Source organism: Cytobacillus purgationiresistens, assembly GCF_030813235.1.
Lineage (GTDB): Bacteria > Bacillota > Bacilli > Bacillales > Cytobacillaceae > Cytobacillus > Cytobacillus purgationiresistens.
This window is the reverse complement of the sequence record NZ_JAUSUB010000012.1, coordinates 1-115,343: the sequence shown is the minus strand read 5'-3', so window position 1 is coordinate 115,343 and position 115,343 is coordinate 1. Positions and strand designations below refer to the sequence as shown.

Below are 115,343 nucleotides of genomic sequence, written 5' to 3'. Positions count from 1 at the left end.
AGCGGTTTTTTTCATCACGCTGCCGATTGTTACTCTTTGTGTTTATTACTTTTTCCTAGACTCCCCGATGGCCGGCGGGTCAGAGAAGGATTCATCTTCTGATTATGAAACGGTTGGTTTTTCCAGTAATAAAGGGTCTTCATCGGAAGCCAGTGCCACAGTAAATGAAGATGAATCTGAAGAAGAAGCAAAGAAGGAAGAGGCTAAGGCAGAAGCAGAGAAAAAGAAGCTAGAGGCTGAGAAGAAAGAGCAAGAAGAGAAAGAAAAACAAGAGAAAAAAGAGCAAGAAAAGCAGGAACAAGAAAGAAAAGAGATAGAAAAGAAAGAGAAACAAGAAGCCGAGAAGAAAGAGCATGAGAAGAAATTGGCTGAAGAAAAGAAAAAAGAAGAAGCTAAGAAAAAAGAAGAAGAAGCTAAGAAAAAGGTTGTTTATCATACGGTGCAAACACAGGAAACAATGTATAGAATTGCAATGAATTACTATCAATCTCCAGATGGGATTGAGAAAATAAAGGCTGCAAACAATCTTCAGTCAAACGAAATTCATGTAGGACAAGTATTGACGATTCCTCAAGACTAACTAATGGACATACTATCCTCATACCAATCATATAATGTGGTCAAGCATATGAAAGTTTGAGGTGGTACTGATGGAGACGGCCATTATGATGCTCGATGAACGAACGGACCAAGCGACCAGGCAAATGTTGCAAAAGGTAGTTGAGAGAAAAAATAAGTTTGATAAATTGAAGGAATGGCATCTATTAGTTATGTGGGCGGTTGTTCTGCTATCTTTCATATATTTCGCCTACCTCTTTTATCAGGTTCTACAGCCATACTCGTATTCCTTCGCGGCGATGTTTTCTGTCTTTGTGAATCAAACATTTAATTTATATTGCCTTATTACGATCATCGGCCTGTTTGGATGGATGAATGTTTTGCGGCAAAAGAGGGAGAAGGCAGAAAAGGAATATCAAGCATTGCGCTGTGAAATCATTGATAAGAGTAAAGATTTGTGGAAGAAGGAAGAAGAATGGAAAAATCGTCATATCGTTTATAATATGATGAAGAAAAACTACGATATCAATCTATTTCATGAGAATAAATGATAAAAAATAGCTATTGAAGAAATTCAATAGCTATTCGAGCCTGTAGACAAACCCGTTTAATCTCGAAAAAAGAGGAGTTGGGATTTTCCGAAGCTTTCTGTTCGCTTTCCGCGGGGCGATGTTAAGCCGCTTCGTCGTTTACGCTACGGCAAGTGTCTCAACTTTCTCGCTTCTCCCGTAGGAGTTGAGCGGACGCTTCTCCAAATCCACGGAAGTATACTTATTTTTACTTTTGTCGACACTCTGAAAATGGCTATTGAAGAAATTCAATAGCTATTCTTTCCTATAAGGTTCTAAGTGGTATTTAATGATGTGTTTCAACTAAACGACCGTCAACATTGAGAGAGGGAGAGTTTATATTCTGATATTGTTTTTAAACAATATATAAATGTTAATGCTTGAGAAATGAAAACTACTCTGCTTCTTTTAAAAGAATTTTTTCTTCTCTTTTTCACCTTTTAATATCTCAACAGCTTCTCTGAATCGTTGAGAGTGAATGATTTCTCTTTCTCTTAAGAATCGCAGGCTATCGTTTAAGTCTGTGTCATCACTCATGTTAATAATCCATTGATAGGTGGCTCTTGCTTTTTCTTCAGCTGCAATATCCTCATATAAATCAGCAATGGGGTCTCCCTTTGCTTGAATATATGTCGCTGTCCAAGGGACACCTCCTGCGTTTTCATAATAAAGAGCATTATCGTGATTCACATAATGAGCATCAAGTCCAGCTGCCTTCATTTGTTCAGGGGTTGCATCCTTTGTTAATTTAAACACCATTGTTGCGATCATCTCTAAATGTGCAAATTCCTCTGTGCCAATATCAGTTAACAACCCAATTACTTTATCAGGGATTGTATATCGTTGATTTAAATAACGTAATGCAGCAGAGAGTTCTCCGTCTGCTCCGCCATATTGCTCAACCAAATATTTAGCTAGCATCGGATTACATGTACTGACTCGTACTGGATATTGAAGTTTTTTTTCATAAACCCACATCGCTTCATTTCCCCTCCTATTTAAAAAACTTATTCAAACTTGCCATGGCCAGGGAGCATCGTCCCAATTCCAAGGGTTTCCTGAGTAACTGTTCCCATATTGCATAAGGGGTCCATATTTACTTTCGATGTCTTTTCTAATTTTTTTTCTTTCCTTTACGTAATAATTGAATTGATTTATGGCATCAGTATCATCGTTATGGGTATCTAAGTATAGAGTGAGTTCAACTAATACAAAATCTACTGCTTGTAGATTTTCTAACAACTCATAGTAGTCCTGAGGTAATTGTTTCAAGCTAACGTCCCTCCTTCGCTTTCTCGTAAGGGCTGTAATAAGGGTCATAGAGAGGTTTCCATAAGGTTCCGGCCCTTAATGCTTCCTTCGGTGAGAATTGGGGCAGATTAGGCGGTTGAAAACCCAGGTAGAGATTAGGTGGTGTGGAGTAAGTCTTAACCTTAATCGGCTTACATGGATCATAGGGACTATAATAAGGATAGTATGATTTTTCGGGTGTAGACATTGTTTCCCTCCTTCATATATAAGTATCATTTCAATTTATGACTGTATGAAATGAATCATGATATTTTTTTGTGGTTAAGAAGGAGATAGCGTGGAATAGAGGAAATAGTAATGAGTAGATTAGAAGCTGCGAAGAGGAGCAAACTAAATGATGATGATGATTGGACTGGTATTAGGGTTAGTTATTTGCGTTGGATTGATTGTATATATGTACAAGGAGGCGTTTGCTGATCGTGTAAAGTATATGGAACTAACTTATAAAGACTTTCCTAAAGGTATCGGTGAGGTGAATATTTTCTTTATTTCAGATATTCATCGCAGAGAGGTAAAGGATCCTATCATTAAGGAAGTCATTGGACATGATATCGATCTAGTCATTATCGGCGGTGATTTGTTGGAAAAAGGAGTGTCCTTCAAAAAAGTAAAGGAAAATATTAAACGATTAAAACAATTGGGCCCAGTATATTTTGTATGGGGAAATAATGACTATGAAGCCGATTATCATGAGCTGGATGCACTGCTGATTGACATGGGCGTGAAGATTTTGGATAACTCAGCTGTCTCCTTTGCTGGAGAAGGGGATGAACGTTTTGTTCTACTCGGAACAGATGATTTGAGCAGGGAAAGGGACCGTCTTGACCTTGCGATCGAGGATGCTGGAGAAGGTGGTTTTAGGATACTGGTCAGTCACGATCCCGGTATTTTAGACAAAGTAAAGAATGAACATAATATTTCACTTGTCTTATGCGGTCACACACATGGTGGGCAAATCAGGATATTTGGTATAGGTCCTTATGAATTAGGCGGTTTTAGTAAAAATATTTGTACCGATGTATTTATAAGCAATGGGTATGGGACAACAGCTTTACCATTAAGGTTAGGTGCTGAGTCAGAAACACATATAATAAACATAAAATCTGCTTAAATACTATATAAAAATTATGATATGGAAAAATTGAGGACGACTCACCATCTCCTAAAACGTTCATACACTAATCGCAAGAGTTGGTTCACGGGCAGGAGGCAGAGGAAATGCATTTGGAGCGTTTGAATTATAATAAAATTAAAATCTTTCTTACTTTGGATGATCTTGTTGATAGAGGTTTGACAAAAGAAGATATATGGAAGGACTCTCTAAAATGGCATCAACTTTTTCATGAAATGCTCGAGGAAGCAAGTGATGAATTTGGAGTGGATATCTACGGAACTGTTGCTGTGGAGGTTTTTTCAATGCAAGCCCAAGGAATGGTTATGATCGTAACGATGGAAGAGCAAATTGAAGGTGACGAAGAGGAAGAGTTGCAGGACGGCTTTGTTGATTTGCAAATCGATATCGGCGAATGTGAAAATATCTTATATGAAATAGATGATTTTGAAAATGTCATTAATCTTGCCAAACGACTTAAAACTGTCCATTTACCTGAAAGCTGCTTGATTTCTAAGGATGGAAGGTTTTATTTATTTGTTCCTTGTTTAGATCGTGAGGATGAACCAAAAGTATTTGCGATACTAGCGGAATACGGGACACTATCATTAAAAAGTATTCATGTTTTATTGGAATATGGAAACCCTATCTTTCGTGAAAATGCAATTTTTGAGCTAAATCAATATTTTAATTAATTGGAGAGGGATATACCCGCTCCTTTTATTTGTATAGCTCCACCGGCCGGCTCCTATAGATCTTAAGCTACTATGGGAAAGGTGTATATACCTTTCCCATGCTTCTTATGCTTGCAGAGCCTGCGTTTGTGTAGGCCGATAGTACATTTCGTTATTAGGAAGGATAAGAATGATATTATACTTAAATAATAAAGTAAGGGTGAAAGTAGTTGTTTGAAAATAAGGAAAATTAATATTAATAAAAGAAATGATAGCGTTTACATAAAAATAAGGGGAAAGAAGCTTTTTCTTCTTGCATAAATCAAGCAAAGGTGTATACTATGTCATGAAAGCGGACAACTAAAGAATGTGATTTTTTCTAGGAGGTTTCAAATAGTGGCCGATAATGGTACTGATCATATTAATCAAGAAGATAAACTTGACGTTTTGAAGTCAACACAAATCGTAATTCACAAAGCGTTAGAAAAACTTGGATATCCTGATGAGGTGTATGAGTTATTAAAAGAGCCTTTGCGTTTACTAACTGTTAAAATACCTGTCAGGATGGATGATGGGACGGTGAAAATCTTTACTGGATACCGGGCCCAGCATAATGATTCAGTCGGTCCTACTAAAGGGGGAATTCGCTTCCACCCGAATGTTACAGAAAAGGAAGTAAAAGCACTTTCTATTTGGATGAGTTTAAAATGTGGTATTGTTGATCTTCCTTATGGTGGAGGAAAAGGCGGAATTGTTTGTGATCCTCGTGACATGTCTTTCCGTGAGCTAGAAAGATTAAGTCGTGGATATGTAAGGGCGATCAGCCAAATCGTTGGTCCTACAAAGGATATCCCGGCACCAGATGTATTTACAAACTCACAAATCATGGCTTGGATGATGGATGAATACAGCAGAATGGATGAATTCAACTCCCCAGGCTTTATCACTGGTAAACCATTAGTACTTGGTGGATCTCATGGTAGAGAATCTGCAACAGCAAAAGGTGTAACCATTTGTATTCATGAAGCAGCTAAGAAAAAAGGGATTGAATTAAAAGGTGCACGTGTTGTGGTCCAAGGCTTCGGTAATGCTGGTAGCTTCCTTGCTAAATTTATGCATGATGCCGGTGCGAAAGTAGTCGGTATTTCAGATGCATACGGTGGATTATATGATCCAAACGGACTCGATATTGATTACTTATTAGACCGTCGCGATAGCTTCGGAACAGTAACAAAATTATTCAATGATACAATTTCAAACAAAGAGTTACTGGAATTAGATTGTGATATTTTAGTTCCAGCAGCAATTGAAAATCAAATTACAGAAGAAAATGCACATAATATTAAAGCTAGCATTGTGGTCGAAGCTGCAAATGGCCCGACTACATTAGAAGCGACTGAAATATTAACTGAACGCGGTATTTTACTCGTTCCAGATGTACTAGCGTCTTCTGGTGGTGTAACTGTATCTTATTTCGAGTGGGTTCAAAACAATCAAGGCTATTATTGGACTGAAGAAGAAGTTGAAGAGAAGCTCGAAAAAATATTGATTAAATCCTTTAATAACATTTATGACACAGCGCAAACTCGCCGTGTCGACATGCGTCTGGCTGCATATATGGTCGGAGTGCGAAAAATGGCTGAAGCATCAAGATTCAGAGGCTGGATTTAATATAAATGACAAGATGCAATTGCTATTATAAGTTTTTGCGTTTGAATATCAGTGAAAAATCTCCTATCATTAGATGATAGGAGATTTTTCAGTTTGGACTAATCAAAGCCATGGGAATCTGGAGCAAAATAGAGTATTCAGCGATATATCAAATAGATACTCAATCATATTCGGATAAGCTATCCTAACCATATTATGAATCCCAGTTGCGGGTAACCTGATGGAAAAGGATTATCGTTGATATAAGTATGATTTTTGGCGATCAATTCGAAAAGTCGTCGATCTATTGAATTTTCCGATGATGTATTTAAAATTTCGGCGATGAAAAATAGCTCATTATTGAATTTTAGTATGCAACAAGTAAGAGCGGAGACTTGGTTTTCTGCTATTTTTTCAATCGAACCTTTTCTTAATCTTTATTTCAAGGAGTGAAAATCAACATGATAGAAAAAGACGTTATTATTATCGGCGGAGGGCCATGTGGCTTAGCTGCTGCCATTGCTATGCAAGAAATTGGCAAGGATTCAATTGTCATCGAAAAAGGGAATGTGGTTAATGCAATTTATCGTTACCCAACTCACCAAACATTTTTTAGTTCAAGTGAAAAGCTTGAAATAGGTGATGTTGCATTTGTTACAGTCGAGCAGAAGCCGAGAAGAAACCAAGCCTTGACCTATTATCGGGAAGTAGTGAAAAGAAAGAATATTGCAGTGAATGCATATGAAAAGGTTCTTTCTGTAAAGAAAGCAAAAGATGAAAAATTCATTATTTCTACAGACAAGGCCACATACCAATCTACATATGTCATCGTGGCGACGGGTTATTATGATCAGCCGAATTATATGAATATTCCTGGTGAAGACTTGCCGAACGTTTTCCATTATTTTAAAGAGGCTCACCCTTTCTTTGACAAAGATGTTGTCGTTATCGGAGGTAAAAATTCAAGTGTCGATGCGGCAATTGAATTGGAAAAAGCAGGTGCCCGTGTAACGGTAATCTATCGGGGTGCTGCGTATTCACCAAGTGTAAAACCTTGGATCTTGCCCCAATTTGAATCATTAGTACGTCATCAAGCGATCAAAATGGAATTTGAAGCTCAAGTAAAGGAAATTACTGAACGCTCAGTCATTTATGAGAAGGGCGGAGAGCGGTTTGAAGTAAAGAATGATTTTGTGTTTGCTATGACAGGTTATCATCCAGATCATGCGTTCTTACAGTCAATGGGTATTCAGAAAGATGAAGGTACTGGAAAACCTAAGCATAATCTTGAAACAATGGAATCCAATGTCGAAGGGATGTATATCGCGGGTGTCATTGCTGCAGGGAATAATGCTAATGAAATTTTTATAGAAAATGGCCGTTTCCACGGTGGACAGATTGCTGCTGCCATTATTCAAAAGGAAAAGGAAGAAACCATTTAATCTTTCAAAAATTACGCCCTTCACTTTGATCAAAGAAGGGCGTAATTTTTTTATCTTTTTCAAACTTGCTTTTAAACCTGAAACATCGCTTCTATTTCATCCCAGTTTTTATTACTCGCCAAGCCGATTAATAATTTGATCCGTGCTTTTTGTCCATTCAGGCCATTGGAGAAAAATAACCCCATTTCTTTTAATTGCTTCCCACCGCCGTCATATCCGTATATATCTTGCGCGATCCCGTTAAAGCATCTTGAGACAAGTACGATTGGAATTCCCTTCTTAAGTAAATCCTTAATTCCTGCGATCATTGCAGGCGGAAGATTTCCTTGACCAAGAGCTTCAATCACGACTCCATCGCAATTTAAAGCGGCAATCGCTTGCAATAGAGATGAATCCATACCTGCATGTGCCTTCAACAGCATGACTTGTTTATCAGGCTCCCTGATGGAATGATGTTGTCGGATGACTGGCAAGTGGTGAAATTGCACACCTCTTTTTGTAACGATTCCGATTGGTCCGTATTGAGGGCTCTGAAAAGTTGATACATTACTTGTATGCGTTTTTGTTACATTTTCTGCAGTGTGTATTTCGTCGTTAAGAACTACTAAGACACCCAAGCTATGTGCTTCATCACATGAGGCAACCCGGATAGAGGAAATCAGATTATACAAACCATCGGATCCGATTTCGTTGCTGGACCTCATTGCGCCTGTTACGACAATGGGCAAAGTATGTTTAATCGTTAGATCGAGGAAATAGGCTGTTTCTTCAAGCGTATCTGTACCATGTGTAATAACCACGCCAGAAATGTTTCCTTTCATCACATAATTGTCGATCAGCTCCTTTAAAATGTACATTTCCTTAGGTGTGATATGTGGAGATGGCAAATGGAATGGCTCTTCGACTATGATATTGGCTAACGTATATAATTCCTTCGTTTGCTTATTTAATGGGTTGTTTTCACTCGGCCTTACTGCTCCTGTCTCAGTATCCTCGCTCATGGATATCGTTCCGCCTGTATGTATAAGCAGTATCTTTTTCTTGTTCATGTTATTTTCCTCCTATTGTTATGTATCCCATTAGTTAAGAATTGACGCACTTCTGTTTTACCACAACTTACTTTTCTAAAATCCATTTTCTTTCTTAGTGTATCATGATACGATTATGGAAAAGGATTGAAAAGAGGACAGCTCATGCTGGGAATTTTGTCTGCGGGAATTGCGCCTGGATTAGCGCTATTAAGTTATTTTTATTTGAAGGATCAATATGAGTCTGAGCCCTTTTCGATGGTATTTAAAACATTCATATTCGGGGCTCTTCTTGTGTTTCCCATTATGTTTGTCCAATATGTTTTTGATGCTGAAAATATCCTTCAGTCAAACTTAATCTCCGCATATTTGTCATCTAGCTTACTAGAAGAATTTTTCAAATGGTTTATCCTTCTTAGTGTGATTTATCCCCATGTGACCTTTGATGAACCTTATGATGGTATCGTATATGGTGCTTCGGTTTCATTGGGTTTTGCTACTGTTGAGAATATCTTTTATTTATTTACCCTGGGCATTGAGCATGCGATCGGAAGAGCGCTGTTGCCTGTTTCTAGTCATGCTTTGTTTGGTGTCATCATGGGTTATTATATTGGAAAAGGTAAATTTTCTGCAACATCAAATAAAAAGTGGATTATTATTTCTCTGTTTGCACCTTTTTTCCTTCATGGAACATATGATTATATTTTAATCACGATGGAAAACTGGCTTTACTTTATGGTTCCTTTTATGATCTTTTTATGGTGGCTTGGTTTGAAAAAAGCGAAGCAGGCCAGAGTGTTAAGTGCCCACTATAACGGAAAAATCACATCAATAAATGAGACATTTCATCAATAAAAACTAGTCGCTCTTTGTATGGGGTGCTAGTTTTTTTGCATTATAAGCAACCTATATTTAATTATGCGCTGCTCCCGATCGTGGAGGTTTTTATTTTGGTAAATATAACCGTTTAATGAAATGAAGCATTTTTGAATAAAAAACCATTCGCTACAAAAAATAGATGTAATGTTAAATAGATATACTTTTGGAGGTTACTATCCATGAAAAAGGCATTTATGGTTATGAAGGTATTAATCATACTTTTCATCATCGCACTCCTCGCGCCAGTCAGCGGAATAAACAATCAAGCAAGCGCTTTTTCACAGCAGGTGATTCAGCATGGAGCTGTCGGGGATGATGTCATTGAGCTTCAGTCTCGATTGCAGTATCTCGGTTTTTACAACGGGAAAATTGATGGCGTTTTTGGCTGGGGAACCTATTGGGCTTTGCGGAATTTCCAGTATGAATTTGGTCTGGAAATTGACGGTTTAGCCGGTCAGACGACGAAGAATATCCTAATGAAATCGTCTGATTACAATGAGAGCTTTGTAAAAGAGCAAATCAATAAAGGCAATAAATTTACCCATTACGGTGGAACAGATTTAGAGAAGCAAAAGGGCCCTTCAGGAGGTCAAGGCGGTGCAACTGGAGGCCAAAGCAAGCCTAACCCTCAAGGGGGGAATCAAGGTGCTGCACCTAAAGGAGAGGGGCAGCAAAATAATCCATCTGCAGCAAATATGCCTAGTGGATTCTCTGAAAATGATATTCAAATTATGGCTAATGCGGTATATGGAGAAGCTCGAGGCGAACCTTATATCGGTCAAGTAGCCGTTGCAGCGGTGATCTTAAATCGTGTAGGTAGCGCATCTTTTCCAGACACTGTTTCGGGTGTCATTTTTGAACCGAGAGCATTTACTGCTGTTGCTGATGGTCAAATCTGGCTTACACCAAATGAAACCGCTAGGCAAGCTGTATTAGATGCAATTAATGGCACTGATCCAAGCGGAAGTGCACTGTATTACTTTAATCCAAATACAGCAACTAGTCCGTGGATTTGGACACGCCCACAAATTAAAAAAATCGGACAGCATATATTCTGTAAATAAGGGGTGAAGATCAATGCTAAAAGGGATTTTAATTGGTGTTCTTTCATTAGGTGTTGCGGGTACAGCCTTTTGGGGATACCAAGAGCATCGGGAAAAAAATGCGATACTTATTAATGCGGAAAATAATTACCAGCGCGCCTTTCACGAGCTAACTTATCAAGTAGATGTTTTGCATGACAAGATTGGTTCTACTTTAGCAATGAATTCAAGAAGTTCATTATCCCCAGCCTTAGCTGATGTGTGGAGAGTGACATCAGAAGCTCATTCTGATGTTGGCCAGCTGCCGTTAGGCCTTCTTCCATTTAATAAAACAGAAGAATTTCTTGCGCAAATCGGGGAGTTTAGCTACCGTGCGGCAGTAAGGGATTTGGATAAAGATCCATTATCTGACGAAGAATATCAAACGCTGCAGAATTTGTATGGGCAAGCTGCAGATATTCAAGATGATTTACGAAAAGTTCAGCATATGGTGTTGAAAAATGATTTGCGCTGGATGGACGTAGAAACCGCGTTGGCATCTGGAAATGAAACGGGTGATAATACCATCATTGATGGTTTTAAAACAGTAGAAAAAACTGTTGAAGGCTACGATGAAACTGATTTGGGCCCTGCTTTTGTCAATATGCAGAAAAAGGATGAAAACTTTAAATACTTAGAAGGCAAAGAGATTACAAAGAAAGAAGCCGTAAAAGAAGCGAAGAAATATTCAGGACTTAAAAAAGATGCAAAAGTGCGAGTAGAGGAAAATGGAGATGGTTCCAACTACGGTTTTTATAGTGTTTCTTTAGAGGATCCCGATACGAAACTTGAAGCGAATATGGATATCACTAAAAAAGGTGGTTACCCAATTTGGTATATTATGGCACGGGAAGTAAAAGAGCAAAATATTAGCTTGAATGATGCAAGCAACAAAGCGGTTGAATTTTTGAAAGAAAATGGCTTTAAAGACTTGGATTTATTCGAGAGTGCGCAATACGATAATGTAGGTGTATTTACATTCGTTTCGAAGCAGGATGATATGAGAATATACCCGGATTCTATTAAAATGAAAATAGCTTTGGATGATGGAAAAGTGTTAGGTTTTACGGCTGAGGATTATTTGAAGTCACATCATCAGAGAGAAATTCCAGAACCATCCATCACTAAGGAAGAGGCAAGTGCAAAAATCAATCCGCAAGTAAAAGTGATGGAAGATCGCCTAGCTGTCATTTTGAATGATTTGGACCAAGAAGTGTTGTGCTATGAATTCATGGGAACACTTGGTGATGATACGTATCGCATCTTTATAAATAGTGAAAACGGCTATGAGGAAAAAGTAGAGAAATTACAAAATGCAGAACCTATTTTTGATGATGTAGTTTAAGGTGGGTTTAAAGTAAAAAGGAAACCGGAGTATATCTCTGGCTTCCTTTTTATTTTAGTGAGCTTGTCTGCTTTTAACGTGAAACCGAAATGGAGTTAAGAAAACAATCGAGATATAATAAGTAAAATGATCTATAAAATAAAATATACAGTGAACAAAGACTTGTTTATTGAATAAAAAGTATTGAGAATATTTAGTTATATATGTCATAATGAAATTAGTCAATAATCCTTTGTGGCAATTGGAGTGATTTGTCTGATTAATTGTGGCGATATGATAGTAATGGAGCCTTATTCGACTGATAAAAAAGAAAAATATCAATGTGAAGTAGTTGGAAAGGGCAATGGTTTACTTTATATTACTTATCCGATAAATATTGAGACCCAAAAAACGACTTTTCTTTTAGAGGGTATGCAGTCGAAATGTTCAATCGTAACGGAGAGAGGCGAAGTGTTTCTTTTTGACTGTGAAGTGAACGGAAGACTAAAAAAGAAAATACCTCTCATAATTCTTTCTTATCCTGGAGAAGATGCAATTATAAAGATTCAAAAAAGGGAATATGTTCGTGTGGATGTGGCTGTAGATGTAGCTGTTCACCCGGAATCTGGAGGGTTTAATCCTTTTATTACAGTGACAGAAGATATAAGTGCTGGAGGTGCAGCGATTTTAGTCAAAAATCCAGTGCCATTCTTTAATGGTATGAAGATTAATACCTGGTTCGTATTGTCAATGAAAAATGGCGAAACCCACTATGTTCAATGTATGAGTGAAGTAATGAGATGTAATGAATTGAACGAGTTAAATTCATTAATTTCATTAAAGTTTTGCAAACTTCATGACGATGTGCGCCGATTGCTGATTCGCTTTTGTTTTGATAGGCAGCTGGCCTTGATGAAAAAACGTCAGGATCATTTAGTATAGAGAATAAAATAACGCGGACCGCCCCATAATGTAATATGAAGAATGAATGGGTGGTAAAGAATGAAAACCGTGGAGAGAATATTATTGAAAATCGTTATTATACAGCTTGCCTTTCTGTTTATTTCACAAATGTTTTTTCATCAGATGGATGCTTTTCCAGAGCTGAAGCAGCTTAAGCAGTATGAAGGAGTTACGGATCAAAATTTCTTTGAGTTTCTAGAAACGTTTAATCGGAAATGAAGAAATAGACTTAGGTCTATTTTAGGCTGTAGGTAAACTCATTTTAATTTTATAAAAAAGTTGGTGTGGGATTTTTTGATGTTTACCGTCTGCTTTCCGTGGTGCGAGCGCCAGGCTCGCCGCTACGCACCTGCAGGGTCTCAACTTTTTCGCTTCTCCCGCAGGAGTTGAACGGACACTTCTAGAAATCCATTGAAGTTTGCCGATTTTAAATTTTGTCGACAATCTGGAAATAGACTTAGGTCTATTTTTTTTGTATTAAAAAAAGAATAGATAGTGTATTGCAACTAGAAATGACTTTGACTATCAGTCCCCTTAAACTGCATTTCCGCAGACTTCCATGATTAGAAATGTTTTTTTGTGCAAGATAAGGAGGTAGAATAGATTACTTTCACTTGATCGTTTGATTGTATGGTAAAATAATTACGGTAAAAATAATAATTATTTGTAGTGCATTACAGGAGGGTTTATGAAGAATATTTCGATTGCAATAGATGGTCCTGCAGCTGCAGGGAAAAGTACAGTAGCGAAGATCATAGCTGAGAAGCTTTCTTATATCTATATTGACACAGGAGCAATGTACCGAGCGCTTACATACAAAGCAAAGCTTCAACAAATAGATCCAGAAAATGAACTGGATTTAATCGGTTTGTTGAAAAACACGACAATTGAGCTATTACCAGGTGACGAAGGTCAATTAATTTACTTGGATGGGCAAAATGTAACAACAGAAATTCGTACATCAGAAGTAACCAATTCCGTATCGACCGTTTCTAAGCATAAATTAGTAAGAGAAGAAATGGTGGAACGACAACAGCGCTTTGGCAAAAAGGGCGGCGTCGTTATGGATGGACGAGATATTGGTACACATGTGCTCCCTGAAGCAGAAGTAAAAGTATTCTTATTGGCTTCTGTTGAAGAAAGAGCAGCGCGCAGACATGCTGAAAATATTAAAAAAGGCTTCCCATCCGAACTTGAACAATTAATGGCGGAAATTGCGAATCGTGATAAATTGGACTCGGAAAGAGAAGTAGCACCATTAAAAAAGGCAGCTGACGCAATGGAAATTGATACAACTTCCTTATCAATTGATCAAGTGGTTGAAAAAATCATGGAAATAGCCATTGAAAGGATCGGATAAAGTTGACGGTATATAATTTTACAAAAACACTCGTTTACGGTCTTTTAAAACCGGTTTATCGTATGGAAGTGGTTGGAGTGGAGAATTTCCCTAAAGAGGGTGGCGTATTACTGTGCACCAATCATATTGAAAATATGGATCCTCCTATAGTTGGAATTACGGCACCAAGACCTGTTCATTTTATGGCGAAGGAAGAATTATTTAACGTCCCGGCTCTTGGTAAGCTTTTACCATCTTTAAATGCATTTCCTGTAAAGAGAGGAATGAGTGATAGAGAAGCACTGCGAAAAGGACTTAAGGTAATCAAGGACGGAAATGTATTAGGGCTTTTTCCTGAAGGGACAAGAAGTAAAACAGGAGAGATAGGAAAAGGATTGGCAGGAGCTGGCTTCTTCGCATTAAGATCAGAGGCATATGTTGTACCTTGTGCAATCATTGGTCCTTATAAAGCTTTTAAGAAGCTGAAAATCGTATATGGAGCACCGATTGATATAGCTTCATTGAGAGAAAGAAGAGCTTCAGCAGAAGAGACAACTGATTTAATTATGGGGGAAATAAGCAAATTAATTCAAGCAAATCGCTAATGCTTCTTACTTGACAAAAGAAGGCATTTGTAAGAAGTTTATAAAAAGGCATTTTATATTTCAAGATTAAAAATGGTCAGTAAAATCTTCAAGGTTTATATAAACTTGAAGTATACTCTATGTTCCATTATTCGATGAAAGACAGCTTATCAAACTTTCTAAAGCAGTAACTTTTGAATGGGAAATTCATGATGTGATAGGTTTGCATGTTACGCGTATTTTTATTAGAAAATAGGGAGCAGCCATTGGAATAAGGAGGAATACATATGTCAGAAGAAATGAATGAAATCGAAGTTAGAAACTATGAAGTTGGCAATAAAGTCAATGCTCAAGTAACAAAGGTTGAAGAAAAGCAAGTTATTGTAAATATTAGCGATAGTAAACTAGATGGAATTATTCCGATTAGCGAGTTATCAAGCCTTCATATTGAAAAAGCTAGCGACGCTGTTGCTGAAGGTGATGAATTGGAACTTGAAGTATTAAAAGTGGAAGAGGAAGCCCTGATCCTTTCTAAACGCAAGGTAGACGCTTCTAAATCTTGGGAAGATTTAGAAGCGAAATTTAATAGTGGTGAAATATTTGATGCAGAGATTAAAGATGTAGTTAAGGGTGGCCTAGTAGTAGACTTAGGCGTTCGCGGCTTTGTACCAGCATCGTTAGTTGAAGCGCACTTTGTAGAGGACTTCTCTGACTATAAAGGCAAAACAATTTCGTTTAAAATTGTTGAACTGGATAAAGAGAAAAACCGTCTGATCCTTTCTCACCGTGCAGTTGTCGAAGCGGAACAAGGGAAACAAAAAAAACAGGTTCTCACATCGTTGGAAGCGGGTCAAGTTCTTGATGGAACAGTTCAGAGGATTACCGATTTTGGCGCATTTGTTGATATTGGCGGTATTGACGGCCTTGTTCATATTTCACAGTTATCCTATCAACATGTAGAAAAGCCGTCTGATGTCGTATCTGAAGGTCAAGAAGTGAAGGTAAAAGTATTAAGTGTTGACCTTGATAATGAGAGAATCTCTTTATCTATCAAAGATACCCTGCCTGGACCATGGGATCAAATTAGTGAAAAAGCGCCAAAAGGAAGCGTCCTTGACGGTACAGTTAAGAGACTAGTTTCATATGGAGCATTTATCGAAGTATTCCCTGGAGTAGAAGGATTAGTCCATATATCTCAAATTGCTCACAAGCACATTGGAACACCTCATGAGGTCTTAAAAGAAGGTCAAAAGATTCAAGTGAAGGTTCTGGATGTAAACGAAACAGATCAGCGCTTATCTTTAAGCATTAAAGAACTTCTTGATAAAGAAGAAGAAGTGACTGATTATGTACTGCCTGAAGAATCAAAAGGGTTTCAGCTTGGTGAAATGATTGGCGAACAACTAAAGAAATTAAATAAATAATGGTGGTAATCTAGTGTCAAGATCTAAACGGAAATGGGATCATATACAATATGCTTTAGCAACAGGTCAGCGGATGCAGAATGGATTCGATTGTATTTCTTTTGTCCACCAAAGTTTACCTAATACAGCTGTAGCAGAGATAGATTTACACACAAAAATTGGCGAGCTTACATGTAGTTCGCCAATTTTTATCAATGCAATGACTGGTGGCGGTGGACAGAAAACCATTGATATTAATCGGAATCTTGCCCGAGCCGCTAAAGAAACTGGCATCCCGGTAGCGGTAGGTTCGCAAATGGCTGCACTTAAAGATTCAGCTGAGAGGGCGACATACCAAGTTGTCCGCAAAGAGAATCCAAAAGGACTGATATTTGCAAATTTAGGTAGTGAAGCGACTCTTGAACAAGCCAGAGCTGCAGTTGATATGGTTGAAGCAAATGCATTGCAGATTCACTTAAATGTTGTGCAAGAACTGACTATGCCTGAAGGGGATAGGGACTTTCGTGCGGCTCTACAGCGAATTGAAAAGATTACACAGTCTTTGGAAGTACCTATAATTGTGAAGGAAGTTGGCTTTGGCATGAGTAATGAAGCTGTGTCAGCTCTTCGTTCAGCAGGCGTATCCATTATTGATGTAGGCGGATTTGGGGGAACGAATTTTTCTCGGATTGAAAATGAAAGACGGGAGCGATTGCTTTCATTTTTTGATGAGTGGGGTATTCCCACTGCAACTTCTATTATAGAGGCGAGGACTAACAATGAGAGTCTTTCTATATTGGCGTCTGGAGGAATCCGATCCAGCTTGGAAATAGCCAAAGCTATTGCGCTAGGGGCTGACTCTGTTGGCATGGCGGGATACTTTTTAAAGGTTTTAATTGAAGAAGGCTATGAAGCTCTTTTAGAAGAAATTCACTACATCCATGATGAATTAATCTTTATAATGACTGCCTTAGGTGCACAAAATATCAGCCAGTTGAAGAAAGCACCACTGATTATTTCTGGTGAAGTACATCACTGGCTTAATGAGAGAAATATCAATACCTCTGAATTTAGTAGGAGAAAAATAAAGTAAGTGGGCTGTCTAAACGTCTAATTTTGACCACTCGATGCCCAAAGATGAGAACCAAGAATGTTGATAAATAACATTCTTGGTTTTTTTATTGTTTTTTCCACCGAATTTCGCTTCGCCCACGCCCTTTGGAACTGAACTGGTGACTGCGGAACTATGCATGGGCTGGACAACCAATTGCCTGAAAAGGCCGAGATTGAGATGAAGGATAAATAGTAAGGATGACAAGATGATGAACTAGTGCCCGGCCAGTCCTCAAAATAGCCAAAATGGTAACTAGATGATCAAACTAGTGCCCGCCTGGTTCTCGAAATCGCTAAAAGGGTAACTAGATGGTCAAACTAGTGCCCGCCTGGTTCTCGAAATCGCTAAAAGGGTAACTAGATGATCAAACTAGTGCCCGGCCAGTCCTCAAAATCGCCAAAAGGGTAACTAGATGATCAAACTAGTGCCCGCCTGGTTCTCGAAATCGCCAAAAGGGTAACTAGATTATCAAACTAGTGCCCGCCTGGTTCTCGAAATCGCCAAAAGGGTAACTAGATGGTCAAACTAGTGCCCGGCCAGTCCTCAAAAAAGCCAAAAGGGTAACTAGATGATCAAACTAGTGCCCGGCAGGTTCTCGAAAAAAGCCAAAAGGGTAACTAGATGGTCAAACTAGTGCCCGGCCAGTCCTCAAAATCGCCAGAAGGGTAACTAGATGATCAAACTAGTGCCCGGCCAGTTCTCGAAAAAGCCAAAAGGGTAACTAGATGATCAAACTAGTGCCCGGTCGGTTCTCGAAAAAGCCAAAAGGGTAACTAGATGGTCAAACTAACACCTGACCAGATTCAATGCAGGATACTATCAGGGGGAAAATAAAACAGTTTGAGATAATGTGATCATCTCAAACTGTTTTAAGACAGACTCTGTTCAGCTGAAGCGCCAAGATCGAGGTCTGAAGCACATATTGCATCTTCTCTCCCCCTCTTAAGCACGTCGTCGGGGCAGAGCAAGTCGTTTCCGCATTTCTTTTTACTTATTATCGTTTAATGCTCTTGCTTCTTCGGGGCTTTGGAGGCTGGTCGCTCCTTTGTTGTGAAGCGCTTGGTCGCGATCTGATTCTACTCTATGACTCTTTTTTAGCTTTTTTTCTTGGCGATCCTTTCCCATAATTAACACCTCCCTCTTATTAACATGATGAGAGGGACTATTTTTATGCAAAAAAGATTAAAGTACATATTTGCGAGCCATAATGGGGAAAGTAGGAGGTGTAGAGTTGGAAGGTTTAACATTTTATTGGGTTTCTTGGGTTCTTTGGGTTATTATTACATTTTTACTAAATAAAAATCAGGTACTAAGGCTGCCGCTTTCTATTGGACTCTTGCTGGTAATCATTTCTTCATCCTTTTCAATAGAATTAGGCGGAATTAAGGTGACCTTTGCGTCTGTTTTATTATTATTGACGTTGTATATTTTGGTTGGTCGTTTATCTAAACCAAAGATGGCTTATGCTCTTATTTGTCATCTCATCATTTTACTCGCATATGTTAGTTTTTTGCTGTTCGAGTTATTTGATCCGGTATGGGTAATTTTTGATAGAAAATGGATGCTTTCTATATTATTGGTTTATTTAGCTATTATGCTCCATGAAAATCGGTTGATGAGAGTGGTTATTATTTTGATGGGTGCAGTGAATGGGGAAGTGTTATATGCATTAATTATTAGTAAGTTCTCTTTTCCGCATACGGTTGGTTCGCTTATGTCTTTAGATGCAATTGCGTTGTCTGTCGCCTTTGTGGCGATATGGAATGCCTTGGAGTACAGTGCTTCCTATTTTGAAGTTCACCTGAATCAGCTAGAAAAGGAGAAGCAGAATTATCATGAATGAATATACTTATCCGATTATATTAGGATTGCTTGTGGGAACAGCGACAAGAATTTATATGCTTCGGACAGACTATCGGCAATACCCAACATACTTACATGGAAAGATTATTCACATTGCATTAGGTTTCATTGCAGCAGGCTTGGGAAGTGTAGCGATTCCGTCCATTATGGAGGAAGATTTTACGGCCATTACATTTTTAACAGTGGCAGCTTCTCAATTTAGAGAAGTAAGGAATATGGAGAGGAATACGTTAACTGAATTGGACAGCTTTGAAATGGTTCCTCGGGGAAGGACTTATATAGAAGGCATCGCAATTGCATTTGAAAGCAGGAATTATCTTGTGATGTTTACCGCACTTATCAGCACACTTGCGTATTTAGTTTTTAATGTATGGGTTTCAATCAGTGTAGCTGTGATTGCTATAATCGTATCGAAAGTGCTTATGAGTGGTGGTAAGCTTGAGGACATTGTTGATATTGAATACGTAGAGCCGCATTTTGAAGGAGCTGGCTTATTCATAGATAATATTTACATAATGAATATAGGCCTCCCGGAAAGGCAGGAGGAAGTGCTTAAATATGGCATGGGATTTATTTTAAAGCCTAAAAATTTTAATGTGCGTTCAACGATTGCCAATCTCGGACAAAGGCAAGCCATTCTTCACGACGTGTCAACAACACTAGGTGTATTTCGTGATTCAGGTACACCAGCACTCGTTCCGTTAGCAAAAAGGGATCTTGATGACGGTCGGGTAGGGGTATTTATTTTGCCGCAAGTAAGGGATGTTAAAAGAGCGATCAATGTAATTGGCGCCGTGCCAACCCTGGAGAATGCGATAAAAATGCCTACTGAAAGACATACGGAGACAGAGGGGTGATGGAAGAAATGGATCTGGAAAAATTTGTGCTGGCCATCATTACAACCAATCCGGCTAAGGTACCGAGCGGGACTTCGGTCTTTCACTGTGAGAGCAAGGAAGAAATGGAAATTATCGCAACGAATCTAGAAGCCATTTTAGACGGGATTGCCCACCTGTTAACAGAAGAAATTTATGTGATTGTTAAACATTAAAATACATCTTTAACAAGCTTGTTCTTGTAAGGAAGGTATCACTTTGGTAATATAGTGTAGTTAGACCCTTCTAATTTGACAGAAGGGTTTATTTCCTGAGAAAAAATAAAGCTATAATCGATTGGGATTCATATGAAGCTCTAAAGGCATATTCCATTAGAATATAAAGATGTTTATGAATGGCTATTTTTTAAGCGAGCTAGCCTTCATTTCCCGAGATGATTTAGGCGCTAGCGCTTCTCCATAAAAAGAATTGAAGGGGTGATGTTCATGACAAAACCTGTTTTGGCTATTGTCGGACGTCCGAACGTTGGAAAATCAACTATATTTAACAGAATTGTAGGAGAACGGATATCGATTGTCGAAGATATTCCGGGTGTTACTCGAGATAGAATTTATAGCTCAGCTGATTGGTTAACACATGAGTTTAATATTATTGACACAGGCGGAATTGATATTGGTGACGAGCCATTCTTAGAACAAATACGTCAGCAAGCAGAAATTGCGATAGATGAAGCAGATGTGATTGTCTTCTTAGTAAATGGTCGTGAAGGAGTAACTTCTGCGGATGAAGAAGTGGCAAAAATTCTTTATAAAGCTAAGAAGCCTGTTGTTCTTGCTGTAAATAAAATCGACAACCCAGAAATGAGACAGCAAATATACGACTTTTACTCTCTTGGTTTTGGCGAACCATTCCCAATCTCAGGTTCCCACGGACTTGGATTAGGTGATTTACTTGACGAAGCTGCAAAGAGTTTCCCTAAGCATGATGAGCTGAAGTACGACGATGATGTGATAAAGTTCTCACTAATTGGCCGACCAAATGTCGGAAAGTCATCTCTTGTGAATGCCATCCTTGGCGAAGACCGAGTGATTGTATCTGATCTTGCTGGAACAACTCGAGATGCGATTGACTCTCAGTTAGCTTATAATGGCAATAAATATGTCATCATTGATACTGCGGGAATGCGTAAAAAAGGAAAAGTTTATGAAACAACAGAAAAATACAGTGTGTTGCGTGCCTTAAGAGCGATTGAACGTTCTGATGTCGTCCTTGTTGTCATTGATGGGGAAGAAGGTATCATTGAGCAAGACATGAAAATTGCAGGTTATGCCCATGATGCCGGCAGAGCTATAGTGGTTGTTGTAAACAAATGGGATGCAGTTGAAAAAGATGAAAAAACAATGAAACTCTTTGAAAAAAATATAAGAGATCATTTTAAATTTCTTGACTATGCACCTATTGTGTTCTTATCTGCTCTTACGAAGAAGCGTATTCACACACTTATCCCTATGATCAATACGGCGAGTGAAAACCATGCGCGTCGCGTGGAAACAAGTGTCCTGAATGACGTCATTATGGATGCCGTTGCAATGAATCCAACACCAACTGATAAAGGTAGAAGACTCAGAATTTACTATGCAACACAAGTGGCTGTTAAACCGCCAACTTTCGTTATATTCGTAAATGAACCTGAACTCATGCATTTCTCATACGAAAGATTTTTAGAAAACCGAATCAGAGACGCATTCGGTTTTGAAGGCACTCCAATAAAAATCTTCGCAAGAGAACGGAAATAAGAAAAGCGGAACCGCCTTGCTCAGCCCCGACAAGCTTAAGGCGCATTGGAAATGAAGGTGTTCTTCCCTTCAATTCCAATGTGACTTAAGACCTCGAGGGGCTAGGTGGTGGAGCTGGACAAAGAAAAGCGGAACCGCCTTGCTCAGCTACACATGCTTAATGTGGATATATCATGTTAAATTATGAATTAATCATCAGCAACAGCTACGAGGCCCACATTCTGTGGGCCTTAAACTTAAGATATGGGAAATGAGGGCGGAAGACTGCCATTCGTTTCTTTTTGCCTTAAGAGACGTTGAACTGTAAGCGTGATATGAAGAAAAACTGGTTATTGCCTGATATAATATAAAATATCAATTGGTGACATCAGCCATGTTCAAGATGATGGAGCATTGTTAGTGAGAAATCTAAATAAAAAATAAAAAAGGCAGTGATTGGATGAAGAGAAACATTGAAAATGTAGCTGTAATTGGTGCTGGCAGTTGGGGGACGGCATTAGCGATGGTATTAGCTGATAATGGACACCATGTGAGGCTGTGGGGACATAAGGCTGAACAGATTAATGAGATTAATGACCTTCATACAAATGAAAAGTACTTGCCAGACATAAAATTGCCTCATAATATTACTGGCTATTCATCATTAGAGGAAGCATTAACAGGAATCGATACCATTGTTTTGGCTATTCCTACGAAGGCGATTCGTGATGTCCTAAACCAAATTGCTGATTTGCGTACAGAACCGTTAACGATTGTTCATGTGAGCAAAGGGATTGAACCGGATAGTCTACTTAGAATTTCTGAGATGATTGAACAGGAAATGCCAGCAGAGTTGTTACATAGTGTTGTTGTTCTATCAGGACCAAGCCACGCTGAGGAAGTGAGCTTAAGGCATCCGACTACGGTTGCGGTTTCATCAAAGGATATGATGACGGCAGAAAGAATTCAAGACCTATTTATAAACCAGAACTTTAGAGTTTATACGAATGCTGATATTGTTGGAGTGGAGATTGGCGGCGCTCTTAAAAATATTATTGCATTAGCTGCAGGAATTTCCGATGGACTAGGTTATGGTGATAATGCGAAAGCTGCTTTAATAACAAGAGGACTAGCTGAAATATCCCGCCTTGGTGTGAAGATGGGGGCAAGTCCACTAACGTTTTCTGGGCTTGCGGGAATAGGTGACCTGATTGTGACATGCACAAGTGTACATTCGCGCAACTGGAGAGCTGGGAATATGCTTGGAAAAGGCCAAAACTTACAAGAGGTTCTTGATAATATGGGAATGGTTGTAGAGGGTGTTCGCACAACAAAAGCTGCGCACCAACTGGCTGAAAAATACAATGTTCAAATGCCGATTACTTCTGTGCTATATGATGTTTTGTTCAATAATGTAAATGCAAAGGACGGAGTAGACTTATTAATGGCTCGGTCAAAAACAAATGAAATGGAAGATATCGCAAATTTTTTTGAAGACTGAAAAAGTAAAAAATCATTAAAAAATGAATGTTATATAAAAATATAGGCATTTGAGGATACGGGTTGGTGTTCTTTTGCATACAATGCCACGAAGCAAACTGGTAAAATGAACAGGGTGAATGGGTATTTTAGTCATCGTGCCGAGGTAAGGAACTGCCCCTTCTTTACCTCGGTTATTTTTAAGTCATTATATTAAAAAATGACGGAATCTTATGATCATTGACAAACTTACTCGTAAAAGCTGTGAATCCGTTATCACTGTATGTTATAATACTTCTCGGAAAAAGGAGTGATTAGGATGTCACCAGGTTTAATGAAAATGTGGATTTCCCTTGCTTCAATGGGATTTATGTTTATTGCTATTATCTTGATCTATTTAAGCCGTTTTAAAATGAAGAATGGTGCAATCAAATTAGTGACTGCGTTGTTTGCTTATGGCTTTATGGTTGTAAGTGGAATTATAATATTTTTGGTTGTATTCAGTGGTCCAGTGCCAGAGTGAGTGCTTAAGGGAGCTTGCTACTAGGTTGGACAAGCCTTCTTTGCTCCCTAAAAGCGACTATATGAGAAAAAATACATAATCCGATAAAGGTTGATTTAAATGATGAAAAAGTTAACAATGATGTCTGTCCTCACCTTAGTTATGGTTGTACTTGCTGGCTGTATGTATCCTGAAGATCAAAAGGCTAAAAATCAGATTCCATATGAAGATCAAATCAACCAAGTGCAAAATGCTATCGATGGATATAAAGAAAAAAATCAAGGGCTATTGCCGATTAAAACAACAGAAAAAGATACACCAATATATCAAAAATATCCAATTGATTTCAAGAAAATTATTCCGCAGTATATGGCTGAGTATCCTGGTAACTCTTTCGAAGCCGGTGGAGTATTTCAGTATGTCTTAATAAATGCTGAGACTGAACCTGAAGTAAAGCTTTCTGACTTAAGAATAGCCGAAATGATTAGAGATATAAAAATTCGGATTAGATCACAAGGATATCCGCCCTATAAAGATCATATTGCTGGGAATGTGTATTCACTTGATTATTCTAAATTAGGCTATAAAGAAGATCCTGTTGTATATAGTCCTTTTAGCGGACAGGACCTACCATTTGTCGTGACTGGAGATGGTGAGGTTTATGTGGACTACCGTATCGATTTAATGCAAATCATTCAAAAGGGAGACATAGATTATCAGCCTGGAGATGATATTAGAGGTTTGCTCGTTCGGGATTCAGCTTTTGTACCTGCCTATTCTTTGCCTTATACAATCGATTCAGAAACAAATGATCCAATCTTTTTAGTGAATTAGTCATAACCCTTCCTTCTACAAAATATATTGTAGAGGAAGGGTTTTTTATTTGTGCACGTCCCTTTTATAGAAATATTTTTAAAGCTAACCAACTTGGAGTGCAATGCAAAAGAAATAAAAGGATAACGAATAAAATATGAAAGGGGCAATTTCAAAAAAGTTGACATATAAATATGGGACAACGTCATACACATATATTGTACAAATATAAATGACTGGATAATATTATCCCACTAACTCAAGATTCAGGAGGGGATCACTTGGAAAAGGTAGATATTTTTAAGGATATTGCCGAAAGAACAGGCGGTGATATTTATTTCGGAGTAGTTGGTGCAGTACGTACCGGGAAATCGACTTTTATAAAAAAATTCATGGAGCTAGCCGTTTTGCCGAATATGGAAAATGAAGCAGAGCGTGCACGCACCCAGGATGAGCTCCCTCAAAGTGCTGCAGGTAAGACGATTATGACAACAGAACCAAAGTTTGTTCCGAATCAAGCTGCAACCGTTCACGTAGAAGAAGGTTTAGATGTTAATATCCGATTAGTTGATTGTGTGGGGTACACAGTACCGGGTGCAAAAGGCTATGAGGACGAAAATGGACCAAGGATGATAAATACACCTTGGTATGAAGAACCAATTCCATTCCATGAAGCAGCTGAGATAGGCACAAGAAAGGTCATCCAAGAGCATTCAACCATTGGTGTCGTCATTACAACAGACGGAACAATTGGGGAGATACCACGGGCGAACTATCTTGAAGCAGAAGAAAGAGTGATTGACGAATTAAAAGAAGTAGGAAAGCCATTTATTATGGTGATCAACAGCGTCCAGCCACACCACCCGACTACAGAAGATTTAAGAGTGAAGCTGTCAGAGAAATATGATATACCGGTCCTTGCAATGAGTGTGGAAGGGATGAGAGAAACTGATGTATTCAATGTAATGAGGGAAGCATTATACGAATTCCCTGTGCTTGAAGTAAATGTGAATCTTCCGAGCTGGGTCATGGTTCTTCATGAAGACCACTGGCTCAGAGAAAGCTACCAAGAGGCAGTAAAGGAAACCGTAAAGGATATTAAAAGATTAAGAGATGTCGATCGTGTCGTTCATCAATTTAGCGACTTCGAGTTTATTGATCGCGCCGGCTTAGCCGGTATCGAAATGGGTCAAGGAATTGCAGAAATCGACTTATATGCACCGGATGACTTGTATGATGAAGTGCTGAAGGAAATCGTAGGTGTAGAAATTCGCGGTAAGGACCATTTGCTTGAACTGATGCAGGAATTTGCTCATGCAAAGTCTGAATATGATCAAGTATCAGATGCAATAAGAATGGTTAAACAAACAGGCTATGGAATTGCAGCCCCATCATTAGCTGATATGAGCTTAGATGAGCCTGAAATTACTAGGCATGGATCGCGTTTTGGTGTAAGGCTGAAAGCAGTAGCTCCTTCAATCCATATGATTAAGGTTGATGTTGAATCTGAATTCTCACCAATCATAGGGACTGAGAAGCAAAGCGAAGAGCTTGTAAGATACTTAATGCAAGACTTTGAGGATGATCCGCTTTCAATTTGGAACTCTGATATCTTTGGTCGCAGCTTAAGCTCGATTGTCAGAGAAGGGATTCAAGCAAAGCTGTCCTTAATGCCGGAAAATGCCCGTTACAAACTAAAAGAAACACTAGAGAGAATTATCAATGAAGGATCCGGTGGATTAATTGCTATTATTTTATAGGGAACCTTTCCTAAAAATAAACTTCTTGATAAATAGGTAATCAGGCGACTCACATTCATATTTTATGAATGGTGGGCCGTTTTTTTTTACCTGAGAGAGTATTACTCCGTCGAAAGGGCTTTGATTTCTCTTCTAAGGCCTTATTAATCGGGTTGATTTGGATTAAGGAAATTGAATATTATAACTGTTTTAAGTTAAAATATCAGCATAATCTGTAAGGATATTACAAAAATATTGCAATTAAGAAAAGATTACCATCAAATCATGAAATATTCTTGATATGCGTAATTTATTATGATAATCTTTTAACAGAATTACCGTTGTGATACCTTAAACCCTTATTATTAAAGGATTCTACAGCAAAAAAGTTGAAAAAATATAATTCTTGATATATGATAAGGCTTGCTAAACAAATATATACGTCACAACGTATAGAATTCAGTAATTATGTTTACAAATGAATGTAAGGAATCTTATTTTACTGGGTTTTCAAATATATTTTTGGGAGGAGGTGAAAGTAATGAACAAGACAGAACTAATCAATGCTGTTGCTGAAGCTAGTGAGCTTTCTAAAAAAGACGCTACTAAAGCAGTTGATGCTGTATTCGATACAGTATTAGACGCTATGAAAAATGGTGATAAAGTACAATTGATCGGTTTTGGTAACTTTGAAGTTCGCGAACGTGCAGCTCGTAAAGGCCGCAACCCGCAAACTGGAGAAGAAATCGAAATCGCTGCAAGCAAAGTTCCTGCTTTCAAACCAGGTAAAGCGCTTAAAGATGCAGTTAAGTAATTACATACAAGTGCTTAAATCATTTGTTTGAACTAGAACCGCGAATTCTTTCGCGGTTTTTTCTTTTGCCTAAAAAAAGCTGACGTACACTAGCTTTTCGGTTTTGCTTTGAAGATGCTATACTATTTGGTAGGGCTATGAAAGTAGGGATTGTTATACAGTCTTCTATTTTGCCTGTATGGAAATAATTATGCTAATATGAAAATATTATGTGACCGTTTTATATGAGGAGGAAACTGTATGCCAGAAATCAAGCGTGCTCAAATAGAAGATGCCGTACGATTAATACTAGAAGCAATTGGTGAAGACCCAAATAGAGAAGGACTTATAGATACCCCTAAACGAGTAGCGAAAATGTATGAAGAGGTTTTCATGGGGCTTAACCAAGACCCGAAAGAGTATTTTGATACCGTTTTTGGAGAAGATCATGAAGAATTAGTTTTGGTGAAGGACATCCCCTTCTATTCCATGTGTGAGCATCATCTGGTTCCTTTTTTCGGAAAAGCACATGTTGCCTATATACCTAAAAACGGTAAAGTAACGGGATTAAGTAAGCTGGCACGAGCAGTAGAGGCTGTTGCCAAACGTCCTCAGCTCCAAGAAAGAATTACAGCTACAGTTGCTGACTCCATCCTGGAAAAATTAGAACCACATGGAGTGATGGTCGTCGTTGAAGCTGAACATATGTGCATGACCATGCGCGGAGTAAAGAAGCCGGGGTCAAAAACTATTACATCGGCAGTAAGAGGAATATTTGCCAAGGATGTAAGTGCAAGGTCAGAGGTATTATCACTTATAAAATCATAAATGGTCATGGGCTAAAAAGAACTCCTTTTAGCCTTTCATCTTTTATTGCGAGCATGATTGCTCTATGACTATACATAAGCAAAAGAATGAAAGGAGTATTATCGATGGAAAAAAATACATCTTCAAATGAATATATTGTCATCAAGGCACAGGAAGATGGGGTGAGTGTAATCGGCTTAACAAGGGGTTCGGATACAAGATTCCATCACTCTGAAAAGCTGGATGAGGGTGAAGTAATGATTGCCCAATTTACAGAGCATACATCCGCGATTAAAATTCGAGGTCATGCGAAGATATCTACTGCTTACGGTGAAGTGGAGAGTGAGAAGAAGAGTTAACATACCCAATGTGTTAATAGAGGGTTTTGCGACTGATTTTCCTAGATATTACCCTAACACGAAGCTGTAATTTATGTTATAATTGTCACTGCCTTATCATTGAGGTCAATCGATTCACCATTCACTAAATATACTGGTCCTTGTTACCAGGAATGGAAGATTCATTTTTACCGTAGTGAAGGGCTTTTTTTATGCTTGCATGAAGATATGGTTGGCAGATGCAACTTTAGATCTTTAGGGCAAGCTAATAAAAAGAATTTTATTTGCTAAAATCTCTTATAAGGGAAAAAATATAGAATATAGCTATTCAGTGACTGTTAGGATAATGGCGATAGCCCGTATCGGGGGAATAATAGATGAAATTAAAGGCAAACAAGGATGATACTATGCAGGTCATGAACGATAAACTGGCGAGGTTGAGAGGACAAGTGCAATTAAAGGTAAGACATCCCTATTTATTTAAATTCATGAAAACACCTATAATTGATGAGGATAAAATGTTGCTGCTTCTTTCAATTTTTGATCGTTTAAATCTTCCTAAAGAAAAGGCAGAGAAATATGCAGTAACGACGATGCTCGTTCAAATCGCCCTTGATACTCATGAAAGTGTTGAAAACCAACCTTTAGCGCCTGAGTTGCTCAAAGGCAGACAGCTGACGATTCTGGCTGGTACTTACTACAGTGGCCTTTATTATAAAATTCTTGCGGATATTGATGACATAAACATGATTAGAACATTGGCGGAAGGAATTATGGATGTCAATGAACATAAAATATCTGTTTACAGTAAGTCACGTGAAACAGTAGAGTCATTAATGGAATCTCTGAAGAAGACTGAATCCTCTTTGTTTGACCGATTGACTGCTTATTTCAGCAGAAAGGATTTAGGAGAGATGGCGGGAAATATTGTCTTTCTTAAAAGATTAATTGCTGAAAAAAACCAATTTATTGCAAGTGATCATTCCGTTCTTTTTGATGCTTTATATCAACTGCTTTACAACGGTGGCCTCCGTAAAGAAAACCAACGTTTACCTGATGATCAGAAGGAATATTTGCTATCGATATGTGACAAGTATATTGATCTCTCTATTAAAGAGATTGACAAATTGATGGAGCAGCTTTCCGAAACTGCTGAGTTGCTAGCCGACAGGCTCAATAATCTTAAATCTCAGCATCATCAAGCAGTTAAAACATTTGTAGAGGAAGGTTAAGAAGTATGCAGCAATCTAAAGAAGAACGTGTCCATAAAGTATTTGAAAAAATATATGGTAATTATGACAAAATGAACTCAGTCATTAGTTTTCAACAACATACCCGCTGGCGTATGGATACGATGAAGAGAATGAATGTTCAACCAGGTTCAAAGGCGCTGGATGTATGCTGTGGAACAGGGGATTGGACCATCGCACTCTCAGAGGCAGTTGGTGAAAACGGTGAAGTAGTGGGTCTGGATTTTAGCAAAAATATGCTGAAGATAGGCGAGGAGAAAGTGAAGAATCATCACTTGAGTAATATTCAGCTTGTTCATGGGAATGCTATGGAGCTCGCCTTTCCCGATAATACATTTGATTACGTAACGATTGGCTTTGGTCTGCGTAATGTACCTGATTATTTGCAGGTGCTAAAAGAAATGCATCGTGTAGTGAAGCCAGGAGGAATTGCGGTATGTCTTGAAACCTCACAGCCAACCTTAATCGGCTTCAAACAAGGGTACTACTTGTATTTTCGTTATGTTATGCCGTTATTTGGAAAGCTGTTTGCTAAAAGCTTTAATGAATATGCCTGGCTTCATGAATCTGCTAAGGATTTCCCTGGTATGAAAGAACTGGCTGTCATGTTTGAAAAAGCCGGATTTGCAGATGTAAAGTATAAACCCTATACCGGAGGAGTTGCAGCCGTCCATATAGGAATGAAAGAAAAATAATATTTTGTTCTGAATGTTTATTCATCATTTGCATGTATGAATGTGCATAAGGGATTTATAAGCTGGGTGAGAATCGACATGAAATTGAAAATGATGTATTCATTTTTAAATTCGGATTTGAATGTGATAGAGAAGGCGCTGGAGGAGACGATCCAAGCTGAGTCCCCGTTGCTTCAGAAGGCGTCCCTGCATTTATTACAGGCAGGAGGGAAAAGACTCCGGCCGGTATTTGTATTGCTTGCAGGAAAGTTCGGTCACTATGATATCAAAAATATAAAAAATGTAGCTGTTTCCCTTGAGCTTATTCATATGGCTTCTCTCGTTCATGACGATGTCATCGATGATGCTAGGTTGCGACGAGGTGAATTAACCATTAAGGCTAAATGGGATAACAGAATAGCTATGTATACAGGGGACTTTATATTTGCACGTGCTTTAGAGGTCTTATCAAAAATTGAAAAACCCACTGCACATCAAATACTAGCAAATACATTAGTGGAATTATGCCTTGGAGAAATTGAACAAATTAAAGACAAATTTAATTATGATCAATCATCAAGAACTTATTTCCGCAGAATCAAGCGTAAAACAGCTATACTAATTGCTGCTAGCTGCCAATTAGGTGCAATCGCTGCTGATGTGGATGAGGAAATACATAATAAGCTTTATAAGATCGGTTATAACATTGGAATGTCCTATCAAATAATTGATGACGTTCTAGACTTCATGGGAACCGAGAAGGAGCTGGGGAAACCAGCGGGCGGTGATCTTCAGCAAGGAAACATCACTCTTCCTGTTCTTTTTGCTATGGAGAATAAAGCATTTCGAGAGCGTATAATCCAAGTAAATGAGCAAACTAGCAAACAGGATCTTGAAGAAGTTCTCTCCGTTATAAAAAGTTCAGGCGGAATTGAAAGATCTTTGCAAGTAAGTGATAGGTATTTACAAAAAGCGCTTTCACTGATTGAAGAGCTTCCGCAGAATAGAGCAAAAAACACCTTTAGAGATATTGCAAAATCCATTGGCAACCGTAAATTTTAACAGGTTCTTATCATAGGCAATAATGTTTTTAATACCCTTTTCCTCTTCAAAAAGAAAGCTTTTTTTTGAAAGTTGCTAAATTGTCAAAACAATGTTAATATTTTTCGTGGGTTGAATTAATTACAATTCATAACTATACATACGTTTTAGGAGTGGGACTAATGGAAAAAACATTTTTAATGGTAAAGCCTGACGGCGTTCAACGTAATTTAATTGGGGAAATTGTTTCTCGTTTTGAAAAGAAGGGTTTTCAATTAGTTGGTGGAAAATTAATGGTTATCCCTGCTGAACTTGCTCAAGAACATTATGGAGAGCATAAAGAGCGTCCTTTCTTTGGTGAATTAGTAGACTTTATTACTTCAGGTCCTGTATTTGCTATGGTATGGGAAGGCGAGAACGTGATTGCGACAGCTCGTCAAATGATGGGCGCAACAAATCCGAAAGACGCTGCACCAGGAACAATCCGAGGCGATTTCGCTGCTACAGTTGGAAAGAATATCATTCACGGATCAGATTCACCAGAAAGCGCTGAACGTGAAATCGGACTTTTCTTCAAAGAAGAAGAAGTTGTAGCATACAGCAAATTAATCAGTGAATGGATTAACTAATGATGTAAGACGCTTGTCAAGAACAAGCGTTTTTTCTTTTGAACAGAAAGAAAATATAACTTTCCTCAATATCATAGTCATTTGGCTATGGTATTTTTAATTCTATAAAGGCAAATCTTCCTTGAATGGTTAGGAGGAGAAACGGATTAGACAGATTTCAGAAAAGGAAGTCATCCGTAACTAGTGATCGATCAGTTAAGAAAGCCGTTGAAAGGGAAATTAGATCTGCGAACTAGCACCCAGGCATTGCACAACTATCAAAAAAAAAATTTAGCTGATGTTAGTAAGGTGTTAATAATACCCTGCATCAAATTTGCTTTACAAAATATGAACCATCTAGCTAAATAACCTCTCATTTATCCTTAATCAATCCTTAGAAGAACCCCGATACAATCTACAAGATTGTGAACAATTAACATATTCAGGCCATCATTTTGCGTTTTTTTCACTCATTTCTGCTAATTTTCCTTTATACTAGACAAAACCACATATAAGCAAGAAAAGGAGAATGTATCGATGTCACGGGATTATCAAGAATTCATAATCAATGTGAAAAGGAAAACAGGGATTGACCTTTCTCTATACAAGGAAGCGCAAATGAAAAGACGCCTTGAATCATTTTATGAAAAAAAGGGCTATGATACATTTCAAGCGTTTTTTTTAGCTATGAATAAAGATCCTGTTTTATTGGAGGAGTTTTTAGAGCGGATGACGATTAACGTATCTGAATTCTATCGAAATGCAAAGAGATGGGAAGTTTTAGAAAAAGAGATACTTCCAGAGCTCTTAATGAAAAAACAGCCATTGCGCATATGGAGTGCTGCCTGTTCAACGGGTGAAGAACCTTATACCATCGCAATGATTTTATCTAAGTTTCTTCCATTGTCGAAAATAAAGGTCATCGCAACAGACATTGATGAGAATGCTATCGCGAGAGCTAAATTAGGCGTTTATCCTGAACGATCATTAAATGAAGTCCCTATAGAGATAAAAAATAAGTATTTTAAGACGGAAGGAAATCTTCATTACCTTTCAAAGGAAATTAAGCAAACAGTTGAATTCCGAAAGCAGAATTTACTTTCAGATCCCTTTGATGGCAATTATGATTTGATTGTTTGCCGCAACGTTCTAATCTATTTTACAGAAGAAGCAAAAAATCATCTATACAGGAAGTTTAGTCAATCCCTTAAACAAGGGGGCTACCTCTTTGTTGGGAGCACGGAGCAAATTTTTAACCCAGCTATCTTCGAGCTGCAAAATGGTCAATCTTTTTTCTATAAAAAAGTATTTTCGAATAGTGATGAATATGTCAATTAATTGTTGGGTAATATGCTTTCAATAAAGGGATCTATCATTGGGAATCATTCCAGTTTATTGAGAAAATAATTATATGTTTTTAAAATTTTCACTTTGTTTATATGTTTTCATATGTTATATTGGTACATAATCCTTTAATGAGTTGAAGGGGGAAAGAGAATTGAGATATTTAACTTCAGGAGAATCACATGGACCGCAGCTTACTACAATTATAGAGGGGCTGCCAGCGGGGATGCCGCTGCTTGATTCAGATATTAATCATGCACTTGCCAGACGACAAAAAGGACACGGCAGGGGCAGAAGAATGCAAATTGAAAAGGATACTGTTCAGATTACAGGTGGAGTGAGACATGGTTACACTTTAGGATCACCTGTTGGACTCGTTGTTCAAAATGATGATTGGAAGCACTGGACTAAAATTATGGGCCAGGGTCCACTTGAGCAAGAGGAACTGGATGAGGTTAAAAGGAAAATTTCTCGTCCGCGACCTGGTCATGCAGATTTAAATGGTGCTTTAAAATATGGACATAGAGATATGAGAAATGTACTTGAACGTTCATCAGCAAGGGAAACGACAGTTCGCGTTGCTGCGGGAGCAGTAGCGAAAAAATTGCTATCATTATTAGGGATTGAAGTTGTAGGGCATGTTGTTGAAATCGGTGGAATCGTCTCAAATAAGCGGGAGTATAATTCGCTTGAAGAATTAAGGGATATTACAGAAGAGTCACCAGTCCGTTGTTTGGATGCAGAAGCTGCACAAAAAATGATGGATGCCATTGATGATGCGAAAAAGAATGGGGATTCAATCGGCGGAATAGTGGAAGTCGTAGTGGAAGGAATGCCTCCAGGTGTTGGAAGCTATGTCCACTATGACCGAAAGCTTGATGCTAAGCTAGCAAGCGCAATCATAAGCATAAATGCTTTTAAAGGCGTGGAATTTGGTATCGGTTTTGAAGCCGCGAAAAAGCCGGGAAGTCAAGTTCATGATGAAATTGCATGGAATGACAAGGAAGGCTATTACAGAAAAACCAATCGCCTTGGTGGGTTTGAGGGTGGAATGACTTCAGGTATGCCAATTGTGGTGAGAGGCGTTATGAAACCTATACCGACTCTTTATAAGCCGCTTGAAAGTGTGGATATTGAAACAAAGGAACCATTTACAGCAAGCATTGAGCGTTCTGATAGTTGTGCGGTGCCAGCAGCAGCAGTAGTAGCAGAACATGCCATTGCATGGGAACTTGCGACAGCCATTCTTGATCAATTCTATGCTGACAGATTTGAAGCATTGAAGGCTTCAGTTGAAGAACAAAGATCTTTTGCGAGGGATTTTTAATGCAAACGGTTAAAATTTCAACATCCTCAAAGGATTATCCGGTCTTTATAGGGAGCGGAGCCATTCATCAGTTGAATAAATTTTTATTGACAGACATGCCAGGGATTACAAACATTAGCATCATTGTCGATACAGCAGTTGCCGATCTTTATCTTGAGCATTTTCAATCTGCGCTCTCAGGCTTTGAATTATCAGTGTGCAAAGTTCCGAGTGGTGAACAAGCTAAAACCTTCGACGTATATTATGAAGTAATGAGCTTCTTATTAGCGGAAAAGCTTGATAGAAAATCATTGATTCTTGCACTTGGTGGGGGAGCTATTGGTGATTTAGCCGGTTTTGTTGCTGCCACCTATATGAGAGGCATTCGCTTCATTCAAGTGCCAACAACGATCCTGGCGCATGATAGTGCGGTCGGTGGAAAGGTTGCCATCAATCACCCAAAAGGGAAAAATATGATTGGCGCCTTCCATCAGCCCGAAGCCGTTTTTTATGATTTGGAATTTTTGGCATCCTTGCCTTTAAAAGAGAAAAGATCTGGTTTTGCTGAGGTCATCAAGCATGGCCTCATTCATGATATTTTATTCTATGCCCATTTGAGAGATCGTCTTCATTCTCTGACAGACTTATCTACTGCAGACTTGGAGGCATTTTTACAAAGAGGCATTGAAATAAAAGGAGAGTTTGTCTCTGTTGATGAAACAGAACAAGGTATTCGAGCATATTTAAATTTTGGTCACACGCTCGGGCATGCTATTGAAGCAGAAATGGGCTATGGCGGCTGGACACATGGAGAGTCCGTTGCTGTAGGCATGATATTTGCCCTTTATCTTAGTCAGAGAAAGCTGGACCTATCCTTTAATATTGATGATTTCAAGAAGTGGTTGACTCTTCTTGGTTATGAAACAACCATTCCTAAAAATGTGGATCACAAAAACCTGTTAGAGCGGATGAAGCAGGATAAGAAATCTATTGGCCAAAAGGTGAATTTTATTTTACTAAAGGAAATAGGAAACCCGGAAATACATGAAGTTTCTGATGAAGAAATCTTAGAAGAACTTGCAAGATTTTGATGTAACAAGGGGGGATAAACGTGATTCGAGGGATGAGAGGGGCTATTACTGTTAGTCAAAATGAAGAACAAGAGATTGTTGAAGCAACTGAGCTATTAGTTAGAGAGATGATTAAAGAAAATCGAATCATTCCGGATTCCGTCGCATCGGTTTTTATTTCAGTTACAGAAGATTTATCCTCTGCATTTCCTGCTAAAGCCATGCGATCCATATCTGGGTGGACATTTGTTCCTGTTATGTGCATGAGGGAAATTCCAGTTCCCTCTTCGCTCCCTAAATGTGTGAGGGTGATGATGCACGTAAATACTAGCATTCCTCAAGAGGAAGTCTGTCATATTTATTTGCGTGAAGCAGTGTCTTTGCGACCCGATTTACAACAAGAACAAGAAATGAAAACAAGATCTTAATTCTTAAGTGACGATAAGGAAAAAGAATATGGAAGTGGGGATTAGAAATGAAGTGGAAAGAGCAGCTTTTGAACTTAACACCATACCAGCCGGGAAAATCGATTGAAGAAGTGAAGAAGCAATATGGTTTAAATGAGATCATAAAATTGGCTTCTAACGAGAATCCGTTTGGCTGCTCACCGAACGCGACCGCTGCAATCAATCAGCCATCATCCTTCTTCTCTTTATATCCTGATGGTTACGCTACAAATTTACGTAATGCAGTAGCTGAAGATTTAAAAGTTGCTCCAGAACAAATCATCTTTGGCAACGGTTCGGATGAAACAATTATGATGCTATCGAGAGCACTTTTAGGGCCTGGTACAAACACAGTAATGCCTGCACCAACTTTTCCTCAATATAAGCATAATGCAATCATTGAGGGGGCTGAAGTGCGGGAAATCCCGTTAGTCGATGCACAGCATGATTTACAAGCAATGCTAGCAGCGATTGATGAAAAGACGGCGATTGTCTGGCTTTGCAGTCCCAATAATCCTACTGGTACTTATATCCCCGATCAGGATCTACGGCTTTTTATCAATCAGGTTCCTGAGGATGTATTGGTCGTGCTGGATGAGGCTTATTGTGAATATGTAACAGTGAATGACTTTCATAATTCAGTTGAGCTTGTAAAAGACTTTCCTAACGTAATTGCATTGAGGACTTTTTCAAAGATTTATGGACTTGCGAGCCTAAGGATCGGTTATGGGATTGGCCAACCTGAGCTTATCAGAGCTATGGAACCGGTGAGGGAACCTTTTAATGCCAATCGCTTTGCGCAAGTTGTGGCCATTCAGGCTTTGAATGATAAAGAATTCATAGAAACATGCCGCCAAGCCAATCAAGAGGGCTTAACCCAGTATTATCAATTTTGTGATGAAGAAGGGCTTAAGTATTTCCCTTCACAAGGCAATTTCATTCTAATTGATTTTAACGTGGACGGTAACGAAGTGTTTCAATACTTATTGGAACGTGGCTATATTGTCCGTTCTGGTAAAGTGCTTGGATTTCCAACAGGTGTGCGTGTGACGGTAGGATCTCGTGAGCAAAATGAAGGTTTAATTAAGATGATGAAACAATTCATTCGTGAGCGGGCATCTTTATCTTAGTAATTTTGCAATAAACGGAAATATGAATGATTCATAACATTTCAGAGGTTAAAAAAACCTCTGAAATTATTTTTTTATACGATAAGTAAGAAAAAATTATAAGTTAGGAAAGTGTCTAGCTCCATTGCCTGCCCCCACGGGCGGTCTAGGAAACCCTCCCAGAAACATTTCCGGGAGGCTCATCTTATGCTTGTGGGAGTGAGCAAGGCGCTAGGTGCTTTTCTTATAAGAGGGTGAAGTGTTGTGAGAGGCCGCGTATTTATTATCGGCTTAGGTCTAATCGGAGGTTCCCTGGCACTATCCATAAAAAAATTGCATCAAGACAGTGTATTGGTTGGCTATGACATTAATGACGAACAGGCAAGATTAGGTAAAATGCTCGGTGTCGTTGATGAAACCGTATCATCGATTAAGGAAGGTGCTGAAACAGCAGACCTCATATTAATTGCTGCGCCAGTAAATGAAACAGGCAGGATATTAGCTTCCTTACCAAAAATGAATCTAAAAAATAATGTCATCATTTCGGATGCAGGGAGTACTAAGAAGGAAATAGTAAAAATGGCTGCTGGATTGAAGGAAAGCGGCAATGTATTTATCGGGGGTCATCCGATGGCGGGTTCTCATAAAAGCGGCGTGCAAGCAGCAAAAGCTATCCTATTTGAGAATGCCTTCTATCTTTTAACACCAGAGGCACATATTCCTGAAGAAGCAATAGCGACATTACAGCGATGGTTAGCGGGTACGAATGCGCGTTTTATAACGGTCACACCAGATGAACATGATCATTTAACTGGTGTCATTAGTCATTTTCCTCATATCATTGCAGCCTCCCTCGTTCACCAAGCTGAAAAAAGCAGTGAGTCGCAAAAATTGATTCCAAGGCTTGCAGCGGGCGGGTTCAGAGATATTACACGGATTGCCTCAAGCAGCCCGGAAATGTGGCGTGATATTCTAATTCATAATAACGATGTGCTGCTTTCCTTGTTAGAGGATTGGCAAGTAGAAATGGAGCGAGTGAAATCGCTATTGCAAATGGCAGACAAAGACGATATTTTTTCCTATTTTTTAGGTGCGAAGCAGTTTAGAGATGAATTACCACAAAAACAAAAAGGGGCAATCCCTGCATTTTATGATTTATTTGTTGATGTTCCAGATTATCCAGGTGTGATTTCCGAAATAACAGGCTATTTAGCTAAAGAGAAAATAAGTATAACGAATATTAGCATTCGTGAGACAAGAGAAGAAATTAATGGAGTGCTTGTTATTAGCTTTCAAACGGAGGAAGATCGGGATCGGGCGATGGACTGCATTCAAAACCATACAAACTTTGACCAAACGATTGGAATGTAAGATGATAATGATAGAAACTAATTGAAGAGAAGGTGTTTATATGGAGCTTAAAAACTTACAGACTGGCTTATCCAATCTTCGGGGTGAAATATCTATACCTGGGGACAAGTCTATTTCCCATCGATCCATTATGTTCGGTGCAATTGCAGAAGGAAAAACAGTTGTTGCAAATTTTTTATTAGGCGAGGATTGTCTAAGCACGATTGAATGTTTTCGAAAGCTTGGCGTTCAAATAGAACAAAAGGATGGTGAAGTGATAGTCCATGGCAAGGGATTCGATGGCTTGATGGAGCCTTCAGACATTTTGGATGTAGGTAATTCCGGTACGACAATACGTTTAATTATGGGGATTCTTTCTGGGCGCCCCTTTCATTCAGTATTGCTTGGCGACGAATCGATAGCTAAACGGCCAATGACAAGAGTGACTAAGCCGCTAGCGCAATTTGGAGCTGTTATAAACGGCAGGAATAATGGAGAGTTTACACCGCTATCAGTAGCTGGGAGACAGCTAAAGGGAGCAGTCTATGAGCTTCCTGTTGCAAGTGCTCAAGTGAAATCGGCCCTATTGTTTGCTGGCCTTCAGGCAGAAGGGAAAACAACTATTATTGAACCGGAAAAAACGAGAGACCATACAGAAAGAATGATCCGTGCTTTCGGTGGAACGGTGAATGTAAATGAGGGATCCATCTCAATCGATGGCGGACAATCCCTAACGGCAACAGACATTTATGTTCCAGGTGATATTTCATCTGCGGCATTTTTCCTGGTTGCTGGCGCAATCATCCCAAATAGTGAAATTCACTTGAAAAATGTTGGCCTTAATTCTACAAGATCGGGCATTATCGATGTAATGTCTGCAATGGGAGCAGACTTCGACATCATCCCGACAACAACTGATGTGGATAAAGAGCCAGTAGGGGATATCATCGTAAGATCATCCTCTTTAAAGGCAACTGTTGTGTCAGGGACGATCATCCCAAGATTAATAGATGAAATCCCTATCATCGCCCTGTTAGCGACCCAAGCAGAAGGAACAACGGTGATTAAGGATGCAGAGGAACTAAAGGTAAAAGAGACAAACCGTATCGATACAGTTGTAAATGAACTGAAGAAACTAGGTGCGCAGATTGAAGCTACACCAGACGGAATGATCATAAAAGGCAAAACCAAGCTAAAAGGCGGCAGCACAGTCTCGAGTCATGGGGATCATCGTATTGGCATGATGCTCGCTATTGCTGCAGCCATATGCAGCGACAAAGTGTTGCTTGAGAAAGAAGAAGCCATATCCGTCTCATACCCGAATTTTTTCGCCCACTTAGAAAGCTTAATGTAAATCAAAATCGGTCTCCTATATTGGAGGCCGATTTTGATTTGGATGTTGGTGAGCAGGTGAAGCAATAAGGGAACGGCGAGAAAAGCGAGTGCAGCCACTAGAAACTAGCAGCCTATAGGAAATAAATAAAAACCCCAGCACTCCCAATCCAAAATCCAACCTACAACACTAAAAAAAGTTCATAAAATCTTTTTGCCCTCATAGCTTGTCATAAGACTAAAAAAAGGGTGGTTTTATGACTTATATTATAGAAAATGCAAATGTATTAAAAAATGGCATTCAGACTGTTTCCTCTTTTTTAATTGAAAACGGTCGAATTTCTTCAGTGAGAGATGCATTTCCGATGTATCGGTATATGAGAATGGATGCTTCATCCTATATCATGACTCCCTCACATGTACGGTATATTAAAGACTTTCCGATTCACCAGACGGTCAAGGAAGGAAAAGCGTTTTATATTGAAGAAATGATATTGAAAGGTTGCATGACGTTCTTAACCACAGTAGCAATTAATTATGAGCATCAGTTGCATGACGAGCTTATGAAGATGAGAACAAATTTGCTAAACTGCCCAGTTGATTATATTATTGGAGTACAAATTCCGGTTCGGTTATTAAAGCAAAGCTTTATATTGCAAAGCAAACATGAAAAGATTCCTGCCATTTTTGTTGAGATCAAAGATGTAGAAGAGCTCGAGGCGGTTCCTTGGGGATGGGTGCGTGAAGCACTTTTTCCTTACAACAGCCCTCTTATTCCTATTTTCACTGCTGAAGATCCAAAGGAGCGAATGCTGCAAAGCAAGAAATGGGTACAGTTAATGGAGGCTCATCGTCTGCCTTCTGTTAAAGAAGAGCTTGAGGATGGCTTGCCGCTCACATATAGCACCCAAGCGAAAATTGGCATTTTTCCATTCAAGTCTCATTTGCACCATGGTTTTGAACTTTCATATAATTTTTATTTAAAGAGCAGGGAAATCACAAAAATTGAAGAATTAGAGTTATATCGTTATCATAGTGAGAGGCTCATTATCTCTGTTCATAAAGGTAGAGTGATTAGAGCCGGAGATGATTTATCATTCAAACCGGGGTCTGGGGAGTATGTAATGATCAAGACACCATCATACTATCAATTAGCAGACTAGCCCTTGAAAGGATTTTATAATGGATAAAGTAAAAAAAATCATTACCTTATTAGAAAATGGTCTTCATGAAGAGGCCTTGCAGAAATATAATGAAGTACTGCTAAGCGGGACACATGAAGAGAGGTTCTTGCTGGGAGAAGAGCTCATGCAGTTTGGTTTTCTTGAAGAAGCGAAGGTCCTGTTCGAAAGACTGCTTGAATCTTATCCAGAAGAAGGAGAGCTCCTCGTTTTACTTGCTGAAACATTAATTGACTTGGGACAGGAAGAGGAAGCAATGCTTTCACTTGAGAAAATAAAAGACCAGGATGGAAGCTTTCCACAAGCACTTTTACTGCTTGCTGATTTATATCAAATGGAAGGTTTATATGAAGTCAGTGAAAAAAAACTGCTTCAAGCAAAGAAAATCCTTCCGAAAGAGCCTATCATAGATTTCGCTTTAGGCGAGCTCTTTGCCGAGCAAGGAAAGTTCTTAGAGGCGATTAGGGCATATGAATTGGTATTGAAGCAGGAGGAAGTCATTGGCGGTGTAAATATCAATCAACGGCTGGCTGAGAGCTTAAGTGCTGGAGGCGCATTTGAAGAAGCGCTCTCTTATTATGAAAAAGCGCTCGACGATAAGCTGGAGATTCATACATTATTTAGTTATGCATTTACTGCGCTGCAAGCAGGCTATAACCGTGTGGCTATTGAAAAGTTCAATGAGCTAAAGGATATTGACCCTGAATTTCATTCCCTATATATCAATTTAGCTAAAGCCTACGAACGGGAAGAAGATGTAGAAAATGCTATAAATACAGTAAAGCTGGGAATTAAGCAAGACGAGTTTAATAAAGAGCTCTACTTTTATGGCGGGAAGCTGTCACTTAAAAAAGCGGATGAGGGAATGGCTGTGGAATTACTACGAGAGGCACTTGCTATTGATCCGGAATATATGGAAGCGGCCATGTTGCTAAATAAAATATTTTTAAATCAGGAAAAATACGATGACATTATTGAAATTGTTGATATGATGAACAATTTGGATGCAGCTGAACCCCAGCTTTTATGGGATGCAGCGGTCAGCTATCAACACCTTGAAGAATATTCCCAGGCATTAAACAAATATCAGCAAGCATATACTTACTTTAAACAGCAGCCGGATTTCTTAGCCGACTATGGATATTTTCTAATGGAAGAAGGAAAAAGGAAGGAGGCTGCCGAAGTTTTTACTGAGCTCATATCAATGGAACCAAACAACGATGAATATCAGGATGTACTGCAGCGGCTTTTAGACGAAAACTAAACTAGAATTAAAACATAATCTATCATTTTCTAAAAGTCCCCTGAAAAGCTGATTAATCTATTTTAAGGCTGCATCAGAGGAGGGAATCTAATATGACGGCCCCTGTATCTGTCAATGAGAAAAAAGATTTTATTCGTTGGTTTCTTAATCATTATCAATTAAAGAGAAGAGAATGTGTCTGGATCTTAAATTATTTAATGAGTCACGACCAGCTGATGGAAAAGGTTCATTTTGTAGAACAGGCACAATATTGTCCGCGAGGCTTGATCATGTCAACCCACTGTGTTGATGAAGCGCCTTTTCGCTTTTACAAAGAAAATGTAATGACTACAGATGCGGAGAAATCCTTCCATGATATTCGCTTAAATCGTGACGAGGAGATTTTTATCCAGCTAAACTTTCATGCATCGAACAAAGCGCATCAGTATGCCGCTGTATTGGAAGAAAACCCGTTTATGCCTAAAACTCTGCGGATCAGTGAAAAGGATCGTCTCATTGCCGAAAAATTCCTTTCCGAAAGCTTAGAAAAGTTTCAAAGAGAGAAGCTCTTAAAGGAAATCGATGAGGCGCTGGATCAACTAGACAAAGAAGCCTTTACTATGTTGAGCGAAAGATTAAATCAATTACAGCAAAATTAGGAGCTTGCTTTTATAGCAGGCTTTTTGTTTGGTTATTTTTAGTGAGCCTATTCAATCTATTTGTTCAAAAAGAAAATAAATTGCCAGACTCTTTTTGAAGGACAGCGGGTATCATGGTATGATAAAAAGGAATATTTTACGTTATTGGAGTGAATAGGATGAAGTGGAATACACAGGATATTCAGTTGTTTATAAAAGAGAAAGAATATATTGATACAGTCGTTATCCCTCTCTTACCGGTTTCATTTGGAGAGGATATTAAACAAACGGTAGCAATGACTGAGTTTATTAGCTTGCTAAGCGGACAATTAGAGAAGCAATTCAAAGGTAGGTTATTAATGCTGCCGGGAATCTCTTATTTAAAGTCTGTTACTGAGGACAAGCTTATCGCTGATGTGCAGCAATGGGAAGATGAATTAAATTCTCAAGGATTTAAACATATTTTTTACATAACTTCTGATAGTGATTGGAAGACTGTAGAAGAGAAACTAAATGGCAGTCTCATTTGGATGCCTTCCATTCCGCTAGAAACAATGGATGACCAATATAAAAATTCAATTCTAGAAGATCAAGTGAAACAACTGTTGAATTTATTTGTTAAAAAGTGGCAAAACAATGATTGAAGAGTCATATTAGTCACACAGTTTCCATGATTCATTACAGGATTATATTGACCTTCAATAAAGATTGATATATCATTGGTATGTCCTAGTTTTATATTGTGTTGAACTATGTCCGTTGGACTCAACTTCATAATAGAGGGGGGAAAAGTATGAGCAAAAATCGTGTTTCAAGACGTCAATTCCTAAACTACACACTTACTGGTGTAGGCGGTTTCATGGCAGCTGGTATGTTAATGCCGATGGTGCGTTTTGCAGTCGATCCTGTCCTGCAGGCAAAAGGTGAAAGCGATTTTATCCCGACGAAACAAAAAATTGATGAAATCACAACAGAGCCTACGAGGGTTGATTACACGTTTGAGCAAGTTGATGCATGGTATACTTCAGAAGAATCTGGAACCGCATGGGTTTACAAAGATGACAAAGGCGAAATCGTTGCCTTATCACCAGTTTGTAAGCATTTAGGCTGCGTAGTTAACTGGGATTCAGATAAATCGAATCCTGATCATTTTTATTGTCCATGTCATGGAGGTCTTTATAAAAAAGACGGTATGAACGTACCAGGTACTCCACCAATTGCACCATTAGACGTATTTTCATTTAAAGAAGTAGACGGGTTCTTATATTTAGGTAAAGCAGAACCGCGCTAAGGAGGCGTAATAATTGTTCAATAAAATTTATGATTGGGTAGATGAACGTTTAGATATTACACCAATTTGGCGCGATATAGCAGACCATGAAGTACCAGAGCACGTAAATCCAGCGCATCACTTTTCTGCGTTTGTATACTGCTTCGGAGGTCTAACGTTCTTTGTTACCGTAATTCAAATTTTATCTGGTATGTTCTTAACTATGTACTATGTACCGGATATCAAAAATGCATGGGAATCAGTTTATTACTTGCAAAACCATGTAGCGTTTGGACAAATAGTCCGTGGAATGCACCACTGGGGCGCAAGCTTAGTAATTGTTATGATGTTTTTACATACTTTACGTGTATTCTTCCAGGGCGCATACAAGAAACCGCGTGAGTTAAACTGGATTGTCGGTGTTCTTATTTTCTTCGTCATGCTTGCTCTTGGGTTAACTGGATACTTGTTACCATGGGATATGAAGGCGTTATTCGCAACAAAAGTTACAATGCAGATTATTGAATCAACACCGCTTATAGGAGATTACTTAAAAATTCTTATTGCTGGTGATTCTAGCATTGTTGGTGCACAGACGATTACACGTTTCTTTGCGATTCATGTATTCTTCTTGCCAGCTGCACTATTTGCCTTAATGGCTGCCCATTTCATTATGATTCGTAAACAAGGTATTTCTGGACCATTGTAAGATGATCTCTTAGAAGAAGGAGGGGAATTGCTATATGCATCGTGGAAAAGGTATGAAATTCGTAGGAGATTCACGTGTTTCTGCTGAACAAAAAACCTTCATTCCGAAAGACTATTCGGAATATCCAGGCAAAACAGAAGCTTTCTGGCCGAACTTCCTATTAAAGGAATGGATGGTTGGTGCTGTTTTCCTTATCGGGTTTTTATGTTTAACAATTGCTCATGAGCCTCCATTAGAAAAAATTGCGGACCCAAGTGACACTGCTTATATTCCGCTGCCAGACTGGTATTTCTTATTCTTATATCAATTGCTTAAATATACTTACGCATCTGGACCATACAATGCAATTGGTGCTTTCATTATTCCAGGTTTAGTATTTGGTGCGTTGTTACTTGCTCCATTCCTAGATCGCGGACCTGAGCGAAAACCATCAAAACGTCCTTTTGCGACAGGCTTTATGCTATTGGCAATCGCAGGCGTAACATTCCTAACTTGGGAATCAGTTGCTCACCATGACTGGGAAGCGGCTGCTCAACAAGGTAAGATTGTTGCAGATGCCGAGATTGATACAGAAGCAGAAGGCTATAAGCTTATGGAAGCTAACACATGTTTGACTTGTCATGGTAATGAACTGCAGGGTGGTGCTGGTGCACCGGCACTTGTCGAAGTTGATTTAAGTCCTGAAGAAATTCATGACGTTATCGTAAACGGTAGAGGAGCTATGCCTGCGGGTATCTTTACAGGTACTGATGAAGAGCTTAACAAAGTTGTAGAATTTATTTCAAGTATTGAAAGTGAATAAAACCAAAGAAGCTGACCGCAAGTCAGCTTCTTTTTTATACGAATGCTAAACCCAGAACTTCGAAGATTATAAAATGGAATGGTGCGACCCTATCTGATATTGTTTAAATCTCGTATATTCAAGATAGATTAAGGCATTCCCCAAGCAAGAAGAATCAAAAATAATTAATATTATGGTGAGGATAAATAATGAAATGGATCTATCCCATTCTGGGAAATCGAACAGTGCTTCTCTTATTACTAATTATTAACACGGTTGGTACTGTATATGGCTACTATTGGTATAAGTGGCAGTTGATTGACACTCCGCCAATCTTTTTACCTTTTGTACCTGATAGTCCAACAGCCAGTCTTTTTTTTGTGTTTGTTTTACTTGCGTTTTTACTGGGGAAAAATTGGCCGTTATTGGAAGCGCTGGCCATCGTCACGCTGGTAAAGTATGGTGTTTGGGCAGTAGTGATGAACTTGCTTGTAATTAATGTGACAGGTGACGCTGATCCAGCTGCGTTGATGCTCATAATTTCTCATGGAGCAATGGCGGTGCAAGGGGTGCTTTATGCCCCGTTTTATCGATTGAAACTATGGCATCTTGTGGTGGCTGCTATTTGGACGCTGCATAATGATGTCATTGATTATGTATTCTTTATGATGCCTCGTTATTCAATGCTGGATGCGTATATGCCGCAGATTGGTTATTTTACGTTCTGGTTAAGCATCTTTTCAATTGCCATTACTTATTATCTTTGCTTACGGAAGAATCGATTTTCTTTAAACCTTCCTAACTAATCGCATTCGAAAGCTGTTTTATTTTCCCTGTACAAACATATATTGTACAAAGGGAGGGCGCTAGAGTGAAGAGAAGGAGAATAAGAAGGCCGTTAAAAGGCCCGCTACCGTTTAAATATGTGATGCTCATTACTTTTATTGTTTTTACCCTTCTTACCTTATCAGGTGTGCTTATAATCAATAAGAATATAGAACCGGTATTAATAGATATCGCAGAAACAAGAGCAAGGCAATTTTCTGCACAAGCAATCAATGATGCAATAGCAAAGGAAATCTCTGAAAATATAGATGTAAGAGAATTGATTATTAAGCATGGCGAAGGGGAGGAAACAAGTTATAGCACAAATCCCCAAATATATAATCGTGTGATTTCAGAAACGACACTTAGAGTTCAAGAATATTTGAACCTAGTGGAGAAGGGTGATCTCGAGGAGCTGGAAGCTTTTAAGAACGACGAATTTATTGATTTTGATGCTTCGCGGTCAGAAGGCGGAATTATTTATGCTATTCCACTTGGAATGGCAACAAAAATTACGCTCTTTTCAAACTTCGGTCCTAAAGTGCCCATACGTTTTGAATTTCTTGGCGATGTTGTTTCTAATGTTGAAACAAAGGTAATTGAGACGGGAATTAACAATACATTTATCGAGATTTACGTGAAAATAAATGTGCAAATGAAAGTAATTATTCCACTGATGGAACGTAATATTGAAGTGTCCAACTCAGTAAAAATAGGTGATTTGTTATTGCCGGGTAAAGTACCTCAGTATTATAACGGGGGCGGAAAAGGTCAAAGTGAAGTCAATCCAATCATTATTCCGGAAGGACGATGAAAAATGCCAACCTTTGTTGGCTTTTTTTATACATAATGCTCAATTTTTGCTAAATCAATAGATAGTGAAGCATCTTAATAAGATAAAAGGGGTTGATCTTACAGAAGTAAAGATAAGAATCATTGCAAATGAATGTTCTCGTTTTGTATCTGTCTTGAAAAATGGTATGGAACTGTTCTATATTTACACAATGGGAAATAAAACACCTAAAATAATATTCATGGTCTAACCTTGTCCACCCTCACATACATTTTTAATAGTAATTTGAGGGGGGACAAGTAGGTATGAAAGTTAGATTATTGGTCATTTTACTCGTATTAGCCTGTGTTTTTCCGTATATGGCGAATGCAGATAAAAATAACTCATCACTTGAAAAATTAGATCAGATTTCTGATGAAGCACTTCAAATGGTCAAGCTCCATCGATATGAGGATGCAAAAAAGCTGTTACAGTATTTCTCTGATCAATTTGTGGTTGTAACGGGGACGAATAACCTTCTCACAATGGATGAGCTTAGAGTGCTGACTGCGTCGCATAATGAAGCTGTACAAGCTGCAGCGAGCGTATCGATGAATCATGATGAACGCTTAAACAGTGTGATCAAATTCCGCTTAGTTATGGATACACTTTCTTCGTCATATCAGCCGATGTGGACTGAAATGAAAGCTCCGGTAATGTCTGTGCTTGGAAATGTCAAGGAGTCAGTACAGGCGGGGGATCGAGAGAATTTTCATGCGAATTTAAATTCCTTTTTAGCATTGTATGACATTATCTATCCAAGTTTGAAAATAGATGTTGAACCTGACCGGATGCAGCAATTAGATGCAAGGGTCACCTTTATCGATAAATATCGATCACAAGTGTTGGAGAAAGTGGAGAGTCAGGAAGAGCTTGAGTCCCTGGATTCAGACTTGCAAATGATTTTTGATGAGGTTTCGGAAGATGAAGCTGATCCTTCACTTTGGTGGGTTATTATTTCTACTGGCAGTATCATCATTCTTACATTATCTTATGTTGGCTGGAGAAAATATAAAGGAGATAAGAAAAAAGAAAAAAAGAGTGAAAGCTAAATGTTTGAACTCCCCTATGTAAACAAGGTAAAATAGGAACAAAGCTATATAAATATTTCTTTCTCATCACTTCATTCTTTAAGGGAAATGATTTGATGCAAAAGAATATTTATTTTAGAGATAGGGGGGTTTCAGATTTAATATGCAATATAGAGGGAAATACTCCCGGCTCAGTTGATTGATATCTTGCTTTTAGGCTGAGCCTATCCTAATCACTTGCAAAGTGATTAGGGCAAAATGTTATCTCTTTTGTGTCCTCGTGTATATTGAAAGCATATAGCCGATTAAGTCAATTGATAAACTTATTTTATGACAATGTATCGTGTTATATCTCAGGCCGCGTTTATAAAGCAGCAGGATTGAGCATAACAATAAAAAATCCGCTGGTGTTTTTTAATTCCCCAAATTATAAAATCCGATCAAAACAATGAATTTTGTCAGGTTGTGGTAAACACCTGTCCTAATATTCATGTGGGAGTGTGCCTGCTAGTTCTAACAGCATTATTATCTTTATGGAAGTTTAAGGAATTACTTGAATTTTCTGATATCGGGGATAATAAAGAGGGAAACTTATTTTTTTATCTTTTAGGAGGTCAATTTTTTATGACGTTTTTGATTTATTTTATCATCATCATGGCGTTGCCGATTATCATACAAATGTATTTAAAGAATACGTATAATAAGCATTTAAAGATTCCTGCTTCTTCAGGCATGACTGGTGCTCAGGCGGCCAGAAAAGTCTTGGATGAGAATGGCTTATATAATGTATCCATTGAACCGGTAAAAGGACAGTTATCCGACCATTATGATCCAAGTTCAAAGGTCGTTCGCTTATCTGAGAACAACTATTATGGTTCTTCTATCGCTGCTGTATCTGTAGCTACTCATGAAGTAGGACACGCGGTTCAGGATGCAGAGGATTATGCTTTCTTGCGCGTTCGCCATAAACTCGTTCCTGTAGCCAATGCCGGATCAAAGTTTTCTTTCTTTTTTATCCTTGCGGGCATGCTGTTTGCATCTACAAACATGCTTCTGTTAGGTATTATCTTCTTCGCAGCTGCTGTTTTATTCCAGGTTGTTACGCTGCCAGTCGAATTTAATGCCAGCTCACGTGCATTGACCTCTATGGTCGGTTCTGGATTAATTAGAAATGACGAAGAAGGCAGTGCAAAAAAAGTGCTGAATGCAGCTGCTTTAACTTATGTTGCTGCAACAGTTATTGCTATTGTTGAATTACTTCGTTTCGTTCTTATGTTTGTAGGGATGAGAAACAACGATTGATCATAATGGAAAAAGAAGACCTCTACTACAAAGGTCTTCTTTTTTATGCGTTATTTTTCAAGCGGCTTTTTATTTTCATCGAATGTAAAGCCTTCGCCTAAAACATCATGAACTTGAGTCATTGTAACGAAAGCGTGAGGATCCACTGAATTAATCAGACCCTTAAGCCTTGTTAATTCATTTTTGGCTACTACACAATATAAAACATCACGTTCTAATTTAGTAAACGAGCCTTGGCCTTTTAAGACGGTTACGCCTCTTTCCATCTCGTTCATAATCTTCGCGGAGATTTCCTCATTTTTCTCGGATATAATCATGGCTCCTCTTGCTGCGTATGCGCCTTCCTGCATAAAGTCAATGACTCTAGCACCAACAAAGACGGCAACGAGTGTATACATGGCTTCTGGGTAGCTTAGATAGAAGATAAGAGATACGATAATTACACAAGCATCAAAGACAAACATCGTTTTACCCATGCTGACACCAGCGTATTTATTGACCAGTCGTGCGATAATATCTACTCCACCTGTTGTTCCGCCAAACCTAAAGATTGTGCCTAATCCAATACCGATAAAGACCCCGGCAAATAATGCGGCTAATGTAAGGTCATCTTGGAGCGGCATATTGATTTGAAAGCGCTGAAAGATCCATAAAAAGACAGAAACGCTGACCGTTCCAATAATGGTATATATAAATGCCTTTCTTCCAAGCAACTTCCAGCCGATAAAGAAAAGTGGGATATTTAGTATTAAGTTTGTATAAGATGGGTCCCAGTCAAACAGGAAGAAGAGAAGCAGTGTAATACCAGTAAACCCGCCTTCAGATAAATTGTTCTGCATGTTGAAGTGAACAATGCCGAAGGAAAAAATAGCCGAACCTAGTAAAATAAAGATGATATTTTTAATTTTTAAACCAGATAACATAATGATCCTCCAATGCCTATTAATCACACACAGACAAGCGTATCTAATTATATAAGATAGTTCTTATAAGAGCAATAAGACGCTAAAAAAACAAGTAAGAATAGCTTTTTGAGGGGATATTATTGTAAAAACTGAATGATTTAGCTAACATGGAAGAGGATATGTACATCATTTATTTTATTTGATAGTTAAAACAAGATACTTTTTCAATAGAGGTGATACACCATGGCTGAGGAAAAATCCATGAAGGAATTGCAAAGAGAAGTAGATCAATACATAGGTCAATTTAAAGAAGGCTACTTTAGCCCGCTGGCAATGCTGGCGAGAATGACAGAAGAATTAGGTGAGCTCGCGCGTGAAGTGAATCATCATTTTGGTGAGAAGCCGAAAAAAAATAGTGAAGATGAAAAAGCGATTGAAGAGGAAATGGGAGATATGCTTTTTGTTCTTATTTGCCTTGCTAATTCATTAAATATTGATTTAACAGAGGCGCATGATGGTGTCATGCACAAATTTAATACAAGAGATAAAGATCGTTGGACTAAAATAGCAGAGGGAGAAGATCAATCATGAATACAGTCAAAATTGTCATCGCCGGACCACGCGGAAGAATGGGTAGTGAAGCAGTAAAACTTATAGAAGAAACAGAAGGATATGAGCTTGTCGCTGTATTGGATCATAAAAATGGTGGGGGAAAACTAAGTGATTTTGATGGTTTTAATGGCGTAAGTGCTCCCGTGTTTACAGAGATTTCTGGATGTTTGCAAGAGGTTAAGCCTGACGTTCTTATTGACCTGACTACACCGGAAGTAGGAATGCATCATACAAAAACTGCCCTTGAATATGGGGTACGGCCAGTAGTTGGCACAACAGGATTTTCACAAGAGAATTTACGGGAGTTAGAATCAATTTGCCATGATAAAGGGATCGGAGCAATCATCGCACCTAACTTTGCATTGGGAGCGGTACTCATGATGAAGTTTTCCCAAATGGCTGGAAAGTTCTTTGATGATGTTGAGATTATTGAATTGCATCATGATCAAAAGCTGGATGCGCCTTCAGGTACGGCCGTAAAGACAGCAGAAATGATTGCCGAAGTGAGAGAAGGTAAGAAGCAAGGACATCCGGATGAGAAAGAAACAATCGCTGGTGCAAGAGGAGCAGAATTTGATGGAATGCATATCCATTCTGTGCGTTTGCCTGGCTTAATAGCTCATCAGCAAGTAATGTTTGGTGCAAGTGGACAAACATTAACGATTCGTCATGATTCTTACAATCGTGCTTCCTTTATGTCAGGAGTTAAACTAGCAGTTGATACAGTCTTAAAAATCGATACATTAGTATACGGTTTGGAAAACATCATTGATTAATTGGGGGCTTACTGATGAATATCGCTTTAATCGCACATGATAAAAAGAAGAATGATATCGTCCGCTTTGCAACAGCCTATATTAAAACCTTGGAAGAGCATACGCTTTTTGCCACAGGGACAACCGGCTTGAGAATTGAACAGGAAACAGGTCTTCAAGTGCATCGATTTCAATCAGGTCCCTTCGGCGGTGACCAGGAAATTGGTGCAATGATTGCGAATAATAAAATGGATGTCGTTCTTTTCTTTCGAGATCCATTAACGGCTCAGCCGCATGAACCCGATATTGCTGCATTAATTCGGTTATGTGATGTTTATTCGGTCCCTCTAGCGACGAATATGGGCACAGCAGAAGTAATTATTAAAGGATTAGAACGTGGTGATCTTTCTTGGAGAAAAATCGTTCGCGGAGAAAAGGGAGAACATCATGAACTCGATTAAACTGGATATATTGGCAATTGGCGCACATGCTGATGATGTAGAGATTGGCATGGGGGGCACAATTGCAAAATATGGCTCGCAAGGAATGAAAGTCGGAATCTGTGATTTAACAGAAGCTGAATATTCTTCAAACGGAACAGTGGAGTTGCGTAAAGAGGAAGCTAAGAAGGCATCAGAAATCCTTTATGCAGAAGTGAGGGAGACATTAAACATTCCCGATAGAGGACTGTACTTAAATGAAGAGCATATACAAAAAGTTGTAGCGGTTATCAGAAAATATCAGCCTTCAGTTGTGTTTGCTCCTTACCAGGTTGACCGTCATCCTGACCATGGGAATGCTGCACGCATTGTTGAAGAAGCGGTCTTTTCGGCAGGTGTAAAAAAATACGAAGCAGTAGGCGGGTACCCGGCTCACCGTGTCTCAAATACATATTTTTACATGATTAATGGCTTTCATGAACCTGATTTCGTGATCGATGTTACCGACCATATTCAATGTAAAATAGACAGTCTGCAAGCATATAAGAGTCAATTTATTAAAACAAAAGATTCAATTGATACCCCATTGGTGAATGGATATATTGACATGATTAAAGCAAGAGAAGGATTGTTCGGGAAACAAGCTGGCGTCGAGTATGCTGAAGGATTTAAAATGAAAAAACCTATCATAATTGATAAGGATTTGTTTGGAGTATAATATGAAAGATAAATTAAAAATTGGCATCACCTGTTATCCAACCGTAGGCGGCTCTGGTGTAATCGCAACCGAATTAGGAAAAATGTTAGCGGAGAATGGACATGAAATTCATTTTATTTCTTCGAGCTTACCTTTTCGTTTAAATAAAATGTATCATAATATTTTTTATCATCAAGTAGAGGTTAATCAATATTCGGTATTCCAATATGCACCCTATGATATTGCTCTTGCAAGTAAAATGGCAGAAGTAATTAAAAGAGAAAAACTTGATTTGCTTCATGTGCATTATGCCGTACCTCACGCGATTTGTGCCATTCTGGCTAAACAAATGAGCGGGAGGGAAGTGAAAATCGTAACCACACTACATGGTACAGACATCACTGTACTAGGTTATGACTCCTCCCTTACAGATGCAATTAAGTTTGGGATTGAGCAATCGGATGCAGTGACGGCCGTTTCCAATGCATTAATAACGCAGACATATGATTTAATAAAGCCGGATAAAACAATTCTGCCCGTCTATAATTTCATTGATGAGCGTGTTTATAATAAGAAGGATTCTTCTTATCTGAAAAAAGAGTTTGGAATAGGTGAGGATGAGAAGGTAGTCATTCATGTATCTAACTTCCGAGGCGTCAAAAGGGTGCCGGATGTTGTAAGAGCTTTTGGGCATATTTCATCAAAAACCGATGCAAGGCTTTTATTAGTGGGTGATGGCCCTCTGATGAATGAGGTCAGCAAACTTGTAGACGATTTATCTCTAAGTGGACGGGTGCTGTTTCTTGGGAAGCAGGATAATGTGGAGGAATTATATTCAATCAGTGACCTCATGCTCCTGCTATCAGAGAAAGAAAGCTTTGGCCTAGTGGCACTGGAAGCAATGGCTTGTGGTGTACCTTGTATTGGCACAAATATAGGAGGAATTCCGGAGGTCATTTCAGACGGGAGAAACGGATTCATCTGTCAACTCGGTGATATTGAAGGGATAGCTGAAAAAGCGCTTGAGCTTTTAACTGATGAAGCGCTTCATCGTTCATTCTCGCGAGCATCTCTAGCAACAGTCTCAAACTCTTTTAGTGCTGAAAAAATTGTCTCTCAATATGAAGAGATTTATAATCAATTATTAAGTGGTGAAGATCAATGAATATGACTTTTCAAAAAGCGACGCCTATCTTGCAGAACCTTGAACAAGCAGGCTATGAAGCCTATTTTGTTGGGGGATCGGTTCGGGACTCCATTCTTGGCAAAGACATAGCAGATATTGATATTGCAACCTCAGCCACACCAGAAGAAATAAAAACGATCTTTGATAGGACAATTGATGTAGGCATCGAGCACGGGACCATTATTGTGTTATATGAAGGGGTGCCCTATGAGGTAACGACCTTCAGGACAGAGTCCGAATATGTTGATTATAGACGGCCGTCAGAGGTTCAGTTCATTAGAAGTCTTGACGAAGATTTACAGCGAAGAGACTTCACAATGAATGCAATTGCGCTAAATAAAGACGGTCGTTTTATTGACCCGTATGGCGGGGTTCAAGCGATTAAAGATAAAATCATTCAAACAGTAGGTAAAGCGGAGGAACGCTTTACAGAAGATGCGTTGCGCATGATGAGGGCATTGAGATTCCATAGTCAACTGCAATTTGAAATTGAGATTCATACATATGAGGCTTTAAAAACAAAAGGCAGCTTATTAACTCATATTGCTGTTGAGCGAAAACTTGCGGAGTTCAATAAGCTGCTAATTGGTAGAAATCGAAAAAGGGCATTGAAATGCTTAACAGAAACAGGTTTATATTTATACTTGCCAGACCTTTCTTCGAGACTGGATCAATTGTTAAAGCTTGAAAAATATGATTATACAGAGCTGTCATTGGAAGAGATGTGGGTTTTGCTCTTACAGGTTTTTGAAATGACGGAAGATGGAAGGAAAGCATTTTTGAGAAGCTGGAGACTTCCTGGCAAGAAGGCGAAATATATCAATCAATTATCAGAATGGTTAGAATACAGATTAACAGCTAAGTTTAATCATATATCCTTATATCAAGCTGGTGAACAAGCAGCAATAAGTGCAAATAGGCTTTATGAAGTGATTACCGGTCAAAAGAGTGATCAGCAAGCATATGAGCTGACTGCAGCCTATGGGCAGCTGCCAATTACAGATAGAAGTCATTTAAATGTATCAGGAAATGACTTAATACACTGGTTTAACCTGCCTGCAGGCCCTTGGATAAAAGAGGAGCTTGATAGAGTGGAAAAAGCAGTTGTTACCAGGGAAATAGAGAATACAAAACATGCGATAAGGGAGTGGCTTTTATAATGCAATCAGAATTGAGAAAAAAGCTGCTGGATGCTTTTACTAATAATAAAGACGAATATTTATCAGGACAAGCCATTGCCGATTTACTTGGATGCTCAAGAACTGCAGTATGGAAGCATATGGAGAACTTGAGAAAAGAGGGATTTGAACTCGAGGCAGTCAGACGAAAAGGCTACAGAATCATAAGCACTGCTGAGAAAGTTACTGCCGATGAAATCAGATTCGGTCTAAAAACAAAAACGCTGGGCAAGCATATTTATTATGAAGAAACGGTCGATTCGACACAAAAGATAGCCCATCGCCTTTCGAATGAAGAGGCGGTAGAAGGAACCATTGTTGTTGCTGAAGAGCAGTCCTCAGGAAGAGGAAGGATGGATCGCAAATGGTATGCTCCAAAATATACAGGAGTGTGGCTGAGTATCATATTACGCCCAAACCTTCCTCCACACAAGGCACCCCAGCTGACATTAATCGCAGCTGTTGCAGTGGTTCAGGCAATAGAGGAAGTAACGGGCTTGCAGCCGGAAATTAAATGGCCTAATGATGTACTCTTAAATGGCAAGAAGATTACGGGCATTCTGACTGAAATGCAGTCTGATGCTGATCGGATTGTTTCCATCATTATGGGAATCGGTATCAATGTGAATCAGAAACCTGAAGATTACCCGAACGAGCTGAAGGAAGTTGCAACCTCACTTTCGATTGAAAAAGGGGAAAAGGTATCAAGAGCTGAATTGATTCAGGTGCTTCTGCTTAAACTGGAAAACCTTTATACTATATATCTGGAAAAAGGGTTTTATCCTATAAAATTATTATGGGAAGGCTATGCGATCAGCATTGGTAAAAACATAATTGCCAGAACTTTGACTGGATCAATTGAAGGGAAAGCACTGGGGATCAAGGACGATGGTGTATTAATCATTGAAGACCAATCTGGGAAGACCCACCATGTTTATTCCGCAGATATAGAAATTAACAGTTAATAATAAACGGTAAGAGAGAATTTCCTCTAGTCAAAGGATTCATATATTTGCTATACTTTTCTTGGGCAGTATCATGAAAGAACTGCACCTGTAAAGAAATGAATAATAAAACAGATATCTGCCTAGATCCAATATGGACCAGGACAGAGGGATGAGACACAATAATGGGCTAATTTTGTAAATCCTTCTGCTTTTTGAGAAGGATTTTTATGTTTTGAGCCTCATTGTCACTGTATCTATCACCTCTTCCTAAAAAAGGAGGAAGTAAGATGAAGCAAACGACAGATTTCTTGAAGATGAAGAAAAATGAAGAGAAGATTGCCATGTTGACCGCATATGATTTCCCTGCAGCAAAGCAAGCAGAGAAAGCAGAGGTTGATATGATATTGGTCGGCGACTCTCTTGGTATGGTTGTATTAGGTTATGATTCTACCATTCCTGTGACAATGAGTGACATGATTCATCATGCCAAAGCTGTAAAGCGTGGGGCACCAAATACGTTTATAGTCGTTGATATGCCATTTATGAGCTATCATCTATCCATCAAGGATACACTTCTGAATGCATGCAGTCTTATACAAGAGACAGGTGCACATGCTGTAAAGGTTGAAGGCGGAGATGAAGTAATTGAAAAAATAGAAGCGCTTACAAGATCTGGTATTCCTGTTGTCGCACACCTGGGGCTGACACCTCAATCAGTAGCTGTTCTCGGAGGTTATAAGGTGCAAGGGAAAGATGCAACCGCAGCAAGAAAGCTTATTGATGACGCCAAAAAATGTGAAGAGGCTGGCGCCTTTGCTGTTGTACTTGAGTGCGTTCCACAACAACTCGCAAAGGAGGTATCGGCATCATTAAGTATTCCTACTATTGGAATCGGTGCTGGTCCGCATGCAGATGGTCAGGTTCTTGTCTATCATGATGTTCTCACATACGGTGTTGACCGTGTACCGAAATTTGTGAAGCGCTATTTAAATAGTGGTGAAATGATGGAAGAAGGCTTGAAGGCCTATGTAAATGAAGTGAAGGGTGGATTATTTCCTGCATCGGAACACTCATTTAATATGAAAGAAGAAGAACTTTTAAGCTTGTACGGAGGTAAATAATGAAAGTCATCAAGAGTATAAAAGAGATGCAAGCGTTTGTACTGCATCATAAAAAGCAGGGCAAATCAATTGGCCTTGTTCCAACAATGGGCTATCTGCATGAAGGTCATCTTGCATTAGCTGAACAAGCGAGAAAAGATAACGATCTTGTCATCATGAGTATATTTGTGAATCCGCTGCAATTCGGACCAAAGGAAGACTTAAGCACATATCCCCGCGATTTTAATCGTGATCATTCACTTGCTGAAGGGAAAAATGTTGATGTCATCTTTTATCCGGCTGCTGGAGAAATGTATCCGCAGCATCCATCTATCCTGATGAACGTCAATGATCGAACGGATGTTCTGTGCGGCGAATCAAGACCAGGGCACTTTGATGGGGTCGCATTAGTTGTTTCAAAGCTATTTAACATTGCCCAGCCAGATAGAGCCTATTTTGGACGCAAGGATGCTCAGCAAATAGCAGTCATTGATCTTATGGTAGCTGATTATAACTTCCCTGTTGAAATCATTTCTGTAGATACAATAAGGGAAGAGAACGGCTTGGCGATGAGCTCGAGAAATGTACATTTAACGGCATCAGAAAGAGAGCAGGCGCCTGTTCTGTATCAAAGTCTGGCAAATGCGAGAACATTGATAAGCGAAGGGGAAAAAGACTCTGAGCGCATCATTGCATTCATTCGAGGAGAAATTGCTGAGAAAACCGATGGTGAAATAGACTATATTGAAATCTATTCATACCCAGAGCTGAAGACGTTAGTAGAGCTGGAGGGAAGGTTTATTATTGCGCTGGCAGTTAAATTTTCTAAAGCCCGATTAATTGACAATATAATCATCACGAACGAATAGATAGGAGGAATTGTCTTGTTTAGGACAATGATGAACGGTAAAATCCATCGTGCAAAAGTCACAGAAGCGAATCTTAATTATGTGGGAAGCATTACAATCGATTCAGATATATTAGATGCAGCAGGTATGCTGCCAAATGAAAAGGTGCAAGTCGTAAACAATAATAACGGACAAAGGTTTGAGACATACATTATCCCTGGAGAAAGAGGGAGCGGTGTCATTTGTGTGAACGGGGCTGCTGCCAGACTTGTTCAGGAAGGTGACATTGTTATCATCATTTCTTATGCGATTATAGCTGAAGAGAATGTTGCTTCGCATCAGCCAAAAGTGGCGATCATGGGTGAAAGAAATGTGATTCAAGAGCTTCTTCATGCTGAACCCGCAAGGACCATTCTTTAAAACGTTAATAAAAAGCTGAAAAAGGAAGCAATCCTTTTTCAGCTTTTTATCTTTTGATTTTAATTAGGGGAAATAGTGTCCCTATAGGGGAGTTTTTACAATAGCTTGGGAAATCATGTGTTAAATAAAGTGCTTTGATATTATCTATTGCGTTTTTTTAATATAATAATCCTAATGAGCTATTCCAACTAAAATGTAAAACTTCAAAATAGCTAACTTAAATTCGAATCATACGATTCAAATTTAATAATATTGTCATTTTACCTGCCCGATAACTTTCTCTTTTCCCTTTTTTATGATACCTTTTGATTGACAGAATGTTAGAGGTGTAAAGCCATGAGTAATAAATATGTTGTGATTGATTTAGAAACAACAGGTAACGCCCCAAGGAAGGGCGATAAAATGATACAATTTGCAGCAGTGGTAATTGAAGATGGGAAAATTACTGATCAATATTCTTCCTTAGTCCAGCCCAATCAATCTATACCGCCTTTTATAGAAGAATTGACGGGTTTAACAGATGATATGGTTAAGAATGCACCCTCATTTGCGGAGATTGCTCCCAAGATATTAACGATGCTAGAGGGGGCTTATTTTGTTGCACACAATGTGTTGTTTGATTTGTCCTTCTTACAGGAGGAGCTTATCGAGGTAGGCTACAATGGCTTTTTTGGTCCGATATTAGATACTGTTGAGCTTGCGCGAATATTACTGCCTAGTGAAGATAGCTATAAACTTTCCGATTTAGCCATACAGCAAGGACTCAATCATGATCGGCCGCACCAAGCAGACAGTGACGCATATGTGACAGCAGAGCTGCTTTTGATCTTAGAAAGAAAACTCAAGCAACTGCCGATGCAAACATTAAAGCAATTACATAAGCTTTCAGGCGGGTTAAAAAGCGACTTGGATATTTATTTAGAGGAGCTTGTTCAATGGAAGGAAAGTAAAATTGATTTTATACCAGCTGAGTTAGAAGTTTATCAAGGCATTGCTCTTAGAAAAGGGCAGGATGAGGACAAGAAACCAGCCTTTGATGGTCAAATGGAGTTTCCAGATGACTCAGGAAAGAAGGAAGCTTTATTTAGAAAGGCCTTTCCGCATTTTGAGGTACGTGAAGGCCAATTTCTAATGATGGATTCTGTCTACGAGGCATTCAACGAACCAAAACATGCGCTTATTGAAGCCGGTACAGGTGTTGGGAAATCTCTCGCCTATTTAATTCCATCAATGATGTATGCAGTGAAAAATAACGAAACAATCGTCATCAGTACGTATACAACACAACTGCAAGATCAACTTCTTCACAAAGATCTTCCACTTCTAAAAAAAATGCTGCCTTTTTCAGTGGAAGCTGTTGTATTAAAAGGACGAAGCCATTATATTAGTTTACAGAAATTTGCTCAGTCATTAAATGACATGGACGAAAATTATGATACGAACTTAACGAAAATGCAAATATTGATCTGGTTAACTGAAACAGAAACCGGCGATATGGATGAATTAAACTTATCCAGCGGTGGTTTAATTTATTGGAATCATATTAAAAATGATGAAACAGTCTTCCTGCAAAATAAATCTTGGATTTCAAGAGATTTTTATTATAAAGCAAGAACTTTGGCACAAAAAGCTCATCTAATTATCACAAACCATAGCATGCTTTTAACTGACCTTGTTCATGATCATTCCATTTTGCCTAGTTATAGCCATGTAATTGTTGACGAAGGACATCACTTTGTCAAAGCGGCTGGTCCTCATTTTGGACGGAGCCTTGATTATTTGAATGTAAGATTGCTTCTTAGCCAAATTGGCGGAGTAGAACACCGTCAGTTATTATATAAACTGGAAAAAGTTTTAGAGGAAAAAGGGGATATTAATCAGCACTCTCTCATTCACTCTTTTGAGATGAACGAGCTAATGACAGAGATGCTATTTGAGATGGATGAATTTTTCCGCTTGATTGGTCAAGTGGCTAAGAAGCAGAAAAAAGGGAAAAGTGGCGGAAACCGTCTAAAGGTAGGATTTTATTCAAATGAAAGCAATGAAGAAAACAAGGTGCTTCAAGGGAAGGCAGAGAGATTTTATTTTTTAACTGCTGATGCAATGAAAGCTTTAGAAGCCCGGTTAAATTATATCCATGACAATATCAATTCTCTAGAAAATCATGAAAAAGCTTTTTTAGAAGAATTAGCTACAGTAGTAGGAGATTTAAAGAAAGTCGCCGCAACGGTTAAGGAACTATTTATCACGACCTCAGATGAGCATGTGACTTGGATCGAAATAGATTTAAGAGCGATGCAGAATGTAACTACTGTTTATTGCGAACCTATAAATGTATCGAATGTATTAAACGCTCGTTTCTTTCAGCAAAAGAGCAGTGTAGTGCTCGCATCCGCAACGATGACGGTAAAGGATTCCTTTTCATATATACTAAAAGAAATAGGTTTGGAAGAAGCAGATTGCAAGCTTATCAAGATTGAATCTCCATTTGATTATGAGAAGCAAGTGAAATTAATCATTCCTGAAGATCTGCCCGATATTAAAGCAGTCTCAATGGAGGAATATGTAGCCTCTATATCAGAACAAATCATTTCGATTGCTGAATCTACAAAGGGAAGAATGTTAATTTTATTTACCTCGTATGAAATGCTGAGACAAACCCATCAGTTAATAAAAGAATCAGGATTCCTTGATGACTTTGCAATCTTTGCGCAAGGGATTTCCGGAGGGAGCCGCTCGAGGTTGACTAGGAACTTCCAGCGGTTTGAGAAGGCAATCCTACTAGGCACAAGCAGTTTCTGGGAAGGTGTAGACATCCCTGGAGAGGATTTGTCCTGTCTGATTATTGTTAGACTGCCATTCTCTCCTCCTGATGAACCAATGACTGAAGCAAAGGCTAAGAAAATTAAAGAGGCAGGGGGCAATCCTTTCTCTGAATTCTCATTGCCAGAGGCAGTCATTCGTTTTAAGCAAGGCTTTGGCCGACTCATACGAACGAAAAGTGATAAAGGCTTAATTATTGTTTTTGACCGCAGAATCGTTACGACCTCGTATGGGAAAGCCTTTTTACAATCGGTACCATCTGTAAAAGCAGAGAGAAAAACAATTAATGAAACATTGGATCTCATCGATGAATGGTTATAGTAATTTTTTTAACGAAAACTAAGGCCGATATTTCAGGTCTTCTCTAATACTGTTATACTGGTAGGGGAGAATGAATACAGCGCAATGTAATGTTTCAAGGAGGAAAGCCGATATGGAAAGCAAGATAGAAGTATTGTCGACAGTTACCGTTCAGAATAGCCCTGATTTATATAAAGTTGTGGATTCACTAAATAGAACATTAAAACAAAAGGATTTAATGTTCGGACTGGCCCTTGATCAAGAAGATCAAAATAAAGCCGTTTTTACAATCTATCGTACATAAGCAGAGTGATGATATGAAAAAAACAATCATTATAAGTGTAGTTGCCCTATTAATCATTATTGGTGTTGCTGTGAAAATTTACTTTAATGCGGTTGACCCCGTCAGAGAAGCTGAAGAAAAAGCGCTGAAAAGGGCGCAAGAAGAACTGAATATAACGGACGTTAATCGTTTTACTATATATAATGGTAATGAATCGATTTATATACTAGATGGACAACGAAAAGACGGAGAAGATGTATATGCCTGGGTTCCTGAAAAAGATGGCAAAATAATTGTTAAAAAGAAATCTGAAGGAATCACGAAAGAAGAAGCATTACAAACACTTCTAAACGAGAAGAATCCAAAGGAAATCATTTCTATTCGTATAGGCATGGAAAGTAACATTCCTTTATGGGAAATTGCTTATCGAACCGAAGGGGATTTATTAAATTATTATATGATTGATTTTGAGACAGGCAAAACGAAGCTTAAAATCATAGAAAACCTGTAATAATGAAATAGAAGAGTATTCTACTATTTCGTATGACCAATTTAGCTGGCGATGTTATAAAGTCTCTTACTGAACCAAGAGAAATATCGCTGATTTTCTTATATTTTAGATGAATCATTTGGAGGCTTGGAACATGAAAATTGAATTAGCTCAACGCGTGCAATCCTTAACACCATCAACTACATTAGCAATAACAGCTAAAGCTAAAGAACTTAAAGCCCAAGGGCATGATATAATTGGACTCGGAGCAGGAGAACCGGATTTCAATACACCGCAGCATATTATAGATGCAGCTGTACAATCAATGAATGAAGGTCATACAAAATATACAGCAGCAGCTGGTCTTCCTGCATTAAAAGAAGAGATTTCTAAGAAATTCAAAAAGGATCAAGGGCTGAATATAGATCCTGCAGACATAGTTGTCACAAGTGGAGCGAAGCATGCTTTATACACATTATTTCAAGTAATTGTTAATGAAGGCGATGAAGTCATCATTCCGAGCCCTTATTGGGTAAGCTACCCAGAACAAGTGAAACTTGCTGGCGGTGTTCCAGTTTATGTTGAAGGAAAAGAAGAAAATGATTATAAAATTACACCAGATCAGTTAGCGGAATCTATTACTGAAAAAACGAAAGCTGTCATCATTAACTCTCCAAGCAATCCAACAGGTATGCTTTACAGTGAAGATGAGTTAAAGGCGTTAGGTGAATTATGTTTAAAGCATAATGTATTAATCATATCTGATGAAATCTATGAAAAACTTACTTATGGCGACAATAAACATGTATCGATCGCTCAGCTTTCACCAGAACTGGAGAATCAGACAATCATTATCAACGGTGTATCTAAGTCACATTCAATGACAGGCTGGAGAATCGGTTATGCTGCTGGAAACAAAGAGATTATTAAAGCAATGACTAATCTTGCAAGTCACAGTACATCCAATCCGACTACAACTTCACAATACGGAACCATTGCGGCGTACGCCGGTTCAGATGATATGCTTCAAGAAATGCGCGAAGCTTTTGAGAACCGTCTAAATGTCATTTATGATAAATTAATCAAAATCCCAGGCTTCACATGCATTAAACCTCAAGGGGCATTCTACCTCTTCCCTAATGTGAAGGAAGCGGCAGAAATGACTGGTTTTGCGGATGTAGATGCATTTACAAAAGGACTATTAGAAGAAGCGATGGTTGCGGTTATTCCTGGATCAGGATTTGGATCACCGAACAATATTCGTCTCTCTTACGCAACTTCCCTAGAATTATTAGAAGCAGCAGTCGATCGCATTCATCGTTTTGTTGAAAGTAAAATGAAATAAGATGATCTTTTAGGTTGATAGGGAGAGGGGTTTGAACGCCGCTTTCTCTTTTAACATGGATCTATAGCAAAGGGGTCATATAAGTATCAGTTAGATAAACACCTCCCTGGGTAGGAAAGAAGAAGGTTTGTTAGGAGAAGTGCTTAGTTATCTTGCGTTCCTATACTGGACAAGGTGGTTGCGCTTTTCGTAATATGGAGGGTATAATATATAGCGATTGAATTCGATTTGGAATCGTTTTGGAAGGAGTATTAAATTGATTAAAACAACTATTGCTGAAGTTTATAAATATGTTGATCAAGAAGTAAAGATTGGGGCATGGATTGCAAATAAGCGTTCAAGCGGAAAAATTGCGTTCCTGCAGCTTCGTGACGGTTCTGGTTTCATTCAGGGGGTTGTCGTGAAGGCAGATGTATCTGAAGAAATGTTTAAAGCAGCTAAATCAGTCACACAGGAATCAAGTGTCTATATAACAGGAAAAGTGCAGAAGGATGAGCGTTCACCGCTTGGTTATGAATTGCTTGTAACAAATGTGGAAGTGATTCACGAATCAGTGGACTATCCGATTACACCGAAGGAACATGGAACTGAGTTCTTAATGGACAACCGCCACCTATGGCTCCGTTCTCGCCGCCAGCACGCTGTCATGAAGGTCCGTAATGAAATCATTCGTGCTACATATGCCTTTTTTAATGAAAATGGCTTTTCTAAAGTCGACCCACCAATCCTAACTGGAAGTGCACCTGAGGGAACTTCCGAGTTATTTGCTACTAAATATTTTGACGAGGATGCATATCTTTCTCAAAGTGGACAACTTTATATGGAAGCAGCGGCAATGGCTCTTGGAAAAGTATTTTCATTTGGTCCAACATTCCGTGCCGAGAAATCTAAAACACGCCGTCACTTAATTGAATTCTGGATGATTGAACCAGAGATGGCATTTTATGAGTTTGAAGATAACTTGAAGGTGCAAGAAGAGTATGTATCTTATATTGTTCAATCAGTGTTAGAAAATTGCAGCCTTGAGCTGAAGACGCTTGGTCGCGACACATCTAAGCTAGAGCAAATTAAAGCACCGTTCCCTCGTATCAACTATGATGATGCCATCAAGTTTTTACAGGAAAAAGGCTTCGATGATATCGAATGGGGCGATGACTTTGGTGCACCGCATGAAACAGCAATTGCGGAGAGCTATGAAAAACCAGTTTTCATTACGCACTATCCTACCTCACTAAAACCATTCTATATGCAGCCTGACCCGAACAGGGAAGATGTTGTGTTATGTGCGGACTTGATCGCACCAGAAGGATATGGAGAAATCATCGGTGGATCTGAGCGTATTCATGATTTTGAATTGCTTAAACAGCGTATAAAAGAGCATGATTTAGATGAAGATGCGTACAAGTGGTATCTTGAACTTCGTCAATACGGTTCAGTTCCGCATTCAGGATTTGGGCTGGGTCTCGAGAGAACCGTTGCCTGGGTCACAGGTGTTGAACATGTAAGGGAAACGATTCCATTCCCTCGCTTATTAAATCGTCTATATCCATAATATAGAGACAAGTGAAAATCCGCTTAGAGCGGATTTTTTCATTTTTAATAAGCGAAGATTGAATGCAATTACATTAATAGAAGGATAAGGATTTCGATATAAAAACAGGGGATTCCTATAGTTAGAACTGCTTTTCAATAGAAAAAACTCTATCATTATAACCTATTAAAGTTGGAAAACTTACCGGTTTTTCACCTCACAAACATAAAGCTGTTCATGATATACTTAAAGGGAGGTGTCAATTATGCCAAAAACAACAATGTTAAGATGGCTTCAGGAAGGGAATATAACGATTCCTGGAGTGTTACTGACTCAGTACAAAGAAATGAATTTGAATGAACAGGAATTAATATTAATTCTCCATATGATCTCCTTTATTGAGAAGGGAAATGAATTCCCTACCCCTGCTGATTTGTCAGCAAGAATGACGATTTCTGTTTCAGAATGCACAGACTACTTAAGAAAACTAATCCAAAAGGGTTTTATAGAAATTAAAGAAGAGAATATTGAAGCCGGGATACGATATGAGAAATATTGTCTTGATTCGTTATGGGAAAAATTAATTGATCATTTCCTTCTTTCAAAGAAAAAAGAAGAAGCAGCAAAAAATAGACAGCATGAAACCGATTTATACTCGATTTTTGAAAATGAATTCGGTCGTCCGCTTTCACCATTTGAATGTGAAACTCTAGCTTTATGGATGGATGATGATCACCATGATCCGCAAATCATTAAAGCAGCATTAAGAGAAGCGGTCATGTCAGGAAAGTTGAATTTTAGATATATTGATCGCATATTATTCGAGTGGAAAAAGAATGGTATAAAAACAGTAGAACAGGCATTAAACCACGGGAAGAAGTTCCGTCAAAATCAGGCACAACGCAATAGAACAAATGAACAAACGGAGACACCTTCTCAGAAAATTCCTTTCTACAACTGGCTTGAACAATAAGAAAAAATAAGTGGTGATTGCTTTGTTAAATAAAACAGACATTAGATTTTGCCTAGATACAATGGCAGAGATGTTTCCTGATGCCCATTGTGAACTACTGCATGACAATCCATTTGAGCTGGTGATTGCTGTTGCATTATCAGCTCAATGTACAGACGCGCTTGTCAATAAAGTAACTAAGAATCTTTTTCAAAAGTATAAAACACCTGAAGACTATCTTGATGTATCGATTGAAGAGCTGCAAAATGATATTCGATCAATTGGACTATATCGCAATAAATCAAAAAACATTCAGAAGCTTTGCAGAATGCTGCTGGATGATTACGATGGGGTTGTGCCAGCAGATCGCGATGAGCTTACAAAGCTACCAGGTGTTGGCAGAAAGACGGCGAATGTGGTCGTTTCTGTTGCCTATGATATACCGGCGATTGCCGTCGATACCCATGTGGAAAGAGTAAGTAAAAGACTTGCCATTTGCCGTTGGAAAGACTCGGTGCTTGAAGTCGAAAAAACCCTGATGAAAAAAGTGCCGGAGGAAGAATGGTCAGCTACTCATCACAGGCTAATTTTCTTTGGACGATATCACTGTAAAGCTCAAAATCCTCAATGTAGTCAATGTCCGCTTCTTGACGTCTGCAGAGAGGGCAAGAAGCGTCTGAAAGCAAAGGTAGCCAGGTAATGGACAAAGTCATCATCCATACGGCAGAGGAGCTTATTCACCCCCTTTTCTATGGTGCTAATGAAAAGCTGGAATTGGACGCCTTTTGTTTTCAAAGGAATAGCTTACAACCCTATTTTAAATATGAAGCGGCATACTATGCTGGCTTTCCAGCCGAGAAGCCATGGGTACAGCAAGAGATCTTTATTCCGCTTGTTATAAAAGAATGGAAAGCTCTACATGTCCATCTTCGTTCTATCTATGTGAAAAGACAAAGAGAAGAAGCTGTAGAACCAATGAAGCAGGCCATCGCTCTATGTATTCAATTTTTATTCTGGCTGAATAATCAACCAGTAAAGTTTATACAAGCGAAAATTGAAGCCTCATTAGCGATTAGCCCTGTAAATGTGATGGAAAGATTAGCATTCATAATGAAGCGCCCATCATTATATCAATCATTTATCCAATTAGGAGAAGTAATGATTGAAATGGAAAAACTTTATGCGAAGGAGTATATCCTCCGTCAATTAAGAAAATAAACGGTTAAAAATTGCTGCGGTAAAAGGCAATTTTTAACCGTTTTTTTGTTCATAGTTAGGTTATGCAAATATCATGCCAAATATATTAATATTTTCCTATTTTTTAAAAAATAATTATGTTGCAAACTTTTTAAAATTAGTAGATAATCTGTTTTGAATTACTAAAGATTTCCGAATGGGAAGAAATTGTAAAAAATAACATTTTAATAAGAAAACATGAGGTGGACACACATGAAAAGTACAGGTATTGTTCGTAAAGTAGATGAATTAGGCAGAATCGTTATTCCAAAAGAACTGCGCAGAACGCAGGAAATTGCAGAAGGCGATCCATTGGAAATTTTTGTTGAAGAAAATAAGATCATTCTCAAGAAGTACGAATCGTATAAGTCATGTATGATTACTGGCGAAATTCTACCAGATAACCTTACATTAGCAGATGGAAAAATCATATTAAGCAAAGAAGCAGCGAAACAATTAATAGAGGATATTGAAGCGGCTAGTAAAATTTGATTAATAGATGAGCATGAGTAGGTTATTCAAACATCTTATTTTGATTCATTCAAAATAGGGTGTTTTTTTGTATGAAAAAATCGTTTGCTCTGTTAAGAGCAAACGATTTTTCATTTAGTATTTTCTTAGCCTTTGTTACTATAATCTTGATTATGATCCATCCTCATTGTTTTGACCATCGGCATTTGGGTCGTCTTCATCGCCATTTCCCTCACCATCTGGCGGACCGTCGTTGCCATTACCGTTGCCATTGCCATTACCATTACCATTACCATTACCATTACCATTACCATTGCCATTACCGTTGCCATTACCATTACCGTTGCCATTACCGTTGCCATTACCATTACCGCCATTTTCATCGCCGTCTTGGTCATCTTGGTTGTCATCCTCAGGATTTTCTTCGTTTTCCTCAGGTGGTAATTCCTCTTCTTCTTCTTCAGGACTTGGTATTGTTACGCTTGCAGAGGCAGAGTCGCTTGTCATGTCCTCTCTTACCGCCTTGACTTTAAAGCTATACGTAGCGCCGGCTTCAGGATTTGCTACTTTCAAGCCTTTATCTGAAGTCGTCGAGATCTCTTGTTCATTACCGCCATTAATCGCGGCTGTTACAACAAATTGAACACCATCGCCGTCGCCATAATCCCATGAAAGAGAAATTTCGTTTGCTTCTTCGTCATAGCTTGCATTCAAGCCTGAAGGAGCATCGAGCTTATCATATTTCTCTGAAACTTGACTAGGTGCATTGCCTTTCACGGCATATTCATAAATAATTTGATCGCTTGGCGTAAATTCACTTGCCAGCTTGTTGCTGCCTCGTTCAATCGCCACTTTCTCAACTGTGTTTGGCATTTCGAAATCTGCTGTATCCTCTCCTTGAGAGACGTGTTCCATAATATTTTTAAAGAGCAATTGAGATATTTTTTGATCATAGTTATTTGATTTTATATAATTTTGTCTATTTTCATATCCAGTCCAAATGGCTGCAGTATAGTTGGTCGTATATCCTGCAAACCAGGCATCTGGTACTGCTCCGTCTGGTACGGAGTATTTCGCCTTGTCTTCTTGTGAATAGTTAGTCGTTCCAGTTTTACCTGCTATTGGTAATCCAGATACATTAGCCATAGTTCCAGTACCGTTTGAGATTGCTGTTTTCAACATGTCGCTAATCATAAATGCAGTATAATCGTTCATAACTGCTTCTGTTTCAGGCTGTAAGTTTACCTTTGTACCATCACGCATTTCAATTTCTTTAACGGAATGTGGTTCAGTGTAAAAGCCTTCATTAGCGAATGCGCTATAGGCGCCTGCCATTTGAATAGGGGATACTCCTATTGCACCTAGTGAAGCGGATTCGAAAAATTCATCATCTTTGAAGTTAAATCCAAGTCTATTTGTAAATTCCAGGGCTTTTTCAGTACCTACTTCTTGAAGGGCTTTTAGGGCCGGTATATTTCTTGATTGAGCCAGTGCCTGACGCATTGTCATTGACCCTTTATAGCTATTATCCCAGTTATTAATAGCAGTACCGCCAGTATATGTGTGTGGTTCATCCACTAACGTATGATAAGTACCCCATTGTGAATTGTCAATAACTGGACCGTATGCAGCAATCGGTTTAAAGGTTGAACCTGCTTGTCTTCTCAAGTCCGTCGCATAGTTAAACCCACGCTTCACTTCCTGATTACGTCCTCCGCCAATTGCTCGAATCTCTCCAGTTTTTGAATCAAGCAATGTAATACCTGCCTGAAATTCTTCATCTGGATATTGAATGACATCGTCGCTATTAAGCAAGGTTGTAATATGTTCTTGTGCATCTTTATCAAGGGTTGTATGAATTTTCAACCCATCGGAGAAGATGTCCAAGTCAGGGTATTTCTCTTCTACCTCATCGATTACTACATCCACAAAGGAGTCTAATGGAGAATCATCTACTACGCGATTTTCTTCAGGCACTAGACCGTCGGTGACAGATTGTGCTTGTGCATTCTTCATTTCATCCTCAGAAATAAAACCATGCTGGTTCATTAATGATAATACAATATTTCTGCGTTTTTCCGCATTCTCAGGATGAGTAAAAGGGTTATAGTTATTTGGGCTTTGCGGCATTCCAGCTAATAGTGCAGCCTCATGCAGCTCAAGCTCATCCAGATTCTTGTTGTAATAAATTTGTGAAGCTGTCAGTACGCCGTGGCTATTTTCTGACATGAAAATTTTGTTTACATACATTTCAAAGATTTCTTGCTTTGTATATTTTCTTTCAAGCTGGAACGAAAGCCATGCTTCCTGTGCTTTCCTGCTGATTGTTTTTTCATTATTCAAGAATGAGTTCTTCACGACCTGCTGGGTAATGGTACTTGCACCCTCAGAACCGAAGCCTCTTGTAACGTTTGCAATGACTGCGCCGCCTAAACGAATTAAATCCATTCCATTATGTTCATAGAAACGCACATCTTCTGTTGCGAGAAATGCGTTCTCTACGAGGTCTGGTATATTCTCATAATCCACATAATCGAGCTTCCCAGCACCTACCTTGGTGACGACCTCCCCTTCAATATCAAGTATTTCAGATGGAATGGGATCTTTTAATAACGCCGGGTCAAGATTAGGGGCGTCCTTTACCATAAATGCGAAGGTTGCTGCACCAGCAAGCATACCGACAATTCCAAGTCCGATTAGTATTAAAAAGATGCGCTTGAAGATGCCTTTGCTGGACTTCTTCTTCTTCGGCTTGGAGGATTGCTTGCGGCGTTCCTCCCTTGATTTATATTGTTCTGCCATATAGGTCCTTCCTTTCTTTCAAAAACCTTACATGAAAATAATCATTCATTAAGGTTATAAACATAATCTATTATTTTAATATAGTCAATTCTCGGCTGAAAGCCAAGCGAGATTAGATGGCCTCTTTCAGAGATTTCGGCTTTGGTCATAGATTTACGACCGCCTGTCTCCATTCTTTCCCAAAAAAGGAGTAAATCCTTTGCGTCTAGTAAATATATTTCTTCTGCTGTTGAGAAACGCAGCAAGACAAAACAGATGCCCTTTTGTTTTAAGATGGTTTCCATATGCTGAATTTGATGTCTATGGAAGTTTTTGAAAGGGAATGAAGACTCATTTTGTGTTTCCTTCGCTTCAAAATCAATATATTTACCTTTATATACACCATTATAATCAGTTGTAGAAGCCTGTTTAAAATACGCCTCTTTGATGACAGCGGCACTCCTTCTTGGATAATCAACTTGAACTATTTGCACAGGTGTGGGTTTTTTATGGATTGCGGCAATTCCGCGTTCCAAATAGAATTGATTCGTTTCGTTAATATCGTCCTCCAGAGTCATACCGCGTTTGCCGTACGACCATTTTTTCTGTTTTTTTTCTGTTTTTTCCTCATTTTTCACAGGGCTGTATTTCCTGCCGTTAGGGTAATGAAATTCCATTAATTTCACCTCACAAGCTATCTCCTATCATACCAAATGTAAACAGGAATTGGGTGAATAAAAAGCACTAGACGTGTGAGGGACTTCTCATCTTTATTTGACGTATTAGGCGGGCATAATGTTTCATATATATCAATTTATTATTCAATTATAGAGATATGACACTGTTTTTATAAAAAAACGTACTGGGATTGTCGAAACAGGGAAGCAGTTTGAAAATTCCTTCTTTCTTTGCCGAATCCCTTCTAGTTTTGTCATGTGCAAAGGATTAGAAAAAGGGGAGGCGAATACAATTACTATCAAAGAAAGATAGCATGACATTTATATCAAAGGAGGCATGACGATTATGAAGCCTAAGATGGTTGAAAAAGATGAACTGCTACTCATGCTTAAGGATATTTACTCTCAATTAGAAGAGTTGGAGATGGTGCTTGAAGAAAATCTATCAAATATACGTGAGGATTGGCATGAACAGCAAGCAGATAGGATGACGGCTTGCAATGAAAAAATAGCAGCGTTAGATGAGTTGCCAGCAGGCAAAGAGATGGTAAAGTGCGAGCAACTTAAACGGCATACTGCGGAGCTTAAACTCGGCTACTAAGATCACGCCGAGTTTACGACATAGAGATTTTAAGATAGAATAGAGGCATGAGATTAGTAGCTAAACTTTAGCTGCTTTTTATTTTTGGAGATGATGAATATGGATCATTTAATCGAGTTAACGAGACAGATGCTGATATATATAGATGATATTGAGAACAGATATGCACAAGGTCGCGAAAGCGGAGAGAAAGGTGACTTTTATTCTGAGGTAAAGCCCTTTGCTGATAAGGTTAAGGAAGATAATGACAAATGGCTGATTCTAGCGACAGAGTGGGTGAACTGTCACCATCCAAAAAATCTTCACTCTCAGCAAATCGTATCGGCTTTTGAGCAGATTGAGACTTTATCCGTTCAAGCATTTTTCCCAGAAACCAGCAAAACAAGATTTATTAATCAATTAAATTCTGCGAAATATATACTGAATGTATTGCTCAGTTCGATGGAACAAAAAAAGGAGCCTCAATGAGGTCTCCTTTTTTTGTTCCATCATTAGCGAAAACCAGTTGCTGATGGATATTCCGATGTGTATTTGCTTTTCTCCTAATTCGAACTAATGAGGGATCCGTCTCTAAAGCTCTCAGGAATTACAGCCCCTAGTGCTTCCAGGTCACGAACAAGATTGCGATAATCCAGAATGGAAATTTCATTGTGAATATAAGCCTTTTTTGAAAAGTCTAGTAACTCGTTGACATGTTCAGGAGTATAATCCCGTAATTGTTGAAACTTCTTTTTAAGTTCGTGAACATTCATTGTGAATCTGCCTCCTCAAAGTAGATAAATCTCTTTTTATAGCAAAGTAACCTGCCGACTGAGTTGATTCTGATATGAAATTTTGCTATAAAAATAGGAAAAAAACGAAAAGCTTGTATTTATCGTATCATGAATCAATAGCATTCATTATTTTTATAAAATTTAAACTTCCGACAAAAATCAACACAGTTAGACAAAAGCGGGGATATATTCCTTAGTATTCACCTTATGGGCGTTGCCAACATAAATTGTATTGATGAATAGTAAGGAGGATGTTTGCCCATGTTTAGCCGTAAAAGGCAAAGAGCAAGTAACAATCAAACGCCGGCTAATTGGAGTTATGGTAATATTTATGCGCCTAATAATATGAATATGTCCAACTTTCAGCAAATGAGGCAGCAACCGTATATGAACTATGCTGGTACCCAAAACAATTGGAATCCACAAGCGCCATTAATGCCATACATGGAGATGCAAGCTTATCAAGGGAGCTATCCTTTACAAGGAGGGGGCCAGATGCCATACAGCTCTTTACCACAGCAGGGATACCCAGGCGCTCAACCGACATACCAAGGATATGAGATGAACCATACTACTGGCCAATATTCAGCTAACACACAAAATGTGTTTCAAAATCCGTTAGCTCCTGAAGAGGAAACTGTTTCTAAGAATCCTCAGTCACAAAGTTCCTATCCTTACATGAATCCATATCCAAAGCAGTCATTTGTTGCCAAGCAGCCTAGTGGAGTCCAGTCCATCATGAATTCTTTTAAATCTCAAGATGGTTCACTCGACTTTAATAAGATGATGGATACTGCAGGGCAAATGATGAATGCAGTCAATCAAATGTCTTCAATGGTAAAGGGTGTCGGCGGATTCTTTAAAGTATAGTCATAGAAGTTGTCACTGAAAAGTTGCTACTTATTATTATGTAGATATCTAATTTACATTATTATTGATTAAGGCCAGTTGAGGCCTTTTTATTTTGAAGAAACCTCATTAGTATTAACTTTCCTTCAAAAAATCCTTTGTTTATAAGAGAAATCAAATGAATACAAGCTAAACCATCTGGCTGCTTTAAATCGATAAGATAAAAAATATGATTGACAAATATTCTCATGAAGTGGAAAAATAAAGAACATGAGCAATAGTCAGATTTATCTAGCGATGATATTTGCCTCCAGGTTTCCTTAGACCATTTTCCCTAAAGGTTGAAGGATGGACTCCCATTCCTGTCGGAGCTGATCGACACGTCGCTATATTTTTAGTTTAGGAGGATCTCGAATGGCGCGTTTTGTGCAGCAAATGGTCATAATATTCTTTCTTATCATATTTCTTGCTGCTTTACCAATTATGATTACTATTAATCCAGAAGAAAATTCGATTGAGTGGACATTTCAATATGTACCCGAAGCGATTGGTAACTTCATTATCCAATTAAGTCAAGGTAGTCTGGGAACCTATCAGGTTGGCTACCAAGAAAGGCCGATTGCTGATGATATAGGTGATAACTTCATGACCTCATTGACAATTATGATAGTAGGTGTGAATGCAGGGCTGATCTTAAGTTTGATTTTTGGTATTTTTATCAGCCGGTTTCGAATGACAAAAGTCTTCAATTTTGTCATGAATATTTTATCAGCGATTCCAGATTTCATCTTAATCGTTTTTGCGATGTTATTTGCTATAAAATTCTATAAATGGACAGGCATTCGCATCATTTCTCTCCGGCCTGATGCTGGTGCGATGAATACATGGTTTCCAACGATGTTAATTGGCATGGCTCCGGCTTTGTATATGTTTAAATTGATATCGGTGAAATATTATCAGACAGGTGGGGAAGATTATATTCGCACCGCTGTCGCAAAAGGCATGAAATTGAATTATATTAATTTTCACCATGTGTTTAAAAATATTGAACCCTTCATTCATGCTGAGTTAGTTAAGGTGATTTCTTTGGCCATCGGTAATCTATTTATTATTGAATATATTTTAAATGTGCAGGGAATTACAAAATTTATTTTTCAGAGCTTTGAGGTGCAGGCAATGGCTGTAGGCCTTTTTGCTATGCTGCTAATTTCTTTTATTGTCTATGTATCTGTAAGGATCTTATTCTATCTATTTAAACGAGGGTTCATCCATGAATAAATTATTGCGTATCAATTTCCCGTTGTATATAGGTGTTTTTTTTGTGGCCATCTTATTATTTGTTTGCATATTTGGTCCTATGCTTGCACCGCATTCTTTAACGACAACACTTGAAGTTGAATATAAGGATGGGAAGGTGGTTGCTCCTCCTCTCACACCGTTTGAATCACTGGACTATCCGTTGGGAACGGACAAATGGGGCTATGATCTTTTATCGATGATATTAAACGGTCTCCGTTATACGGTTTTCATAGCAGTTGCTGTAACGATTATTAAGATGCTTTTCGGAACAATTATCGGAATGTATATCGGAACATGGAGGAAGGTGCCAAGTTTCATTGTTGCTTTTGAAAATGCCTGGAGCTATGTACCGTTATTTTTAATACTCTATTTCTTTTTAACTCCGATCAATTATGCAACTCTTTTAGAGCCAAATACACTCGTCGCTTCTTTTATTATCATTGCATCAATGATAAGCATCCCAAGCATTGTATCTTCTATCAGGCAAAAGACGGGGGAAATCAAGCAACTGGCATATATTGAAGCTGCAAAGACCTTAGGCGCAAAGAGAAATAGATTGATATGGAACCATATTTTCCCACAATTGAAGGAATCCCTTCTCGTTATGTTCATACTTGAGATAGTCTATGTCATCACAATTATGGGACAGCTGGCGCTTGTAAACATTTTTATCGGCGGTACCATTGTGCGGTACGATCCGCTTATCTATTTATCAGTGACTAAGGAGCTTTCTGGGCTTGTGGGACAAGCACGCGGCAATGTGTATGGGAATACGCATATCCTTATCGTCCCTTTGATCATTCTGCTATTCACCACGATTGCATTTAGTATGCTTGCATCAGGATTGAAAAACAAATTCCAATCTGATTATCAGCGGACCCCGTGGATTAAGACAGGGCATGAACCGAAGATGTATCCGAAGAGAAAACAATACGATAATGCAGGGAAGTTTTATCAGCTCAGTCCCAATCAATTGGCATTTCTGGCACTCTCAATTACTTTTGTTGCGGCAGGATGCTATGTATACTTCACGAATGAATCAAATATAGGTGTGAAGCAGGAAAGTCATGCAACATATGATCTTTCTTTGGATATGAATAACTCAGGAGCGTTTACAGCTTCTGGGGACCTTGAAATTAAAAATTTATCAAATGATGATTGGGACTCCATCGTCCTTTATCAATTAAAAGGAATCTCTGGAGCAGAAATTGATCGTATAACAATCAATAAAAAAGAAGTGGATTATGTTGTCAGTGAAGAGACAATAAAGATAAAACTGCCTGAAGAAATGAAGAGCAAGGGGAAACACCAGATAAGTATGAGCTACTCTTTTAATCTACCAGAAGAAGGAAAAACATTGTTAGCCGAAGGGGGTACTCTGAGATTAACAGAATGGTATCCTAAAGCGGCTGTATATCAGGCTGGAGAGTGGAAAATTGGCGAAGAAATTGAAGGAATCAATACACATTATACGAATTTCTCTGATTTTGGCATTTCTTATCAACTTCCGGAAGGTTATTCAATCGCATCCTCAGCCGATAAGGATGCGGCTTCAGGGCAGTCATCTGGGAACTTAAAAATGAAGGACGTAAGAGAATTTTCCATCGTGTTGTTGAAGGATATGGAAGTGATTGAAAAGCAAGCTAGGGAAGGTGTTGGACTGCGTTTGTTCTCAGGTAGTGGAGATGAAGATCATCTTGAGAGAACTTGGCAGCTAGCCAATCGTGCTCTGCAGTTTTTCCAAGAGGAAGTAGGAGAATATCCGTTTAAGCAGTTGGATATTATCCTAGATCAGCCTTCGACGCAGTCATATCCCGGAATAATCACAATGGCTGTAAACAAGGAAGATGACAAAGCATTCGATTATGAACTCGTTCAAATGATTGCGCAGCAATACTTCAAAGCAGCAATTGCCAGTGATCCATACAACCATGCGTGGATCAGTGAGGGGATGTCAGCATTTGCTGCTTCGCTTTACTTAAAGATTGCTGAAAACCAATCAGAATCCCAGGCTTTTGCTGTGCCTATAGCGCAGATGAAAAAAATTGAAATAGAAGGCTTGCGTAGCCAGCGTGCGAATGTCCCGCTGGATGAACTGATTGATATTGGGTTTATATCCGGACAGCCTGCACTGCAAATCAATCAAATGGTTAATGAACATTTTCATTTGCAAGGATATGAAGTGAATGAGGTTAGCAGCAAATATTTAGCTGATTTCTATAAGCAATATCAATTCAGTGAAGTGGACACGAAGGAATATATTCAGTTTACTTCAAGCTATTTCAGTGTACCGAGAGGATCTTTCAATAATTGGCTCAGTACGAAAGCAAGCAGATAGAATACTGCTTGCTTTTTAATGCACTTATTAAAAGTGCAGCGTCTATAATTGAGTATCTATTGTAAACTCGAGGTTCTCTATGATTATTCATTGCCATCAAGTGAGATTCTTTTTCCTTTTTCCTTAGGCACTTTAATGGTTAATAGACCATTTTCATAAGTTGCCTTTACTTTTTTTTCATTTATATGGTGAGGCAAGGGCACCGTTCTTGTGGATTGCTGAAAGGATTGCTGTTTTTTTGTGATTTGTTGATTTTCATCTTCTGTTGTGAAAATATTTAACTGTTTAACCGTAATTTTAACATAATTATTGATGACATCTAGTTGAATTTGCTCCCTGTTTATACCAGGAAGCTCTGCTGTAATAACATAATTCTCGTCTTTTTCTTTTAGCTCCACATGAAAAGAAGCGGAGTTAGGAAAGGGATTTTTGAAGAAGTCATCCATCGATTGGAGAATATTTTTAACTGGTTTCTCATGGAAAAACTGATTCATTGATTTCATCAAATCTCCAAATGGTTCATTTTTACTTTTTTCACTCATTAAGACTTCCCTCCTATACAAGGAATTTTCATACTATTGTATTCATGTGACAAGTTTAAGGTTCATTCATTTGATGGAAATTAGCATGCGGGTGAAATTGGAAAATGTAACCTGAAAAAAAGAAGCTGAAAACTCTTTTTTCACGAACGTTTATTCGCTAGAATAGAAGAATGAGGTGAAGACTTTGAAAGTACGAAAAAATTTGCAAGAGATGATTACTGAGATAAAAAAATCAGAGCGTTTCAAAGAAAATGTTGTCCATTGGCATACGATTGAAGAGAAGGAAGCAAAAACTGCAGATATGCCAAGGAACCTTCATCCAGCATTGAAGGAAGCGTTGCAGACTCGCGGTATTTCACAGCTTTATACCCATCAGAAGTCGGCTTTTGAGCATGCTTCCTCTGGCGAGAGTATCGTGGCCGTTACACCAACTGCCTCGGGAAAAACGCTTTGTTATAATCTGCCTGTTTTACAGACGATTGTAAATGATCACAACGCAAGAGCTTTATATATGTTTCCAACGAAGGCCTTGGCACAGGATCAGAAGGCGGAATTAAACGAAATAATTGAAGAATCTGGACTGGATATAAACAGTTATACCTACGATGGTGATACTCCGGCTAATATAAGACAAAAGGTAAGAAGAGCTGGGCATGTCGTTATGACAAATCCCGATATGCTGCATTCGGCTATCCTGCCACATCATACAAAGTGGGTATCTTTATTTGAGAATCTTAAATATGTCGTTATTGATGAATTGCATATTTACCGTGGCGTTTTTGGCTCTCATGTGGCTAATGTCATAAGGCGATTGAGAAGAATCTGTCGCTTCTATGGAAGTGATCCGATTTTCATTTGTACATCTGCGACCATAGCCAACCCGTTGGAACTAGCGGAAAAATTGACTGAAAAGAAAATGAGTTTAATAGATAATAACGGTGCGCCAAGCGGAAGAAAGCACTTTGTGTTTTACAATCCGCCGATTGTGAATAAGCCATTAAACATTCGCAGAAGCGCTACTTTGGAAGTAAGAAGCTTAGCACTTGAAATGCTCCAAAATAAAATTCAAACGATTGTCTTTGCAAAGAGCCGAGTAAGAGTGGAAATCCTTCTTACTTATTTGCAAGAGCTAGTAAAGCATAAGCTCGGTCCAAAAGCGATAAGGGGCTATCGAGGGGGATACTTGCCGACTGAAAGGCGTGCTATTGAAAAAGGACTACGCTCAGGTGAAATTTATGGAGTGGTAAGCACCAATGCACTTGAGCTTGGCGTTGATATCGGGCAGCTGCAGGTATGTATGATGACTGGATACCCAGGAACCATCTCAAGCTCATGGCAGCAGGCAGGAAGAGCAGGTAGGAGGCATAGTGAATCATTGGTTATTATGGTGGCGAGCTCTAGTCCGCTCGATCAATATATCATTCAGCACCCTGACTATTTCTTTAATAAGAATCCAGAAACAGCAAGAATCAATCCAGATAATTTAATTATATTGATCGATCATATGAAGTGCGCTGCCTATGAGCTGCCCTTTACAGCGGGTGAACCTTTTGGGACGTTTGCAACCGAGGAAATCCTCGAGTACTTAACGGAAGAAAGAGTGCTGCACCAGAACGGACCTAAATATTACTGGATGAATGATGCGTTCCCCGCGCATAACATCAGTCTTCGCTCAGCTTCACAGGAAAATGTCGTTATCATTGATCAATCGGATGTAGCCAATGTGAAGGTGATTGGAGAAATGGATCGTTTCTCAGCAATGACCCTTCTGCATGATGAGGCGATTTATTTGCATCAAGGCATTCAGTACCAAGTAGAACTTCTTGATTGGGAAGAAAAAAAGGCGTTCGTAAGAGAGGTAGCTGTTGATTACTATACAGATGCAAATCTTGCGGTTGAATTGAAGGTTTTGGAACAAGATAGATCAAAGCACGGCATGCTTGGGGAAGTCGGGTTTGGCGATGTGAGCGTGACGGCGATGGCAACGATTTTTAAAAAGATTAAATTTGAGACGCATGAGAATATCGGCTCAGGTCCTATTACACTGCCAGAAGAAGAGCTGCACACAAGTTCAGCATGGCTGTCGTTAAATGAGGATCAGCTGAAATTCAATCAGGAACGAATAGAGCAAGGGCTGATTGGAACGGCACATGCGTTAAAGCATATCGTACCTTTATTTGTTATGTGTGATCCGTCGGATGTCCATGTTATCCCTCAAGTAAAAGCTGTTCACAATGAGCGTCCGACCATTTTCTTTTATGATAAGTATCCAGGTGGGGTCGGACTTAGTGAGAAGGTATATGAAGGCATAGACAGAATTATGCAGGAAGCAAAGACGATGATCAACCGTTGTCAATGTGAAAATGGCTGTCCGTCTTGTATCGGCACGGATACTACATCAGGTTTTGCCAAACGAGATGTACTAAAAATTTTAGCAGGATTAAACAAAGGTGAGCAGCATGTCTATTAAAAACAAACTGAACAGGCTAAAATCACATATGGTTCATGGGGTTCAAGCAGCAATCCCTGCTGAAAATTCGAAGGCTGAGACTGAGGCTCTACGGGAGCTTCCCTTTCAGGAAATATGGGAGAAGGAGGGAGTAAAGCCGTATTATGTGGATGAAAGCTTTTGTTTAGTACGAGAAAAAGAATATTCCCTCGATGATATGCATGGACATTATGCTTTCTCTGCAATAAAGAGAGCGGTGGAGGCATGGAATGAAACGGATTTAAAACATCCGCTATCATCTAAAGGAAATACTCCTCAAGACCTCTTCTTTTTTGATACAGAAACAACTGGATTAGGCGGTGGGGCTGGCAATACTATTTTTTTACTTGGCTATGCGAGCATCACGGATTCAAAGGTGAAATTAAAGCAACATATCCTGCCGAATCCCGGTGGTGAAATCCCTCTATACAAAAGCTTTTTGGAAAGTGTCGATTATACGACAATGGTTACTTATAATGGCAAAGCGTTTGACTGGCCGCAGGTGAAAACACGTCATACCCTAATAAGGGAACATTTACCGAAGCTTCCTCCATTTGGCCATTTTGATTTATATCATGCGTCTCGGCGAATGTGGAAGCATAAACTTGAGCGGACAAAGCTTTCTATTGTGGAAAAAGAAGTGCTAGGTATTGAAAGGCAAGGTGATATCCCTGGGTTTTTAGCCCCGATGATTTACTTTGATTTTGTTGAAACGAGAAACCCAGAAGGAATGCTGGGGATTCTCAAACATAATGAGATTGATATTCTGTCATTGATTAGCCTTTATACCCATTTATCATTTCAGCTCCTTGGTCTAGACGCTAATCAAACCTCGCGTGAAGTATATGAGACTGGAAGATGGTATGCTGCACTTGGAGAATCTGAAGCTGCTAAGCATAGCTTTACTCATCTATCTCACGGCGATCATACAGACGCAATAAAAGCTAAGCATGCCTTAGCTTTTGAATATAAAAAGCAGAAGAATTGGGATGAAGCGATTCCATTATGGAAGTCCGTTGCAAAGCAGGGGGAAGAGAAACTGAGACTCGAAGCAAGCATTGAACTTGCAAAAGCTTATGAACACCGTCAAAAAGACTTAAATCAAGCGTTAGCATACACAATGACAGCGGAGGAAACTGTAACGGATCCATTGTTGTTGGAAAGTATTCATAAAAGACGAGCCAGACTTTTGAAAAAAATAGATAGTCAGGTTAAAAAACCCACTATTTCCTAGTTGTATACAGACTAAATACCTTGTAAAATAATTGATGTAAGGAAGAGGTATAAAGAACTGAAAATAGTGGGGCTGATTCATATGTATAAAGCAATATTATATGTGTTTTTTTTCGTCGTTATTTTTACTGCCGTGCTTATGACTACAATGAAAGACAGTTTTTATAGTTTAATGGTTATTATTTAGCAAGAACAATTCAAATAACCAGTCTTAAAAACGTAGAAAATAGAGGCGCAGATGCACTTAAACATGATTCTATAAATTGGCTACTTCTTCGAAGACATTCTTACTCAGCCAATTAATGATATCTTGATTTTTAAAAATGGGTTTTAATATAGGTGTTTTAATTAGTACAAGACGCCCTCTTTCTCCATAGTTTATTAATGTAACTAATAACTTAGAGAAAGGGGATCTTTATTATGCGTCATTGCGGACCAAAAACACATGTATGCCCGCCGATTGTTCATCCTACAAAATGTTGTGTAAATCATACTTGCGAAAATGTCATCGTACCACATATCCATCCTAGTCATACTACAAATGTAAATCATATCAACTACCAACATGAGCATTTCTTCCCGCATACAGAATCATGTTCAACAGAAGTAACGAATCAACAATTTGCTGAAGGACCAGGAGGCTTTGGTGGACCAGGCTTTGGTGGACCGGGCTACGGCGGACCGGGATTCGGCGGACCAGGCTTTGGTGGACCGGGCTACGGTGGACCGGGCTTTGGACCAAGACCAGGCTTTGGTGGACCAGGATTTGGAAGGTAATAATGAATAATGAATAAGTGAATGTTGAGCCAATTGTTTGGCTTTGATTGAGGACGGCTCATTCAGCATGCTGAATTGTGAGTCGTCTTTTTGTTTTGTCCCTAGCAGGAATGAGTATTATAGCTACACGTTATGCATATTATTGAAACTTCCTTGATAATATTTCGATTTCATTCTTTCATATGTTAAAATAAACCTATTATATTTAGGGATGAAACAAACTTGTTATTTATACAATAAAGGGGTATTTTAGTTTTGGCGCATATTGCAATCGTATCAGGGTATAAACCATATGAGCTCGGTGTTTTTAAAAATGACCATCCAGCTGTAGGTTATATAAAACAAGCGATAAGAAATCAATTGATTGCTCTCCTGGATGAAGGGTTAGAATGGGTGATCATTAGCGGGCAGCAAGGTACTGAGCTTTGGGCAGCCGAGGTTGTATTTGACCTACAGCTAGAGGGGTATGATCATTTACAGCTTGGTGTCATTACCCCATTTTTAGAGCAGGAAGCGAACTGGAAGGATGAAAGCAAGGAACGGTATGAATCGATATTAGCTCAAGCTGATTTTATTGATTCTGTATCAAGGAAACCATATGAAAGCCCTAATCAATTTCGTCTGAAAAACCAGTTTTTTGTGACAAAGAGTGATGTGCTGCTCATGTTCTATGATAGTGAAAAAGAAGGGACACCTAAATATTTATATGAGGTGGCAAAAAAGTATCAAGAAAGAAATGACTATGACATTCGTCAAATTACTTTTTATGATTTGCAAATATTAGTGGAAGAAGAGCAATTACGTGAAAATGGATTTTAAAGAGAATATTCCTTGCGTTAAAATTGACAAAAGCACTGTTATTTGAAAAAATAAAGAGTATGAGTGGCGATATACTGAGGTGAGTGTTATGCTATCCGATAAAATTAAATTGACGGCAAAAGATATTTTAGAAAAAGAGTTTAAAACAGCAATGCGTGGTTATAAACCAGAAGATGTAGACAAATATTTAGACTTGATTATTAAAGACTATGAAACCCTGCACGCAGAAATCGATGAGCTTCAGCAAGAAAACATGAAATTAAAGAAACAGCTGGAGGATGTGCCTCCTAAACGGCCAGCTCCTGCACCACAAACAGCTGGGACAACGAATTTTGATATTTTAAAGCGTTTGTCCAACCTGGAGAAGCATGTTTTTGGCAATAAATTGTACGATTAACAAAAAGAATTGTACACTTATTAGAAAAAACCATTGCTATTCGCTTTAAGATTACATATAATATTCGTTGTATCATTAATAACGTTCGGGTAATCGCTGCAATGCTTAAGCATTGTAGAGGAAAGTCCATGCTCGCACAGGCTGCGATGCTTGTAGTGTTCGTGCCTAGCGAAGTCATAAGCTAGGGCAGCCGTATGAAAATATGGTTGACGGCAGGGAAAATACCTAAGTCATTCGATAAGGTATGAATACCTATAAAAGTGCCACAGTGACGGAGCCTATTCAGAAATGAATAGGGTGGAACGAGGTAAACCCCGCGAGCGAGAAACCCAAATAATGGTAGGGGCACTTTCCCTGAGGAATTGAACAGAAGGGAAGGACAGGCATTTTTGTCTGTAGATAGATGATTACCACTTCGTACGAGACGTAAGTCGTTTGCAGTACGTAGGACAAAACATGGCTTACAGGACGATATTAATGTAAAAATGTAATTGAAGCTAGGGCTCTCCTGTCAGGAGAGCTTTTCTTATATAATGCATGGGAAGTAAGGAAAAGGGTGAAACGATGACAAACTATAATTTAATTGCTACCTCTGCGATGGGGTTGGAAGCACTTGTTGCAAAGGAAGTGCGTGAACTTGGCTATGATTGTCAAGTAGAAAATGGCAGAATCTCCTATCAAGGTGATGAAAGGGCAATTGTGCGAAGTAATATGTGGCTTAGGACGGCTGACCGTATAAAGATCAAAGTAGGGGAATTTAAGGCAACTACGTTTGATGAACTATTCGAGCAGACAAAAGCGCTTCCTTGGGAAAATTTCCTACCGGCAAATGCCGAATTTCCTGTATCGGGTAAGTCAGTTAAATCAAAGTTATTCAGTGTATCAGATTGTCAAGCAATCGTAAAAAAAGCAATCGTTGAGCGCATGAGACAGCATTATCATATCTCTGGCTGGCTTGAAGAGAATGGTCCGCTCTTTAAACTTGAAGTGGCTCTGCAGAAGGATATAGCTACAATTACAATTGATGCTAGCGGAAGCGGGTTGCATAAACGCGGCTATAGAACCGGCCAAGGTGAGGCGCCATTAAAAGAAACATTGGCTGCTGCACTTATTATGCTAACAAATTGGACGCCGAACAAGCCTTTTGTCGATCCTTTTTGCGGTTCTGGTACGATTCCTATTGAAGCAGCGCTAATTGGTCAAAACATTGCACCTGGTTTCAATCGCGAATTCATTTCAGAGTCATGGGAATGGATCCCCCAACAAGTTTGGGAAGATGTTCGCCTGGAAGCTGAGGAGCTTGCAAACTATGACCAGGAGCTTGATATCACGGGTATGGATATTGATCACCGCATGGTAAAAATCGCTGAAGAAAACGCATTTGAAGCGGGCCTCGGCGACCTCGTGAAAGTTAAGCAAATGCAAGTAAGAGACTTTACAACGCCTAAAGAAAACGGCGTCATCATCGGCAACCCGCCTTATGGTGAAAGACTGGGTGATAAAAAGGCGGTTCAACATATGTATAGAGAGATGGGTGAAGCCTTTTCAATCCTGGATACCTGGTCGATTTATATGTTAACTTCAGATGAAGAATTTGAAACCGTCTACGGAAGACAGGCAACTAAGAAACGTAAGCTCTTTAATGGCTTTATTAGAACAGACTATTATCAATACTGGGGCAAGAGACCCGCTCGCGATATATAAATAATAATCATCCTTCATTTCCAACATGGCAGGTATAGATTCATCTTTCTTGAATAGAATAGATATATCGAATCGTATCATGGAGGTAGTGTCAATGAAGGATGCACACATTGATTTTAATAAGATAATGGAAGCAGTAAATGGATCCATTGAAGCAGTAAAGGATGAGCAAAATTTATCCAGTGTGGCACTCGATCAATTAAAGGCTGCACAACAGGATATACAGCATGCATTATCATTTTCATTATCACGAACCAACTGAATCAAGCAGTGATAAGAAATCGAAACCTCGATTGAGTGGAGGTTTCGATTTTTTCGTTGTTTAGAGATGGAATGAATTGAGTGACTAAAACTTTCGGTCGAGCGACTAAAAAGACGAGAGAGTGACTAAAACTCTCAGTCGAGTGACTAAAATTGGCGGGAGAATAACCTACATCTAAGCTGACAGAGGACTATTTGCTCCCTTATCCTTGACAGTTCCTATTTTTACGATAAAATGAGTCAGTATTGTTTAAATAAAATGGACGAAATTTCATAATGAATATAGATTTGACGGAGGGGTTTCATGCAAAACCGTATGCCATTTGCAGTATCGAAAAATGAATCATTTTATGAAAAGTTTAGCGAGTGGATCGGGGATGTATTCTACGATATATTACCTGAAGCTGGCTTTGAAATTCGCGATGAACAAATTTTTATGGCCTTCCAATTAGAAAAAGCTTATAAAGACAAAAAAGTCATCTTTGCCGAAGCTGGAGTAGGTACGGGCAAAACAATCGTGTATTTATTGTATGCGCTATGCTATGCACGTTATGTAAATAAACCAGCAATCATCGCCTGTGCGGATGAGACACTAATTGAACAGCTTGTAAAAAAAGAAGGCGATATCGCTAAGCTTGAGAAAGCGCTGGATTTAAATATAGATGTAAGATTAGCAAAATCACGTCAGCAATATCTTTGTTTAAATAAGCTTGATAAAATCATCTCGGGACCTGATTCGGATGAAGATTATCATATTGTACATGACGAGCTTCCCGATTTTGTAGAAACAGGCTCTTCAATGCAAAAGTTTGCTCCTTATGGTGATCGTAAGGATTACCCGGAATTAACGGATGATAAATGGGCAAATGTTGGCTGGGATTCCCTTCAGGATTGCTTTACATGTGAGAAGCGTCATCGTTGTGGTCAGACCTTACACAGAGATTTTTACCGAAATGCGACAGACCTCATCATCTGCTCTCATGATTTTTATATGGAGCACATTTGGACGAAGGAATCACGCAAGCGAGAAGGCCAGCTTCCATTGCTGCCTGAAGCTTCGAACGTAGTTTTTGATGAAGGACACTTGCTTGAATACGCATCTCAAAAGGCATTAACGTATCGCTTCTCTGAGCAAATACTAGAAGCGCTTCTAACAAGATTAATGGCAAATGATGTGCGGGAAAAAACGCTGAATCTCATTGAAGACGCTATTTATCAAAATGAGCAATTTTTCCTTTCATTAACGATGTCAACTGCTGATGACTCCGTTTCTGAGAAGAAAACAATTCATAAAACAGCTGACCTATTAGCCGAGGGCAGAAAGCTGCAATCTTTAATTAATGATTTAGAAGAAGAACTGGTTTTTGAAAGTGAAATGTACACAATTAATGAATACGATTTAAAAGTAGTAGAAGAATATCTCGAGCAAATCTCTTATTCGCTATCGTTGTTTGTTAAAGATCTTAAAGGCATTATCTGGTTTGAAGACCATCAAGGTGAAAGAACATTAGTGATTATGCCAAGAATGGTAGAAGATATTATGAAGGATGAAGTATTTTCTCAAAATATGCCGTTTGTATTTTCTTCAGCGACACTTTCAGAGAATAAATCATTCGATTATATGGCAAATAGCCTTGGTATTAAAGATTATCTGTCCTTTTCAGTAGAGTCTCCATTTGATTATGAAGAAAATATGAAAATAGAGACACCAACTTTCACTGCTGATGCATTGTCTGAAAAAATGAATTACACTCTCCTCAAGATAAAGGAATCTGAAGGAAGAGCGCTTGTTCTTTTTAATACAAAACAAGATTTGCATGCGTTTAAGCACTTTAGTGAAGGTAAAGTGGATTGGCCGATGTTTTTTGAAGGGGAAGCAGAAATAAGTACGCTAGTTTCAAATTTTCAAAATGAAGAGCAATCCATTCTTTGTTCAGTGAACTTATGGGAAGGTCTGGATATACCAGGGAGATCATTAGAAAATGTGATTATCTTCTCCCTCCCATTCCCGCCGAATGATCCGGTCTTTACTGCTAAAAGAGAAGGAGCATCCAATCCGTTTAAAGAAGTGGACATGCCGTATATGCTGCTTCGTTTGCGTCAAGGCATTGGACGACTCATTAGAACGCACGAGGATAAAGGGGAGATTCATTTGCTGATGGATGAATCGAATTCTAATGATGTGAACCATCAAGTGCAAGCAGTCTTGCCTGTTGCAGCGAATTGATCAATTCTTGAACCCGCAGTCATGATGCGGGTTTTTTGCCTAGGCAGGCTCCTATTTGAATGAAAAGAAGGGTTGAAAAACTTAACTATTAATGCTCAAATAAAACCCGGTCTTAACATGGCAATTTTTCGGAAGAATATGATAAAATAGGAAGCAACTGATTTTAGGGGGAAAATGTATGATGATAGCTATCAAACAAGTGGAAGAAGCGTTTATCAAATATGTGAATAAAATGGTTGCTTATCAAGAGGCGATTTCGCTGATGGGCTGGGATTTGCGGACTGGAGCTCCTAAGCAAGGCGTGGAGCAGCGGTCAAATGTAATCGGGATTTTATCAGCTGAAGCATTTCAGATGTCAACCAGCGAGGAGATGGCAGCTTATATTGCAAAACTATCTACTAGTGAAGCAAAGCAATCGTTATCTCAAGTTACTTTGAAGTTAGTAGAAGAAAGTAAGAAAGAATATGATAAAAACAAAAAAATTCCAGCAGATGAATATAAAGAATATGTGATTTTGCAATCTCAGGCAGAGAGCGTTTGGGAGGAAGCAAGAGAAAAGGCAGACTTCGAACTATTCCGTCCATACATAGAGAAACTAGTAGCATTCAATAAGAAGTTCATTGGCTATTGGGGATATAAAGAAAATAAATATAATACTTTGCTGGATATGTATGAGCCAGGTGTAACAGTAAAGACATTGGATGATGTATTTGGGAAGCTGCGCAATCAAATTGTGCCTCTAGTCAAACGCATCTCTGAATCGGCAAACGCACCGGAAACGGAATTCTTGTTTAAACATTTTCCAAAAGAGAAGCAGCGCGCCTTCACATTGGAAATTCTTAAGCAAATGGGCTATAACTTTGAAGCTGGACGCCTGGATGAAACCGTTCACCCTTTTGCCGTCAGTTTAAACCCTGGTGACGTTCGAGTTACAACCCGCTATGATGAAAATGACTTTCGCATGGCAGTTTTCGGTACAATACATGAAGGCGGGCACGCGCTGTATGAACAAAATATCTCAAAGAAACTAATGGGCACTCCTTTATGTGATGGCACCTCTATGGGCATCCATGAATCACAGTCATTATTTTACGAGAATTTTGTTAGCCGCAACAAATCTTTTTGGAAGCAAAATTATGATTTATTAAAAGAGTATGCTCCTGATCAATTTGATCAAGTTTCATTGGATGAATTTTATCGGGCTATTAATGAATCCAAGCCATCTCTCATTCGGATTGAAGCGGATGAATTGACCTATCCTCTTCACATTATGATTCGCTATGAGATTGAAAAGGGATTATTCAATGATGAAATTGCAGTAAAAGATCTGCCGGAAATATGGAATCAAAAATATGAAGAGTATTTAGGCATTAAGCCGGAAAATGATAGTGTAGGCGTGCTGCAAGATGTTCATTGGGCAGGTGGCAGCTTTGGATACTTCCCTTCTTATGCATTAGGCTATATGTATGCGGCACAATTAAAGAATACAATGATTAAGGATTTGCCGAACTATGATAAGTTATTAGAAGAGGGAAATCTTCTTCCAATTAGAGAGTGGCTTACGGAGCATGTACATCAATACGGCAAGATGAAAGAACCGCTTAATATCTTGAAGGATATAACTGGCGAAGGGTTGAATGTTCAATATTTAATAGATTACTTATATGAAAAATACACTAAGATTTATCAATTAACCTAACTAAAACTCATCGAAGAGAAAAGGGAGTGGTGTTCATCCGGCACCGCTTCTTCATTTATTGGAGAGTGGACATGAAAAAAATACTTCCATATTTTATGATTGCTGCAGGGGCAAGTTTATGGGGCATCATTGGCTTTTTTGTAAAAGGTTTAGAGAGTCTTGGCTTTACCTCAATGGAAATTGTTGCAATTAGAGCTTTATTTGCTGCCATGTTTTTAATCATTATTGGAATGTTTGGCTATCGGGAGCAAATGAAGTTGAAAAAAGCAGCCGATATTCGTTTCTTTATTGGAACAGGGATATTTAGTATTGTCTTTTTTAACTACTGCTATTTTACAACGATGAGTCAAATCAATATTTCGATGGCGGTGATTTTCTTATATACCGCGCCAGCATTTGTAACGATTCTATCCTACTTCTTTCTAAAAGAAAGCATGACCTTAAATAAGATACTAGCTGTCATCGGTACAATCAGCGGCTGTGTGTTAATTGCTGGTATGGCAGTTGGAAATAGCAACTTAACATTTATGGGTATTTTAACTGGACTTGGTTCAGGTTTAGGTTACGCGCTTTATACGATATTCGGCAAGTTTGCCCTCGTAAAATATAGTCCGTTTGCCATTACTTTCTACACATTCCTTGTTGCCGCGATTGCATTGATACCGGTCACGAGGCTGTGGGAAAAGGCAGATCTTCTCATGCGTATGGATGTACTTCTATATGGGATCGGATTGGGGCTTTTACCAACTGTCTTAGCCTATGTTCTTTATACTTGGGGTCTTGAAAAAACAGAAGGAAGCAAGGCAGCGGTCATCGCAACAGTTGAACCGATAGTAGCCACTTCACTGGGTGTTCTCATGTTTAATGAATCATTAGCTGCTATGCAAATCGTCGGTGCAGTATTAATCATTAGTTCAGTCATTATTGTTAACTTGCCTTCGAGGAAAAGTCGACAAACAAAAATAGCATTGAATGAATAACAGGCTATGCGCAGCATAGCCTGTTTGCTTGTTCTCATAAATTTACCATAGCTTATATCCTTTTGATCCCGGAGGTGCATGGTGGAACATATCAATGAACGGTATCGTGTACGCAAACAAAATCAGCAAGACGGTAATACCGATCCATATTTTCCAGTTTTCGAGAATTTTAGGCGTTTTTTCTGCTGTTTCAGCAATTTCGCCAATAGGGAAATCCTGTTCGCCTTTCGGAGCAAAAAATGCGAGATTAATAATAATATAGAGCATCAAAATAATCGATAAGAAAAGAATGGAACCACCGACTGCCTGAGCTACTTGATACGGAATCCATTCCGCTGCTATGGATGCTCCGCCATATTCGGAAAAGGAAGAGCGGCGAGGAGCGCCAAGAAGACCTGCAGCATGCATAGCTCCCGACATGAAGGTCATGCCTACTGCCCAAAGAATACCTTGAGTAATGGCCAAATTGTTCATCGCCTTTGTCAAAGTGCGTCCAGTTAAATGCGGAATTAGCCAATAGCTAATACCGAAAAAGGTTAAAAGAACAGCGGTGGCAACCGTTAAATGAAAGTGTCCCGTTACCCATATCGTATTATGAACGACTTGGTTCATTTGATTGGAGGCATTGATAATTCCACCGGCACCGCCTGGGATGAAAGCAACCATACCGATAAATGGCACGACAAAACGGGCGTCCTTCCATGGCAGCTTTTTAAACCAGCCAAATAAACCCTTTGCCCCTTTAGACCGGCCATAGCTTTCAAAGGTAGCAAATAAAGAAAACGCAGTCATCAATGAAGGAATGATGACAAGAAAAGTTAATACAACTTGAATGAATTTCCATGAAGCATCAATTCCAGGTTCCATTAATTGATGATGAAAACCGACGGGTATAGAGAAAAGTAGAAATAAAATGAACGAAAATCTAGCCAGTGAGTCAGAGAAAATTTTAGCTCCAATGATTTTGGGAATAATAACATACCATGCCATATAAGCAGGCAGCAGCCAGAAATACACGAGCGGATGGCCGAAATACCAAAACAACGTTCTGCTGACACCGACATTTATGGTTTCGACAAGTCCAAGCGACCATGGCAAGAGCTGGAGAAGAACAGTTGCTGCTACTCCAATTGTAGCTACAATCCACATAATGGAATTGACCACTGCCATAAACGTAATTAATGGACTCGTTTGTTTATGGTTTTCCTTTCTCCACTGTCTATATTTTAGAAGAATAACCGCACTGCCCAGCCAGCTTCCTACAATCACTAGCGTCAACCCGATATAGAAAATTGAGTGAGCTTGCAGGGGGGCATAGAATGTATATAAAACAGTAGCTTCATTTAATAAAATCATGACTGCAGCAAGGATTGTCCCGATTGTCATGATGACAAAGCCCGTCCATCCAATCTTTCTCTGCTTGCTTGTAAGCGTGCCGGAGGTTCTGCTCACGGCAGCAATTTGAAAGCCCATGATGAAATAGGTTGTTAAAACAAGCGCTAAAACTACGCCATGTAAAGTTAGTAGCTGATAATAGCCGATGCCGGCAGGCAATACAAACATGCCCGACCGGACCAATACTTGCAAAAGGCCAGCTAGCCCGCCTATGGCAAGTGAAATAAAGGCCACATAAAAATGAGCCATAACTAATTTCCCATCGCGTCTGTCAACTTTTAAACGATTCGTCATACTCACGATTCAACCACCTCAATTTTTGAAGTCATCATATGGTGCCCCACGCCGCAATATTCATTGCAGAGCACTAAAAATTCGCCTGGCTGGTTTAAAGTGGTAATGTATTCAACAATATAACCGGGCTCCAGCATCATATTGACATTTGAACCTGGTATTTGGAAGCCATGAATAACATCCTTAGTAGTGGCGATGATTTTTACCGTAGAGCCTAAAGGAATTTGCACTTCACTCGGTGCATATAAAAAGGCGGAAGCTACAAATACGAGTTCATAATCCCATTCCTTTCCTTCTACTTTTTTTAATCCGGGCTCGTCAAATGGTTTTGTTTCATCCACCTGTTCCGGGTCGATGATGTTGGACCAGCTTGAAGGATGGTGGCCTTGGTGAAAGGCGCTGACACCAAGAACAGATAAGAATACGATTAAAGAAGCCACACCAAATATCAACCAAATTTTCTCGAACTTATGCATATGCATTTTTGATTCCTCCCCGTCTAAAATCGTTGATTAAATAGGATAAAAACCCCTGCCCAAGTAATGATAATGAACAAGCCGACAATCATTACAGCTGTGAATGCACCTAAAAGCGTAGGTTCTTTTTCAACCTTTTCATCTTGTATTTCAGACTTTTGTGTTTGTGCCATTTCACCCACTCCTTTGATAGTTAAATAGTTTATAATTACACTTTCATCATACAAGAGAAATAGGCCATTTCTACGTGTTTCTTGCAGTGTCACAAAGTGTTCATTCGTTGTATAAATACTATGTTAATAGTGATAAATTGCCACGTTAGTGTTTAAGCACGATAATGTTTAATCTCATAATTGAAGTTTTTGTGAATTAATTTTAGGAGTGGTATACGAATGTGATAATAGTTGCGGGCAGCTGCAATCATCCGAAGAATGCAGGAAAGTATTTCACTTCAGTGATCATTATTTTAAATACTATGAATATTTATAATATACGAATGTTAAATGAATAAATTTTACTAACGTTCGTTATTTCTAACAATATCCTATTGAAATCCGCAAATAGGATGATATAATGAGAGTAAATTTAATACCGAATTCATTCATATAATAGCAGGGATATGGCCTGCAAGTATCTACCGGATTACCTTAAATAATCTGACTATGAGTGAGCAATGGATGGAGAGCTTCCTTTTGGACAGATCTCTTATTTCCGCACCTTATAAACAAACCTAAAGGTCATTGCTTCACTTATTTGATAGTGAATGGAATGAATTTTAGGTTTTTTTGTATTCAACTAGAGGAGGATTTTATTATGCAGCTGCTAATTGAGAAGATTAAAAATGAAGGGAAAGTCCTATCAGAATCGGTTTTAAAGGTCGATTCATTTTTAAATCATCAGGTGGATCCTGAATTAATGTTCGAGATTGGGAAGGAATTCGCAGCTCGTTTTAAGGATGAGGGCATTACAAAGATTTTGACTATTGAATCATCTGGTATCGCTCCTTCAGTCATGGCTGGATTACAAATGAATGTACCTGTGATCTTTGCAAGAAAAAGAAAATCTCTAACTCTCGTAAATGATTTACTGACAGCAAATGTTTATTCATTTACGAAGCAGGAGTCGAATGAAATTTCGGTTTCAAAGAAGTTTTTACAAGAGGGTGACCAAGTATTGATTATTGATGATTTTCTTGCAAACGGGCAGGCAGCACTTGGACTTGCACAAATTGTTAAAGAAGCAAACGCGTCAATCGCTGGTATGGGCATCGTAATTGAAAAAGGCTTTCAAGACGGTGGTAAGCAATTGCGTGAAGCAGGCTACAAAGTAGAATCTTTAGCCATTGTCGATTCACTTGCAGATGGCAAAGTGACATTTAGACAAGACCATAAAGTGGAGGAAATAGCCCGATGAATCAAAATCCGTTGAAATTAGCTTCCCTTGGTATTCAGCATGTATTAGCCATGTATGCAGGTGCAGTCATTGTCCCACTTATTGTAGGGGGCGCGCTTGGTCTAACTGCTGAGCAGCTTACTTATTTAGTATCAATTGACATTATGATGTGCGGGATTGCAACACTCCTGCAAGTTTGGAAGAATAAATTCTTCGGTATTGGTTTACCAGTCGTTTTAGGCTGTACATTTACTGCCGTTGGTCCAATGATTTCGATCGGCGGGAACTACGGTATCACGTCCATCTATGGTGCGATCCTTGTTTCTGGTATTTTCGTCATGCTTGTCGCAACATTCTTCGGCAAGTTAGTCAGGTTCTTCCCTCCAGTTGTAACCGGCTCGGTTGTGACAATCATTGGTCTCACATTAATTCCAGTAGCGATGAACAATATGGCTGGCGGTCAAGGCAGCCCTGATTTCGGATCTATTGAAAACGTCATGCTGGCTTTTGGTACATTATTAATTATTCTTGTTCTTTATAAATTCTCAAAAGGCTTTATGCGTGCGATTTCGATCCTAATCGGGATAGCTGCAGGTACAGTTGCAGCTTATTTAATGGGGAAAGTTGATTTTTCAGCGGTAGGTGAGGCATCATTATTCCATATGCCTCAACCTTTTTACTTCGGTATGCCAACATTCGATATCATACCGATTTTAACAATGATCCTCGTAGCAATGGTCAGTCTCGTCGAATCAACAGGTGTATACTTTGCTCTAGGTGATATTACAAACAAAAAAATTAAAGATAAGGATCTTGCTAGTGGTTATCGAGCAGAAGGTTTAGCGATTTTCTTCGGCGGTATCTTTAATGCATTTCCTTACACAACATTTTCACAAAACGTCGGACTCATTCAATTATCAGGTGTTAAATCAAAAAATGTCATTTATGTAGCCGGTACATTCCTAGTTATCCTTGGTCTAGTACCAAAAATCGGTGCCTTAACAACAGTGATTCCTGCATCTGTACTTGGCGGTGCGATGATTGCTATGTTTGGAATGGTCATCGCGTCTGGAATCAAAATGCTAAGCAAAGTTGATTTCAACTCTCAAGAGAACCTACTGATTATTGCTTGTTCAATTGGTTTGGGTGTCGGTGTGACAGTAGTCCCAGAACTATTTGCCAATCTTCCTGAAAACCTGCGCATCCTTACAGAAAGCGGGATTGTCATAGGAAGCTTAACAGCGATTATCTTAAATATTGTTTTTAATGAGTTTAAAAGAAATAAAACCGAATCAGATGAAACGTATGTTAGTGAGTCTAAGGCGTCTTAAATAACTTTTGCTGTCTTGAGGTATTAAAGCAGGTAATGATCCAACATATTTTGATAGTGTCATCTTCATTTTCTTATCAAACTTGGTGAGATTTGGAGGTGGCATTTTTTATGCGGAAGAAAAACCCTTCTCAATAGAGAGGGGCTTGAACAACTATCTTTCTACGCCGTATCCATGTTCTAAACTAGTAATGTGAGCAATTGCACTTAGCATTTGTGCATCTGATCTGCTTACAATATCTTCTATTTCAGTCATTGTAGAAGGTGAAAAATCCATTGTATCAATCATTTTTGCAGCTTCCTTAGTTGCGTCTCCACGTAACATTGCTGAAGTTGTCATACCATTTTTAAACTCTTTAATGTTTTCTTTGTCTTCCTTAGTTAATCCTTTTGGTACTTCAATTTTATTTATTTGACTAAATAAAGCATCATACTTAGCTTGAGCATCTTTAATATTCTTATATGCATCTATTTGAGTTATTTCATTGCTTCCTAGTTTTGTGAAGGTTGGTATCCACAAATCATTCCAAATCTTATCATATTCACTAATCGCTTCATCGATATGAGGTTTCATATCTTTCACATAAGTGTCTTTTCTTTTATTTTTTTCTTCATCAGAATCTGCTTTTGGTTTTTCTTTAGTTACTGCTTCATCTTCTTTATTGTTTGTAACTGCTGCTTCTGTCTCTTTTACTGGTTCACCTGCAGTTTCGACACCTTCACCAGTTCCCATAGATACAGCCACAATAAATAAAACAAATGCTGTAGACGGTTACTGGAGAGATGGAGATGGAGATGGGGATACTGACACGAATCTCTCTTCAAAAGAAGGAGGTGGCTATTGGAGGTCGAACAATAAATAGAACTCTAACAATAATTTATGTTCTAGATTCTTTCTGTAGAAAGTGTATGAATTCACGCTAGTATGTTTCTTTGCCATAGTGATAACCTTCAACTAATTTTTAAATAAAAGAAACATTTTAAGGGAAAAGGAGATTCATTTAAGAATCTCCTTTTGGTTTCTATATAGCCCTTAATAGTTTATCTATTTTCAGTACATACTTTTGATATTCTGTCATTTTGGTAAGCTGAATAAATAATTTAAAGAAGTGCTTCCCTGAATTTAAAGTCTTTTCTAAGAACTCATCTTCAGGTAATATTAGCTTTTTCTTATCAATAGCATTAGTGAACAAAATTGTTTTTTCTTTTCCTTTTTTTATAGAAATTCCTTCTGGTTCTATCATTATTGCTTCTCCATTTGTTATATAATCCTCAAGCCAATCTATTGTGATTATCCATTTATGGAGCAAATAGTCACGAAGATCCTCATTAAATATCTCCTTTTGATTAAAAATCAACCTTATATAGCCATAGGTAATATCTTTATGTTTACTGATGATTGTGGGTAAGTTTTTATTTTTATCGTTAAGAATCAGTGAGCTAAGGTTTGGATCGTTACTGATTTGCAAAGGTAGTAATTCGGCATTTAATCCTAAAACCACGCTATCAACTTGAATAGTCACTTTTTATCAACTTCTCTCTTAGAGAGCTATAAATGTTGTTGTAGGATAGACTTGAGAAATAGTCATTGTGAAATCAACCCCAACTTTATATATGATACTTTTATAAGTTGTTTGAACATTATAATAACCTTTCCCTGTATTTAGTGCATTTTGAAGTGTAGTAGAATTATTTCTAACTGCTAAAGTTAAAGTAATAGATCCTAGCTTAACTGAGTAAGCTGTGTAGTTTGAAAATTATAGTTTTCAGAGTAGCAGATGTTGCAGTTTGTTTCAATTAGTATCTATAAACTCCACTTACTGTAGCCCTTTGTTCAATTGGTTTGGGAGTTGGTGTGACAGTAGTCCCTGATCTATTTGCCAACCTGCCGGAGAACTTACGCATCTTAACAGAGAGCGGCATAGTGATAGGAAACTTAAATATTGTCTTTAAGGAATTTTTAGTAAGTTTAAGGCGTCTTAAATAACTTCTTTACCGTTATACAACCAGCTTAAATATGCCATATGATTTAGCGGATTTTTTTTAATTTACCATCTTCGGTTTCTTATCTAATTAGATGAGATGATTGGAGGTGGTGTTTTTTGAATAAAGGTGCTTTAAGAGAGATGAACGAAGGTGAAAATAATTAAAAGGAGAGTTGACTCCTAAAAAAAATATAAAGAAAAACAATCTCCATATATCGGAAATTGTTTATTGTAAGGAATTTGGCAAAAGATCACACTTTATTATTTTAAAAAGGTTTTCTTAATAAATGCTAATGATTCTTTAAGTTCTATATCAAGTTGCAGTTCAGTCGAACCATTTGAAAGATCACGCCATACCTTTATATCCTGCCCCACTTGACCTCCAGTTTTTACGAACGGCTCCATTACTACAAATTGATCGTAGTTTATATCTTGTAAGGCACAGGCTATTTCTGTCCATGGTAAATGTCCTTTTCCGGGCACTTTTCTATTGGCTTCGCCGATATGCAAATGACCGAGGTGTTTGCCTGTAAATCGAATTGCATCTGCAATATTATCTTCTTCTATATTCATATGAAAGGTATCAAGCATTACTTTAACATTATCTTTATTCACTTCTTCCACGTAATCAACCGCTTCTTTGGCATCGTTTAACAGGAATTGTTCGAATCGATTTAAAGTTTCAATTAGAAGAGTGATACCATACTGTGCCGCATAATCGGCCAACGTACGAATGCTATTAATACTGTGCTTTCTTGCATTTTCCTTATCGATTGCAACGCTAAAGTCTACTGGCCAATATGAGTATATTGTACCTCCAATATGACGTATGCCAGTTTTGTTCAGGGCATCTAAAACGTGTTTCATGAATTGTATTCCTGCTTCTCGTGTTGCGTGATCGCTTGAAGATACATCAAATTTTTTCGGAATCCCTATACCCGCCGTAAGAATAATATTGTGTTCTTCTGCCAGGTTCTTCAAATTTTCAAGTTGCTGATCACTTTGATTAACCAGACCAAGAGCTGCAACTTCCAATATATCAAATCCCAAGTTTTTAACTTTTAATATGTATCTTTCGAAATCAGCTTCCCAGCTATCTTCCCAATAAGCAAAGTAAACGCCATATTTCATACTTGTCCTCCATAGTATTTATTTGTAAAAATTTATAATGTTATTATATAGTGACATTGCTAAATAATAACTTAATGGTATAATCATAAATAAACTGACAACTTTTAGTCAAGTCAGAATATTAAAATTTACTATTAATCAAATATTTATTGAGGTGAAACATATGACAACACAGCTCGACAAATCTGTTCCTATTCCGTTATATTTTCAATTAAAAGAGCTGATTCTGAAAGAAATTAAAGATGAGACTTATAAAACAGGTGATGCTATTCCTACTGAAAAAGAATTAAGTGATATCTATGGAATTAGCCGGACTACCGTAAGACAAGCGATTACTGAGCTAGTACAGGAAGACTGGTTGTATAGAGTTAAGAGCAAGGGAACTTTTGTGAAAGCTCCTAAAATTGAACAAAGTTTCATTCAAGCTTTGGGTTCATTTAATGACCAAATTCGTGATCTTGGGATGACCCCAAGCACTGAACTGCTGGATTTTAAGGTGATTGATGCGCCTGAACATGTAGCACAGCATCTAAAATTAGAACAGAAAAAAGTGATTTATATTCACAGAAGAAGGTTTGCTGACAAAGAACCTATCGTAATGGTGAAAACTTACTTACCATTTGATAAATGTAATTTTGTCCTTGGTAAAGATTTTGAGAAGGACTCTTTATATCCAATTTTAAGCACCTCAGAAGATACTAGAATACTTAAAATACGACGTTTTATTGAGGCGGTTGATGCAGATGACTATGATATAGAAAACTTAAAGCTCCAAAAAGCGAAAGCTATTCAGCAATTTATTTCAATTGGATATAACAAGTACGATGTACCGATCGAATATTCTTTAGCTCGCTACCGAGGAGATAAAAATAGGTTTGAAATTGTAATCACTGCATCTAAATAGAAAATCTTATCCAAGGGGGAATAGTCATTGTCAAAGTACATTTTAGCTCATGATCTAGGCACTTCGGGAAATAAAGCTACTTTATTTTCCGTTTTAGGAGAGATGATAGGGAGTAGCGTTACTCCCTATGATACTCACTACTTCAATGAAAAGTGGGTGGAGCAAAGCCCTAATGACTGGTGGGATGCCGTTTGCAATTCTACCAAACAATTAATAAACGAGTATAGTATTGAACCTGAAGAGATCTCTGTTGTAAGTTTTAGCGGTCAAATGATGGGTTGCTTATGTGTAGATATAAACGGGGAACCTTTAAGGAATTCTATCATTTGGGCAGACCAGCGAGCACAAAAACAAGTAAAAGATCTTGAGCAATACCTGACACAGGAGGAGTTTTATCAGATTGTTGGTCATAGAAATACTGCATCTTACGGCATACAAAAACTAATGTGGATTCGCGATAATGAACCAGATATATATGCAGAGACCTATAAGGTCCTAAATGCAAAAGATTATATCGTGTTGAAGTTAACCAACAATTATTATACGGATTATTCTGATGGAAACGGTATGGGATGTTTTGATTTAGTAAAACTAGAATGGTCTGAGAAAATAATTGAATACAGTAAAATTGATCCGAATAAGCTTCCTAATTTAAAGCCTTCTACCTTTATAGCAGGTAAGGTAACAGCGGAAGCCTCTAAATTATCAGGACTTGCTATTGGAACGCCTGTCGTTATAGGAGCTGGTGATGGAGTTACCGCTAATATAGGCGCCGGATCGATTAGTGAAGGGAAAACATATTGTTCACTTGGTACTTCTGCGTGGATTACGACGACTTCGAAGCAGCCTGTATTTGATCCAGATATGCGAATTGTTACCTGGGCCCATGCAATTCCGGGTTATTATGCACCCAATGGTACGATGCAATATGCTGGTGGAGCGTTTAATTGGATGAAAGAAACAATATGCACATCCGAGGAGTTGAAAGCAGCAGAATCTGAATCTTCTGTCTATGATTATATTAATAAGCAGATAGTGGAGGCTGTTCCAGGTTCTAATGGCTTAATCTTTTTACCTTATCTTCTTGGAGAACGTGCACCTAGGTGGGACTCCGTATCAAAGGGAGCTTATATTGGAATTAAATCCGAAACGACTCGAGGCGATATGTTGCGGAGTGTTTTGGAAGGGGTTACATACAATTTGGCTATCATATTAGATATTTTAAGAAAACACATCGATATTGAAGAAATGATCGTTATCGGTGGAGGCGCCAAAAGTGAGGTGTGGCGGCAAATCATGGCTGATGTTTTCGGTTTGACAATCAAAGTTCCGAATTTACTAGATGAGGCAGGATCGATGGGGGCAGCAATTATAGGCGGTGTAGGAGTAGGATTATATGATGATTTCGATGTAATTAATCAATTTATTACAATTAACGGAACTCAATCACATAATCGAGAAAATGAGGAAATCTATAACTGCGCTAAACAACAATTCGATGATTTTTATTTTTCATTAAGAGAAGTTTTTGAAAAGCAAAGCATCAAGACGGAGCAGCAAAATATAAGGAAGTATTATGAAGAAATCAAAATATCAAAATTAAGCGGAGGAGAAGTTATATGAATATGTTGGAAAAGATGTTTTCTTTAAAGGGTAAAGTCATATTGATTACTGGAGGAGCAAGAGGTATAGGTCGAGAAGTAGCAAACCATGTTGCTGCAGTTGGAGCAGATATAGTTATCTTTGATAAACAAGGAGACAAAGCTGCTGTAGCTGCGAAAGAATTGAGAGAAAAGTATAACTGTCGCGCAATCTCTTATGAAGTGGATGTTACGGACTATCAGTCATTGTCAGAAAGTTTTCACAATGCAGTTAAAGAAATAGGTCAGCTTGATCTTCTATTCAATAATGCTGGGATAGTCATTCAAAAGCCAGTGATTGAAGCGACACCCGATGAATGGCTTAAAGTAATCGATGTGAATTTAAATGGGGTGTATTATACAGCCCAAATATTTGGAAAATATCTGATTGAAAACAACATAAGAGGTTCTATTGTCAACACGGCCTCGATGTCGGGAATCATCGTGAATTATCCTCAGTTGCAAGCATCATATAATGCTTCGAAAGCAGCTGTAGCTCAACTTACAAAATCCTTGGCAGTTGAATGGGCTGAGTATGGAATTCGTGTAAATAGCATAAGCCCAGGGTATATCTTTACTGAATTAACATCTTTCGTTAGAGAAGACTGGAGGGAAAAGTGGGCAGAGCTAACTCCAATGAAACGATTAGGCAAACCAGAGGAATTGCCTGGTGCAGTGATATATCTGTTATCAGAGTCCGCTTCCTTTGTAACAGGCTCAGATCTAGTAATAGACGGCGGATTTACTAGTGTTTAACTATTGGTATTAAATTCTATTATTTTAAAAATCACAGAATTATTAAATATATTCTTGTAAACGCTAACAAAGGGATGTATAGTATAAGTATATTTCAACATTGTATTGTAGTAACATTACAACAATGCAATAAAATTATCCAAGGGGGATGAGGTTATGAAGAAAAAACAATATATTTTAGCCATTACACTGCTATTGATGATGCTGGTCGCAGTTGGCTGTAGTTCAGGCGGTGCAAGCGGGGATGAGAAATTAAAGATAGGCTTTGCTATTAAAACTCAGGATTCGCCTTACTTTGTATCTTTAGTAGAAGCTGTTGAGGAATATGCAAAAGACGAAGGCTGGGAGGTTACAGTTTTAGATGCAAATGGCGATACTACAAAGGAAATAGCAAATATGGAAACATTTATTGCCCAAGGGAAGGATTTAATTTTTTTAGATGCAGTTGAACCAGATGCTGTAATTCCTAGTATAAATAAAGCTGCAGAAGCGGGCATCGGCGTGATCAACTTGGATAGTGGGGTTGGAGAGGGCGCAAATAATATTACAACTATATACTCTGACAATAAACAGAATGGTCGACTAGTAGGATTAGAGTATGCAAATAAAATGGGGGAGGAAGAGATTGTTTCAATTGTCTTAAGTGGAGCCAAAGGTAACGTTGCTGGCACTGAGCGCCGAACGGGCTTATTTGCAGGAATTTTAGAGGGAAGATTGGGAGTTTCTGAAGAAGAGGCTTGGGGGTTAGCTGATGATTTTGATTCTCAATTGTTGTCTCAAGGTAAGGCAGTTAATGAGGAAGCCAATTTTTCTGTAGTTGGACAAGGTTGGGGTAATTGGACGGCAGAAGAGGGATTGAAGGCGGCTGAAGACCTGATTACGGCCAACTCTAATTTGACCACCGTACTAGGTGAGAATGATCAAATGTTATTCGGTGCAATGACCGCTCTCAAAAACGCCAACATTGAAAATGTAGAAGTGGTTGCAGCCGCTGACGGTGCAATTGAAGCATACGATCTAATTAAAGAAGGGAAATACTTCGCTACTGGAGAGAACAGTCCCTTTAAAGTGGCTAAGCTGGGAGTGCAAATTGCCAAAGAAATTTTAGTTGAAGGAAAAGATCCGGATAGTTATGAGGATATCACGTTAACAGAGCCTGCTGCTGTTACAAAAGAAAATGTAGATGAGTATTATAAACATGGATTCTAAGTATTGTCCATTTGATCTTGAAGTTTTAATGTAGTGTTAATTTTATATAATCCTCCTAATGAAATAGGAGGATTTCTTCTGATAACACTAGATTAGAAAGGAGAATGATTATTGTGTCTTCAAATTACATTATTGAAATGAACCATATATCCAAGCATTTTGGCGGAGTTAAAGCATTAAAAGATGTTCAGCTAAATGTTGCTCGGGGTGAAATTCATGCGCTTATTGGAGAAAATGGAGCAGGAAAGTCGACTTTAATGAAAATTCTAGCCGGTGCTTACACGAAGGATGAAGGGACCATTTTGATTGATGGAAAAGAAGCGACTGTCTCTACACCTAAAGCCATGATAGATATGGGCGTTTCCGTCATTTATCAGGAGTTTATGCTGGCACCAGATTTAACTGTTGCAGAAAATATATTCATAGATAAACTTAGTCATTCCAGCTTATTTATTAACTGGAAAGATCTAAAGAAAAGAGCAAAAAATCAACTTGAAAAAATTGGTTTTGGACATATTGATCCAAACACAAAAGTAGGGACTCTAAGCGTAGCATACCAGCAAATCGTTGAGATCTGTAAATGTCTTGCAAAAGATTCAAAAGTACTGGTTTTTGATGAACCTACAGCTGTACTTACTCATTCTGAAACCGAAAAACTGTTGAAGTTAATCAAGAAATTAAAAGATGATGGTGTCACTATTGTCTACATTTCTCACCGTCTTGAGGAGCTTTTTAAAATCAGTGATAAAATTACCGTTTTAAAAGATGGAGACTATGTTAGCACGGTGAAAACGAATGAAATATCCAAGGAACAATTAGTAACGATGATGGTGGGCAGAGAAATAGAGCAATTGTTCCCCGATAGAAAGGCTGTTTTTGGAGAAGAAATGCTGCAAGTTAATAATCTACATACGAAAGATGTTGAGAATGTTTCTTTTCATTTAAGAAAAGGGGAAGTACTTGGATTTAGCGGGTTGGTTGGCTCAGGCAGAACAGAGACTATGAGAGCTATCTTTGGGGTAGACCGCAAGCAGTCAGGTGATGTAATTTATTGCGGGGAAAAAGTGAGTATAAAGAATCCAAAAGCAGCAATTAAATTAGGGTTTGGATTTCTTCCTGAAGATCGGAAGAAACAAGGATTATTGCTAGAGCAGTCGATTCGTATCAATACAACGCTCGTTTCTCTTAAAAAAAATGGATATATCAATCATGCAAACGAAAAGACCTTTGTACAATCATTATTGGCTCAAATTGCAACAAAATACGGCTCTACAGAGGATAATGTTAACAGTTTGAGTGGAGGCAATCAGCAGAAAGTCGCACTAGCAAAATGGTTGGCAATTGATTGTAAACTGGTCATATTAGATGAGCCGACTCGAGGTGTAGATGTCGGTGCAAAAACGGAGATTTACAAAATAATTAATAGGTTAGCAGAGAATGGAATTGGCGTAATAATCATCTCCTCAGAAATGTCTGAAATTATTGGCATGTGCGATCGGGCGATTGTAATGAGAGAAGGCGTGGTTACTGGAGAGCTATCCAAAAATGAGCTAACTGAAAATAATTTGATTAAATTGGCTATGGGGGTTTAAACCATGTTAGCGGCGAGCAAAAAATTTAACCTTAAAGAATTTGTTATTAATAATAACACGTTTATTATATTAGTTTTGCTAGTAATCGTCAGTTCAATTCTTTCAGATAATTTTCTTACAACGATGAATCTGAGAAACATTGCACTCCAACAAGCTGGTCCCATTTTAGTTGCAATTGGTTTGCTTTACGTCATATTGGCTGGAGGCATTGATCTATCAGTTGGTTCTGTTATGGCTGTGGGGGCAACCTTATCAGCGATTTTGATAACTGATATTGGATTGCATTTTACAACAGCTATTGGATTAACAGTAGTGGTTGGAATGTTATTTGGATTGTTTACAGGGGTATTAGTTGCTTACACAGGTATACAAGGATTTGTAGCTTCTCTCGCTACGATGACAATTGCTCGAGGAGTTGCGTTTGTTATCACTGATGGGAGACCTGTAAAAGTTGAATCTGGCACGCTTGACTTGCTAGTTAGCAAAGATTTATTTTTTCCAATCATCATAATTACAGTGGCACTTATTATTCTTTTCGCATCCATTCAAAAATATACGGGATATGGGCGGAAGGTAGTTGCAATCGGGAGTAATGAAACAGCTGTTCAGTTAGCGGGGGTTAGAACCAAACAGTATATAATGTCTACTTATGCATTGTCTGCTTCACTCGCTGCATTAGCAGGTGTATTTATTGCTGCTAGGTCTTCAACTGGGAGTGCTACTGTTGGAACTGGACAAGAGTTGGATGCGATTGCGGCAGTTGTTATTGGGGGAGCAAGTCTTATGGGCGGTAGAGGATTTGTGCTCAATACAGTAGCAGGAGCATTAATATTAGGGCTTATTGGCAACATCATGAATTTGATGGCAGTTCCTTCATATCCACAGGATATCATTAAAGGTGTCATTATTATTGCAGCAGTTCTGCTTCAAATTGCTACTAGTAAAAAGGAAAGAACAATTTAAATTCAATTACTATATTGGAGTGTTAATATGAAAACTTTAGTTATTACGCCAGAAGGAGAACTAGAGGTTATTGAAGTTGAAAAACCAACTATTAATGCCAAGCAAGCTCTTGTTAAAACAGTCAGTAGCGGGATTTGTGGAACGGATGCAACGATTATTAAAAAATCCTTTAAAGGAGTTGATGATTCAAGCTATCCCCTCATGTTGGGTCATGAAGGTGTTGGTGAGGTTATAGAAATTGGTGCAGAAGTTAAAAGCTACCAGGTAGGAGATATAGTTGTTCTCTCATTTGCCCCTGAAGTTATGAGCGGAAGTCAGAAAATTCATTCGGTATGGGGTTCTTTTAGTGAATATGGGGTTGTCGAGGATATCATTGCATATGAAGCTGAAGAAGTACCTGAAGTAGCTTATGCACAAGCCGTTCTTCCTCCATTTATAAAGAAAGAGGAAGCGCCTGTAATTGTGACATTGCGCGAAGTTTTGAGTACCATTTTATACTTCAATATTAAACCGCTCGATTCAGTTGTGGTATATGGCAGCGGGCCAGTAGCGACTACCTTTGTTAAACTTTTAAGGCTTTTAGGGGTTCAAGACATAGTTGCAGTAGTCAGAAGCGAGGCTAAGCAAAAGCTATTATTAGAATATGGCGCCTCAAAAGCCATCAATAGCAGTACTGAAGACGTTAAGAAAGAGGTTTATAAACAGTTTTCAGAGGGAGTTTCATATGTACTAGATGCAGTTGGATCTGAAGAAGTAATTAATGAGGCCATGGCATTGCTGAAAGACCGGGGTGAAATTCTCTGCTATGGTGTGCCAAAGGTTAATAAGATGGTATTAGACTGGTCCTCCTCCGCTTATAACTGGAAATTGAATTTCCAACAGATGCCATCTAAAAAAGAAGAAGGAGAGTGTCATAATCAAATTATTAGCTGGATTAAAGAAGGCAAGCTGAGCTTAGAAAGCTTTATTTCAGACTATTATTCTTTCAATGATATCACTGCCGCTTTTAAAGATTATTTAGAAGGTAAAACAATGAAAAAGGTAATCATTACATACAATTGATCCAAGGAGGAAAAAGAGCATGAAAATGATTCAAGCTGTCATGACTAACCCAGGAATAATAAATTTTAATGAAGTTGAAGTGCCGGAAGTGAAAAAACATGAAATTAAAATAAAAGTTAAAAACATCGGAGTATGCGGCTCTGATATTCATGTCAATCATGGCAAACATCCCTACACCTCTTATCCGGTTGTTCAAGGCCATGAAATTTCGGGTAAAGTAACTGAGGTGGGGGCAGAAGTAGACCATATTCAAGTTGGGGATAAGGTAACCATTCAACCTCAAGTGGTCTGTGGAGAATGTTACCTTTGCAAGAATGGAATGTATCACGTTTGTGAAAACCTGAAAGTAATGGGGTTTCAAACTACAGGTATGGCAAGTGAGTTTTTCGTAGTCGATGCCAATAAAGCTACTATTCTCCCGGAAGGAATGACTTGGGAAGAAGGAGCTATGGTTGAACCACTAGCAGTTGCTATACATGCTGTACAAAGAACTAATACTCTTGATAACAAAAATATTCTCGTTATTGGTGGAGGACCAATCGGTAACTTAGTAGCTCAGACTGCAAAAGCGATGGGTGCCAAAAAAGTTGTCGTGTCAGAATTAAGTGCTTCAAGGCTGGATATTGCTGAGAAGTGTGGACTTAAAACGATTAATAGCAACGAGGAAAGTTTAACTGAGGGAATTAAAAGGCACTTTGGAGATGAAAAAGCAGATGTAATCTTTGAGTGTGTAGGATCTAGCTACACAGTGGCTAAGTCCATCGAAATAGCGCGAAAAGGAAGCACGATTGTCATGGTCGGGGTCGTATCAGATTTGACAGAAGTAAATATGGGGTTTGTTCAAGATCATGAGCTAACACTATTGGGAAGTGCAATGTATCAATCTAATGACTTTGATAAGGCGGTTGAATTAATTAAAAATAAGAAAATTGAATTGAATAGGTTGATTACAAATCGTGTTGAATTCACAAATTATTTAGATGCTTATTCGATTATTGATAATCAAAAGGATAAAGTCATGAAAGTGATGATTGAAATGATATAAAAGCAGGTGAAAATATGAAATTCTATTTTTACGATTCAGCTAGCGATACAGATCAGGGTGCAGCTAAAAGCTTTATTAAGATGACAAACGGTATTGCAACTCCAAAAATTGGTCTAGCAACTGGCAATACGCCTGTTGGATTATACCAATGCTTAGTGCAAGCATATAATCAAAAGAAAATTTCTTTCAAGACTTTTCTAACCTATAACTTAGATGAGTATGTAGGGCTGACAAAGGATCATCCTCAAAGCTTTGCATACTTTATGAATGAACACCTCTTTAATGGAGTAGATATCCTTGAAGGAAATATCCATATTCCACAAGGAAATGTAGAATCGCCTCATGTCGAAGCTGCCAAGTATGAGAAATTGCTGGAAGACGCAGGGGCATTGGATGTTCAAATTTTAAGTATCGGTTTAAATGGACATATCGGATTTAATGAACCAGGTGAGAAGTTGCATAGCAAAACCCATGTAATTGAATTAACAGAGGATACGAGAAGGGTGAATTCAAAAAGCTTCCCATCTTTTGAAGAAGTACCCCTTTCTGCAATTACACTAGGATTAGGTACAATCATGAAGGCGAAAAAAATATTATTTATAGCAAAAGGTTTTGAAAAAGCTGATATTATTCAACAAGCATTTGAAGGTCCATTGACAACAGATGTTCCAGGGTCCTTATTACAATTACATCCAAATATTGAGGTGCATCTTGATAAAGAAGCAGCTTCAAAGCTTGCTAGAATTTAATATGTCATAACATAGTAATGTAATGACTAAATAAAAATAATCAAGGTGGGTTGTTATGATTAATAAAATATTGATCACCCCTAAATCGTTTCAAAATTTTAAACAAGAGCCAATAGAATTACTGAATCAAAAGGGATATGAAGTGATTGAAAACACAACAGGTCGTACGTTAACTGAAGAGGAGATTGTTGATTACGCTCATCATGGTGTTGTAGGAATGATAGTTGGTGTAGACCCAATATCGAGTTCTGTTTTAAATTGCTGCAAGGACTTAAAAGCTATTTCTAAATATGGCGTAGGAATGGACAATATTGACCTGGAAGTTGCGAAAAAATTAAAGATTCAAGTGAAAAATACAATGGGAACCAATAATATATCAGTTGCCGAGTTGGCGATTGGTTTAATGTTCGAAAGCACAAGAAGATTGTCACAAACGATAGCAAATGTCAAAAGTAACAGCTGGAGTCGGAGCATTGGCAGTGAGCTGACTGGAAAAAAAGTTGCCGTAATTGGCGGAGGTGCAATAGGTAAAGAGGTATCCAAGAGATGCAGTGCACTAGAGATGGATGTGGCAATCTATGACCCTTTTTTTAGCGATCAGTCTTTCCTTAAAGCATACAAAGTGAGGCATTCGGAAGATTTTAATGAATTGATGAAAGAGGCAGATTTTATTACTTTGCATCTGCCAGTGACTGAACAAACAAAGCATTTAATAAATAGAGATGTTTTAAGTTTGATGAAAGAATCTGCCATCCTGATAAATACTGCTCGTGGTGAATTAATTGACGAGGATGCTTTATATAGAGCTTTAGTTAATAATGATATCGGTTTTGCTGCACAGGATGTTTATTCACATGAACCTCCAGAAAAGGGAGATAAACTTATATCATTGTCAAATTTTGTGCTTACCCCGCATATTGGTGCATTCACAAATGAAGCTGTAAGTAGAATGGCTCTTGCATCTACTAAAAACCTGCTTGAGATGCTTGAAGGTGTGGAATCGCATGCTTGATAGTGAACTCAAAATTACAACGATTTCAGGAGAGATTTCTTCTAAAGACATTGGCATCTGTCACAGCCATGAGCATCTCTTCATAAAAAGGGGGAAGCCATATGAAGTTGATCCATCTTTAGTTTTAGATGACTTCGAAAAGACAAAAGCAGAAGTTCAGCTTTTTAAAGTGGCTGGCGGTACAACGATCGTTGATGCACAACCCATTGGCTGTGGCAGAAATAGCAATTGGCTTGAGCGATTATCTTTGGAAACAGGTATTCAAATTATCGCATCTACTGGATTTCACAAGCTTGATTTTTATCAGGAACATCATTGGATTTTTGATCAAAACTACAATGAGTTATGTGCATTGTTCATTGAAGAAATAAATAATGGTATGTACTGCGATGGAGAAGAGGGCTGGCCAGAATTCAAATCCTCAGGAAGAGCAGGATTAATTAAAACAGCAGCCAATATGCAAGGGGCTGCTGGTCGCTACTTTCAACTTTTTAAGGCTGCAGCTAAAGCTTCTTATGAAACTGGAACGCCAATCATGAGCCATACTGAACTAGGGTTTAATGCACTGGAACAAATCAAGCTTTATACAGATTTAGGTTTAAAAGAGAATCAATTAATCATTTGTCACTTAGATAGAAAGATGGAGAATGAAGATTATTTACTACATGTTGCAAGCACGGGTGTATTTTTAGAACTTGATACGATTGGAAGATTTAATTATCACTCTGATGAACAAGAGGTAAAGTTAATTAAATCGTTGATAGATCATGGGTATGAAGATCAGATTTTACTAGGTTTAGACACCACTAACAAGAGAATGAAGCACTATGGAGGAAATATTGGGCTAGATCATCTTTTAAACACCTTTTTGCCCTTACTAAAAGAAAATGGTGTAAGCGATCAACAAATTAAGAAAATGATGCATAACAACCCATCATTAGCTTTCAGCAAAAAATAGTGGGAGGAAAACAAATAATGAAATTACCCGAAAAAGCGTCCGTACCAACTATGTATTTTATTGGGGTCACAACAGGAAAATCTTCCATTATGAAACTTTTCCCCGCCTGGGCTGAAGAACTAGGTATTGAAGGTGCAGTTCTAAAGGGGATTGATTTAGAGATTCATGCTCAGCCAGAAGATTACAGAAAAGTTGTAGAATTTATTAAAAATGATGAGCTATCAATGGGTGCATTAGTAACCACTCATAAAATTGACTTATATGAAGCAGCAAATGATTTGTTTGATTATCTTGATCCTTTCGCACAAATGCTCGGTGAATTATCATCTATCTCTAAAAAAGATGGCAAGTTGCAAGGGCACGCTAAGGATCCGATCTCAAGCGGACTAGCTCTTGAGAGTTTTGTTCCAAAAAACCACTGGAATAACGACAATGCCGAGTTATTTATTATTGGAGCTGGTGGAAGTGCAATTGCGATTTCCGCATATTTGCTTGATCCCAATAAGGGAGAGAACATTCCAACCAAGGTAATTATTGCAGATAAAAGTGTAAAAAGACTTGAAGAGATTGAGAGAATTATCAATAAAGTGAACCCAGCTGCAAATATTGAATATCACTTAATCTCCGACGCAGAAGAAAATGATGAATTAATGTTTAAGTTGAATCCATATTCCCTTGTTATTAATGCAACAGGTTTAGGAAAAGATCGTCCAGGATCACCGTTGACTGACAATGGTAAGTTTCCTCACAACGGAATAATATGGGAACTCAATTATCGAGGTGAACTTGATTTCAAGCACCAAGCTTTAGCTCAAATTGAAGATAAAAACCTGCTTATAGAAGATGGTTGGATTTACTTCATTCATGGCTGGACACAAGTAGTTAGTGAAGTATTTGACCTAGAAATTGTTCGAGAGAAATTTATTAGAATTGAACAGATTTCAAATCAAATGAAGTAATTTTTAGTTTACAGGAGGAGAGACCATGGCATTAAATACAGAATCAGTAGTAGCAGACTTTAATTTATTAACAGGACTATCAAAATCTAAGGAATCAACGAAGAGAAATTTATCAAGAATGAAAGGCATGTTTCATGATGATTTATCATTTGATGAACTAGTAAACTCAGAATCTGATCCACTAGTCTACGAATTTTATGAATTAGATATCCCGCAAACAGCTGGTGATATATTATTCGGTACAAGCATTGTATATCCAGGAAAAGTTGGCGGCGAATACTTTATGACTAAAGGCCATTTCCATACCATTCTTGAAACCGGTGAAGTGTATTATTGTCTAAGCGGAGACGGATATATGTTGATGGAAAACCCAGAAGGGGACTGGAAGATAGAAAAGTTTGAGCCTGGTCAAGCAGTATATGTGCCGCCTCGTTATGCACATAGAAGTATTAATATCGGAGAACAGCCTTTAGTAACTTTCTTTGCCTTTAGAGCTGATGCTGGCCATGACTATGGAACAATTGAAACAAAAGGCTATCGTAAACTAGTAATTGAAAAAGATGGTAAGCCAGAAGTAATAGACAACCCTAAATGGAAATAATCGAGAGGGGAAAATCATGAACACAAAACAAGAAATACTTACTAAAATCACAAATTCAGGATTAGTAGCTGTTGTCCGAGCTGATAGTTCTGAAAAAGCTAAACGTATAACGGAAGCCTGCCTTAACGGAGGGGTAGCTGCGATTGAAATTACCTATACTGTCCCTGGAGCAACTGATGTGATCAAGGAATTAGCAAATGAATTCAAACAAGATATTATATTAGGGGCTGGAACCATTCTCGATTCTGAAACTGCACGCATTGCCATTTTAGCGGGTGCCCAATATATAGTAAGTCCATATTTAGAGGAGAATACAGCAAGACTGTGCAATCGATATCAAGTTCCTTACATGCCTGGAATTATGACTATTGAAGGGGCTGTCAAAGCATTAGAAACAGGCGCTGATTTATTGAAGGTTTTTCCAGGAGAATTGCTCGGTCCAAAAGTTGTTACTGCAATCAAGGGACCTATTCCACAAGCCAATTTAATGCCTACAGGTGGGGTAAGCTTAGATAATGTAGAGGATTGGATTGACGCTGGAGCTGTAGCAGTTGGAGCAGGTGGAAGTTTAATTGGAAAGCCAGATGTTGATGGCTATGCTTCTATTACCGAGACTGCAAAACAATTTATTGAGAAAATTAAGGCGGCAAGATATCATTAATATGAATAAGACAAACCCGAATCGAATGGTGAATTAACATCTAGATTCGGGTTTTACCTTTTAACTTGACTTTGAAATTCACATTAAAATAGGAGGATATTATATGGACAGTATTATTTTTGATTTAGATGGAACGTTGTGGGATCCAAGCAAAACTGTAGCTAGAGCTTGGAGTGAAGCATTATCTAACCTGGAATATGCTAAGGGGGAAATAACAGAAGATGATCTTAAGCGTACGATGGGGCTTCAAATTCAACAAATAGCAGAAATCTTGTTTGATTACCTTGAAAAGGATAAACAAATGGAGGTAATAAATGAGTGTTGTCGAATTGAAAGAAGATATTTGCGTCAAGATGGAGGGGAGCTTTTTAGAGACTTAGAAAAAGTATTAGATCATCTTTCAAAAACCTATAAATTATACATCGTCAGTAATTGTCAAGATGGGTATATCGAGTCATTCTACCATTATCATAAGCTCGAAAAGCACTTTTTAGATTATGAAAATCCAGGAAGAACAGGATTATCGAAGGGTGAGAATATCAAACTGATTATAGAGCGAAATCAATTAAAATCATCAATATATGTAGGAGATACACAAGGGGATAAAGATGCAGCTGACTTTGCGGGTATTCCATTTGTCTATGCAGCTTATGGATTTGGAGAGTTAAGCGAATATGATTACAAAATCGATCAAGTTTCTGATTTGTTGGAGATTTTTTGATGCCGTTTAATTTAAAAGATTTAGTTGCTGCTTATATTCGCGTATGGAAAACATGGCATTGTAAGTTAGCGCTATTTCTTGTGAGGTGATTGTAATACATGAACATATTCAAGGATTGGACAATATTTGAAAAAATATGGCTAAGTGTATTTACACTAGTGAATGTATACTTGTTTTTTGCCTGGGGAGATTCGCTTTTAGGATTTATTTCTTCAATCACAGGTATGCTTTGTGTTGTATTAGTTGCAAAAGGTAAAATATCAAACTACTATTTTGGCATCATTCAAACTGCCACATATGCTTATATTTCTTATACTTATGGTTTATATGGCGAATCGATGTTAAATGGATTATTTTATTTGCCTATTCAATTTATTGGCATCTATTTGTGGAACAAAAATAAAACAGAGGCAAGCACAATTGGAGAAGATGTGGCAGTTAAACGTCTAAGCAGACAAGGCTGGGTTATCTTAATCATCATGTCGATTGTAGCATCAGCTGTATACGCTTATTTTCTAAACTTAATCGGTGGACAGCAAGTGCGCCTGGATTCTGTTGCGGTAGTATTGTCAATTGTAGCCCAAGTCTTAATGCTTAAACGATTTGCTGAACAATGGGTATTATGGATTGTCGTCAATATCCTTTCAATTTCCTTATGGCTAATCACTTTGCTAAAAACTGGGGGTAATGATTGGTCCATGCTAGTAATGTGGTCTGCCTTTTTAGTGAACAGTGTCTATGGGTATATCAATTGGATCAAAATGTCTAATAAGCAAAGGGGAGCAGCTAGATGAGTATAGGAAAAGTAGGTATGTATGGCGGTAAGTTTCTCCCCTTTCCGCATCTTGGCCATGTATATGCAATGATCAAAGCTTCTACGATGGTGGATGAACTGCATGTGATTGTTTCCCATGATACTAAACATGAAGAAAAGCTATGTGAGGATGGAATGATTCCTCATATTCCCTTCACTATGAGACTGAGGTGGTGGACTCAATTAACAAAAGAGCTGCCTCATGTGCAAGTGCATGAAGTGTATGAAGAACAAACAGGAGACTTTTCAGATTGGGTAAGAGGGTCGAGGGATATAAAGAAGAAAGTAGGCAAGTCAATTGATACAGTATTTAGTTCTGAGCATTCCTATCAGCCCATTTTTGATCAATTATATCCCAAAGCCAAACATATCCTAATTGATCCAGATAGAGCGGCCTATCCAATCTCCGGCACATTATTTAGAAAAGAAGGAGCAATAAAGCATTGGGACATGATTCCAAAAATAATCCAGCCATATTTTGTGAAAAAGGTAGTCGTTGTTGGGACTGAAAGCTGTGGCAAGTCTACAATAGTAAAGAACTTGGCCAACTTATTTAACACTTCATATGTAGAGGAATATGGCCGAACTTTCTATGAAAGATTAGGAGGATGCGAGCGTATCACCATTCCTGAAGATTATCCTGAAATCGCCTTTGAACATAAATACCATGAAAAAATGCAGCTTCAAAAAGCGAATAAAGTCCTATTCATAGATACAGAGGCAACAGTAACCCAGTATTTTTCTCAAGCCTATCTAGGCGAGCAGCAACCGATTCTGAATGAAATCATCAAGCTTCAAAAGTACGATTTATGGCTTTTCTTAGAACCGGATGTTAAATGGGTGAATGATGGTACACGCAGTTTCGGAGAAGATGATATAAGACAAACTAACAATCTCCTATTGAAGACACTATTGGATAATCACGGAATCGATTACGTAGCGATCAATGGAGATTATCTACAGAGACTTGAAAAGGCAATCAATCATGTGAATGAATTAATAGGTATGGAAGGATAGAAATATATACAAGGTGGATGAGAGGTAGAATATTCTTATCACCCTTTTTTGTGTGCGGAAATTTAACGGCTGATTGCGGTGATTTTTTGCTGGGAAAGAAAATTCGGCGATAAATTTGTGAATGATCGCCGATAAAGTCGAAAAGTCGCTGATATATTGAGATAATCGCTGATAAAATCTAAAAATCGCCGATATATTGTTTGGAATGTAGAAAATCAAGAATCGGAGCCCGCATATTGAGCCAAATCCCATTCTTAAAGATCTGTTTTTAGGCTAAAAATGAAAATCGCCGATAAATGGGAATGATCGCCGATAAAGTCGAAAAGTCGCTGATATATTGAGATAATCGCTGATAAAATCTAAAAATCGCCGATATATTGTTTGGAATGTAGAAA

At 38.4% G+C, this 115,343-nt stretch carries 117 protein-coding genes, 1 other RNA gene and 1 riboswitch (1 of these 119 running past the window's edge); of the genes, 102 read left to right on the top strand and 16 right to left on the bottom strand.

The window, feature by feature from the left end; all coding sequences use genetic code 11:
- Positions 1-580, top strand: the 3' portion of a protein-coding gene (locus tag J2S17_RS14605; protein ID WP_307476067.1) for a LysM peptidoglycan-binding domain-containing protein. Its footprint begins 173 nt before the window's first position; 580 of the gene's 753 nt are visible here — the last part of the coding sequence; the start codon falls outside the window, past its left edge; it ends in the stop codon at positions 578-580.
- Positions 581-650: 70 nt separating this feature from the next.
- Positions 651-1,109 (top strand): YpbF family protein, encoded by a 459-nt coding sequence (locus J2S17_RS14600; protein ID WP_307476065.1) that lies wholly within the window; start codon positions 651-653, stop codon positions 1,107-1,109.
- Between the two features lie 426 nt (positions 1,110-1,535).
- Here J2S17_RS14600 and J2S17_RS14595 read toward each other — a convergent pair whose 3' ends face one another.
- From J2S17_RS14595 to J2S17_RS14585, 3 genes are read right to left on the bottom strand one after another with little or no spacing between them, the layout of a single operon-like run.
- The gene (locus J2S17_RS14595; RefSeq protein ID WP_307476063.1) at positions 1,536-2,105 is read right to left on the bottom strand and encodes a manganese catalase family protein; all 570 of its coding nucleotides are present in this window, start codon (positions 2,103-2,105) and stop codon (positions 1,536-1,538) included.
- A 33-nt stretch (positions 2,106-2,138) separates the two neighbouring features.
- Positions 2,139-2,399 (bottom strand): spore coat protein CotJB, encoded by a 261-nt coding sequence (locus tag J2S17_RS14590; RefSeq protein WP_307476061.1) that lies wholly within the window; start codon positions 2,397-2,399, stop codon positions 2,139-2,141.
- 1 nt (position 2,400) lies between these two features.
- The gene (locus J2S17_RS14585) at positions 2,401-2,625 is read right to left on the bottom strand and encodes a spore coat associated protein CotJA (RefSeq protein ID WP_307476060.1); all 225 of its coding nucleotides are present in this window, start codon (positions 2,623-2,625) and stop codon (positions 2,401-2,403) included.
- A gap of 147 nt (positions 2,626-2,772) precedes the next feature.
- Here J2S17_RS14585 and J2S17_RS14580 point away from each other — a divergent pair, with 147 nt between their 5' ends.
- The 4 genes from J2S17_RS14580 (at position 2,773) to J2S17_RS14565 (ending at position 7,315) form a co-directional block, all read left to right on the top strand.
- Positions 2,773-3,549 (top strand): metallophosphoesterase, encoded by a 777-nt coding sequence (locus tag J2S17_RS14580; protein WP_370875028.1) that lies wholly within the window; start codon positions 2,773-2,775, stop codon positions 3,547-3,549.
- 107 nt (positions 3,550-3,656) lie between these two features.
- A complete protein-coding gene (locus J2S17_RS14575) occupies positions 3,657-4,244 on the top strand; it encodes a genetic competence negative regulator (protein WP_307476058.1) in 588 nt (195 codons plus the stop codon).
- 372 nt (positions 4,245-4,616) lie between these two features.
- Positions 4,617-5,894, top strand: coding sequence for a Glu/Leu/Phe/Val family dehydrogenase (locus J2S17_RS14570; RefSeq protein WP_307476104.1), 1,278 nt, complete (start codon positions 4,617-4,619; stop codon positions 5,892-5,894).
- Positions 5,895-6,334: 440 nt separating this feature from the next.
- Positions 6,335-7,315: a YpdA family putative bacillithiol disulfide reductase gene (locus tag J2S17_RS14565; protein ID WP_307476056.1), complete on the top strand. Its 981-nt coding sequence runs from the start codon at positions 6,335-6,337 to the stop codon at positions 7,313-7,315.
- A gap of 71 nt (positions 7,316-7,386) precedes the next feature.
- Here the strand turns inward: J2S17_RS14565 and J2S17_RS14560 are convergent, their stop codons facing one another.
- The gene (locus J2S17_RS14560; protein ID WP_307476054.1) at positions 7,387-8,364 is read right to left on the bottom strand and encodes an asparaginase; all 978 of its coding nucleotides are present in this window, start codon (positions 8,362-8,364) and stop codon (positions 7,387-7,389) included.
- Positions 8,365-8,508: 144 nt separating this feature from the next.
- Between J2S17_RS14560 and prsW the strand changes: the two genes are divergently transcribed.
- The 9 genes from prsW to fni all read left to right on the top strand — a co-directional run bounded on the left by prsW (position 8,509) and on the right by fni (position 17,010).
- A complete protein-coding gene (gene prsW / locus J2S17_RS14555) occupies positions 8,509-9,198 on the top strand; it encodes a glutamic-type intramembrane protease PrsW (RefSeq protein WP_307476052.1) in 690 nt (229 codons plus the stop codon).
- Positions 9,199-9,401: 203 nt separating this feature from the next.
- Complete coding sequence (sleB, locus tag J2S17_RS14550; protein WP_307476051.1) at positions 9,402-10,286, top strand: spore cortex-lytic enzyme; 885 nt, start codon at positions 9,402-9,404, stop codon at positions 10,284-10,286.
- A 13-nt stretch (positions 10,287-10,299) separates the two neighbouring features.
- Positions 10,300-11,649, top strand: coding sequence for a germination protein YpeB (gene ypeB / locus J2S17_RS14545; protein WP_307476049.1), 1,350 nt, complete (start codon positions 10,300-10,302; stop codon positions 11,647-11,649).
- 234 nt (positions 11,650-11,883) lie between these two features.
- A complete protein-coding gene (locus J2S17_RS14540; RefSeq protein ID WP_307476047.1) occupies positions 11,884-12,570 on the top strand; it encodes a flagellar brake protein in 687 nt (228 codons plus the stop codon).
- A 60-nt stretch (positions 12,571-12,630) separates the two neighbouring features.
- Complete coding sequence (locus tag J2S17_RS14535) at positions 12,631-12,810, top strand: YpfB family protein (RefSeq protein ID WP_307476045.1); 180 nt, start codon at positions 12,631-12,633, stop codon at positions 12,808-12,810.
- Positions 12,811-13,279: 469 nt separating this feature from the next.
- Complete coding sequence (gene cmk / locus J2S17_RS14530) at positions 13,280-13,951, top strand: (d)CMP kinase (protein ID WP_307476043.1); 672 nt, start codon at positions 13,280-13,282, stop codon at positions 13,949-13,951.
- A gap of 2 nt (positions 13,952-13,953) precedes the next feature.
- The gene (locus J2S17_RS14525) at positions 13,954-14,535 is read left to right on the top strand and encodes a lysophospholipid acyltransferase family protein (protein WP_307476041.1); all 582 of its coding nucleotides are present in this window, start codon (positions 13,954-13,956) and stop codon (positions 14,533-14,535) included.
- A 266-nt stretch (positions 14,536-14,801) separates the two neighbouring features.
- Positions 14,802-15,938 carry a 30S ribosomal protein S1 gene (gene rpsA / locus J2S17_RS14520; protein WP_307476039.1) on the top strand — a complete coding sequence of 379 codons (1,137 nt, stop codon included), beginning with the start codon at positions 14,802-14,804 and terminating at the stop codon, positions 15,936-15,938.
- A 13-nt stretch (positions 15,939-15,951) separates the two neighbouring features.
- The gene (gene fni, locus J2S17_RS14515; protein ID WP_307476037.1) at positions 15,952-17,010 is read left to right on the top strand and encodes a type 2 isopentenyl-diphosphate Delta-isomerase; all 1,059 of its coding nucleotides are present in this window, start codon (positions 15,952-15,954) and stop codon (positions 17,008-17,010) included.
- A gap of 1,008 nt (positions 17,011-18,018) precedes the next feature.
- On the opposite strand, the gene J2S17_RS14510 is transcribed toward fni, so the two are convergent.
- Positions 18,019-18,156 (bottom strand): YpzI family protein, encoded by a 138-nt coding sequence (locus tag J2S17_RS14510; protein ID WP_307476036.1) that lies wholly within the window; start codon positions 18,154-18,156, stop codon positions 18,019-18,021.
- 106 nt (positions 18,157-18,262) lie between these two features.
- Here J2S17_RS14510 and J2S17_RS14505 point away from each other — a divergent pair, with 106 nt between their 5' ends.
- The 33 genes from J2S17_RS14505 (at position 18,263) to J2S17_RS14345 (ending at position 49,318) form a co-directional block, all read left to right on the top strand.
- Positions 18,263-18,874 carry a YphA family membrane protein gene (locus J2S17_RS14505; RefSeq protein ID WP_307476034.1) on the top strand — a complete coding sequence of 204 codons (612 nt, stop codon included), beginning with the start codon at positions 18,263-18,265 and terminating at the stop codon, positions 18,872-18,874.
- A complete protein-coding gene (locus tag J2S17_RS14500) occupies positions 18,867-19,751 on the top strand; it encodes a YIEGIA family protein (RefSeq protein ID WP_307476032.1) in 885 nt (294 codons plus the stop codon). The genes J2S17_RS14505 and J2S17_RS14500 overlap by 8 nt, the downstream gene beginning before the upstream one ends.
- Before the next feature lie 8 nt (positions 19,752-19,759).
- On the top strand, positions 19,760-19,945 hold the full coding sequence (locus tag J2S17_RS14495; RefSeq protein WP_307476103.1) for a capping complex subunit for YIEGIA: 186 nt from the start codon (positions 19,760-19,762) through the stop codon (positions 19,943-19,945).
- Between the two features lie 270 nt (positions 19,946-20,215).
- On the top strand, positions 20,216-21,526 hold the full coding sequence (gene der, locus J2S17_RS14490; protein ID WP_307476030.1) for a ribosome biogenesis GTPase Der: 1,311 nt from the start codon (positions 20,216-20,218) through the stop codon (positions 21,524-21,526).
- A gap of 439 nt (positions 21,527-21,965) precedes the next feature.
- Positions 21,966-23,006, top strand: coding sequence for an NAD(P)H-dependent glycerol-3-phosphate dehydrogenase (locus J2S17_RS14485; protein ID WP_307476028.1), 1,041 nt, complete (start codon positions 21,966-21,968; stop codon positions 23,004-23,006).
- Positions 23,007-23,303: 297 nt separating this feature from the next.
- Positions 23,304-23,507, top strand: a complete 204-nt coding sequence (locus J2S17_RS14480) for a DUF2768 domain-containing protein (protein WP_307476026.1) — start codon at positions 23,304-23,306, stop codon at positions 23,505-23,507.
- A 102-nt stretch (positions 23,508-23,609) separates the two neighbouring features.
- Complete coding sequence (locus J2S17_RS14475) at positions 23,610-24,320, top strand: YphF family lipoprotein (protein ID WP_307476024.1); 711 nt, start codon at positions 23,610-23,612, stop codon at positions 24,318-24,320.
- 260 nt (positions 24,321-24,580) lie between these two features.
- The gene (gene spoIVA, locus J2S17_RS14470; RefSeq protein WP_307476022.1) at positions 24,581-26,059 is read left to right on the top strand and encodes a stage IV sporulation protein A; all 1,479 of its coding nucleotides are present in this window, start codon (positions 24,581-24,583) and stop codon (positions 26,057-26,059) included.
- Between the two features lie 520 nt (positions 26,060-26,579).
- A complete protein-coding gene (hbs, locus tag J2S17_RS14465) occupies positions 26,580-26,852 on the top strand; it encodes a non-specific DNA-binding protein Hbs (protein ID WP_307476020.1) in 273 nt (90 codons plus the stop codon).
- 240 nt (positions 26,853-27,092) lie between these two features.
- Positions 27,093-27,659 carry a GTP cyclohydrolase I FolE gene (folE, locus tag J2S17_RS14460; RefSeq protein ID WP_307476018.1) on the top strand — a complete coding sequence of 189 codons (567 nt, stop codon included), beginning with the start codon at positions 27,093-27,095 and terminating at the stop codon, positions 27,657-27,659.
- A 104-nt stretch (positions 27,660-27,763) separates the two neighbouring features.
- Entirely contained in the window at positions 27,764-27,997 is a 234-nt protein-coding gene (mtrB, locus tag J2S17_RS14455) for a trp RNA-binding attenuation protein MtrB (protein ID WP_307476016.1), read from the top strand.
- Between the two features lie 356 nt (positions 27,998-28,353).
- On the top strand, positions 28,354-29,208 hold the full coding sequence (locus J2S17_RS14450; RefSeq protein WP_307476014.1) for a heptaprenyl diphosphate synthase component 1: 855 nt from the start codon (positions 28,354-28,356) through the stop codon (positions 29,206-29,208).
- Between the two features lie 5 nt (positions 29,209-29,213).
- Complete coding sequence (locus J2S17_RS14445; RefSeq protein ID WP_307476012.1) at positions 29,214-29,921, top strand: demethylmenaquinone methyltransferase; 708 nt, start codon at positions 29,214-29,216, stop codon at positions 29,919-29,921.
- 78 nt (positions 29,922-29,999) lie between these two features.
- Entirely contained in the window at positions 30,000-30,962 is a 963-nt protein-coding gene (gene hepT, locus J2S17_RS14440; RefSeq protein WP_307476010.1) for a heptaprenyl diphosphate synthase component II, read from the top strand.
- Positions 30,963-31,123: 161 nt separating this feature from the next.
- On the top strand, positions 31,124-31,570 hold the full coding sequence (ndk, locus tag J2S17_RS14435; RefSeq protein WP_307476009.1) for a nucleoside-diphosphate kinase: 447 nt from the start codon (positions 31,124-31,126) through the stop codon (positions 31,568-31,570).
- 516 nt (positions 31,571-32,086) lie between these two features.
- Positions 32,087-32,887 carry a CheR family methyltransferase gene (locus J2S17_RS14430; RefSeq protein WP_307476007.1) on the top strand — a complete coding sequence of 267 codons (801 nt, stop codon included), beginning with the start codon at positions 32,087-32,089 and terminating at the stop codon, positions 32,885-32,887.
- A 160-nt stretch (positions 32,888-33,047) separates the two neighbouring features.
- Positions 33,048-34,220 (top strand): chorismate synthase, encoded by a 1,173-nt coding sequence (aroC, locus tag J2S17_RS14425; protein WP_307476005.1) that lies wholly within the window; start codon positions 33,048-33,050, stop codon positions 34,218-34,220.
- Positions 34,220-35,290, top strand: coding sequence for a 3-dehydroquinate synthase (gene aroB, locus J2S17_RS14420; protein ID WP_307476002.1), 1,071 nt, complete (start codon positions 34,220-34,222; stop codon positions 35,288-35,290). The genes aroC and aroB overlap by 1 nt, the downstream gene beginning before the upstream one ends.
- Before the next feature lie 20 nt (positions 35,291-35,310).
- The gene (gene aroH, locus J2S17_RS14415; protein ID WP_307476000.1) at positions 35,311-35,697 is read left to right on the top strand and encodes a chorismate mutase; all 387 of its coding nucleotides are present in this window, start codon (positions 35,311-35,313) and stop codon (positions 35,695-35,697) included.
- A 47-nt stretch (positions 35,698-35,744) separates the two neighbouring features.
- Complete coding sequence (gene hisC / locus J2S17_RS14410) at positions 35,745-36,845, top strand: histidinol-phosphate transaminase (protein ID WP_307475998.1); 1,101 nt, start codon at positions 35,745-35,747, stop codon at positions 36,843-36,845.
- Between the two features lie 243 nt (positions 36,846-37,088).
- Complete coding sequence (locus J2S17_RS14405; protein ID WP_307475996.1) at positions 37,089-38,195, top strand: prephenate dehydrogenase; 1,107 nt, start codon at positions 37,089-37,091, stop codon at positions 38,193-38,195.
- A 40-nt stretch (positions 38,196-38,235) separates the two neighbouring features.
- Positions 38,236-39,528, top strand: a complete 1,293-nt coding sequence (gene aroA, locus J2S17_RS14400) for a 3-phosphoshikimate 1-carboxyvinyltransferase (RefSeq protein ID WP_307475994.1) — start codon at positions 38,236-38,238, stop codon at positions 39,526-39,528.
- A 235-nt stretch (positions 39,529-39,763) separates the two neighbouring features.
- Positions 39,764-40,669 carry a hypothetical protein gene (locus J2S17_RS14395; RefSeq protein WP_307475992.1) on the top strand — a complete coding sequence of 302 codons (906 nt, stop codon included), beginning with the start codon at positions 39,764-39,766 and terminating at the stop codon, positions 40,667-40,669.
- A gap of 19 nt (positions 40,670-40,688) precedes the next feature.
- Positions 40,689-41,951 carry a tetratricopeptide repeat protein gene (locus tag J2S17_RS14390; RefSeq protein WP_307475991.1) on the top strand — a complete coding sequence of 421 codons (1,263 nt, stop codon included), beginning with the start codon at positions 40,689-40,691 and terminating at the stop codon, positions 41,949-41,951.
- Positions 41,952-42,043: 92 nt separating this feature from the next.
- The gene (locus tag J2S17_RS14385; RefSeq protein ID WP_307475989.1) at positions 42,044-42,589 is read left to right on the top strand and encodes a ReoY family proteolytic degradation factor; all 546 of its coding nucleotides are present in this window, start codon (positions 42,044-42,046) and stop codon (positions 42,587-42,589) included.
- 158 nt (positions 42,590-42,747) lie between these two features.
- Complete coding sequence (locus J2S17_RS14380) at positions 42,748-43,212, top strand: YpiF family protein (protein WP_307475987.1); 465 nt, start codon at positions 42,748-42,750, stop codon at positions 43,210-43,212.
- 149 nt (positions 43,213-43,361) lie between these two features.
- Entirely contained in the window at positions 43,362-43,859 is a 498-nt protein-coding gene (locus tag J2S17_RS14375; RefSeq protein ID WP_307475985.1) for a Rieske (2Fe-2S) protein, read from the top strand.
- Positions 43,860-43,872: 13 nt separating this feature from the next.
- Positions 43,873-44,547 (top strand): menaquinol-cytochrome c reductase cytochrome b subunit, encoded by a 675-nt coding sequence (gene qcrB / locus J2S17_RS14370; RefSeq protein ID WP_307475982.1) that lies wholly within the window; start codon positions 43,873-43,875, stop codon positions 44,545-44,547.
- Positions 44,548-44,581: 34 nt separating this feature from the next.
- Positions 44,582-45,349 carry a menaquinol-cytochrome c reductase cytochrome b/c subunit gene (locus J2S17_RS14365; RefSeq protein WP_307475980.1) on the top strand — a complete coding sequence of 256 codons (768 nt, stop codon included), beginning with the start codon at positions 44,582-44,584 and terminating at the stop codon, positions 45,347-45,349.
- 188 nt (positions 45,350-45,537) lie between these two features.
- Positions 45,538-46,134, top strand: a complete 597-nt coding sequence (gene lhaT, locus J2S17_RS14360; RefSeq protein WP_307475978.1) for a lipoprotein heptaprenylglyceryl N-acetyltransferase LhaT — start codon at positions 45,538-45,540, stop codon at positions 46,132-46,134.
- Positions 46,135-46,199: 65 nt separating this feature from the next.
- Positions 46,200-46,967, top strand: a complete 768-nt coding sequence (gene yunB, locus J2S17_RS14355; RefSeq protein ID WP_307475976.1) for a sporulation protein YunB — start codon at positions 46,200-46,202, stop codon at positions 46,965-46,967.
- A gap of 284 nt (positions 46,968-47,251) precedes the next feature.
- Entirely contained in the window at positions 47,252-48,037 is a 786-nt protein-coding gene (gene ypjB, locus J2S17_RS14350; RefSeq protein ID WP_307475975.1) for a sporulation protein YpjB, read from the top strand.
- A gap of 603 nt (positions 48,038-48,640) precedes the next feature.
- Positions 48,641-49,318 carry a zinc metallopeptidase gene (locus J2S17_RS14345; protein ID WP_307475973.1) on the top strand — a complete coding sequence of 226 codons (678 nt, stop codon included), beginning with the start codon at positions 48,641-48,643 and terminating at the stop codon, positions 49,316-49,318.
- Positions 49,319-49,368: 50 nt separating this feature from the next.
- Here the strand turns inward: J2S17_RS14345 and J2S17_RS14340 are convergent, their stop codons facing one another.
- On the bottom strand, positions 49,369-50,241 hold the full coding sequence (locus tag J2S17_RS14340; RefSeq protein WP_307475971.1) for a YitT family protein: 873 nt from the start codon (positions 50,239-50,241) through the stop codon (positions 49,369-49,371).
- Between the two features lie 225 nt (positions 50,242-50,466).
- Here J2S17_RS14340 and J2S17_RS14335 point away from each other — a divergent pair, with 225 nt between their 5' ends.
- From J2S17_RS14335 to J2S17_RS14245, 19 genes are all read left to right on the top strand, one after another.
- The gene (locus J2S17_RS14335; protein WP_307475969.1) at positions 50,467-50,814 is read left to right on the top strand and encodes a nucleotide pyrophosphohydrolase; all 348 of its coding nucleotides are present in this window, start codon (positions 50,467-50,469) and stop codon (positions 50,812-50,814) included.
- Entirely contained in the window at positions 50,811-51,611 is an 801-nt protein-coding gene (dapB, locus tag J2S17_RS14330; RefSeq protein WP_307475968.1) for a 4-hydroxy-tetrahydrodipicolinate reductase, read from the top strand. Before J2S17_RS14335 ends, dapB begins: the two co-directional genes overlap by 4 nt.
- A gap of 14 nt (positions 51,612-51,625) precedes the next feature.
- Positions 51,626-52,051, top strand: coding sequence for a methylglyoxal synthase (mgsA, locus tag J2S17_RS14325; protein WP_307475966.1), 426 nt, complete (start codon positions 51,626-51,628; stop codon positions 52,049-52,051).
- Positions 52,038-52,748: a bacillithiol biosynthesis deacetylase BshB1 gene (gene bshB1 / locus J2S17_RS14320; protein ID WP_307475964.1), complete on the top strand. Its 711-nt coding sequence runs from the start codon at positions 52,038-52,040 to the stop codon at positions 52,746-52,748. The genes mgsA and bshB1 overlap by 14 nt, the downstream gene beginning before the upstream one ends.
- A 1-nt stretch (position 52,749) precedes the next feature.
- Positions 52,750-53,892, top strand: a complete 1,143-nt coding sequence (gene bshA / locus J2S17_RS14315) for an N-acetyl-alpha-D-glucosaminyl L-malate synthase BshA (protein ID WP_307475962.1) — start codon at positions 52,750-52,752, stop codon at positions 53,890-53,892.
- Positions 53,889-55,073 carry a CCA tRNA nucleotidyltransferase gene (locus J2S17_RS14310; protein ID WP_307475960.1) on the top strand — a complete coding sequence of 395 codons (1,185 nt, stop codon included), beginning with the start codon at positions 53,889-53,891 and terminating at the stop codon, positions 55,071-55,073. The genes bshA and J2S17_RS14310 overlap by 4 nt, the downstream gene beginning before the upstream one ends.
- A complete protein-coding gene (locus tag J2S17_RS14305) occupies positions 55,073-56,056 on the top strand; it encodes a biotin--[acetyl-CoA-carboxylase] ligase (RefSeq protein ID WP_307475958.1) in 984 nt (327 codons plus the stop codon). The genes J2S17_RS14310 and J2S17_RS14305 overlap by 1 nt, the downstream gene beginning before the upstream one ends.
- Positions 56,057-56,325: 269 nt before the next feature.
- Positions 56,326-57,159 carry a 3-methyl-2-oxobutanoate hydroxymethyltransferase gene (gene panB / locus J2S17_RS14300; RefSeq protein ID WP_307475956.1) on the top strand — a complete coding sequence of 278 codons (834 nt, stop codon included), beginning with the start codon at positions 56,326-56,328 and terminating at the stop codon, positions 57,157-57,159.
- Positions 57,159-58,007 (top strand): pantoate--beta-alanine ligase, encoded by an 849-nt coding sequence (gene panC / locus J2S17_RS14295; RefSeq protein WP_307475953.1) that lies wholly within the window; start codon positions 57,159-57,161, stop codon positions 58,005-58,007. The genes panB and panC overlap by 1 nt, the downstream gene beginning before the upstream one ends.
- 15 nt (positions 58,008-58,022) lie before the next feature.
- A complete protein-coding gene (panD, locus tag J2S17_RS14290) occupies positions 58,023-58,406 on the top strand; it encodes an aspartate 1-decarboxylase (protein ID WP_307475950.1) in 384 nt (127 codons plus the stop codon).
- Between the two features lie 336 nt (positions 58,407-58,742).
- On the top strand, positions 58,743-61,550 hold the full coding sequence (gene dinG / locus J2S17_RS14285) for an ATP-dependent DNA helicase DinG (protein WP_307475948.1): 2,808 nt from the start codon (positions 58,743-58,745) through the stop codon (positions 61,548-61,550).
- 112 nt (positions 61,551-61,662) lie between these two features.
- A complete protein-coding gene (locus tag J2S17_RS14280; protein WP_307475946.1) occupies positions 61,663-61,833 on the top strand; it encodes a YpmA family protein in 171 nt (56 codons plus the stop codon).
- Positions 61,834-61,846: 13 nt separating this feature from the next.
- Positions 61,847-62,323, top strand: coding sequence for a cell wall elongation regulator TseB-like domain-containing protein (locus J2S17_RS14275; RefSeq protein ID WP_307475944.1), 477 nt, complete (start codon positions 61,847-61,849; stop codon positions 62,321-62,323).
- A 139-nt stretch (positions 62,324-62,462) separates the two neighbouring features.
- On the top strand, positions 62,463-63,647 hold the full coding sequence (locus J2S17_RS14270; protein ID WP_307476101.1) for a pyridoxal phosphate-dependent aminotransferase: 1,185 nt from the start codon (positions 62,463-62,465) through the stop codon (positions 63,645-63,647).
- Between the two features lie 259 nt (positions 63,648-63,906).
- Positions 63,907-65,199 (top strand): asparagine--tRNA ligase, encoded by a 1,293-nt coding sequence (gene asnS, locus J2S17_RS14265; RefSeq protein WP_307476099.1) that lies wholly within the window; start codon positions 63,907-63,909, stop codon positions 65,197-65,199.
- Between the two features lie 244 nt (positions 65,200-65,443).
- Positions 65,444-66,151: a DnaD domain-containing protein gene (locus J2S17_RS14260; RefSeq protein WP_307475942.1), complete on the top strand. Its 708-nt coding sequence runs from the start codon at positions 65,444-65,446 to the stop codon at positions 66,149-66,151.
- Positions 66,152-66,173: 22 nt separating this feature from the next.
- Positions 66,174-66,830 (top strand): endonuclease III, encoded by a 657-nt coding sequence (nth, locus tag J2S17_RS14255; protein ID WP_307475940.1) that lies wholly within the window; start codon positions 66,174-66,176, stop codon positions 66,828-66,830.
- Positions 66,830-67,348: a YpoC family protein gene (locus tag J2S17_RS14250; RefSeq protein ID WP_307475938.1), complete on the top strand. Its 519-nt coding sequence runs from the start codon at positions 66,830-66,832 to the stop codon at positions 67,346-67,348. The genes nth and J2S17_RS14250 overlap by 1 nt, the downstream gene beginning before the upstream one ends.
- A gap of 231 nt (positions 67,349-67,579) precedes the next feature.
- Entirely contained in the window at positions 67,580-67,858 is a 279-nt protein-coding gene (locus J2S17_RS14245; RefSeq protein WP_307475937.1) for an AbrB/MazE/SpoVT family DNA-binding domain-containing protein, read from the top strand.
- A 150-nt stretch (positions 67,859-68,008) separates the two neighbouring features.
- Here the strand turns inward: J2S17_RS14245 and J2S17_RS14240 are convergent, their stop codons facing one another.
- A complete protein-coding gene (locus tag J2S17_RS14240; RefSeq protein WP_307475935.1) occupies positions 68,009-70,639 on the bottom strand; it encodes a transglycosylase domain-containing protein in 2,631 nt (876 codons plus the stop codon).
- A 41-nt stretch (positions 70,640-70,680) separates the two neighbouring features.
- Entirely contained in the window at positions 70,681-71,295 is a 615-nt protein-coding gene (recU, locus tag J2S17_RS14235; RefSeq protein WP_307475933.1) for a Holliday junction resolvase RecU, read from the bottom strand.
- Between the two features lie 346 nt (positions 71,296-71,641).
- On the opposite strand from recU, the gene J2S17_RS14230 reads away from it, so the two are divergent.
- A complete protein-coding gene (locus J2S17_RS14230) occupies positions 71,642-71,896 on the top strand; it encodes a hypothetical protein (protein ID WP_307475932.1) in 255 nt (84 codons plus the stop codon).
- A gap of 99 nt (positions 71,897-71,995) precedes the next feature.
- Complete coding sequence (locus tag J2S17_RS14225) at positions 71,996-72,364, top strand: YppE family protein (RefSeq protein WP_307475929.1); 369 nt, start codon at positions 71,996-71,998, stop codon at positions 72,362-72,364.
- Between the two features lie 74 nt (positions 72,365-72,438).
- Here the strand turns inward: J2S17_RS14225 and J2S17_RS14220 are convergent, their stop codons facing one another.
- Positions 72,439-72,648 (bottom strand): YppF family protein, encoded by a 210-nt coding sequence (locus J2S17_RS14220; protein WP_307475927.1) that lies wholly within the window; start codon positions 72,646-72,648, stop codon positions 72,439-72,441.
- Positions 72,649-72,930: 282 nt separating this feature from the next.
- Between J2S17_RS14220 and J2S17_RS14215 the strand changes: the two genes are divergently transcribed.
- From J2S17_RS14215 to J2S17_RS14205, 3 genes are all read left to right on the top strand, one after another.
- On the top strand, positions 72,931-73,539 hold the full coding sequence (locus J2S17_RS14215; protein WP_307475925.1) for a YppG family protein: 609 nt from the start codon (positions 72,931-72,933) through the stop codon (positions 73,537-73,539).
- A gap of 393 nt (positions 73,540-73,932) precedes the next feature.
- Positions 73,933-74,796 (top strand): ABC transporter permease subunit, encoded by an 864-nt coding sequence (locus J2S17_RS14210; RefSeq protein ID WP_307475923.1) that lies wholly within the window; start codon positions 73,933-73,935, stop codon positions 74,794-74,796.
- Positions 74,789-77,155, top strand: a complete 2,367-nt coding sequence (locus tag J2S17_RS14205) for an ABC transporter permease subunit (protein ID WP_307475921.1) — start codon at positions 74,789-74,791, stop codon at positions 77,153-77,155. The genes J2S17_RS14210 and J2S17_RS14205 overlap by 8 nt, the downstream gene beginning before the upstream one ends.
- A gap of 83 nt (positions 77,156-77,238) precedes the next feature.
- On the opposite strand, the gene J2S17_RS14200 is transcribed toward J2S17_RS14205, so the two are convergent.
- Positions 77,239-77,697 carry an Hsp20/alpha crystallin family protein gene (locus J2S17_RS14200; RefSeq protein ID WP_307475919.1) on the bottom strand — a complete coding sequence of 153 codons (459 nt, stop codon included), beginning with the start codon at positions 77,695-77,697 and terminating at the stop codon, positions 77,239-77,241.
- Between the two features lie 184 nt (positions 77,698-77,881).
- Here J2S17_RS14200 and J2S17_RS14195 point away from each other — a divergent pair, with 184 nt between their 5' ends.
- The 11 genes from J2S17_RS14195 (at position 77,882) to J2S17_RS14145 (ending at position 90,282) form a co-directional block, all read left to right on the top strand.
- Positions 77,882-80,167 carry a DEAD/DEAH box helicase gene (locus tag J2S17_RS14195; protein ID WP_307475917.1) on the top strand — a complete coding sequence of 762 codons (2,286 nt, stop codon included), beginning with the start codon at positions 77,882-77,884 and terminating at the stop codon, positions 80,165-80,167.
- Complete coding sequence (locus tag J2S17_RS14190) at positions 80,157-81,419, top strand: DUF6340 family protein (RefSeq protein WP_307475915.1); 1,263 nt, start codon at positions 80,157-80,159, stop codon at positions 81,417-81,419. The genes J2S17_RS14195 and J2S17_RS14190 overlap by 11 nt, the downstream gene beginning before the upstream one ends.
- Before the next feature lie 419 nt (positions 81,420-81,838).
- Positions 81,839-82,195, top strand: coding sequence for a CotD family spore coat protein (locus tag J2S17_RS14185; RefSeq protein ID WP_307475913.1), 357 nt, complete (start codon positions 81,839-81,841; stop codon positions 82,193-82,195).
- A gap of 255 nt (positions 82,196-82,450) precedes the next feature.
- Positions 82,451-83,014 carry an SLOG family protein gene (locus J2S17_RS14180; RefSeq protein ID WP_307475911.1) on the top strand — a complete coding sequence of 188 codons (564 nt, stop codon included), beginning with the start codon at positions 82,451-82,453 and terminating at the stop codon, positions 83,012-83,014.
- A gap of 88 nt (positions 83,015-83,102) precedes the next feature.
- Positions 83,103-83,411 (top strand): cell division regulator GpsB, encoded by a 309-nt coding sequence (gene gpsB, locus J2S17_RS14175; protein ID WP_307475909.1) that lies wholly within the window; start codon positions 83,103-83,105, stop codon positions 83,409-83,411.
- Between the two features lie 81 nt (positions 83,412-83,492).
- Positions 83,493-83,880: RNase P RNA component class B (gene rnpB, locus J2S17_RS14170), an RNA gene on the top strand.
- A gap of 95 nt (positions 83,881-83,975) precedes the next feature.
- Positions 83,976-85,115: a THUMP domain-containing class I SAM-dependent RNA methyltransferase gene (locus J2S17_RS14165; RefSeq protein WP_307476098.1), complete on the top strand. Its 1,140-nt coding sequence runs from the start codon at positions 83,976-83,978 to the stop codon at positions 85,113-85,115.
- Positions 85,116-85,209: 94 nt separating this feature from the next.
- Complete coding sequence (locus J2S17_RS14160) at positions 85,210-85,377, top strand: hypothetical protein (protein ID WP_307475907.1); 168 nt, start codon at positions 85,210-85,212, stop codon at positions 85,375-85,377.
- Positions 85,378-85,680: 303 nt separating this feature from the next.
- The gene (locus J2S17_RS14155; protein ID WP_307475905.1) at positions 85,681-87,603 is read left to right on the top strand and encodes an ATP-dependent DNA helicase; all 1,923 of its coding nucleotides are present in this window, start codon (positions 85,681-85,683) and stop codon (positions 87,601-87,603) included.
- Between the two features lie 178 nt (positions 87,604-87,781).
- Positions 87,782-89,302 (top strand): carboxypeptidase M32, encoded by a 1,521-nt coding sequence (locus J2S17_RS14150; protein ID WP_307475903.1) that lies wholly within the window; start codon positions 87,782-87,784, stop codon positions 89,300-89,302.
- A gap of 71 nt (positions 89,303-89,373) precedes the next feature.
- A complete protein-coding gene (locus J2S17_RS14145) occupies positions 89,374-90,282 on the top strand; it encodes a DMT family transporter (RefSeq protein WP_307475901.1) in 909 nt (302 codons plus the stop codon).
- A 42-nt stretch (positions 90,283-90,324) separates the two neighbouring features.
- Here J2S17_RS14145 and J2S17_RS14140 read toward each other — a convergent pair whose 3' ends face one another.
- From J2S17_RS14140 to J2S17_RS14130, 3 genes are read right to left on the bottom strand one after another with little or no spacing between them, the layout of a single operon-like run.
- The gene (locus J2S17_RS14140; RefSeq protein WP_307476096.1) at positions 90,325-91,971 is read right to left on the bottom strand and encodes a b(o/a)3-type cytochrome-c oxidase subunit 1; all 1,647 of its coding nucleotides are present in this window, start codon (positions 91,969-91,971) and stop codon (positions 90,325-90,327) included.
- Between the two features lie 2 nt (positions 91,972-91,973).
- Complete coding sequence (locus J2S17_RS14135; protein ID WP_307475899.1) at positions 91,974-92,453, bottom strand: cytochrome c oxidase subunit II; 480 nt, start codon at positions 92,451-92,453, stop codon at positions 91,974-91,976.
- 17 nt (positions 92,454-92,470) lie between these two features.
- The gene (locus tag J2S17_RS14130) at positions 92,471-92,620 is read right to left on the bottom strand and encodes a cytochrome c oxidase subunit 2A (RefSeq protein ID WP_307475897.1); all 150 of its coding nucleotides are present in this window, start codon (positions 92,618-92,620) and stop codon (positions 92,471-92,473) included.
- Positions 92,621-93,028: 408 nt separating this feature from the next.
- A riboswitch (purine riboswitch) is annotated at positions 93,029-93,130 on the top strand.
- A gap of 130 nt (positions 93,131-93,260) precedes the next feature.
- Here J2S17_RS14130 and J2S17_RS14125 point away from each other — a divergent pair.
- On the top strand, positions 93,261-93,860 hold the full coding sequence (locus J2S17_RS14125) for a xanthine phosphoribosyltransferase (protein ID WP_307475895.1): 600 nt from the start codon (positions 93,261-93,263) through the stop codon (positions 93,858-93,860).
- Complete coding sequence (locus J2S17_RS14120; RefSeq protein ID WP_307475894.1) at positions 93,857-95,170, top strand: nucleobase:cation symporter-2 family protein; 1,314 nt, start codon at positions 93,857-93,859, stop codon at positions 95,168-95,170. The genes J2S17_RS14125 and J2S17_RS14120 overlap by 4 nt, the downstream gene beginning before the upstream one ends.
- Before the next feature lie 153 nt (positions 95,171-95,323).
- On the opposite strand, the gene J2S17_RS14115 is transcribed toward J2S17_RS14120, so the two are convergent.
- The 3 genes from J2S17_RS14115 to J2S17_RS14100 form a co-directional block, all read right to left on the bottom strand.
- Positions 95,324-95,914: a hypothetical protein gene (locus J2S17_RS14115; RefSeq protein ID WP_307475892.1), complete on the bottom strand. Its 591-nt coding sequence runs from the start codon at positions 95,912-95,914 to the stop codon at positions 95,324-95,326.
- 277 nt (positions 95,915-96,191) lie between these two features.
- A complete protein-coding gene (locus J2S17_RS14110; RefSeq protein ID WP_307475890.1) occupies positions 96,192-96,692 on the bottom strand; it encodes a hypothetical protein in 501 nt (166 codons plus the stop codon).
- 723 nt (positions 96,693-97,415) lie between these two features.
- Positions 97,416-98,285 (bottom strand): D-psicose 3-epimerase, encoded by an 870-nt coding sequence (locus J2S17_RS14100; protein ID WP_307475888.1) that lies wholly within the window; start codon positions 98,283-98,285, stop codon positions 97,416-97,418.
- A gap of 163 nt (positions 98,286-98,448) precedes the next feature.
- Between J2S17_RS14100 and J2S17_RS14095 the strand changes: the two genes are divergently transcribed.
- The 17 genes from J2S17_RS14095 (at position 98,449) to nadR (ending at position 114,948) form a co-directional block, all read left to right on the top strand.
- Entirely contained in the window at positions 98,449-99,189 is a 741-nt protein-coding gene (locus J2S17_RS14095; protein WP_307475886.1) for a GntR family transcriptional regulator, read from the top strand.
- Between the two features lie 27 nt (positions 99,190-99,216).
- Complete coding sequence (gene xylB / locus J2S17_RS14090; protein WP_307475884.1) at positions 99,217-100,812, top strand: xylulokinase; 1,596 nt, start codon at positions 99,217-99,219, stop codon at positions 100,810-100,812.
- Positions 100,809-101,585, top strand: a complete 777-nt coding sequence (locus J2S17_RS14085) for a glucose 1-dehydrogenase (protein ID WP_307475883.1) — start codon at positions 100,809-100,811, stop codon at positions 101,583-101,585. Before xylB ends, J2S17_RS14085 begins: the two co-directional genes overlap by 4 nt.
- A 156-nt stretch (positions 101,586-101,741) precedes the next feature.
- The gene (locus J2S17_RS14080; RefSeq protein ID WP_307475881.1) at positions 101,742-102,794 is read left to right on the top strand and encodes a substrate-binding domain-containing protein; all 1,053 of its coding nucleotides are present in this window, start codon (positions 101,742-101,744) and stop codon (positions 102,792-102,794) included.
- Between the two features lie 113 nt (positions 102,795-102,907).
- Positions 102,908-104,386, top strand: coding sequence for a sugar ABC transporter ATP-binding protein (locus tag J2S17_RS14075; RefSeq protein WP_307475879.1), 1,479 nt, complete (start codon positions 102,908-102,910; stop codon positions 104,384-104,386).
- Between the two features lie 3 nt (positions 104,387-104,389).
- Positions 104,390-105,349, top strand: coding sequence for an ABC transporter permease (locus tag J2S17_RS14070; protein ID WP_307475877.1), 960 nt, complete (start codon positions 104,390-104,392; stop codon positions 105,347-105,349).
- 27 nt (positions 105,350-105,376) lie between these two features.
- Positions 105,377-106,411 (top strand): zinc-dependent alcohol dehydrogenase, encoded by a 1,035-nt coding sequence (locus J2S17_RS14065; RefSeq protein WP_307475875.1) that lies wholly within the window; start codon positions 105,377-105,379, stop codon positions 106,409-106,411.
- Positions 106,412-106,430: 19 nt separating this feature from the next.
- The gene (locus tag J2S17_RS14060; RefSeq protein ID WP_307475874.1) at positions 106,431-107,456 is read left to right on the top strand and encodes a zinc-dependent alcohol dehydrogenase; all 1,026 of its coding nucleotides are present in this window, start codon (positions 106,431-106,433) and stop codon (positions 107,454-107,456) included.
- A gap of 14 nt (positions 107,457-107,470) precedes the next feature.
- On the top strand, positions 107,471-108,205 hold the full coding sequence (gene nagB / locus J2S17_RS14055; RefSeq protein WP_307475871.1) for a glucosamine-6-phosphate deaminase: 735 nt from the start codon (positions 107,471-107,473) through the stop codon (positions 108,203-108,205).
- Positions 108,206-108,260: 55 nt separating this feature from the next.
- On the top strand, positions 108,261-109,217 hold the full coding sequence (locus tag J2S17_RS14050; RefSeq protein WP_307475869.1) for a phosphoglycerate dehydrogenase: 957 nt from the start codon (positions 108,261-108,263) through the stop codon (positions 109,215-109,217).
- A complete protein-coding gene (locus J2S17_RS14045) occupies positions 109,210-110,175 on the top strand; it encodes a phosphotriesterase family protein (RefSeq protein WP_307475867.1) in 966 nt (321 codons plus the stop codon). The genes J2S17_RS14050 and J2S17_RS14045 overlap by 8 nt, the downstream gene beginning before the upstream one ends.
- Before the next feature lie 17 nt (positions 110,176-110,192).
- Positions 110,193-111,134 (top strand): shikimate dehydrogenase family protein, encoded by a 942-nt coding sequence (locus tag J2S17_RS14040; protein ID WP_307475865.1) that lies wholly within the window; start codon positions 110,193-110,195, stop codon positions 111,132-111,134.
- A 25-nt stretch (positions 111,135-111,159) separates the two neighbouring features.
- Entirely contained in the window at positions 111,160-111,735 is a 576-nt protein-coding gene (locus J2S17_RS14035; protein ID WP_307475863.1) for a glucose-6-phosphate isomerase, read from the top strand.
- 16 nt (positions 111,736-111,751) lie between these two features.
- Positions 111,752-112,396 carry a bifunctional 2-keto-4-hydroxyglutarate aldolase/2-keto-3-deoxy-6-phosphogluconate aldolase gene (locus J2S17_RS14030; protein WP_307475861.1) on the top strand — a complete coding sequence of 215 codons (645 nt, stop codon included), beginning with the start codon at positions 111,752-111,754 and terminating at the stop codon, positions 112,394-112,396.
- Positions 112,397-112,499: 103 nt separating this feature from the next.
- Entirely contained in the window at positions 112,500-113,117 is a 618-nt protein-coding gene (locus J2S17_RS14025) for an HAD family hydrolase (RefSeq protein WP_307475859.1), read from the top strand.
- Positions 113,118-113,215: 98 nt separating this feature from the next.
- A complete protein-coding gene (pnuC, locus tag J2S17_RS14020) occupies positions 113,216-113,911 on the top strand; it encodes a nicotinamide riboside transporter PnuC (protein WP_307475857.1) in 696 nt (231 codons plus the stop codon).
- The gene (gene nadR / locus J2S17_RS14015) at positions 113,908-114,948 is read left to right on the top strand and encodes a multifunctional transcriptional regulator/nicotinamide-nucleotide adenylyltransferase/ribosylnicotinamide kinase NadR (RefSeq protein ID WP_307475855.1); all 1,041 of its coding nucleotides are present in this window, start codon (positions 113,908-113,910) and stop codon (positions 114,946-114,948) included. Before pnuC ends, nadR begins: the two co-directional genes overlap by 4 nt.
- The last annotated feature ends 395 nt before the right edge of the window (positions 114,949-115,343 follow it).

Coding starts and splice junctions, on each gene's coding strand:
- mgsA (WP_307475966.1), top strand. CDS start 51,626: ATGAATATCGCTTTAATCGCACATGATAAAAAGAAGAATGATATCGTC.
- J2S17_RS14140 (WP_307476096.1), bottom strand. CDS start 91,971: ATGACGAATCGTTTAAAAGTTGACAGACGCGATGGGAAATTAGTTATG.
- J2S17_RS14230 (WP_307475932.1), top strand. CDS start 71,642: ATGAAGCCTAAGATGGTTGAAAAAGATGAACTGCTACTCATGCTTAAG.
- J2S17_RS14045 (WP_307475867.1), top strand. CDS start 109,210: ATGCTTGATAGTGAACTCAAAATTACAACGATTTCAGGAGAGATTTCT.
- J2S17_RS14260 (WP_307475942.1), top strand. CDS start 65,444: ATGCCAAAAACAACAATGTTAAGATGGCTTCAGGAAGGGAATATAACG.
- J2S17_RS14035 (WP_307475863.1), top strand. CDS start 111,160: ATGGCATTAAATACAGAATCAGTAGTAGCAGACTTTAATTTATTAACA.
- J2S17_RS14215 (WP_307475925.1), top strand. CDS start 72,931: ATGTTTAGCCGTAAAAGGCAAAGAGCAAGTAACAATCAAACGCCGGCT.
- J2S17_RS14345 (WP_307475973.1), top strand. CDS start 48,641: ATGACGTTTTTGATTTATTTTATCATCATCATGGCGTTGCCGATTATC.
- J2S17_RS14445 (WP_307476012.1), top strand. CDS start 29,214: ATGCAGCAATCTAAAGAAGAACGTGTCCATAAAGTATTTGAAAAAATA.
- J2S17_RS14580 (WP_370875028.1), top strand. CDS start 2,773: ATGATGATGATGATTGGACTGGTATTAGGGTTAGTTATTTGCGTTGGA.
- J2S17_RS14210 (WP_307475923.1), top strand. CDS start 73,933: ATGGCGCGTTTTGTGCAGCAAATGGTCATAATATTCTTTCTTATCATA.
- cmk (WP_307476043.1), top strand. CDS start 13,280: ATGAAGAATATTTCGATTGCAATAGATGGTCCTGCAGCTGCAGGGAAA.
- hisC (WP_307475998.1), top strand. CDS start 35,745: ATGAAGTGGAAAGAGCAGCTTTTGAACTTAACACCATACCAGCCGGGA.
- mtrB (WP_307476016.1), top strand. CDS start 27,764: ATGGAAAAAAATACATCTTCAAATGAATATATTGTCATCAAGGCACAG.
- J2S17_RS14575 (WP_307476058.1), top strand. CDS start 3,657: ATGCATTTGGAGCGTTTGAATTATAATAAAATTAAAATCTTTCTTACT.
- nadR (WP_307475855.1), top strand. CDS start 113,908: ATGAGTATAGGAAAAGTAGGTATGTATGGCGGTAAGTTTCTCCCCTTT.
- J2S17_RS14100 (WP_307475888.1), bottom strand. CDS start 98,285: ATGAAATATGGCGTTTACTTTGCTTATTGGGAAGATAGCTGGGAAGCT.
- bshB1 (WP_307475964.1), top strand. CDS start 52,038: ATGAACTCGATTAAACTGGATATATTGGCAATTGGCGCACATGCTGAT.
- ndk (WP_307476009.1), top strand. CDS start 31,124: ATGGAAAAAACATTTTTAATGGTAAAGCCTGACGGCGTTCAACGTAAT.
- J2S17_RS14125 (WP_307475895.1), top strand. CDS start 93,261: ATGCAGCTGCTAATTGAGAAGATTAAAAATGAAGGGAAAGTCCTATCA.
- J2S17_RS14450 (WP_307476014.1), top strand. CDS start 28,354: ATGAAATTAAAGGCAAACAAGGATGATACTATGCAGGTCATGAACGAT.
- J2S17_RS14165 (WP_307476098.1), top strand. CDS start 83,976: ATGACAAACTATAATTTAATTGCTACCTCTGCGATGGGGTTGGAAGCA.
- J2S17_RS14495 (WP_307476103.1), top strand. CDS start 19,760: ATGGATCTGGAAAAATTTGTGCTGGCCATCATTACAACCAATCCGGCT.
- J2S17_RS14365 (WP_307475980.1), top strand. CDS start 44,582: ATGCATCGTGGAAAAGGTATGAAATTCGTAGGAGATTCACGTGTTTCT.
- J2S17_RS14150 (WP_307475903.1), top strand. CDS start 87,782: ATGATGATAGCTATCAAACAAGTGGAAGAAGCGTTTATCAAATATGTG.
- J2S17_RS14275 (WP_307475944.1), top strand. CDS start 61,847: ATGAAAAAAACAATCATTATAAGTGTAGTTGCCCTATTAATCATTATT.
- J2S17_RS14085 (WP_307475883.1), top strand. CDS start 100,809: ATGAATATGTTGGAAAAGATGTTTTCTTTAAAGGGTAAAGTCATATTG.
- aroA (WP_307475994.1), top strand. CDS start 38,236: ATGGAGCTTAAAAACTTACAGACTGGCTTATCCAATCTTCGGGGTGAA.
- J2S17_RS14395 (WP_307475992.1), top strand. CDS start 39,764: ATGACTTATATTATAGAAAATGCAAATGTATTAAAAAATGGCATTCAG.
- J2S17_RS14095 (WP_307475886.1), top strand. CDS start 98,449: ATGACAACACAGCTCGACAAATCTGTTCCTATTCCGTTATATTTTCAA.
- hbs (WP_307476020.1), top strand. CDS start 26,580: ATGAACAAGACAGAACTAATCAATGCTGTTGCTGAAGCTAGTGAGCTT.
- J2S17_RS14050 (WP_307475869.1), top strand. CDS start 108,261: ATGATTAATAAAATATTGATCACCCCTAAATCGTTTCAAAATTTTAAA.
- J2S17_RS14305 (WP_307475958.1), top strand. CDS start 55,073: ATGCAATCAGAATTGAGAAAAAAGCTGCTGGATGCTTTTACTAATAAT.
- gpsB (WP_307475909.1), top strand. CDS start 83,103: ATGCTATCCGATAAAATTAAATTGACGGCAAAAGATATTTTAGAAAAA.
- dapB (WP_307475968.1), top strand. CDS start 50,811: ATGAATACAGTCAAAATTGTCATCGCCGGACCACGCGGAAGAATGGGT.
- J2S17_RS14480 (WP_307476026.1), top strand. CDS start 23,304: ATGTCACCAGGTTTAATGAAAATGTGGATTTCCCTTGCTTCAATGGGA.
- J2S17_RS14065 (WP_307475875.1), top strand. CDS start 105,377: ATGAAAACTTTAGTTATTACGCCAGAAGGAGAACTAGAGGTTATTGAA.
- J2S17_RS14225 (WP_307475929.1), top strand. CDS start 71,996: ATGGATCATTTAATCGAGTTAACGAGACAGATGCTGATATATATAGAT.
- bshA (WP_307475962.1), top strand. CDS start 52,750: ATGAAAGATAAATTAAAAATTGGCATCACCTGTTATCCAACCGTAGGC.
- J2S17_RS14535 (WP_307476045.1), top strand. CDS start 12,631: ATGAAAACCGTGGAGAGAATATTATTGAAAATCGTTATTATACAGCTT.
- J2S17_RS14500 (WP_307476032.1), top strand. CDS start 18,867: ATGAATGAATATACTTATCCGATTATATTAGGATTGCTTGTGGGAACA.
- J2S17_RS14245 (WP_307475937.1), top strand. CDS start 67,580: ATGAAAAGTACAGGTATTGTTCGTAAAGTAGATGAATTAGGCAGAATC.
- J2S17_RS14250 (WP_307475938.1), top strand. CDS start 66,830: ATGGACAAAGTCATCATCCATACGGCAGAGGAGCTTATTCACCCCCTT.
- J2S17_RS14310 (WP_307475960.1), top strand. CDS start 53,889: ATGAATATGACTTTTCAAAAAGCGACGCCTATCTTGCAGAACCTTGAA.
- J2S17_RS14190 (WP_307475915.1), top strand. CDS start 80,157: ATGTCTATTAAAAACAAACTGAACAGGCTAAAATCACATATGGTTCAT.
- J2S17_RS14160 (WP_307475907.1), top strand. CDS start 85,210: ATGAAGGATGCACACATTGATTTTAATAAGATAATGGAAGCAGTAAAT.
- J2S17_RS14335 (WP_307475969.1), top strand. CDS start 50,467: ATGGCTGAGGAAAAATCCATGAAGGAATTGCAAAGAGAAGTAGATCAA.
- J2S17_RS14385 (WP_307475989.1), top strand. CDS start 42,044: ATGACGGCCCCTGTATCTGTCAATGAGAAAAAAGATTTTATTCGTTGG.
- J2S17_RS14070 (WP_307475877.1), top strand. CDS start 104,390: ATGTTAGCGGCGAGCAAAAAATTTAACCTTAAAGAATTTGTTATTAAT.
- J2S17_RS14485 (WP_307476028.1), top strand. CDS start 21,966: ATGAAGAGAAACATTGAAAATGTAGCTGTAATTGGTGCTGGCAGTTGG.
- dinG (WP_307475948.1), top strand. CDS start 58,743: ATGAGTAATAAATATGTTGTGATTGATTTAGAAACAACAGGTAACGCC.
- J2S17_RS14240 (WP_307475935.1), bottom strand. CDS start 70,639: ATGGCAGAACAATATAAATCAAGGGAGGAACGCCGCAAGCAATCCTCC.
- ypjB (WP_307475975.1), top strand. CDS start 47,252: ATGAAAGTTAGATTATTGGTCATTTTACTCGTATTAGCCTGTGTTTTT.
- J2S17_RS14380 (WP_307475987.1), top strand. CDS start 42,748: ATGAAGTGGAATACACAGGATATTCAGTTGTTTATAAAAGAGAAAGAA.
- J2S17_RS14205 (WP_307475921.1), top strand. CDS start 74,789: ATGAATAAATTATTGCGTATCAATTTCCCGTTGTATATAGGTGTTTTT.
- J2S17_RS14130 (WP_307475897.1), bottom strand. CDS start 92,620: ATGGCACAAACACAAAAGTCTGAAATACAAGATGAAAAGGTTGAAAAA.
- J2S17_RS14280 (WP_307475946.1), top strand. CDS start 61,663: ATGGAAAGCAAGATAGAAGTATTGTCGACAGTTACCGTTCAGAATAGC.
- ypeB (WP_307476049.1), top strand. CDS start 10,300: ATGCTAAAAGGGATTTTAATTGGTGTTCTTTCATTAGGTGTTGCGGGT.
- hepT (WP_307476010.1), top strand. CDS start 30,000: ATGAAATTGAAAATGATGTATTCATTTTTAAATTCGGATTTGAATGTG.
- J2S17_RS14390 (WP_307475991.1), top strand. CDS start 40,689: ATGGATAAAGTAAAAAAAATCATTACCTTATTAGAAAATGGTCTTCAT.
- J2S17_RS14585 (WP_307476060.1), bottom strand. CDS start 2,625: ATGTCTACACCCGAAAAATCATACTATCCTTATTATAGTCCCTATGAT.
- panB (WP_307475956.1), top strand. CDS start 56,326: ATGAAGCAAACGACAGATTTCTTGAAGATGAAGAAAAATGAAGAGAAG.
- der (WP_307476030.1), top strand. CDS start 20,216: ATGACAAAACCTGTTTTGGCTATTGTCGGACGTCCGAACGTTGGAAAA.
- pnuC (WP_307475857.1), top strand. CDS start 113,216: ATGAACATATTCAAGGATTGGACAATATTTGAAAAAATATGGCTAAGT.
- J2S17_RS14430 (WP_307476007.1), top strand. CDS start 32,087: ATGTCACGGGATTATCAAGAATTCATAATCAATGTGAAAAGGAAAACA.
- J2S17_RS14200 (WP_307475919.1), bottom strand. CDS start 77,697: ATGAGTGAAAAAAGTAAAAATGAACCATTTGGAGATTTGATGAAATCA.
- J2S17_RS14185 (WP_307475913.1), top strand. CDS start 81,839: ATGCGTCATTGCGGACCAAAAACACATGTATGCCCGCCGATTGTTCAT.
- J2S17_RS14060 (WP_307475874.1), top strand. CDS start 106,431: ATGAAAATGATTCAAGCTGTCATGACTAACCCAGGAATAATAAATTTT.
- lhaT (WP_307475978.1), top strand. CDS start 45,538: ATGAAATGGATCTATCCCATTCTGGGAAATCGAACAGTGCTTCTCTTA.
- J2S17_RS14040 (WP_307475865.1), top strand. CDS start 110,193: ATGAAATTACCCGAAAAAGCGTCCGTACCAACTATGTATTTTATTGGG.
- rpsA (WP_307476039.1), top strand. CDS start 14,802: ATGTCAGAAGAAATGAATGAAATCGAAGTTAGAAACTATGAAGTTGGC.
- sleB (WP_307476051.1), top strand. CDS start 9,402: ATGAAAAAGGCATTTATGGTTATGAAGGTATTAATCATACTTTTCATC.
- J2S17_RS14030 (WP_307475861.1), top strand. CDS start 111,752: ATGAACACAAAACAAGAAATACTTACTAAAATCACAAATTCAGGATTA.
- J2S17_RS14600 (WP_307476065.1), top strand. CDS start 651: ATGGAGACGGCCATTATGATGCTCGATGAACGAACGGACCAAGCGACC.
- J2S17_RS14560 (WP_307476054.1), bottom strand. CDS start 8,364: ATGAACAAGAAAAAGATACTGCTTATACATACAGGCGGAACGATATCC.
- J2S17_RS14475 (WP_307476024.1), top strand. CDS start 23,610: ATGAAAAAGTTAACAATGATGTCTGTCCTCACCTTAGTTATGGTTGTA.
- aroB (WP_307476002.1), top strand. CDS start 34,220: ATGCAAACGGTTAAAATTTCAACATCCTCAAAGGATTATCCGGTCTTT.
- J2S17_RS14220 (WP_307475927.1), bottom strand. CDS start 72,648: ATGAATGTTCACGAACTTAAAAAGAAGTTTCAACAATTACGGGATTAT.
- J2S17_RS14155 (WP_307475905.1), top strand. CDS start 85,681: ATGCAAAACCGTATGCCATTTGCAGTATCGAAAAATGAATCATTTTAT.
- J2S17_RS14375 (WP_307475985.1), top strand. CDS start 43,362: ATGAGCAAAAATCGTGTTTCAAGACGTCAATTCCTAAACTACACACTT.
- J2S17_RS14025 (WP_307475859.1), top strand. CDS start 112,500: ATGGACAGTATTATTTTTGATTTAGATGGAACGTTGTGGGATCCAAGC.
- recU (WP_307475933.1), bottom strand. CDS start 71,295: ATGGAATTTCATTACCCTAACGGCAGGAAATACAGCCCTGTGAAAAAT.
- J2S17_RS14565 (WP_307476056.1), top strand. CDS start 6,335: ATGATAGAAAAAGACGTTATTATTATCGGCGGAGGGCCATGTGGCTTA.
- J2S17_RS14135 (WP_307475899.1), bottom strand. CDS start 92,453: ATGCATATGCATAAGTTCGAGAAAATTTGGTTGATATTTGGTGTGGCT.
- folE (WP_307476018.1), top strand. CDS start 27,093: ATGCCAGAAATCAAGCGTGCTCAAATAGAAGATGCCGTACGATTAATA.
- J2S17_RS14510 (WP_307476036.1), bottom strand. CDS start 18,156: ATGGGAAAGGATCGCCAAGAAAAAAAGCTAAAAAAGAGTCATAGAGTA.
- J2S17_RS14080 (WP_307475881.1), top strand. CDS start 101,742: ATGAAGAAAAAACAATATATTTTAGCCATTACACTGCTATTGATGATG.
- panC (WP_307475953.1), top strand. CDS start 57,159: ATGAAAGTCATCAAGAGTATAAAAGAGATGCAAGCGTTTGTACTGCAT.
- prsW (WP_307476052.1), top strand. CDS start 8,509: ATGCTGGGAATTTTGTCTGCGGGAATTGCGCCTGGATTAGCGCTATTA.
- J2S17_RS14145 (WP_307475901.1), top strand. CDS start 89,374: ATGAAAAAAATACTTCCATATTTTATGATTGCTGCAGGGGCAAGTTTA.
- J2S17_RS14595 (WP_307476063.1), bottom strand. CDS start 2,105: ATGTGGGTTTATGAAAAAAAACTTCAATATCCAGTACGAGTCAGTACA.
- J2S17_RS14120 (WP_307475894.1), top strand. CDS start 93,857: ATGAATCAAAATCCGTTGAAATTAGCTTCCCTTGGTATTCAGCATGTA.
- J2S17_RS14340 (WP_307475971.1), bottom strand. CDS start 50,241: ATGTTATCTGGTTTAAAAATTAAAAATATCATCTTTATTTTACTAGGT.
- nagB (WP_307475871.1), top strand. CDS start 107,471: ATGAAATTCTATTTTTACGATTCAGCTAGCGATACAGATCAGGGTGCA.